At 48.2% G+C, this 81,996-nt stretch carries 76 protein-coding genes and 2 pseudogenes (1 of these 78 running past the window's edge); 77 read left to right on the top strand and 1 reads right to left on the bottom strand.

What is annotated here, in order from left to right:
* From ABD014_RS14135 to ABD014_RS14125, 3 genes and pseudogenes are all read left to right on the top strand, one after another.
* Positions 1-579 (top strand): annotated as a pseudogene (locus tag ABD014_RS14135) (flagellar hook-length control protein FliK); the annotation flags it as partial.
* On the top strand, positions 576-884 hold the full coding sequence (locus tag ABD014_RS14130) for an EscU/YscU/HrcU family type III secretion system export apparatus switch protein (RefSeq protein ID WP_343862064.1): 309 nt from the start codon (positions 576-578) through the stop codon (positions 882-884). The pseudogene ABD014_RS14135 and the gene ABD014_RS14130, both read left to right, overlap by 4 nt.
* A 222-nt stretch (positions 885-1,106) precedes the next feature.
* Positions 1,107-1,499, top strand: a complete 393-nt coding sequence (locus tag ABD014_RS14125; protein ID WP_343862062.1) for a YraN family protein — start codon at positions 1,107-1,109, stop codon at positions 1,497-1,499.
* A 191-nt stretch (positions 1,500-1,690) separates the two neighbouring features.
* Here ABD014_RS14125 and ABD014_RS14120 read toward each other — a convergent pair whose 3' ends face one another.
* Complete coding sequence (locus tag ABD014_RS14120) at positions 1,691-3,277, bottom strand: YifB family Mg chelatase-like AAA ATPase (RefSeq protein ID WP_343862140.1); 1,587 nt, start codon at positions 3,275-3,277, stop codon at positions 1,691-1,693.
* A 603-nt stretch (positions 3,278-3,880) separates the two neighbouring features.
* On the opposite strand from ABD014_RS14120, the gene sucC reads away from it, so the two are divergent.
* The 74 genes and pseudogenes from sucC to dapG form a co-directional block, all read left to right on the top strand.
* Positions 3,881-5,041 carry an ADP-forming succinate--CoA ligase subunit beta gene (gene sucC / locus ABD014_RS14115; protein ID WP_343862060.1) on the top strand — a complete coding sequence of 387 codons (1,161 nt, stop codon included), beginning with the start codon at positions 3,881-3,883 and terminating at the stop codon, positions 5,039-5,041.
* 36 nt (positions 5,042-5,077) lie between these two features.
* The gene (sucD, locus tag ABD014_RS14110) at positions 5,078-6,007 is read left to right on the top strand and encodes a succinate--CoA ligase subunit alpha (protein ID WP_343862057.1); all 930 of its coding nucleotides are present in this window, start codon (positions 5,078-5,080) and stop codon (positions 6,005-6,007) included.
* A 541-nt stretch (positions 6,008-6,548) separates the two neighbouring features.
* Entirely contained in the window at positions 6,549-7,640 is a 1,092-nt protein-coding gene (gene dprA, locus ABD014_RS14105) for a DNA-processing protein DprA (RefSeq protein ID WP_379340546.1), read from the top strand.
* A gap of 66 nt (positions 7,641-7,706) precedes the next feature.
* Entirely contained in the window at positions 7,707-9,806 is a 2,100-nt protein-coding gene (gene topA, locus ABD014_RS14100) for a type I DNA topoisomerase (protein ID WP_343862055.1), read from the top strand.
* A gap of 39 nt (positions 9,807-9,845) precedes the next feature.
* Complete coding sequence (gene trmFO, locus ABD014_RS14095; RefSeq protein ID WP_486189979.1) at positions 9,846-11,183, top strand: FADH(2)-oxidizing methylenetetrahydrofolate--tRNA-(uracil(54)-C(5))-methyltransferase TrmFO; 1,338 nt, start codon at positions 9,846-9,848, stop codon at positions 11,181-11,183.
* A 221-nt stretch (positions 11,184-11,404) separates the two neighbouring features.
* Complete coding sequence (hslV, locus tag ABD014_RS14090; protein ID WP_343862051.1) at positions 11,405-11,947, top strand: ATP-dependent protease subunit HslV; 543 nt, start codon at positions 11,405-11,407, stop codon at positions 11,945-11,947.
* A 17-nt stretch (positions 11,948-11,964) separates the two neighbouring features.
* Positions 11,965-13,371, top strand: a complete 1,407-nt coding sequence (hslU, locus tag ABD014_RS14085) for an ATP-dependent protease ATPase subunit HslU (protein WP_343862049.1) — start codon at positions 11,965-11,967, stop codon at positions 13,369-13,371.
* 389 nt (positions 13,372-13,760) lie between these two features.
* On the top strand, positions 13,761-14,168 hold the full coding sequence (flgB, locus tag ABD014_RS14080) for a flagellar basal body rod protein FlgB (RefSeq protein WP_343862047.1): 408 nt from the start codon (positions 13,761-13,763) through the stop codon (positions 14,166-14,168).
* Between the two features lie 5 nt (positions 14,169-14,173).
* Positions 14,174-14,623 carry a flagellar basal body rod protein FlgC gene (gene flgC, locus ABD014_RS14075; protein WP_343862045.1) on the top strand — a complete coding sequence of 150 codons (450 nt, stop codon included), beginning with the start codon at positions 14,174-14,176 and terminating at the stop codon, positions 14,621-14,623.
* 33 nt (positions 14,624-14,656) lie between these two features.
* Positions 14,657-14,971, top strand: coding sequence for a flagellar hook-basal body complex protein FliE (gene fliE, locus ABD014_RS14070; RefSeq protein ID WP_343862043.1), 315 nt, complete (start codon positions 14,657-14,659; stop codon positions 14,969-14,971).
* Between the two features lie 33 nt (positions 14,972-15,004).
* Positions 15,005-16,597, top strand: coding sequence for a flagellar basal-body MS-ring/collar protein FliF (gene fliF, locus ABD014_RS14065; RefSeq protein ID WP_343862041.1), 1,593 nt, complete (start codon positions 15,005-15,007; stop codon positions 16,595-16,597).
* Between the two features lie 11 nt (positions 16,598-16,608).
* Positions 16,609-17,625: a flagellar motor switch protein FliG gene (gene fliG, locus ABD014_RS14060; protein ID WP_343862039.1), complete on the top strand. Its 1,017-nt coding sequence runs from the start codon at positions 16,609-16,611 to the stop codon at positions 17,623-17,625.
* Positions 17,618-18,448: a FliH/SctL family protein gene (locus ABD014_RS14055; RefSeq protein ID WP_343862037.1), complete on the top strand. Its 831-nt coding sequence runs from the start codon at positions 17,618-17,620 to the stop codon at positions 18,446-18,448. The genes fliG and ABD014_RS14055 overlap by 8 nt, the downstream gene beginning before the upstream one ends.
* A gap of 11 nt (positions 18,449-18,459) precedes the next feature.
* Positions 18,460-19,779 (top strand): flagellar protein export ATPase FliI, encoded by a 1,320-nt coding sequence (gene fliI, locus ABD014_RS14050; protein ID WP_343862035.1) that lies wholly within the window; start codon positions 18,460-18,462, stop codon positions 19,777-19,779.
* Between the two features lie 11 nt (positions 19,780-19,790).
* On the top strand, positions 19,791-20,234 hold the full coding sequence (fliJ, locus tag ABD014_RS14045) for a flagellar export protein FliJ (RefSeq protein ID WP_343862033.1): 444 nt from the start codon (positions 19,791-19,793) through the stop codon (positions 20,232-20,234).
* A 253-nt stretch (positions 20,235-20,487) separates the two neighbouring features.
* Positions 20,488-21,414, top strand: coding sequence for a MotE family protein (locus tag ABD014_RS14040; protein ID WP_343862031.1), 927 nt, complete (start codon positions 20,488-20,490; stop codon positions 21,412-21,414).
* Positions 21,415-21,651: 237 nt separating this feature from the next.
* Positions 21,652-23,085, top strand: coding sequence for a flagellar hook-length control protein FliK (locus ABD014_RS14035; RefSeq protein ID WP_343862029.1), 1,434 nt, complete (start codon positions 21,652-21,654; stop codon positions 23,083-23,085).
* 16 nt (positions 23,086-23,101) lie between these two features.
* On the top strand, positions 23,102-23,653 hold the full coding sequence (locus ABD014_RS14030) for a flagellar hook assembly protein FlgD (RefSeq protein WP_343862027.1): 552 nt from the start codon (positions 23,102-23,104) through the stop codon (positions 23,651-23,653).
* Complete coding sequence (locus tag ABD014_RS14025) at positions 23,650-24,039, top strand: TIGR02530 family flagellar biosynthesis protein (protein ID WP_343862025.1); 390 nt, start codon at positions 23,650-23,652, stop codon at positions 24,037-24,039. Before ABD014_RS14030 ends, ABD014_RS14025 begins: the two co-directional genes overlap by 4 nt.
* 89 nt (positions 24,040-24,128) lie before the next feature.
* Positions 24,129-24,950: a flagellar basal body rod protein FlgG gene (gene flgG / locus ABD014_RS14020; protein WP_343862023.1), complete on the top strand. Its 822-nt coding sequence runs from the start codon at positions 24,129-24,131 to the stop codon at positions 24,948-24,950.
* A 104-nt stretch (positions 24,951-25,054) separates the two neighbouring features.
* Positions 25,055-25,279: a flagellar FlbD family protein gene (locus tag ABD014_RS14015; RefSeq protein WP_127000402.1), complete on the top strand. Its 225-nt coding sequence runs from the start codon at positions 25,055-25,057 to the stop codon at positions 25,277-25,279.
* Entirely contained in the window at positions 25,276-25,752 is a 477-nt protein-coding gene (locus ABD014_RS14010) for a flagellar basal body-associated FliL family protein (RefSeq protein WP_343862020.1), read from the top strand. Before ABD014_RS14015 ends, ABD014_RS14010 begins: the two co-directional genes overlap by 4 nt.
* Before the next feature lie 67 nt (positions 25,753-25,819).
* Entirely contained in the window at positions 25,820-26,818 is a 999-nt protein-coding gene (gene fliM, locus ABD014_RS14005; RefSeq protein WP_343862018.1) for a flagellar motor switch protein FliM, read from the top strand.
* A complete protein-coding gene (fliY, locus tag ABD014_RS14000; protein WP_343862015.1) occupies positions 26,808-28,013 on the top strand; it encodes a flagellar motor switch phosphatase FliY in 1,206 nt (401 codons plus the stop codon). The genes fliM and fliY overlap by 11 nt, the downstream gene beginning before the upstream one ends.
* Before the next feature lie 26 nt (positions 28,014-28,039).
* Entirely contained in the window at positions 28,040-28,405 is a 366-nt protein-coding gene (locus tag ABD014_RS13995; protein ID WP_343862013.1) for a response regulator, read from the top strand.
* Between the two features lie 9 nt (positions 28,406-28,414).
* Positions 28,415-28,954: a flagellar biosynthetic protein FliO gene (locus tag ABD014_RS13990; protein WP_343862011.1), complete on the top strand. Its 540-nt coding sequence runs from the start codon at positions 28,415-28,417 to the stop codon at positions 28,952-28,954.
* Positions 28,951-29,712 carry a flagellar type III secretion system pore protein FliP gene (gene fliP / locus ABD014_RS13985; RefSeq protein ID WP_251407159.1) on the top strand — a complete coding sequence of 254 codons (762 nt, stop codon included), beginning with the start codon at positions 28,951-28,953 and terminating at the stop codon, positions 29,710-29,712. The genes ABD014_RS13990 and fliP overlap by 4 nt, the downstream gene beginning before the upstream one ends.
* 88 nt (positions 29,713-29,800) lie before the next feature.
* Positions 29,801-30,070, top strand: coding sequence for a flagellar biosynthesis protein FliQ (gene fliQ, locus ABD014_RS13980; RefSeq protein WP_127000390.1), 270 nt, complete (start codon positions 29,801-29,803; stop codon positions 30,068-30,070).
* A gap of 12 nt (positions 30,071-30,082) precedes the next feature.
* Entirely contained in the window at positions 30,083-30,871 is a 789-nt protein-coding gene (fliR, locus tag ABD014_RS13975; RefSeq protein WP_343862007.1) for a flagellar biosynthetic protein FliR, read from the top strand.
* Positions 30,872-30,886: 15 nt separating this feature from the next.
* Positions 30,887-31,975, top strand: coding sequence for a flagellar biosynthesis protein FlhB (gene flhB, locus ABD014_RS13970; RefSeq protein WP_343862005.1), 1,089 nt, complete (start codon positions 30,887-30,889; stop codon positions 31,973-31,975).
* A gap of 23 nt (positions 31,976-31,998) precedes the next feature.
* A complete protein-coding gene (flhA, locus tag ABD014_RS13965) occupies positions 31,999-34,035 on the top strand; it encodes a flagellar biosynthesis protein FlhA (protein ID WP_127000384.1) in 2,037 nt (678 codons plus the stop codon).
* Positions 34,032-35,408 carry a flagellar biosynthesis GTPase FlhF gene (flhF, locus tag ABD014_RS13960; RefSeq protein WP_343862001.1) on the top strand — a complete coding sequence of 459 codons (1,377 nt, stop codon included), beginning with the start codon at positions 34,032-34,034 and terminating at the stop codon, positions 35,406-35,408. The genes flhA and flhF overlap by 4 nt, the downstream gene beginning before the upstream one ends.
* Positions 35,405-36,292: a MinD/ParA family protein gene (locus tag ABD014_RS13955; RefSeq protein WP_343861999.1), complete on the top strand. Its 888-nt coding sequence runs from the start codon at positions 35,405-35,407 to the stop codon at positions 36,290-36,292. The genes flhF and ABD014_RS13955 overlap by 4 nt, the downstream gene beginning before the upstream one ends.
* A gap of 40 nt (positions 36,293-36,332) precedes the next feature.
* Positions 36,333-37,757: a protein-glutamate methylesterase/protein-glutamine glutaminase gene (locus ABD014_RS13950; protein ID WP_343862136.1), complete on the top strand. Its 1,425-nt coding sequence runs from the start codon at positions 36,333-36,335 to the stop codon at positions 37,755-37,757.
* Positions 37,758-37,785: 28 nt separating this feature from the next.
* Complete coding sequence (locus ABD014_RS13945) at positions 37,786-39,867, top strand: chemotaxis protein CheW (protein WP_343861997.1); 2,082 nt, start codon at positions 37,786-37,788, stop codon at positions 39,865-39,867.
* A gap of 118 nt (positions 39,868-39,985) precedes the next feature.
* Positions 39,986-40,447, top strand: coding sequence for a chemotaxis protein CheW (locus ABD014_RS13940; protein ID WP_343861995.1), 462 nt, complete (start codon positions 39,986-39,988; stop codon positions 40,445-40,447).
* Between the two features lie 37 nt (positions 40,448-40,484).
* Entirely contained in the window at positions 40,485-41,078 is a 594-nt protein-coding gene (locus tag ABD014_RS13935) for a chemotaxis protein CheC (RefSeq protein WP_379340548.1), read from the top strand.
* Entirely contained in the window at positions 41,071-41,568 is a 498-nt protein-coding gene (locus ABD014_RS13930; RefSeq protein ID WP_343861991.1) for a chemotaxis protein CheD, read from the top strand. Before ABD014_RS13935 ends, ABD014_RS13930 begins: the two co-directional genes overlap by 8 nt.
* A gap of 3 nt (positions 41,569-41,571) precedes the next feature.
* Positions 41,572-41,994: a hypothetical protein gene (locus ABD014_RS13925; RefSeq protein ID WP_343861989.1), complete on the top strand. Its 423-nt coding sequence runs from the start codon at positions 41,572-41,574 to the stop codon at positions 41,992-41,994.
* 15 nt (positions 41,995-42,009) lie between these two features.
* The gene (locus ABD014_RS13920; protein ID WP_251407149.1) at positions 42,010-42,798 is read left to right on the top strand and encodes a FliA/WhiG family RNA polymerase sigma factor; all 789 of its coding nucleotides are present in this window, start codon (positions 42,010-42,012) and stop codon (positions 42,796-42,798) included.
* A gap of 49 nt (positions 42,799-42,847) precedes the next feature.
* The gene (locus ABD014_RS13915; RefSeq protein ID WP_343861986.1) at positions 42,848-44,257 is read left to right on the top strand and encodes a FapA family protein; all 1,410 of its coding nucleotides are present in this window, start codon (positions 42,848-42,850) and stop codon (positions 44,255-44,257) included.
* Between the two features lie 18 nt (positions 44,258-44,275).
* A complete protein-coding gene (locus tag ABD014_RS13910) occupies positions 44,276-44,590 on the top strand; it encodes a hypothetical protein (protein ID WP_343861984.1) in 315 nt (104 codons plus the stop codon).
* A 66-nt stretch (positions 44,591-44,656) separates the two neighbouring features.
* Entirely contained in the window at positions 44,657-45,316 is a 660-nt protein-coding gene (locus ABD014_RS13905) for a DUF6115 domain-containing protein (protein WP_343861982.1), read from the top strand.
* On the top strand, positions 45,309-45,923 hold the full coding sequence (locus ABD014_RS13900) for a hypothetical protein (protein WP_343861980.1): 615 nt from the start codon (positions 45,309-45,311) through the stop codon (positions 45,921-45,923). Before ABD014_RS13905 ends, ABD014_RS13900 begins: the two co-directional genes overlap by 8 nt.
* Before the next feature lie 365 nt (positions 45,924-46,288).
* On the top strand, positions 46,289-46,987 hold the full coding sequence (gene rpsB / locus ABD014_RS13895; protein WP_127000356.1) for a 30S ribosomal protein S2: 699 nt from the start codon (positions 46,289-46,291) through the stop codon (positions 46,985-46,987).
* Positions 46,988-47,112: 125 nt separating this feature from the next.
* A complete protein-coding gene (gene tsf, locus ABD014_RS13890) occupies positions 47,113-47,763 on the top strand; it encodes a translation elongation factor Ts (protein ID WP_343861976.1) in 651 nt (216 codons plus the stop codon).
* 227 nt (positions 47,764-47,990) lie between these two features.
* Positions 47,991-48,719 (top strand): UMP kinase, encoded by a 729-nt coding sequence (gene pyrH, locus ABD014_RS13885; protein ID WP_068780740.1) that lies wholly within the window; start codon positions 47,991-47,993, stop codon positions 48,717-48,719.
* Positions 48,719-49,273 carry a ribosome recycling factor gene (frr, locus tag ABD014_RS13880; protein ID WP_251407144.1) on the top strand — a complete coding sequence of 185 codons (555 nt, stop codon included), beginning with the start codon at positions 48,719-48,721 and terminating at the stop codon, positions 49,271-49,273. The genes pyrH and frr overlap by 1 nt, the downstream gene beginning before the upstream one ends.
* 70 nt (positions 49,274-49,343) lie before the next feature.
* A complete protein-coding gene (gene uppS / locus ABD014_RS13875; RefSeq protein ID WP_343861972.1) occupies positions 49,344-50,129 on the top strand; it encodes an undecaprenyl pyrophosphate synthase in 786 nt (261 codons plus the stop codon).
* 102 nt (positions 50,130-50,231) lie between these two features.
* On the top strand, positions 50,232-51,032 hold the full coding sequence (locus ABD014_RS13870; protein ID WP_343861970.1) for a phosphatidate cytidylyltransferase: 801 nt from the start codon (positions 50,232-50,234) through the stop codon (positions 51,030-51,032).
* A 268-nt stretch (positions 51,033-51,300) separates the two neighbouring features.
* Positions 51,301-52,440: a 1-deoxy-D-xylulose-5-phosphate reductoisomerase gene (locus ABD014_RS13865; RefSeq protein ID WP_343861968.1), complete on the top strand. Its 1,140-nt coding sequence runs from the start codon at positions 51,301-51,303 to the stop codon at positions 52,438-52,440.
* 129 nt (positions 52,441-52,569) lie between these two features.
* The gene (gene rseP / locus ABD014_RS13860; RefSeq protein ID WP_343861966.1) at positions 52,570-53,844 is read left to right on the top strand and encodes an RIP metalloprotease RseP; all 1,275 of its coding nucleotides are present in this window, start codon (positions 52,570-52,572) and stop codon (positions 53,842-53,844) included.
* Positions 53,845-53,877: 33 nt separating this feature from the next.
* A complete protein-coding gene (proS, locus tag ABD014_RS13855) occupies positions 53,878-55,329 on the top strand; it encodes a proline--tRNA ligase (protein WP_343861964.1) in 1,452 nt (483 codons plus the stop codon).
* A gap of 567 nt (positions 55,330-55,896) precedes the next feature.
* Positions 55,897-60,213, top strand: coding sequence for a PolC-type DNA polymerase III (locus tag ABD014_RS13850; protein ID WP_343861962.1), 4,317 nt, complete (start codon positions 55,897-55,899; stop codon positions 60,211-60,213).
* 167 nt (positions 60,214-60,380) lie between these two features.
* A complete protein-coding gene (gene rimP, locus ABD014_RS13845; RefSeq protein WP_343861960.1) occupies positions 60,381-60,842 on the top strand; it encodes a ribosome maturation factor RimP in 462 nt (153 codons plus the stop codon).
* 41 nt (positions 60,843-60,883) lie between these two features.
* The gene (nusA, locus tag ABD014_RS13840; RefSeq protein ID WP_343861958.1) at positions 60,884-61,981 is read left to right on the top strand and encodes a transcription termination factor NusA; all 1,098 of its coding nucleotides are present in this window, start codon (positions 60,884-60,886) and stop codon (positions 61,979-61,981) included.
* 66 nt (positions 61,982-62,047) lie between these two features.
* Complete coding sequence (gene rnpM / locus ABD014_RS13835; RefSeq protein WP_127000332.1) at positions 62,048-62,365, top strand: RNase P modulator RnpM; 318 nt, start codon at positions 62,048-62,050, stop codon at positions 62,363-62,365.
* Complete coding sequence (locus ABD014_RS13830) at positions 62,358-62,681, top strand: L7Ae/L30e/S12e/Gadd45 family ribosomal protein (protein WP_343861955.1); 324 nt, start codon at positions 62,358-62,360, stop codon at positions 62,679-62,681. The genes rnpM and ABD014_RS13830 overlap by 8 nt, the downstream gene beginning before the upstream one ends.
* The gene (gene infB, locus ABD014_RS13825; protein ID WP_343861953.1) at positions 62,674-65,298 is read left to right on the top strand and encodes a translation initiation factor IF-2; all 2,625 of its coding nucleotides are present in this window, start codon (positions 62,674-62,676) and stop codon (positions 65,296-65,298) included. The genes ABD014_RS13830 and infB overlap by 8 nt, the downstream gene beginning before the upstream one ends.
* Positions 65,299-65,313: 15 nt before the next feature.
* Entirely contained in the window at positions 65,314-65,667 is a 354-nt protein-coding gene (rbfA, locus tag ABD014_RS13820; protein WP_127000326.1) for a 30S ribosome-binding factor RbfA, read from the top strand.
* 58 nt (positions 65,668-65,725) lie between these two features.
* Positions 65,726-66,703 carry a DHH family phosphoesterase gene (locus ABD014_RS13815; protein ID WP_343861949.1) on the top strand — a complete coding sequence of 326 codons (978 nt, stop codon included), beginning with the start codon at positions 65,726-65,728 and terminating at the stop codon, positions 66,701-66,703.
* Positions 66,700-67,623 carry a tRNA pseudouridine(55) synthase TruB gene (gene truB / locus ABD014_RS13810; protein WP_343861947.1) on the top strand — a complete coding sequence of 308 codons (924 nt, stop codon included), beginning with the start codon at positions 66,700-66,702 and terminating at the stop codon, positions 67,621-67,623. Before ABD014_RS13815 ends, truB begins: the two co-directional genes overlap by 4 nt.
* A gap of 145 nt (positions 67,624-67,768) precedes the next feature.
* Positions 67,769-68,716 carry a bifunctional riboflavin kinase/FAD synthetase gene (locus tag ABD014_RS13805; protein WP_343861945.1) on the top strand — a complete coding sequence of 316 codons (948 nt, stop codon included), beginning with the start codon at positions 67,769-67,771 and terminating at the stop codon, positions 68,714-68,716.
* A gap of 162 nt (positions 68,717-68,878) precedes the next feature.
* The gene (gene rpsO / locus ABD014_RS13800; RefSeq protein WP_251407130.1) at positions 68,879-69,148 is read left to right on the top strand and encodes a 30S ribosomal protein S15; all 270 of its coding nucleotides are present in this window, start codon (positions 68,879-68,881) and stop codon (positions 69,146-69,148) included.
* A 270-nt stretch (positions 69,149-69,418) separates the two neighbouring features.
* On the top strand, positions 69,419-71,521 hold the full coding sequence (pnp, locus tag ABD014_RS13795) for a polyribonucleotide nucleotidyltransferase (protein WP_343861942.1): 2,103 nt from the start codon (positions 69,419-69,421) through the stop codon (positions 71,519-71,521).
* A 179-nt stretch (positions 71,522-71,700) separates the two neighbouring features.
* Positions 71,701-73,446: an ABC transporter ATP-binding protein gene (locus ABD014_RS13790; protein ID WP_343861940.1), complete on the top strand. Its 1,746-nt coding sequence runs from the start codon at positions 71,701-71,703 to the stop codon at positions 73,444-73,446.
* Positions 73,443-75,239 (top strand): ABC transporter ATP-binding protein, encoded by a 1,797-nt coding sequence (locus ABD014_RS13785; RefSeq protein ID WP_343861938.1) that lies wholly within the window; start codon positions 73,443-73,445, stop codon positions 75,237-75,239. The genes ABD014_RS13790 and ABD014_RS13785 overlap by 4 nt, the downstream gene beginning before the upstream one ends.
* 833 nt (positions 75,240-76,072) lie before the next feature.
* Complete coding sequence (locus tag ABD014_RS13780) at positions 76,073-77,065, top strand: polysaccharide deacetylase family protein (RefSeq protein WP_343861936.1); 993 nt, start codon at positions 76,073-76,075, stop codon at positions 77,063-77,065.
* Positions 77,066-77,185: 120 nt separating this feature from the next.
* Positions 77,186-78,439, top strand: coding sequence for a M16 family metallopeptidase (locus ABD014_RS13775; RefSeq protein ID WP_343861934.1), 1,254 nt, complete (start codon positions 77,186-77,188; stop codon positions 78,437-78,439).
* Positions 78,429-78,878, top strand: coding sequence for a dUTP diphosphatase (dut, locus tag ABD014_RS13770; protein WP_343861932.1), 450 nt, complete (start codon positions 78,429-78,431; stop codon positions 78,876-78,878). Before ABD014_RS13775 ends, dut begins: the two co-directional genes overlap by 11 nt.
* A gap of 247 nt (positions 78,879-79,125) precedes the next feature.
* Positions 79,126-80,025: a dipicolinate synthase subunit DpsA gene (gene dpsA / locus ABD014_RS13765; protein ID WP_343861930.1), complete on the top strand. Its 900-nt coding sequence runs from the start codon at positions 79,126-79,128 to the stop codon at positions 80,023-80,025.
* Positions 80,022-80,615 (top strand): dipicolinate synthase subunit B, encoded by a 594-nt coding sequence (locus ABD014_RS13760; RefSeq protein ID WP_343861928.1) that lies wholly within the window; start codon positions 80,022-80,024, stop codon positions 80,613-80,615. The genes dpsA and ABD014_RS13760 overlap by 4 nt, the downstream gene beginning before the upstream one ends.
* Positions 80,616-80,644: 29 nt before the next feature.
* Positions 80,645-80,968, top strand: a pseudogene (locus tag ABD014_RS13755) (Asd/ArgC dimerization domain-containing protein); the annotation flags it as partial.
* A 77-nt stretch (positions 80,969-81,045) separates the two neighbouring features.
* Positions 81,046-81,996, top strand: partial view of an aspartate kinase gene (gene dapG / locus ABD014_RS13750; RefSeq protein WP_343861926.1) — the 5' portion only. Its footprint extends 273 nt past the window's final position; only the first 951 of its 1,224 coding nucleotides appear in the window; it begins with the start codon at positions 81,046-81,048; its stop codon lies off the right edge, out of view.

The following is an 81,996-nucleotide window of genomic DNA, read 5'->3' as shown; positions in this document are numbered from 1 at the left end:
GTCCTGGCTGCGCACAAGAGCAGCCCCTTCATCGTCGGCGATACGCTGAAAGGGCTGCTGATGCAGGTGCTGTCGCAGGACGACGCTCCAGCACCGCTGCTGGATACTGCCCGGCAACTGGCCAGCCAATTGACCGGGCAGCAGCTACTGCTGACGACCGACCGTACGGCTCCGTTCGCACAAGTCACGCTATTTCTGCCTTTTATCGGACCAGATGGCGAGCAGACGGCGTCCGTACATATCGAATCGAGGCGTGGCCGCAAAGGTTTGCTCGATGCTGATAATTGTCGGCTGTGGTTCGATTTGCAAATGAAAGCGCTCGGCCAGATTATGGTCGATGTACAGGTGGCAGACAAGAAGGTACTGCTCAAGATTTATAGTGAGAATGAACTGGCCGGCACCTTCCTTGAGTCACGTCAGGATGAGGTAAGAGCTGCATTGGATTCGGCTGGGTACCAGTTGTTAGCCTTGAATGCGGAACCGTTGATCAAAGCTATTGAAGAGGACGGAGCCAATGATTTAACGATGTCTCAAGCCTACGCGCCCAGCTCATATAGAGGGGTGGACTACCGTGTATGAGTGAGGACAAATCACAGGAGCTTCCGCTCTCCATGAAGAAGGCAGTTGCACTGAAATATGAACCGTCCAAAGGCGATGCACCAATCTTAGCTGCCAAAGGCAGGGGGATGCTGGCTGAACGTATCCTGGAGACAGCCAAGGAGCATGGTATCCCGGTCCAGGAGGACCCGGCACTAGTAGAAGTGCTGTCCAAGCTCGATTTGGACCAACAGATTCCGCCAGAGCTTTATAATCTGGTGGCTGAAATACTCACTTTCATTTACCGTTCCGACAAGCTGGCTGAGGAAGAATGGTACTATGAATAATACGGAGCGCCGTGAAGCAAATTCACGGCGCTTGAAGTCTATATAAGCAGAATATGCCTGTTAAACCGATTTCTGACGAACCTGTTATCGTTCATGGTGATTTATATCAACAATTTGCCAGATATCTTTCCATAACTTATATTGGATTTATGCGTAATTATAATCTTTATATCCCTAACTCATACTTATTTTGCTTTAGAAGTTATGAAGGAGTCGTTACATATGAGTAATTCGAGAAATGAAAGATCGGGTACAGATGAACGCCAAGTTCGCGGCAGACAAGCGGAAAATATGGCGGCGCAATATTTGCAGAATCAGGGATATAGAATCTTGGCCAGAAATTGGCGCTGCCGGACGGGAGAATTGGATTTGATTGTAACCAAGGAGGAGCAGATTGTCATTGTCGAGGTGCGCAGCCGCAGCGGCTATGCTCTATCCTACGGTTTTCCTTCCGAGTCCATCACTCCTCGCAAAATTCGTAAAGTACGTGACACCGCCGCCGTCTATTTACTGCAAACAGCTAAGCAGACAGCTCTGGTCCGCTTTGATGTGATCACTGTTCTGTACCATGGAGATGGCGAGCCACAGCTGGAGCATTTAAAGGCTGCCTTTTAAATGCAATAAGATACCGGAGTGTTTATTAGAAAGTCTCGAACTAGACCTATCCAAGGATAAACCACGCCTGGACACTTAAAGATTGTTTGCTTGCGATGTAGAATTTCTTTGCCATGAAGATCAATTTCTATATCTATTAATCCCCCTCCAGAACCATATATACCCGTGGAAATGGAGGCTTTTATTTTGATTTACACGGTCTCAACCCTGCGCCGATCCAACTGACGGTATTGGATCGCCTCGGCGATATGGGCAGATGTGATACGGTCCGAGCCCTCCAGATCAGCGATTGTACGGGCCAGCTTAATGATCCGGTCATGGGCGCGCATGCTGAGCCCTAGCGTCTCGAACGAAGCCTCCAACAAGCGGCTCGCTGCAGCGTCTAGCGGGGCGAACTTACGTAACATCCGGCCAGATAACTCACTGTTACGGGTGAATGTGTAATTACGATATCGATTGAGCTGGATCGCTTCGGCTCTCTCAATGGCGGCACGCATCTCAGCTGAGGATAAAGGCTGGACATCACTTTCCCAATTGGCTGGACGCGGCACTTCAACATGCATATCGATACGGTCCAACAGTGGGCCGGATATCTTCTCACGATACTGAGCGATTCTGGCCGGGCTGCAGGTACATGGAGGAAGCGGCGGTTCAGACCCAAAAAATCCACACGGACAAGGATTTAATGAAGAAGCTAGAAGAAATCGAGCTGGGAACGTAAAAGAAGCCCGCGACCTGCTGATCGAGACGGCGCGCTCCTCCAGCGGCTGGCGCAGCACCTCCAGTACGCCCCGCGAAAATTCGGGCAGCTCGTCCAGGAATAAGACGCCGTGATGAGCGAGACTAACCTCTCCCGGCTTCGGTATGCTGCCGCCGCCAATCAGCCCAGCCCCTGAAATGGTGTGGTGAGGCGAGCGAAAAGGACGTACGCTCATTAAGCCGCCCCCACTGCCTTTTAATTTGCCAGCCGAGCTGTAAATTTTCGTAACTTCCAGAGCTTCCTCTTGGGATAGAGGAGGGAGAATTGTGGGCAGTCTGCGAATGAGCATCGTCTTCCCGGTACCAGGGGGGCCGATCAGAACGATATTATGCATGCCTGCTGCTGCGATTGTCAGCGCTCGCTTGACATGTTGCTGTCCAAGCACATCGCTGTAGTCCTCGGCAGGTGGCGGGAACAATACTGGCTCCTCGGCTGTTACCGGATGATCATGATGAATTTGCAAATGGGATAAAGAAGATAGGTGCAAAGGAGCTTGCGTACCCTTTTTATCGATGATCCCCTCTGGAGCCAGCTCCTTTAAGTGCCTAAGTCCATAAACATGAATTCCATCCAGCAGCATCGCCTCTGGTGCATTGTCTATAGGCAGGAGCACCGAGGTGAAACCTTGCTTCATCGCCAGATCGACCATAGCCAACACTCCTGGAACCGGGCGAAGCGTGCCGTCGAGCGAGAGCTCGCCGAGGATAAGCAGGCGCTCCTCCTCCGGTAGACGGATCTGCTCACTTGCTGCCAAGAGTCCGAGTGCGATGGCAAGATCGAAGGCGCTGCCTGCTTTGCGCAGATCGGCCGGCGCAAGATTTATTGTGACTCGCTGCAGCGGAAAGGTGTAGCCGCAATTTTTAATTGCGGAGCGTACTCTTTCTACTGCCTCGCGCACGGCAGAGTCCGGCAATCCAACTAGATTTACTTGAGGAATCCCACCGGACAGATCGACTTCCACCTCAATCAATACCCCATCGATCCCGTAAAGACAGGCACTGTAAAGCTTTCCGTACATGGACATAACGAAAAAACACCCCTTTTCCATAATAAGGAGGTTCAGTAGTAAGCTGAGTGATTAGCCCATACTTACGAACCTTCAGTTGACACCAGTTGCCTGGCAAATGGCGCCTTATCGAGGGAAAAAAGGTGCTTCCATATTTTCCGAACTATGCTTTGATCGTATCGTAGAAGTTTTTCTTAGAAATGTCAAGCATTACTGAATTCAAGCAAAAACATCACATCATTTTACCGAGTTGATCATCCATTATAGAATAAGAATTCATCTCATTTCGAGATGTGTTTCCCAGATCCGCTGCGACTCGCTTATATTGCTTGGCAAGTGAAAAAGTCGAATATATAAATATTCTGAAATAAAATGGCGATTTTAGAGGTGAAATAAAAAAGGTGGGAACTTTGAAAAGCGGGGATGATTTATCTCAAAATGAGATCAAATTGATATAAAAAAGTTGTGTATAAATCATGAACTTTTTAAGGAAAGCGTTTCAAAAACATGGTACAATGAGTGGGGTTTCAACGATTTGGCCATACCTGTGAGGTTCGTTACTTAGGGTTATGGAACAACTTCTAATACCGCCTGTTGATAGGAGGATTCTAAAGCATGAATATCCATGAATATCAAGGAAAAGAAGTGCTGAAGCAGTATGGAGTCGCTGTTCCGAAAGGACAAGTTGCGTTTACGGTTGATGAAGCTGTAGAGGCAGCGGCTGCGCTGGGCAGCCCAGTTGTCGTTGTGAAGGCGCAAATCCATGCTGGCGGACGCGGCAAAGCTGGTGGCGTTAAAGTCGCGAAAAATCTGGAAGAAGTGCGGACTTATGCACAGGAAATTCTCGGCAAGGTACTGGTAACGCATCAGACTGGACCGGAAGGCAAAGAGGTCAAACGCTTGTTGATCGAAGAAGGCTGCGACATTAAGAAAGAGTACTACATAGGTGTTGTTGTCGATCGTGGAACCGGCAGCGTCGTAATGATGGCGTCGGAAGAAGGCGGTACGGAGATCGAAGAGGTCGCAGCAGCAACTCCGGAGAAAATATTTAAAGAGGTAGTTGATCCTGCGCTGGGTCTGCAGACCTATCAGGCTCGCAGACTGGCTTACGCAATTAACATACCTAATGAACTGGTGAATAAGGCGGTTCAATTCATGATGGCTCTCTATGCGGCATTTGTCGACAAGGACTGCTCGATTGCGGAGATCAATCCGCTCGTAGTTACTGGTGACGGCAGTGTAATGGCGCTGGATGCTAAGTTGAATTTTGATTCCAATGCCCTGTTCCGTCATAAGGATATCGTTGCTCTGCGCGATTTGGAAGAAGAGAACGAGAAGGAGATCGAAGCCTCCAAGTATGATCTTAGCTACATTGCCTTGGACGGAAATATCGGCTGTATGGTTAATGGAGCAGGTCTTGCTATGGCGACGATGGACATTATTAAATATTATGGCGGCGATCCTGCCAACTTCCTTGATGTTGGGGGCGGAGCCACGGCTGAGAAAGTAACAGAAGCATTCAAGATTATTCTGTCGGATGCTAATGTAAAAGGAATTTTCGTTAATATTTTCGGAGGAATTATGAAGTGCGACGTCATCGCAGCGGGAATCGTAGAAGCGGCCCATCAGGTCGGACTTGATCGTCCGTTAGTGGTACGTCTAGAGGGAACAAATGTAGAGCTGGGCAAGCGTATTCTGGCCGAATCCGAGTTGACGATCGTATCGGCGGATTCGATGGCAGATGGCGCGCAGAAGATCGTTGCGCTCGTATCGTAATGTAATCACCTTATCCATAAAGGGGAGGCTTGAAGTATGAGTATTTTGATCGATAAGAATACAAAGGTTATCACCCAGGGGATCACGGGCAAGACTGCGTTGTTCCATGCCAAGGGCGCCTTGGACTACGGGACGCAAATGGTGGGCGGCACATCCCCGGGCAAGGGCGGCACTACGGTCGAGATTGAGTTAGAGAACAGACAAACGGCGAGCTTGCCGGTGTTTAATACAGTAAGAGAGGCTAAGGAAGCTACGGGTGCAACGGCGAGTGTTATTTATGTACCGCCGGCATTCGCTGCGGATTCCATCCTGGAAGCGGTAGAAGCGGAGCTTGATCTTGTCATTTGTATTACGGAAGGAATTCCGGTGCTCGATATGGTCAAGGTGAAGCGTTACATGGAAGGCAAGAAGACGGTGCTGATCGGGCCGAACTGTCCGGGAGTAATTACGCCGGGAGAATGCAAGATTGGCATTATGCCGGGTTATATTCATCTGCCAGGTCATGTTGGCGTTGTATCGCGCAGTGGTACGCTTACCTATGAAGCGGTTCATCAGTTAACAACACGTGGCATTGGTCAATCCAGTGCTATTGGTATCGGTGGCGATCCGGTCAAAGGCTCGGAATTTATCGATATTTTGCGCCGTTTTAATGAAGATGACAATACCCATGCGGTAATTATGATCGGCGAGATTGGCGGAACGGCTGAAGAAGAAGCGGCGGAATGGATCGCTGAGAATATGACGAAGCCTGTCGTCGGCTTCATCGGTGGGGTTACTGCGCCTCCGGGCAAGAGAATGGGCCATGCGGGTGCAATCATTTCAGGTGGCAAAGGTACAGCCAAAGAAAAGATTGCAAAGCTGGAGCAATGCGGTATTAAGGTCGCCCCGACTCCTTCCGAGATGGGGGCAACCTTGGTTGAGGTGCTTGAGGAACGCGGATTATTAGGCATGTGCACAACACATTAATATAGGAAGTTCAAAAAGATCGCTTTTGATCACGAAGTAAAACCCAGGGAGAGGCTCGGCATCGAATCTTGAATTCAGCCGGGCCTTCCGGTGCTCACGTACCCACTACGTACGCTACGCTCCTCAGTCCCTAGCTTCATTCAACCTTCTCGGTGCTGAAAACCGATCTTTTTGAACATTTATTTTAAGCGGAAGTTCAAAAAGATCGCTTTTGATAAGAAAACCTCTAAACGAAGTCATTCAAGGAGGAGCGACCGCGATTTAGAGGTAGGTTTTCTTGCGATATAGAATTTCATCAGCTTCCGCTGATAACGAATAAATTCTATATCTAACACGAAGTAAACCAGGGAGAGGCTCGGCGTCGAATCTTGAATTCAGCCGGGCCTTCTGGTGTTCCCTTATCCGATTTGCTATAATACTTTAAGCAAGTTCATATTGGTATATTTTAGGTAGATTAAGGTAAGCAACCTTCTAGGCCGAACGGCAGGGGGTTGCTTTTTTGTCGTTCACAAAACTTGTTGAGGATGAATGGGAGGATCAAATGGTGGATAGAAATGAAGTATTGATCGCATTGCATGAAGTGAATGGTCTCGGATGGAGGCGGCTCGAGGAAATCGTTAAGAGAGATACCGATTGGGCGCAAGCTTATCAGTTTAGCGCATCTGATTGGATGGAGAGAGGACTCGAGGCGGAATTGGCGCTGTGGATGACCCAGCAATTCACCTTGGATTGGATAGAAGAAAGATTGGAGCGCATGGCGCGTAAACGGATTAGACCGGTAACCATTTATGATGAAGAATACCCACTATTAATGAAGGAAACGGTTCGGCCACCCTGGGTTCTGTACACAATTGGGGATATGAAGCTGCTATCCGCTCTATCTGTAGCGATTGTTGGCACGCGGATTCCAACGGCTTATGGACGAAAAGTAGCCGCAGGGTTAACCGAAGGATTATGTGATAGAGGGGTCACAGTTGTCAGCGGCATGGCGCGTGGTATTGACGGAGTATGTCATGAAGCTGCGCTTAGCTGCGGTGGAAGAACCATTGCTGTATTAGGGACCGCGATCGATATCGCTTACCCGCCTGAGCATAACTCCTTGTATCGTAGAATCGCTGAGTCTGGATTGATCATTTCCGAATACCCGATAGGCATGAAGGGACATCCAGGAATGTTTCCGCAACGTAACCGCATAATTGCTGGGATTTCCCGTGGTACTGTCGTTGTCGAAGCGGACGCCCGCAGCGGATCGCTCATTACAGCGGACGCTGCATTGGAGGAAGATCGGGACGTATTTGCGGTGCCGGGTCCGATCACTTCCCCGAAGAGCCGGGGGACATTGGAATTGCTCAAACAAGGAGCGAAAATGGTCACGGAAGTGAGCGATATTTTGGAAGAATATCAGGCTTTTTTATCTTACTCGGGTATGACTTCGGAGAAGATATCAGAAGTTTGTGAGTTGACAGATGAGGAGCAGCGCATTTACGATATGTTGCAGCAGGGGATAAATCATTTTGATGATTTACTACTGCAAACGTCATGGGATTTTGGACTTTTACATTCAGTTCTGTTATCTTTAATCATGAAAAAAGCGGCGGTACAGCTGCCGGGTTCTGTTTATAAGATTATATAGTCCATTCCTATCGAAGAGTGGCTTGAACATATGACTATATACAATTGTTGAGAGGAGGATGGATCTGTGGCTGATTCTCTCGTTATCGTGGAGTCGCCTGCAAAGGCGAAGACGATCGGAAAATATTTGGGCAGCAAATACATCGTGAAGGCTTCTATGGGACATGTTCGCGATTTGCCGAAAAGCCAAACCGGGGTTGACGTGGAAAATGACTTCAATCCCAAATATATAACCATCCGTGGAAAAGGTTCAGTACTGAAGGAATTGAAAGACGCGAGTAAAAAAGTGAAAAATATTTATCTGGCGGCTGACCCCGATCGCGAAGGGGAAGCGATTGCCTGGCATCTTGCCCATGTGCTCGATGTAGATGCCTCGAAGGCATGCCGTGTAGTATTCAATGAGATAACGAAGCAAGCGGTTAAGGATGCTTTTAAAACACCGCGCAAGATCAATATGGATCTAGTCAACGCCCAGCAGGCGAGACGAATTCTCGACCGCCTGGTCGGTTATAAGATTAGCCCCCTATTGTGGAAGAAGGTTAAGAAGGGATTATCCGCTGGCCGTGTGCAGTCTGTAGCTGTAAAAATTATTTTGGACCGCGAAAATGAAATTTCGGCCTTTGTCCCAGAGGAATACTGGACGATTACAGCTGTCTTGAAAATCGGGGGCACTGAATTTGAGGCGAAATTTTATAAATACCGCGGAGAGAAGCTCGAGCTTGCGAATGAGCAGCAGGTTGGAGAGATTCTCAAAGCGCTAGAGGGCGCCGAGTTCAAGGTTGGCGAAGTGAAAGAGAAGGAGCGTCTTCGTCATCCTGCCGCACCGTTTACGACGAGTTCCCTGCAGCAGGAGGCGGCTCGCAAGTTGAATTTCCGTGCGGCTAAGACGATGTCTGTTGCCCAGCAGTTATATGAAGGCGTTGATTTGGGCAAGGAGGGCACGGTCGGTCTAATTACTTATATGCGTACAGATTCGACGCGGATTGCTACTTCGGCACAGGAGGAAGCCAAGGGATATATCGTGGATAAATTCGGAGAGAATTATGCCCCGGAAGCCCCGCGGCAATATTCGAAGAAGGCGGCTGGAGCTCAGGATGCCCATGAAGCGATTCGTCCTACATCGGCACTACGTGATCCAGAATCTGTGAAGTCATTTATGAGTCGTGATCAGTTCCGTTTATATAAACTAATCTGGGAACGGTTCATGGCTAGTCAGATGTCTTCGGCGGTACTGGATACGATGTCCGTCGATATTCCTGCAGGTGAAGTGACTTTCCGGGCCGTTGGCTCAAAGATTCGTTTCCCGGGTTTCATGAAGGTATATGTGGAAGGCAATGATGACGGAACGACGGATGACAATAAGTTCTTGCCTCCGCTGAAAACCGGCGATGTGCTGAAGAAGGAAGCTATTGATCCGAAACAGCATTTTACTCAGCCGCCTCCGCGATATAGCGAAGCACGGCTTGTTAAGACACTTGAAGAGCTGGGCATTGGACGCCCGAGTACGTATGCGCCGACCCTGGAGACGATCCAGAAGCGCGGGTATGTGGCGATTGAAGATAAGAAATTCATCCCGACTGAATTGGGTGAGCTAGTCCTGGAGCAGATGGAACAGTTCTTCCCGGAAATTCTCAACGTTGAATTTACCGCCCATATGGAGGAAGACCTTGACCATGTCGAGGAAGGTACCGAAGACTGGGTTCGCGTCCTGAGCGAGTTCTATGGGCCTTTTGAGAAGCGGCTAGAAGTTGCGGAGAAAGAGATGAAGGAGATCGAGATCGAAGATGAGGTGTCCGATGAAATCTGCGATAAGTGCGGAAGACCGATGGTCTACAAATTGGGCCGATTCGGCAAGTTTCTCGCCTGCTCCGGATTCCCGGAATGCCGTAATACGAAGCCGATCATCAAGGATATCGGAGTAACTTGTCCGAAATGTAAGGAAGGGCATATTGTTGAGCGCCGCAGTAAAAAGGGCAGAGTGTTCTACGGCTGCGATCGTTATCCGGAGTGCGACTTTGTATCCTGGGATAGGCCATCACCGATCCCTTGCCCTAAATGTGGATCGCTCCTCGTAGAGAAGCGCAATAAACAGGGCGGGAAGCTGCAATGCACCGCTTGTGATTTTGTACAGCCGATTGAGGAGAACGAAGACGCTGCGGGCGAATAAGACGATTCAATCATAATAAGACATATACAGCAGCGAATTCTGGGGGGATTTAAGTTGACAGATTCTAGTAGAGTAACCGTCATCGGCGCGGGGTTGGCCGGAAGTGAGGCGGCGTGGCAAATCGCCACCCGTGGTGTGCCTGTTACTTTGTACGAGATGCGTCCGGTGGTTAAGACACCGGCGCATCATACCGATAAATTTGCCGAGCTCGTATGCAGCAACTCGCTTCGAGCGAATGGGCTTACGAACGCCGTAGGCGTATTGAAGGAAGAGATGCGGATGCTGAATTCGCTCGTGCTCGGATCGGCTGACCGTAACGCAGTTCCTGCCGGCGGGGCGCTGGCTGTGGACCGCGATGGCTTCTCCGGGGAGATCACGAACACTTTGCGAGAGCACCCGCTGATTGAAGTGGTGAATGAAGAGATCAAAGAGATTCCGCAAGAGGGAGTCGTAGTCATTGCTACAGGCCCTCTAACTTCGCCGGCTCTTTCCGAGCAGATCAAGGCGTTAACGGGAGAGGATTACTTCTATTTTTATGACGCGGCTGCGCCGATCATTGAGAAAGAATCGATCGATATGAACAAGGTGTACCTTGCTTCCCGTTATGACAAGGGAGAGGCCGCCTATTTGAACTGTCCTATGACAGAGCAGGAATTTGATGCATTCTATGAAGCGCTCATCACCGCCGAAGTTGCTCAGCTTAAGGAGTTCGAGAAGGAAGTTTATTTTGAAGGCTGTATGCCGATTGAAATTATGATGCGCCGCGGCAAGCAGACCGCTTTATTTGGTCCAATGAAGCCGGTAGGGCTCGTGAACCCGCATACAGGTACGCTTCCGCATGCTGTTGTACAGCTTAGACAGGATAACGCTGCGGGGACGCTCTATAACATGGTTGGCTTCCAGACTCACCTTAAATGGGGTGAGCAGAAGCGCGTCTTCTCGATGATACCTGGCTTGGAAAATGCGGAGTTCGTCCGTTACGGCGTCATGCACCGCAACACATTTATCAATTCACCTCGGTTGATGCTTCCAACCTATCAGCTGAAGGAGCGCAGAACGCTCTTCTTTGCCGGGCAGATGACCGGCGTGGAAGGATATGTAGAATCCGCAGCTTCGGGTCTTCTTGCTGGTATCAACGCAGCTAGAATCGCTCGCGGCCAGGACGGAATCGTCCTACCTGAAGATACAGCGCTAGGTAGCATGGCCCGTTACATTACAACTGCGGACTTTGAGCATTTTCAACCGATGAATGCGAATTTCGGGCTGTTCCCTAAGCTGGATACAAGATATAGGAAGAAGGCTGAGAAGAATGAAGCTCTGGCACGGCGTGCGCTGGACAGTCTCCGCTCCTTCATCGCAGCTGAAGGGATGGCATAATTAGACTCTGGCTTTGCCGTGATATATCATAGAGATACGACATAAGATTTATTCAGGATAGAATTTTTTCGAACCTGCCCTAGAAAGATCTTTGATCGTATTGCATAGCGGACATAGCGGCACCCGTCTATGTCCTCCATAGTCTCCAGGATCTTCTTCCGGCCTGGATTGGAGGAGGTAGACGGGTGCTATAATTATCAGATGGAAGGATGCGGTTGTTCATGGTTCCTACTTTTCATGCTACTACTATTTGTGCTGTTCGTCACAACGGGAAGGGAGCAATTGCCGGAGATGGCCAAGTCACGCTTGGCGAGAGTGTCATTATGAAACAGACCGCCAAGAAAGTCCGCAGATTGTATAGAGGACAGGTACTGGCTGGTTTTGCCGGTTCGGTTGCAGATGCGATAACCTTGTTTGAGAAGTTCGAGGGTAAGCTGGAGGAGCACCAGGGAAATTTGCAGAGAGCTGCGGTTGAGCTGGCCAAGGAATGGCGTCAGGATCGCGTGCTGCGCAAGCTGGAGGCTCTTTTGATCGTTATGGACAAAACGGGGATGCTTATGATCTCCGGCGGCGGAGAAGTGATCGAGCCGGATGATGATATTTTAGCGATCGGCTCAGGGGGGAATTATGCCCTGTCTGCTGCGCGTGCCCTAAAACGCAATGCCGCCCAGATGGAGGCGAAGGATATCGTACGCGAGTCGCTGCAAGTCGCATCGGAAATTTGCGTATTTACGAATAGCAATATTATCGTTGAAGAACTTTGATGCGGGAGGGATCTTGGATGAATAATCAGAATTTAACACCACGGCAAATCGTAACTGAGTTGGATAAATATATTGTCGGACAGAAGCAAGCCAAGAAATCCGTTGCAGTTGCACTTCGCAATCGCTATCGCCGCAGCTTGCTCAGCGATGAGGTACAGGATGAGATCGTACCTAAAAACATTCTCATGATCGGACCTACTGGAGTCGGCAAGACCGAGATCGCTCGCCGCCTTGCCAAGCTGGTAGGAGCTCCATTCGTCAAGGTTGAGGCGACTAAATTTACTGAGGTAGGCTACGTCGGTCGAGATGTTGAATCCATGGTTCGCGACCTGGTGGAGGTTGCTATTCGTACGATCAAAGCCGAACGTACAGAGCAGGTGAAGGATAAGGCTGAGGAATTAGCGAATGAAAGGCTTGTACAGATTCTTGTTCCATCCGATCATAAGTCGAAGGGTGTACGCAACCCATTCGAGATGTTGTTCGGAAATGCCAATCAGAACTCTTCCTCAGGATCGGAACCTCAAGAAGAGGATAGCGGTGAATTGAACGAGAAGCGTCGTCAAGTTCGCTTCAAGCTGTTAGCAGGCCAAATAGAGGACGATATTGTGGAGATCGATGTAGAGGACAATGCGCCTAGCATGTTCGATATGTTTGCTGGTCAAGGTAATGATCAGATGGGCATGAATATGCAGGAAATGTTCGGAAACTTGCTGCCGCATCGGACCAAACGAAGAAAGCTGACGATCAAGGAAGCTAGAAAAGTGCTAACCCAGGAAGAAGCAGCTAAGTTGATTGACCAAGATGATCTGACCCAGGAGGCTATCCGCAGGGCTGAACAATCAGGCATTATTTTTATTGACGAGATCGACAAGGTAGCAAGCCGGGGGCAAGGTTCGGGACCGGATGTGTCTCGTGAAGGTGTACAGCGTGATATTCTGCCTATCGTTGAGGGTTCCACGGTTATGACTAAATATGGACCTGTTAAGACGGATTATGTTCTCTTTATTGCCGCTGGAGCTTTCCATATCGCCAAGCCATCGGATTTGATTCCAGAGCTGCAGGGACGTTTCCCGATCCGGGTCGAATTGGACAGTCTGACGCTGGACGATTTCGTATCTATTTTGACTGAGCCGAAGAATGCACTTACGAAGCAGTATTCAGAGCTACTGCGTACGGAGAATATCGAGATTGATTTCTCTGACGAGGCCATTCGGGAGATCGCTGCAATTGCGGCCAATGTGAATTCCAATACGGAGAATATCGGGGCGAGAAGGCTTCACACGATACTGGAGAAGCTGCTTGAGGATCTATCCTTCGAGGCGCCGGAATTGACGCTTGACCGAATGACAATCACGCCGGAATATGTTCGCAACAAATTAGGAGATATTGTGAAAGATCGAGATTTAAGCCAATATATACTTTAAATTTCCATTGACATGTCATACTAACCGAATGAAAAGGCCGTTAGACCCAGTATTATTAGGGGGGAACGGCCTTTTTTTAATCACTAAAGGAGTAATAGAGGGATTCTATAAGACTAGTTACTGTCGATATTCCTCGAAAAAATAGTAAAATTTTTAAATATTGTCAAATTCAAAGCCAATTATTTCAAAGATAGTGCTTTTTTCTTATTGTAATAAAATCGATTCTCCTAGAAACTTATGTTATATGACATGAAGATGTTTTTTTCTACAAACTAGCATGAACTGATAAATTTTTATCAGAAAAAATGTCGAAAAAAGAGGGAATGCCATCTGAATGTTGAATACGTACACTTAAGGAAAATATGCGAAACAATAAAGGGGGCGAAATAATGCAACTGTTGAACGGAATAGGGTTCACTCGGCTTGAGTCAGCAGTACAGGCGGCCAATATGCGCCAAGATGTGCTGGCCAACAATATAGCTAACGAAGAAACCCCTTATTTCAAACGTTCAAATGTGTCATTTGAGAGTTTGCTACAGCAGGCAAGTGAAGGAGATATGCCAACCTTGCAGGGCATTCGTACCAATAATAGGCATTTTGTCATAGGTCCTCCATCAGGCATGCCTGAGCCTGTGGTAACCACAGACAGGACGACAGCTATGAACAACAACATGAATAATGTCGATATTGATAGTGAAATGTCACAGCTTGCCGAGAATCAATTGAGATATAACACCTACATAGAGCAAATTAATTACCAGATTAAAATGAAGCGAAATGCGGTTGAAGGGAGATAACGGGGTTGAAGATCAGCGATAGCTTTAGTATCAGTTCTTCCGCTCTGACTGCGCAGCGTCTTAGAATGGACGTTATTTCATCGAATATTGCGAACGCAGAGACGACAAGAGCCCAGGTGGTTGATGGCAAGGCAGTTCCATATCGAAGGAAGATGGTTGTGCTGGAACCTAAGCAGCAGACCTTCGGACAAGCCCTGAATACAGCATTAGGCAGCGCAGATACAGCTCAGGGAGTCAAGGTTACAGAGATTAGGGAAGACAGTGCACCTTTCAAGCCGGTCTATAATCCGACCCATCCTGATGCGGATAACGAAGGATATGTATATATGCCGAACGTGGATATTCTCAAAGAAATGGTAGATATGATCTCGGCAACAAGATCCTATGAGGCCAATGTGACAGCACTGAATGCGAGCAAGGCGATGATTACCAAGGCATTGCAAATCGGCAAATAACATCTTTTATTTTGACTTAAGGAGTGTTGGTCGTTGATACAAAGCATGAATTTTAATACAGTAAAGCCTTTGGCAGGAATCGAGCAGTACAGCACAGCGGAAGCCAAGGGGAAGACCCCTGCGGAAGCCATGAAGAGCTTCGGCTCGTTCTTATCGGATGCTCTTGATAAAGTAGCCGCGCAAGAGCAGAATGTTCAGAATGTGAACGATAAGTTCCTGGTCGGTGAAGTAAGTGCCGATCAGGTAATGATCGCCTCGGAGCAGGCCTTGTTAAGTTTGCAATTAACTACGCAAGTGCGAAATAAAGTAATTGAGGCATATCAAGAAATCATGCGTACGCAAATTTAACGAAAACTAGCAAGCTTTGGATGAGGTGACGTCGTGAATGAGAGAATTGCCCAGTACCGGGATACATTAACGGGTTACTGGAACCGTTTCAGCAAGAAACAAAAAACGTTGTTAATTTCTACAGTTTCGATTATATTGCTGGCGATTATTCTGCTTACGGTTCAATTTTCTAAAACGGAATATGATGTCGCTTTTACGAATTTGGATTCCTCGGATGCAGCGGGTATTATTACTTACTTGGAATCAAGCGGTGTTCCGTACAAATTGAGCCCGGATGGCTCGAGCATTTCGGTGCCTAGCAAGAATGTGGCTAGAGTGAAAGTCGATGTCGGTTCACAAGGGATCGTTCAGAACGGTTCGATCGGACTAGAATCTTTCAACGAAAATTCTTCGTTGATCGGAATGACAGATAATGAGTTCAGTGTGAAGTACAAAAAAGCACTGAATGGCGAGGTAGAGCAACTGCTGAAGAGCATGAAGGGCGTCAACAATGCGAAAGTGTTGATCAATCTGCCAGCCGAAAATGTATTCGCGAGTCCTTCCGAGCAAGAGAAAGCTTCAGCTTCCGTAGTTGTTAGTTTCAAGCCGGGCTATCGCCCGACGCAGGAAGCGATTGATGGATATTTCAATCTAATCAAGACGTCGGTGCCTAATCTGCCGATCGAGAATATCTCCTTATCTTCCAGCGATGATAACGTTCTGCTCGCATCGGGAGAAGGGGGGAGCGGAGGCAAGATTGCTTCACTTACGACGGCCGTTCAGGAAAACATGGCTTTGCAGAAGAAATTTGAGAGCGATGTGCGCCAGAGCGTTAAGCAGTTCCTGTCCAAACTAACCGGACCGGAAAAGGTCGAAGTTCTGGTAGCCTCTACACTTAACTTCGATCAGGTTACTCAGAAGGATAACTTAGTAACTCCAGTAGATACAGAGAATATGAAGGGCATCGAAATCAGTGCCCAAAAAATTCAAAAGAGCTACACGGGCCAAGCTAATGGCGTAGGTGGCATAGCTGGAACCGGTGAGCAGGATGTTCCGGGATATCCGTCTGCTGGGACAGGTAACGGGTCTTCTTCAGAAGAGTCGTCCTCGACGATAAATTATGAAGTGAATCATATTACAAAGGATATTGTTGCCAGTCCTTATGTGGTGAAGGATCTAACCATTAACGCGGTGGTTGAACCACCGAACGGGCAACAGACTTTAGACCCTGCGACTGAATCAGCGATTCAGACCATTCTGGCTAATATCGTAGGTTCGTATCTTGCAGATTCCGGTACTACATATACAGACGCAGAACTACAACGAAAAGTTGCTGTCTATTCGCAACCATTTCATGGAACTGAGCAAAATGCTTCTGGCCTGAGCTTGTCAAGTCCGCTTGTATGGGGAGTCGGGGCAGCTGCACTGCTGGCGATTGCGGGAATTATCTTCCTGATGGTCCGCCGGGGCAGAAATCAAGAAATCGAGGAAGAAGAAATTCCAATGCCGCTTACACCGGAGTTTCCTTCCATCAATATGGAATCAGTCACGAACGAGAACCAAGTGCGCAAACAACTTGAGACACTGGCCAAGAAGAAGCCGGATGAATTTGTCAACTTGCTTCGCACATGGCTGGCTGACGAATAGAGGTGAACGCATTGTCAAAAGGAAATCCTACGGTACTTACCGGGAGACAAAAAGCGGCGATTCTGTTAATTACTCTTGGGCCAGAAGTGTCCGCAGAAATTTTCAAGCATCTGCGTGAGGAAGAGATTGAACAACTCACGCTTGAAATCGCAAATGTTCGCAAGGTTGACAGCGCTGATAAAGAAATGATCATGACTGAGTTTCACCAGATCTGCCTGGCTCAGGAATACATTTCACAAGGCGGTATTACTTATGCCAAGGAGATTTTGGAGAAAGCGCTTGGCGAGAGCAAGGCACAGGATATCCTCAATAGGTTAACAGCTACTTTGCAAGTAAGACCATTTGATTTCGCTCGTAAAGCGGATCCGAATCAAATTCTTAACTTCATTCAAAATGAAAATGCACAGACTATTGCCTTGGTATTATCATACTTGCAGTTCGAGCAAGCAGCATCTATACTGTCCTCTCTTCCACAGGAGAAACAGGCTGAGGTGGCTCGCCGGATTGCAATGATGGATAGCACATCGCCAGAGGTAATATCTCAGGTAGAGCGTGTGCTGGAGCAGAAGCTGTCAGCAACGGTGACTCAGGATTATACGAGCGCTGGCGGCATAGAGTCGATCGTTCAGATCTTGAACGGTGTCGACCGCGGTACAGAGAGGACGATTCTCGATTCCCTGGAGATACAGGATCCGGAACTTGCCGAGGAGATCAAGAAGCGCATGTTCGTATTCGAGGATATCGTCAATATCGACAACCGTTCGATTCAGCGGATTATCCGCGATATCGAGAATGCGGATCTGCAGCTCGCGCTCAAAGTGGCAAGCGAAGAGGTACGCGAAGCGGTATTCCGCAACATGTCCAAGCGGATGTCCGATACATTCAAGGAAGAAATGGAATATATGGGGCCGGTACGGCTGCGTGACGTGGAAGAAGCTCAGACTCGTATCGTAGCTACTATCCGCAGACTGGAAGAAGCCGGTGAGATCATTATTGCCCGTGGCGGAGGAGATGACATCATTGTCTAATCTGATTAAGGTGTCGCAGTACGTTCCGGTAGATGTTCTTAAGCAGCTGGATTTAGCGAGAACCTACGCCAAGCCCGAGGACGAAGTGTTCGAGGATGAGGCGGCCCCAACCGCCCAAGCTGATGCTATTTCGGAGGCAGATTTAGCAGCGGAGGAGGCCAGACGGCAAATGCTGGCCGATGCCAAGGATTTTGCTGAACAGCAAGTCAGGGCTGCTTCGGAAGAAGCGGAGAAGCTGCTAGCTGAAGCTCACGAACAGATTGAAGCTTGGTGGCGGGAGAAGCGAGAACAGGATGAACATCTTGTCGAGGCTATTAAGTCGGAGGGCTACAGTCAGGGCTATGAGGAAGGCAAACTGCAGGCCGAACAAGAACTGAAGACGAAGATTGATGAAATGATGCATGAGGCGAGTACGGTTCTGCAGCAAGCATATGTGGAGAAGGAGCGGATCATCCAAGAATCCGAGCCTTTTCTAGTCGAGCTAAGCTGTGCGATCGCCGAGAAGGTTATCGACAAGCAACTGGCGCTTGAACCATCATATACGGTGGATCTGATTAAGAGCAGCCTGGCTCGTAAGAGAGAGCAAGGGGAGATTACGCTCTGCGTAGCCCCTGCCCAGTTCTCCTTTGTACAAGCTGCGAGAGAAGAGCTGACGCTAGCGATTGATTCACAAGCTGAGCTTCAGATTCTGCCTGACCCGACTGTGAAGGATCGAGGTTGCGTTATACGATCCGCCTACGGTAGCATCGATGCCAGAATCGACACCCAGCTTGCGGAGATTAAGAAGGAATTGCTGCGTATCTCGCTGCAGACAGAGGAATAGGGGACGAAGAAATGACAACCATTAATTCATCGCGTTATATCGAGCATCTGAGACAACTTGATCCTGTGCGTGTTAATGGCAAAGTCACACAAGTCATCGGCCTGATGATTGAGTCCGAGGGTCCGGACGCAAGCATCGGCGATGTCTGTTACATATATCCGAATAAATCATCCCAGCCGCTTATGGCTGAAGTTGTTGGATTCCGCGACAACAAGGTGCTGTTGATGCCGCTCGGGGAGCTGCAAGCTATCGGACCCGGCTGTGACGTAGTCGGGACCGGGAAGCCGCTCACGGTGCAGGTCGGTTCTGAACTGCTAGGTAAGGTGTTGGATGGACTGGGGCAGCCGCTTGATGAATCGCTATTGCCTTCTAGACTAGGTCATTATTCCACCTTCGCGAGGCCAATCAACCCGATGAATCGCCCTAGAGTCGAAGAGCCCATTAGCATCGGTGTTAGAGCGATCGATGGACTGCTTACAATCGGCAAAGGCCAGCGGGTAGGTATCTTTGCTGGTTCAGGTGTCGGGAAGAGTACGTTGATGGGCATGATTGCCCGCAATACTTCAGCGGATGTTAACGTAATCGCTCTAATAGGAGAACGTGGTCGCGAGGTAAGAGATTTTATCGAACGAGATCTCGGGCCGGAAGGACTAGAGCGTTCGGTTGTTGTCGTAGCAACGTCCGATCAGCCGGCACTCATCCGGATGAAGGGGGCGCTGATCGCGACGACGATCGCGGAGTATTTCCGCGACCGTGGGCTGAATGTGATGCTCATGATGGACTCCGTCACCCGTTACGCGATGGCACTTCGTGAAGTCGGGTTGGCCGTCGGCGAACCTCCAGCGATGCGCGGTTATACACCGTCGGTGTTCGCCGCACTTCCTAAGCTTATGGAGCGAGCAGGAACTGGACCTGTCGGTTCGATTACGGCTTTTTACACTGTGCTGGTTGATGGGGACGATATGAATGAGCCGATAGCGGATGCGGTACGAGGGATTCTCGATGGACATATTGTCTTGAACCGTAGCATTGCTAATCGGGGACATTTTCCGGCCATTGACATCATGGCAAGCATCAGTCGTGTCATGAAGGACATTGTGTCCAGAGAACAGAACGATGCCGCCGAGAATTACAAACGATTGCTCGCAGTGTACAAGGATTCTGAGGATTTGATTAATATCGGCGCCTACCAGCAAGGATCCAATGCGGAGATTGATGAAGCGCTAAGCTATATTCAGAGTATTTGGGCCTTTTCGAAGCAGAGGGTGGATGAGAAGGTCGTATTGTCAGAAGCGCAAGAGCGTTTAATTTCCGAATTTACTAGGGAGTGACAGGTACAAGGATGAGGTTCCGTTATGTCTATCAAAAAGTCGTAGATTTGAAGTCTAATGAGAGAACTCAGGCTGAATGGATGCTCTCTGCTGCTGCCCGTGAACTGGAGGCTCAGCGGCGTTCCTTGGAGCAGCTTTTCTTGGATCGCGCGAATACTTTGTCTGAGATTCAGTCGGAAATGGAAAATAGGGCTTCGGTAGTTAAGCTGCAGGAACTACAGTACTATGCAGATTACTTGGAAGTGTGCATTTCACAAAAAACCGGTGAGGTAAGGCGTGCCGAAATCAATGTTGATAAGAAAAAAACGCATTTGACCGGCAAAATGCTCGATGAGAAAGTGTGGCTTAAAGCGAAGGAAAAGGCGCAGCAAAAATTCCAGCACGAGATGCTTCTTCGGGAACAACACGAACTGGACGAGATGGCTACGGTCCGGTTTGCCATGAAAGCCCGCTAATGATATGCGTTCTAGAAACTACTTCTTATAGAAGTGCATGTTTAAAAAGTCAGACTTTCAGCACCGAGAAGGTTGGATGAAGCTAGGGACAGAGGAGCAGAGCGTACGTTTTGGGTACGTGAGCACCGGAAGGCCCGGGGGAATTCAAGATTCGATGCCGATTAAGCTACCTGCGCTACTTCGTGATCAAAGGGGGACTTTTTAAACAACCTATAGGAGTAACGGGCATGGGTTTACGAAGGAGGGGATATAAATGGCCAAAAATGAGGTAGAGCTTGACGAACAATTGGAGGAATCAGGCGGAGGATTCACACGATTTTTATTCTTCGTGACACCGATTATATTCCTTATTGTTATGCTTACGGTGCTTATGGCATTGTTCAATATGAATTTTCGGGATACTTTGTTTGACTTCGGCAAGCAAATTCCAATCGTAAAAAATTGGATTCCTGACGATGGCTCACCTGAAGCGAAGAAGAAAGAGGAGACGAAGCTGCAGGAGAAGAGTTCCGAGGCGACAATCAAGCAGCTTAAGGAACAACTGGCCAAGCAAGAGTCACAACTGCAGGAAGCGAACTCTAAGGCTCAGGAGCAATCCGATCAGGTGAAGAAGCTTCAAGATGCTCTGGATACGGAGCGTGACGCTTCGTCTAAAGCCGCCCAGGAAGAGCAAGACGCGAACTACTTGAAGGAAGTCAAGAAGCTGTCGCAGATCTATGCGGAGATGAGTCCAAGTAAGGCAGCGGCGATTTTTGACAAGCTGACAGAGGAAGAGACACTGCAGATGTTCAGCGTCATGAGCAACGATAGCAAGGTAGCGATACTGGAGAAGATGGACCCGCAAAAAGCGGCTGACATCTCGATCAAATTGAAGGATGTCAAACCTTCTGAAGATTTGAATATCGCTGCCTTGCAATCCAGGCTCAAGAAGGAAGCCGAGATCGGGAGCACTGCTGCTAATAAAGGATTGGATGATGCTCAATTAAGCGCGACATTTGCATCGATGTCGACGGAATCGGCTGCCAAGCTTATTCTACAGACCTATAAGATCAGCCCTGAGAAGTCGCTTAAGATTCTACGAGCAATCGACGATTCGACCCGCTCGAAGATTATGACCGCGATGACAGACCAGGATGAGAAAGCATCGGTCAAAATATTGAATCAGCTTGTAGCAAAATAAAAGCCTAATTCAAGATTCGAAGTCGAATAAACTTTCAGTTATTTACTTCGTGATCACTTTAAGTCCGCTTTTCAGCACCGAGAAGGTTGGATGAAGCTAGGGCGTGAGGAGCGGAGCGTACGTAGTGGGTACGTGAGCACCGGAGGGCCCGGGTGAATTCAAGATTCGAAGTCGAATAAACTTTCAGTTATTTACTTCGTGATCAAAAGCGGACTCTTGAAAGGAGGTGAAAAAGATATGAGCCAAACAGTAACCAATCTACTTGCTGGAACCCAAGCAAACTCGATTATGTCCACCGGAAACAGTAAGGGAACTGCTACCGTAGACCCGGCACAGTCGTTCAGCCAAGCTATGCTGTCTATGATGACAGGGGACGGTAAATCTCAGCAAACGCAGCTTCTGACCCAGCTCAATGCTCTGCTCGGCGTTATATCCGAGGCAACTGGCGGAGAAGCTGAGGTTGATCCTGGTGCTGAGTCGCTGAACAGCATGATGGATAGCCTGCTTCAGCAGCTTGAGCAGCTTGATGAAGCACTGGTTGACAATCCTGCGCTATTGTCTGCGCTGCAGAGCTGGATGATTCAGGCCCAGCAAACGCTACAGCCAAGCGATATTGTTCGAGATACAGAGACGTTGTCTACGATCGAAGCTAAGGTGCCTGCACTGGCACAACATATGGAGACAATAAAATTTGCGCTCCATGATACATTGCTTCAATTGGCTGCTGCGAATTTGGAATCCAGGTCAGCGGGTTTGAATAGTAATGGTGTTCAATCCTTCGAGAATTTACTCGGATCTCTGAAGAGTATTCTGGCGGAAGCTGGATTATCTGGAGAAGTGAAGGGCGCAGATGCTCAGCACCCACGATTTACTGTCTCGAATAGAGGGCAAAATGTAATTCCTCATCTGGCTGCAGACAGAAGTCTACGTATAGATGCAGGTCAAGGTAACGTTGCGAAGGTGGATGAGACAATTCCTACAGCTCATCTGGCACGTGCCGTTGATTTAACTGCAGCAGAGGCAATTACAGCGAGTGGCCGAGTTCTTGAAGGTGCCGAGAAGTCGGGTTCTGGATCTAACACGGCGGATGACCTGTCTAACTTTCAATTAGGACATGTCGTGACTGCTGGCCAACTTGCTCTTCGCGATGCGGGTACGGCCCAACTCACGGTCAAAGCACCACCAGTTCCTGTGGAGAACTTCGGCAAAGAGGTTGGACAGTTTCTGATTAATAAGCTGGATATCATTAAGACTCAGGGTATGTCTGAGGCGAGAATTTCCTTGAATCCTCAGCATCTTGGCAGTGTAGATGTCCAAATTAAGATGCAGAACGGCCAACTGGTAGCGCAGTTTATCACGGAGCACGCTTTTGCCAAGGAGTCATTGGAGGCACAGATGTCACAGCTTCGCTCAGCATTGCAGGCCCAGGGACTCCAGGTAAGCAAGCTGGAGGTCACCCAGAATACATCTCTCTCATCGCATATGTATCATGATGGACGGCAGCCTGGAAGTGGAAGCAATGGGCAGCAGCAAAGCAAGCGGCGTGATGTGACCGTCTCTGAGGAAGAATTGCTGTCAGTCTATGATCTGAATGAAGAATGGAATAACTGGATCAGCGAAGTGCGAGCGAAAGAATTGAATATGGGCAGTTCCTTCGTAGCGAGAGCATAAGAGAGGAGGCAAGCAAATGGCAGACGTTGTTACGTCAAAGGTCATGTGGCCGAATTACTCAGCCGAGAATGTGGCCAAAGCAAGCAAGCTCGATAACTCCTTGGGCAAAGACTCCTTCCTCAAATTGCTGATCACGCAAATGGGGAATCAGGACCCGTTGTCTCCGATGGACAATAAGGATACGATTGCTCAATTGGCGCAGTTTACTTCAGTGGAACAATTGATCAATATATCTGATCAGATCGGCAAGTTGAGCCAGTCGCTCGGCAACACTTCCGGACTTATTGGGAAGGTTGTTAGCTGGAATACATCCACTACTACCAAAGAGTACGATATAGCAACTGGTAAACCGTCAGTTATATCTGAGAAGGCTAGCGGCATCGTGGAGGCAGTTATTGTCCGCGGCGGTGAAATGTATGTTAAGGTAGGCAATCAGGAGATTGAAATATCCAAGGTTGAGAGAGTGGAAAACCCGCAAGAAGCGGAGAATCCTTCGACGGAAAATCCACCTCCTGTTGAGAACGCTCCGGAAGATCCGTCCACTGGACAAGGGGCTGAGACAGAATGAATGAGCCTGTACGTGTAGGCAATCTATATCCTGGCATCGTTCATCCTGGTGCTTTACAGCAACCTAAGAACCATATCGGTGGCAATGCTCAACCTCAAGGGAATTCCTTCAAGGAACTGTTCCAGGACGAGCTGTTCCGGTTGAGCAACCATGCGGTCAAGCGTCTGGAGCAGCGGGGAATAGAGTTGAAGCCTGATCAGATTAGCAAGATCAATTCGGCCATCGATCGTGCAGCGGCCAAGGGAGCCAAGGATTCATTAATTCTAATGAAGGACATGGCGCTGATCGTTAATGTTCAGAACCGAACCGTTGTTACCGCGATGGACAAGAACAGTATGCAGGATAATGTGTTCACTCAGATAGATAGTGCAGTGATCATTTCTTAATTGGCTGGCCCGGATTCGGAGAGCCAAGCAGAGGCCGCAGATCGACTGAAGCGGCTCTAACAACTATCAGTAACGGGAGGAATATATCAATGTTAAGATCGATGTACTCTGGCGTGTCCGGGATGCGCGGGTTTCAGACGAAACTTGACGTAATCGGCAACAACATCGCCAACGTGAATACAGTTGGTTTCAAATCTGGACGCGTAATGTTCAAGGATATCATGAGTCAGACGGTATCCGGAGTCACTGCACCGAATGAAGGAGAAAGCGGTGGCGTGAATGCCAAGCAAATCGGCCTTGGCGTATCCATCGGCTCGATCGATACGATGCATACAGGCGGAAGCGCCATGACGACTAATAATCCGTTGGATCTGCGGATTGATGGGGATGGATTCTTCCTTGTCAAATTGTCTCCTGATCAGGAAGTTCCTTTTCTGACGAGAGCAGGGGACTTCCATCTGGATGCAGCCCGCCAATTGGTTACTTCTGATGGATTGCTTGTATGTGATGCCGGCGGCGAGGTACTTGAACCAATTGGCGAGGATGTAACAGCGTTCTCGATTGCTGCTGACGGAACGATCGTACAGAAGATGAATACGGGAGAGACTGAGCCAGGTGCTCAAATCGGTGTAGCCAAGGTCACGAACCCGGAAGGACTCGAGAAGATTGGTGGCAATCTGTATCGAGTTACACTGAACGCCATTGCCGATGGAGAGCTAGAGCCGACAACAGCAAATAACGCTGAGTTGGGTACAGGTTCAATTATCGCTGGTCAGTTGGAAATGTCCAATGTCGATTTGACGGGTGAATTCACAGAGATGATTGTCGCGCAGCGTGGATTCCAGGCGAACTCCCGAATTATTACGACTTCCGACGAAGTATTGCAAGAAGTTGTTAACCTGAAACGCTAAGCCTAGCATAACGGGGGAGGGAGATCCCTTCCCCGACTTACCGGATGGAACTGCAGGTTATACAGGGAGAATGAACGACTTACGGTTAAGACGGGAGGTTAATAATGATTTCTGTCACACGCTTGAACGGCTCGCAAATGTGGCTTAATGCCCTGATGATCGAGACCGTCGAGGAAACACCCGATACATACGTAACCTTGGTTACTGGTAAACGTATTATAGTGCTGGAGAAGGCGGCCGAGGTCATTGCGATGGTCAAGGATTACTACAGTGAAATCGGCATCCACGCAGCATCCATTAAAGTGCAACAGACGGAGGAATTGTCATGAAGAAAATGGCGCCTTGGTTAATTACTATTTTGCTAGCAATTACACTAATTGTACTGGCCGCCTTCCTGCTTACGAATCAAATTACGAATCCCGACCGGGGCAGTGAAGTGAAGAATGCAGTCGGTAATGTAGCAGTACCTAAGTCTCTATCTGCGGATGAGATCGTACTGGTCACTTCCACAATCGAAGGAATCAAGACGAACCTGTCGGATGCAGGCTACGTTGTTGGAATGGACTTTGCATTCCAGATGGATAGTGCTACAACGAAGGAAGCTTTCGACAAGATCAAGGATTTTAAAATTAAACCGATCATCATCAAGACTTTGGCCGATACCAAGCCGGAGGAATTGACTGGAGCGAAGGGAAAGGACAATCTGAGCTCCAAATTGTTGAACTTAATCAACAAGTCATTGCCGGAAGGAAAATTGATTCAGATCGATATCACAAACTTTATTATGCAGCCGATCTACTAGTACAGACAGAACCTCTACTACTAGTTGATATTGATAGAATTACTTTTCTTTGGAGGGGGTGAGAGGTTTGGTAGATGTATTATCGCAAAATGAGATTGATGCTTTACTTGCGGCTCTATCTTCGGGCGAAATGGATGCCGAGGAATTGAAGAAGGAAGAAACACAGAAGAAAATCAGATCCTATGATTTTAAACGGGCCGTTCGGTTCTCGAAGGATCATATCCGCAGCTTGACTCGAATTCATGAGAATTTTGCCCGCTATCTTACCACCTATTTTTCGGCGCAGCTTCGCACTTTTGTGCAGATTAATGTGGTACAGGTGGAACAGCTTCCTTATGACGAGTTCATCCGCTCAATACCGAAGATGACGATCCTTAACATCTTTGAAGCGGAACCGCTGGAAGGCCGTATGGTGCTTGAGGTTCACCCTAACGTTGCTTTTGCTATGCTGGACAGATTGCTTGGCGGGATGGGGATTGCTCCTTCCAAGATCGGTTCATTGACAGAGATCGAGACGATCATCATGGAGAAGATATTCAGCCGCGCGTTTGACAGCCTGCAGGAGGCTTGGAAGACCGTGATCGATATCCAGCCTCGAATGGAGGGACTCGAGACGAATCCGCAGTTTATGCAGATTGTATCTCCTAACGAGACGATCGCACTGATCTCGCTGAGTACAAAGATCGGCGACACCTCCGGAATGATTAACTTATGTATACCACATGTGGTTATCGAGCCGATTATGCCGAAGCTGTCAGTGCATCACTGGTTCGTATCGCAGAAGAAGTCGCGAGCACCAGAGGAGATGGATGCGCTACGCAATCGGGTCAGCAAAGCTAATTTGCCGATCATCGCAGAGTTGGGCGAATCGAACATCACAGTGCGCGAGTTCCTGGAACTATCCGCAGGCGATGTGATCTCCTTGAACAAATCGGTTCAAGAGGGACTTGCTATTCGCGTCGGAGACAGATTGAAATACATCGGCAGCCCGGGTACGCTCAAGGATCGGGTAGCTGTTCAAATTGATGAAATTGTCAGCGAAGGAGTTGAGGAGCTTGACGAGTAAAGACTATTTATCCCAGGAAGAGATTGACGCCCTCCTGAAGCAGGCTAATCAGGATACACCAACTGAACCAACAGTATCGGATTATTTGACGCCGCTTGAGCAGGATGCGCTGGGTGAAATCGGCAACATTACGTTCGGAAGTGCGGCGACCGCGCTGTCCACATTGTTAAGCAAGAAGGTCGACATTACGACCCCTAAGGTATCGATTATTACACGCTCTCAATTTGAATCCGAGTTCCCTAAACCGCATGTTGCTGTTCATGTCCAATATGTTGACGGGTTTGAAGGAATGAATTCACTGGTCATCAAGACCAGAGATGCTCAGGTTATCGCTGATCTGATGCTCGGAGGTGACGGCAATCCGGATGACGCAGAATTAAATGAAATTCATATCAGCGCTGTTCAGGAAGCAATGAATCAGATGATGGGTTCGTCGGCTACTTCCATGTCGACCATCTTCAACCGCTTCGTGAACATTTCGCCGCCGGGAATCGATATTTTGAATATGACGAATGGCACAGGAATCAACAATCTGCCATCAGATGAGATATTGATCAAAGTATCTTTCCGACTGACCATTGGCGACCTGATCGATTCCACGATCATGCAGCTACTGACAGTGAAATTCGCCAAGGAAATGGTAGAAAGCTTGATTAATGGTTCCGTCACAGAGCCGGTTAAGCAGGAGACCGCAGCTACAGCAGCGACGGCGGCACCAGCTTATGAGCCGCCAGCCTATGAGCCACCTGCTCCTACATATACTGCGCCATCCATGCCGTCTCAGCCCATGCCCCAGCAGCAAGGATATTATTATCCGCCGCAGGAACGGCCGATGGCTGAACCGCAGCACTTTGGAGCGGTACCGGGACGCAATCTGAACGTTCAGCCGGTACAGTTCGCTAACTTTGGAAATCCAGCTTTAGGTCATATAGATGAAAATAATTTAAACTTACTGATGGACATTCCCCTTAAAGTCACCGTAGAATTAGGAAGGACCCAAAAGCAAATTAAGGATATCTTGGAATTGTCGCAGGGCTCGATCATTGAACTCGATAAGCTTGCCGGCGAGCCAGTGGACATTCTGGTGAACAACAAGCTGATCGCTAAGGGTGAAGTCGTGGTCATTGATGAGAACTTTGGCGTTCGCGTCACAGATATCGTTAGCCAATGGGATCGAATACAAAAATTACAATAGTAGAGCTTAGGGAGGATTTTAAAGCAATGGCAAACCGAATTCTAATCGTAGACGATGCAGCATTTATGAGAATGATGGTCCGTGACATTTTAACGAAGAACGGGTTCGAGGTTGTCGGTGAAGCCCAGGATGGGGCACAGGCTATCGAAAAATATAAGGAATTGCACCCCGATCTGGTCACCATGGATATTACAATGCCTGAGATGGACGGGATTGCAGCATTGAAGGAAATCAAGAAAATTGATTCGAATGCGAAAGTAATCATGTGCTCAGCGATGGGACAGCAGGCGATGGTTATCGATGCGATCCAAGCTGGAGCCAAGGATTTCATCGTTAAGCCATTCCAATCTGATCGGGTAATCGAAGCGATCAACAAAACTTTGGGAATATAGGTCGCCGTCATGCCTTCGACGCAGACGGATTCCCAGTTGCCAAGCGGTGACTTTAATATCTGGGGAAATCTGGTTATGGTTATCGTTGTTCTGGCCATTATCATAGTGCTAATTGTTGTATTAATCCGTTTTCTAGGCAAAAAGAACCGCTTTTTGTCGCAAAGTCGATCGATCCGTACACTGGGAGCTATCGGTCTTGGGCCGAATAAATCTCTGCAGGTCATTGAGATCGGCAGTAGTATTTATCTGGTTGGTGTAGGTGAGGACATCTCTATGGTCGATAAAATTTCCGACCCCGAAGAAGTCATTCTTTTGCAGCAGGCGTTTGAAGAAGAGGGGGCCGAGTTTGCCGGACTGACTACCGTCTTTTCTGGGCTCGTCTCCCGCTTCCGCAAAGGGAATAAGGTACAAGAAGAAGAGCTGGATGAATCAGCTTTTCACGAAATGTTCCATGCTCAACTGCAGAAGATGCCGAATCGCAAGCGGCAAATGCAGGAGCTGCTGAAGGATCAGCAGCAACAATCTACAGATCGGTTGAGGGATTCATGAAGAACAAAGTTATTATTATAAGTTTGGCTCTGATGCTCTTGAGTGTCTTTGCTGTGACCGTGGCTTCCGCAGCTCCGACCGATCCGATACCAGATGTGAATATTCAAATCGGCAATTCTGATGGCGGACCGGGTACAAGCTCTCTATCTCTTATACTGCTTATTACAGTCATAAGTATCGCTCCTGCGATTCTAGTACTGATGACCAGTTTTACGAGAATTGTGATCGTGCTCGGCTTCGTTCGAAACTCGCTCGGAACGCAGCAGATGCCCCCTAACCAGGTGCTGGTCGGGCTTGCGCTTTTTTTAACGCTGTTTGTCATGAGTCCTACCTTGTCTACTGTAAATGAGGTAGCTCTACAGCCCTATATCAAAGGGGAAATCTCTCAGACTGAGGCGCTGAACAAAGCAGCAGTACCGATGAAGAAATTTATGTACTCGCATACTAGGCCGAAGGATCTGCAATTGTTCATGAGCTATACGAAGACGGCCAAGCCGGAGAAATATGAGGATATTCCGATTAGTGTAATGGTACCGGCGTTCGCAATCAGCGAGTTGAAGACGGCGTTCCAGATGGGATTCCTGATTTACATTCCATTCCTGATCATCGATATCGTAGTAGCCAGCGTCCTCATGGGGATGGGGATGATGATGCTTCCTCCGGTCATGATCTCGCTGCCGTTTAAGATATTGCTGTTCGTGCTTGTTGACGGTTGGTATTTGGTCATCAAATCGCTGCTTAGCAGTTTTGTTACATAGCAATGTTACATCTATGATTAAGCTTATGGCAGTGGATGCGGGGGATTCCCCCGCCTGATTCGCGAGTTAAGAGGGGGGAAGACGGTTCATGAGTTCGGAATTTATTATCGGTTTGGCCGGACAAGCCGTTTATACCGTTCTGAAGGTAAGCGCGCCGATGCTTCTGATAGGTCTAACAGTCGGGCTTATCGTCAGTATATTTCAGGCGACGACGCAGATTCAGGAGCAGACGCTGGCCTTTATTCCAAAAATCGTTGCCGTATTAATTAGCTTGTTAATTTTCGGTCCATGGATTCTGTCAACACTCGTTGATTTCACCTATGGAATTTTGAATAATCTTGCCAACTATATCAGTTAGGCCGGTACGATAATGGATATTATTTTGCAGAGTGCTTCTGTTTACATGCTGATTTTTTGTCGAATGACAGCTTTTTTTGTAGTTTCACCGATATTTTCATCACGGAGTGTCCCAAACAGTTACAAGATTGGATTGTCAGCGATCATAGCCGTCTTCATTTTACTAATACAAGGAACGAATCAGGCGGTGCCCAGCGATCTTAGCTATTTACTGGTTGTGATTCGGGAGATCCTGATCGGGCTCTTAATGGGTTATGTGGCGACTTTGCTGTTCACGGTCATTCAGATGGCTGGTTCTTTTATTGATATACAGATTGGCTTTGGAATCGTTAACGTGCTTGACCCGGTTACGGGCTCAAGTGTACCGGTAATTGGCAACTTGAAGTATGTATTTGCCACGCTGATCTTCTTTAGTATGAACGGCCATCACTATTTGCTTGATGCGGTAATTCGCAGTTACAATTGGATTCCGCTATCTAACGAAGTGTTTCAAAGAATTTACAATGGGAATCTGTCTGAATTTTTGATTACTACGTTCAGTCAGGCATTCATGCTCGCTTTTCAGATGGCTGCACCGCTCGTGGTTGCTCTGTTCGTGACAGATGTAGCCCTGGGGTTTCTGGCCCGAACGGCGCCCCAATTCAATGTGTTTGTAATCGGCATCCCGCTTAAGATCTTGGTAGGCCTGGCGATGCTGCTTCTCCTGATTCCGAGCTTCATCTATGCGTTTGAGCATTTGTTTGAAGTGATGTTCCGGGCGCTGCACAATTTGTTTGCTACCATCGGAGAGGCGCCGAAGTAAGGAGGAGAATCGAAGGTGGCATATCGGATAAAGCTGGATTTGCAGTTGTTCTCTGGTGAGAAGACGGAGAAAGCGACTCCGAAGAAGAAGCAGGATGCAAGAAAGAAAGGGCAGGTTGCAAAAAGTCAGGATCTGTCTGGAGCAGCGATCCTACTCTCTTCATTTCTGAGCTTGCTCATCTTCGGCGGATATATCAAGGAACGAGTTGTCTTCATGTTCTCTGATGTATACTATCACCGTTTGCAAATGAATGTGACGAGTGAAAATGTGATGGTCATGTTCGGTGATTATGCCATTCAGATTCTGCTCACGCTGGCGCCGGTTTTCCTCGTTGCCATAGTGATGGCGATTATTGTCAACTATGCACAGGTTGGTTTTCTATTGACCGGTGACCCGCTGAAGATGAAGTTCAGCAAGATCGATCCGATCAAAGGTTTCAAAAATATTTTCTCGATGCGCTCGCTCGTTCAGTTTCTGAAGTCGATATTGAAGCTTATTATTATCGGTTTTCTCGTATATTCGACGATTTGGGGTGCTAGAGACCAGATTGCATCGCTTGGCTATGTTCCGGTACAGGAGGCTTTTCATTTTACGGCTCAATTGACGATGAATCTCGGTTTGAAGATTGCTGCGGCGCTGTTTGTGCTTGCAGTCCTGGATTATATTTATCAGAAATACGAGCATGACAAGAGCTTGAAGATGTCCAAGCAGGACATTAAGGACGAGTATAAGAAAATGGAGGGTGATCCGCTCGTTAAAGGTAAAATCCGTGAGCGGCAAAGACGGATGGCCCTGCAGCGGATGATGCAGGAGGTACCAAAGGCGGACGTAATTATTACGAACCCGACGCACTTTGCTGTAGCTCTCAAGTATGATGGCACGCAGATGGATGCACCGAAAGTGATAGCTAAAGGTCAAGATTATGTGGCTCTGCGTATCAAGGAGATCGCCAAGGAGCATGGCGTAATCACAATGGAAAATAAGCCGTTAGCACGCGCCCTTTTCCAGAGAACTGAAATCGGCGATTCGATACCTGCGGATCTGTTCCAAGCCGTAGCCGAAGTGCTGGCATATGTATATAGATTACAAGGCAAAGTGAAATAAGCTCTCGGATCGGAGGAAGACCGGTGAAGAAGTTCAAAGATCTGTTCATATTAGTAGGGATAATCGGTATCGTTCTATTGATGATCGTTCCCATCCCGACATGGCTACTGGACATTCTTCTCATCATTAATATATCGCTCTCGCTTACGATTTTGCTTGTGGCGATGAATACACGGGAGGCTCTACAGTTTTCAATCTTCCCGGCCATGCTGCTCATAACAACTCTGTTTCGGCTTGCGCTTAACGTATCGACTACCAAGCTGATTCTGGGGCAGGCCAAAGCCGGCCATGTGGTTGCTACATTTGGCTCTTGGGTGGCTCAAGGGGAACCGGTTGTCGGTTTTGTCGTCTTCCTGATTCTGGTGGTTGTACAGTTTATCGTTATTACCAAAGGTTCGGAACGGGTTGCGGAAGTCGCTGCACGTTTCACCTTGGATGCAATGCCCGGGAAGCAAATGAGTATCGATGCCGACCTTAACGCCGGGTTGATTAACGAGCAACAGGCCCGTGAGCGCCGTAGAAAGATTGAGCGCGAGGCCGACTTCTACGGAGCGATGGATGGTGCCAGTAAGTTTGTCAAAGGTGATGCAATCGCAAGTATCATTATCTTGCTGATCAATTTGATCGGTGGATTTATTATCGGGATGACGATCCACAAGATGGATTTCCAATCATCATTAGGGACCTATTCATTGCTAACCATCGGGGACGGACTTGTCAGTCAGATTCCGGCGCTGCTTATCTCAACGGCGTCAGGCTTGATCGTTACCCGTGCTTCTTCGGAAGGAAATCTTGCCGAAGATATTACGAGTCAGTTGTTTACATATCCGAAGCTGATCTACATCGTAGCAGGCACCATTACAGTGCTTGGCCTGTTTACGCCGATTGGTCCATGGACTACGCTTCCGTTTGCGGCTCTTCTGCTGTTCGCGGCAAGGCGAATGCAGAAGAACATGAATAAGAAGCAGATCGAGCAGGAGCAGCAGGAGGAGGAACAGCAAATCGAAGAAGTGCGCAGCCCAGAGAGCGTTATCAACTTGCTTCAGGTCGATGCTATCGAGTTCGAATTCGGTTACGGGCTCATCCCACTTGCGGATACAGCTCAGGGTGGTGATTTGCTTGACCGAATCATTATGATCCGGCGGCAATGCGCACTTGAGATGGGCTTAATCGTTCCGGTGATTCGAATTCGCGACAATATTCAACTAAAACCGAATGAATATGTCATCAAAATTAAAGGAAATGTCGTTGGCAGTGGTGAATTATTACTTAATCACTATTTGGCAATGAGCCCGGGGATGGATGATGATTCCATTACAGGCATTGAGACGAAGGAACCAGCTTTTGGGTTGCCAGCACTATGGATTAATGAGGCGACCAAGGATCGTGCTGAGCTAGCCGGCTATACTGTAGTGGATCCACCTTCGGTTGTTGCTACGCATCTGACGGAGTTAATCAAGAGCCATGCCCATGAATTGCTGGGACGTCAGGAGACGAAGGCTCTAATCGACAACCTGAAAGAGAATTATGCAGTTCTTGTCGACGAATTGATCCCGTCGGTGCTATCGATTGGCGATGTTCAGAAGGTGCTGGCTAAGCTGCTCAGAGAGAAAATATCGATCCGCGATTTGGTAACGATATTCGAAACTTTGGCTGATTACGGAACCTATACGAAGGATCCCGAAATTCTGACTGAATATGTCAGACAGGCTCTCTCACGGCAGATTACTCAGCAATATTCACAGCAGGGAGAGACGATGCGCGTCATTACGGTAGGACCTTCGCTGGAAAAGAAGATTGCCGAGAGCGTACAGCAAAGCGAGCATGGAAGCTATCTCGCTATGGATCCCACCTCCAGTCAGACGCTCTTCCAGAAGCTGTCTGAGCAGGTTAACCGTCTGATTCAATCCGGCCAACAGCCAATCGTGCTAACGTCGCCAACGATCCGCATGTATTTACGGCAGATCATTGAGCGGAGTATGCAGGATATACCGGTATTGTCCTATAGTGAACTGGAACCGAATGTTGAAATTCAAAGCGTCGGAGTGGTGAACTTATGAGAGTAAAACGGTATGTCGTCGATACAATGCCTGATGCAATGCAGAAAATACGAGATGAGCTTGGGGTTGACGCTGTAATATTAAGTACGAAAGAGATGAAAATCGGCGGTTTTATGGGGATGTTCCGGAAGAAGAAAATAGAAGTTGTAGCGGCTTCGGAGGGCGGCGATGCTGGAGCATCTAGAAAAGGAGTTAGCCGCCCATCCTCTGCCCCAGTAAGACCAATGACTAAATCTTTTGCGTCGGATGTTTATATGAAATCCAGTGAATCAATGCCGGCCTCCGGGGTGAGTGTATCACAACGCCCGAAGCTGCCGGCGGAAGTGGATAATCCTGTTCTGAGCAAAGCGTTTGATGTCCTTCATGAAGCGAGTGCGTCATCCGCACGAAGGGCAGAGAACGAGATTACCCAGGTCAGGACATCCGAACCGAGGCTGACGGAGGAGCAACGCCCTCCTTCGGCCTCAACCGGATTATACACGCCTAATAGCCCTAGAGAGGAACGTCTGCTGGAAGAAATTCGCGAAATGAAAACCTGGCTGGAACAATTGGCCAAGCAGCAGAAGGATAGCCGCGAGTTACCAGAGCCGTTAAGCGCGTTTCAGGAACTGCTGTTACGTAAGGAATTCTCGCCACAGCTGGTCGAAGCCTGGGTGGATAAGGTGTATGATAAATGGCTTGACACTAAGGAGTCGATGTCTGAAGTCGAATTATTGGAGGAAATCCAACGCTGTGTGTCGGGTTCATTGGAAGGACGCATAGACGGTGGGATTGGCGAGAATACACGTATCGTCTATATCGCCGGGCCGACCGGGGTCGGCAAGACTACTACGATCGCTAAGTTAGCGGCGGATCAGATCTTCCGGGCCCGTAAGAAAGTGGGCTTCATCACCGCCGATACGTACCGCATTTCTGCGGTCGAACAGCTCAGGACTTATGCTTCGATCCTTAACGTGCCGATCGAGGTCGTGCAGTCGCCAGGCGATGTGCAGAGGGCGGTTCAGCGACTTGAGCAATGTGATATTATCCTAATGGATACGGCTGGACGCAACTATTTGAATGAGATTCATGTAGCAGAATTGCATAGTCTGCTTAACTCTACCGAGAATAGCGAGACCTACTTGGTCCTTAGCTTAACTTCCAAGACGCAGGATATGGAGAGAATTACCGAGCATTTTAGCAGATATGGGTTGAAGAAGGTCATATTCACGAAGTTGGATGAGACAGAGAGTGTAGGGCCGATGTTTAATTTACTGCAGGATTACCCCGTGTCTATGTCTTACATTACGAATGGTCAGAATGTCCCTGATGATCTGCTGGTTGCGGATTCGAAATTCATGATTGATCTCGTCATGGGAGCGGGCAGAGCATGAGCGATCAAGCCCAGGCGTTAAGACAGCTAGTCTCTTCTTATAGGGGGCTTGCAGAGGGTTCCAGCAAGCAGCGAACAGCCCGCGTACTGACGGTCAGTAGCGGGAAGGGTGGTGTAGGCAAGTCCAATTTCACGCTTAATTTTGCACTCGCCCTCAAATCATTAGGCAGGAAAGTGCTAGTGTTCGATGCAGACATCGGTATGGCTAACATAGATGTGCTTATGGGCGCTAGGCCGAAATATAATCTCTATCATCTATTAAGAGGCGAGAGAAGGATGTCGGAGATTGTTGAGCTGGGAACGCTGGGGCTGCCCTTTATCGCAGGAGGTTCAGGCCTAGCGGACCTATTTCTATTATCGGAAGCAGATCTGAATTATTTCACATCCCAGATTGAGATTGTGGCTGAAGAGATGGATTTTATTATTTTTGATACAGGTGCCGGGCTTTCCAAGGAGACATTAAAGTTTATTACCGCTGCGGATGAATGTCTGGTTGTAACTACTCCGGAGCCAACTTCGATTACGGATGCCTATGCGTTGATCAAAGTCGTGCATGGGTTAGACGATCAGGTCAATTTTCGGCTCGTAGTAAACCGTGTGAACGGTGAGAGTGAAGCACGACAGGTCGCTGATAAAATCTCACTCGTCTCGCGCCGCTTTCTTGAGTTAGAGATTCCGATGCTCGGTTATTTGAGGGATGACACCCATGTCATGCAGGCAGTGAAAGGGCAGACTCCATTTATTACGGCTTTTCCCGCTAGTGCAGCAGCGCGCGATATTCAGCGCCTCGCGATGACTTACTTGAATGTTCCACAGAATAAACCGGATGATACTTTATCAGGAATCAAAGGATTTATGCATAGGTGGTTAAGACGTGATAAGTGATTCTGAAAAAGAAGCTAAAGGTGGATGCGGGATGCGAGAAATGTCTTATCGGGTAATGGTGGTTGACGATTCGGGATTCATGCGCAAGATTATATCCGATTTGATTGAGCTGGACTCGGCATTTCAGGTCGTGGGTACGGCTATTAATGGACGAGAAGCGATCGACAAAGTAGCGGAGCTGAAACCTGACTTAGTTACGATGGATGTAGAAATGCCGGAAATGAACGGGTTGGAGTCATTGAAAGTGATTATGAAGGATTATCCCTTGCCTGTCATCATGCTCTCCGGCATAAATGAAGAGGGCATGAGAGAGACGATCATGGCGCTGGAGCTAGGTGCGTTTGATTTCATCCGCAAACCGCTGGCGTCAACAAGCTCTTACGATATCGAGCAAGTTGGGCGTGAGCTCAGAGAGCAGATGAAAGCGGCGATGCTGGCCAAGGAGAGAAGAGAGATGCGACAGGCGGCACTTGAAGCGAAGCTTCAGGAAGCGCTGACTCCAATGCCAGAACTGCCAGTTATTCCGGCGAGCCGGAAGCGAAAAATCGATCTGGATCAGCAGACAACTGGCAAGCCAGGTGCAACTAAGCCGCCGAAGCGAGATGCTGAACCTACGGCCAGTCAACGCACTGATAGACCATTGATAGCAGGAGGATTGAAAAAACAGGAGAAGCCCCAAGGTGTCGCGAAGGGCAGTGGGGTGACTACGGAGGGGCCGAAGACGGTGAAGCAGCCGTCGCTGCCGACCGCTCCTGTGGCTGCTGTGAAGGAGACTGTAGTAAAGCCGGATCCGGTAAAGAAGGTCAAAGAGACGAAGGCGAAAAAGCAGCCGGTTCAAGAACAGGCCAAGGAAGATCAAGGCCGTCCGCGGAGTCGGTCAAGAACCGGGTTCACCGATCTCGTCGCTATCGGTACTTCAACCGGCGGTCCCAAAGCGTTAAAGGCTGTGCTGGAGAAACTGCCAGCCGATTTTCCGGCTCCGATCGTTATCGTGCAGCATATGCCTCCTAATTTTACGAAATCCTTGGCCCAGCGCTTGAACAGCCTGAGCGCCCTGAATGTTGTAGAGGCGGAGGAAGGAATGGAACTGCTCCCTGGCAGCGCATATGTTGCCCCTGGCGGACTGCATTTGAAAGTGGCTGCTAGTGCTGGCGGATCTTATCAAGCAACTCTGTCCGGTTTAGAAGCCTGCAATGGACATCGGCCGTCGGTAGATGTGATGTTTGAATCTCTACTGCCGTTGCAAGGGCTGAAGAAGCATATCGTACTGCTTACTGGCATGGGAAGCGACGGAGCAAGGTCGATGAAGCGTCTCTATGATGCTGGAGTAACATCGACGATTGCCGAGAGCGAAGAGTCCTGCGTCGTATTCGGGATGCCGCGTTCAGCGATTGAGATGGGATGTGTTAGCCAGATATTGCCGTTAGAGCAAATTGGCCCGAAGCTTGTACAGATTGTGAAATAACGGAATCTCTCGAAGGAGGTGCCTCACCATGGACATGAACCAATATTTATCCATGTTTATCGATGAGTCGAATGATCATTTGCAAGCATTAAACGAAAATATGTTGGAGCTAGAGCAAAGCCCCGATGATATCGGGATCGTGCAGGTCATTTTTAGATCAGCCCATACGCTGAAAGGAATGGCCGCAACGATGGGATTTGAGGACCTGTCATCTTTAACGCACCAGATGGAGAATGTACTGGATCTGGTGCGCAACGAGAAGCTAAAGATGCAGGACTATATTTTTGACACGTTGTTCCAAGGTTTGGATGCTTTACAAGCGATGGTACAGGATATTACCCAAGGTGGGGAAGGCAAAGCTGACGTCAGCTCGATCGTATCTTCGCTCCAGGCAATCGTACGCGGGGATTTCACATCGAACGAAGCTCCTGCTGCTGCAGCGTCAACTACAAGTCAAGCTTCCGCTGGTGCCGAGATCAGCTTGGATCAATATCAATATTCTGTTTTAGAACAATCGATCACCGAAGGCCATAGTGTTCTGTACATTAATGTGGCCATCCGTGAAGACAGCCAGCTCAAGGCAGCGAGAGCATATATGGTGTTTGACCTGCTAGAACGTTACGGAGACATTGTTAAGTCAAGCCCTTCGGTTCAGGACATTGAGCAAGAGAAGTTCGATCGTAGTTTCTCTCTCTATTACATAACTCAAAAAGAAGCCCAAGAATTACAGAGTATGATTATGAATCTCTCGGAGATCGAATCTGCCGAAGTGATGCAGCTCGATCATGAGACACTTAATCAGATCTCTACCGGGATACAAGAAGCGGCGGCCGCAGCGGTAGCTGAACCTGTTCAAGAGGCTAACGCTGAGGACAAGGCGCCAAGTGCAGGCGCTGAAAAGGCTCCAGCTTCGGCGAAGGCGGAACCGAAAAGGACGGCAACCCATCATTCAGCGGCGCCTTCAAGGACCATTCGGGTTGATATCGACCGACTGGATGTATTGATGAACCTGCTAAGCGAATGGCTCATTGACCGTTCTCGTCTCGAGCAACTGGCCAGTGAAGTCAAACGATCAGAATTAACAGAGACGGTTGAGCATATGAGCCGGGTTGGCAGCGATCTGCAGAATATCGTGCTGAAGCTGAGAATGGTACAGATCGATACAGTGTTCAATCGCTTCCCGCGCATGGTGCGAGACCTCGCGAAATCTTTGGATAAGAAGATAGATTTGATTATTACCGGTGCTGAGACTGAGCTTGATCGTACGGTGATTGATGAGATCGGCGATCCACTCGTGCACTTGCTTCGCAATGCGGTCGACCATGGCGTAGAGCAGACTGCGGAACGAATTGCTGCTGGCAAGCCTGAGACCGGAACAGTGAATTTACGGGCCTTCCATAGCGGAAATCATGTCTTTATTGAGATCGAGGATGATGGACATGGTATTGACCGGAGCAAAATTTTAGCCAAAGCGATATCCAAAGGAATTGTCACCGAGAGCGAAGGCGCAGCGATGAAGGATGAAGAAGTCTTTATGCTATTGTTCGCACCTGGCTTCAGTACCGCAGAGGTCATCTCCGATATTTCAGGTCGTGGCGTCGGACTTGATGTCGTCAAGACGAAGATAGAATCGCTTAGCGGCGTAGTATCGGTAGAGTCCAAGCTCGGTAAGGGGACAAAATTCTCCGTCCAGCTTCCATTAACGCTATCCATTATCTCTGCGATGCTGATTAAGGTAGGGTCAGAGAAATATGCGATTCCGTTATCATCGATTGTCGAGACCGGGCTCATTCAGCGTAATCAAATTCGTCAGGTTCATGGCTATACGATGATTCCATACAGAGATGCGCATATTCCCCTGTTATCGCTTGCTAACCTTTTCGAAGTACCGGGTTATGATGAGAATGCGGAGGAAGAATCCGAGATTGTCGTTGTCCGCAAGGGCGATCGTGTCGCTGCTGTCACTGTTGAGGATTTCATCGGCCAGAGCGAGATTGTCATTAAGAATCTGGGCAAATATCTTCCGGCCATTCAGGGGATCGCTGGTGCAACAATCCTAGGGGATGGTCAAGTTGCGCTGATTATTGACCCAAATGCCTTCATTAAATAAGCTCAATCTTTAAAGGTAGTTTGAACCTGATTGTATAAGAGCAGGCAAGCAGGTATTAGCTTTAGTCAGGCTCATCCCGTTGAGCCAGCAGTCAGCAATTATTTAAGGAGGAATTCCCATGGGAGAGGAATTGAAAGTAATCGTTTTTAAGCTGGGTGAAGAAGAGTACGGCATCGAGGTGAACAAGGTTCAGACGATCGAGCGTATGATGCCTATCACTCGCGTTCCTAAGACGTTCTCATTCGTCAAGGGCGTGATCAATCTGCGCGGTGTTGTTATCCCTGTCATCGATCTGCGTGGGCGTTTCGGTCTGCCGGAGAGTGAATTTTCCGATCAGACTCGAATTATTATTGTGACAGCGAATGAGATGGAGGTTGGCTTCATCGTCGATTCCGCGAATGATGTCATCGACATTAACAGTGACATTATCGATTCTCCGCCAGATGTAGTAGGCGGGGTCAAAGCCAAATATTTGCGTGGTGTTGCACGTATTTCCGAAGAGCGCTTGCTTGTAATGCTGAATTTGTCCGAAGTATTGAATCGCAGTGAGATTATCCAGCTGGAAAGTTTAGAGGGCTAAGCCTGTGGACTTATTCAATCATTTGGAAGAGTTCAAAATGGATGTACTGAAGGAGGTTGGCAATATCGGTGCCGGCAATGCTGCTACGGCATTGTCCCGATTGTTGAACAAGCCGATAGATATGGCTGTTCCCAAAGTACAGATGCTCCCGTTCGAAGCCATTTCGGATCGAGTCGGCGGAGCAGAGCAAGTCGTCTTGGCCATCTTCCTCCGTGTTGAGGGAGATGCGCCAGGCAATCTCTTCTTTATTCTCAGTCCTGAGGCGGCCAAGAAGCTGCTTCATCGTCTGGCCGGATTCGAGGTCTGCGATGGAGAGGACTTCACTGAAATGGAATGGTCCGCACTCTCCGAGATCGGCAACATATTGGCTGGCTCCTATCTGTCTTCTCTCGCTGACTTTACAATGCTGCAGATGACGCCGACGGTGCCTGCATTGGCACTGGATATGGCCGGAGCCATTCTGAGCTATGGTCTGCTACAATTCGGAGAGATGGGAGATTCCGCACTCTTGATCGATACAACCTTTATTGAAGGACAGCATGAAGTTGAAGGCCAGTTTTTCCTTATCCCGGACCCAGAATCTTTTGCCAAAATATTCACTGCTCTAGGAGTGCCGCTGGATCATGATTGATGAACAGCAGGTTGTCAAGGTTGGCATGGCCGATTTGAATGTCATTTCCGGGCATGGTCTGATCCGGACAACCGGTCTTGGGTCCTGTGTTGGGTTAACGCTATATGATCCGGTTAAGAAAATAGCCGGTCTGGCGCATGTTATGCTTCCTTCATCCGAGATCGCTCGAGAGGGAGCGTTGAACCTAGCGAAATATGCTGATACAGCATTGGACAAGCTGCTGGAGGAGATGCTGGCGATCGGGGCTTGTCAGAAACGACTCGTCGCCAAGATGGCAGGAGGAGCGCAAATGTTCTCCTTTGCCGGGGCTTCGGATTCGATGAGGATTGGGCCGAGAAATGTGGAGGCCTGCAAGGAGAAATTGCAGGAACTGGGGATATCATTAATTGCAGAAGATACGGGTGGAAATCACGGGCGTACGATTGAGTTAGATGTTGAGACAGGCACTTTATATATAAAAAGTGTACAAAAGGGTGTAAAGGAACTGTAGCATATGACAGGGAAAATCCGTTACTTTTTGTTGATTGGCTTTATCGGCTTTTTGATTACTTTTGCGGTGTCAGCAGGCAATAATTTGTTCGCTACAAGCCTGATCCGGTCGCTTTTAGCATTCGCGATATGGTTCGCCCTTTCCTGGGCAGGAAGCTGGGTTATCAGCGTCCTTAAGGAGCTTCCGCCAGATGTGGAGACACAGGAAGAAGCGGCATTGGCTGCAGAACTCGGGAAAGGTGGCAATTTGGATCTAACGACTCCGGATGAAAGCAAGGAGATCGGTGACTTATTGAAGCAGGTTCCAGAAGGAGAGTTATCGGAACAACAGTTTACACCGCTTAATCCGCCAAGATTAGTGAAGACTACTGACGATAAAGCTCCTGAAGAGCTGGCTAAAGTCGTTCGTCACCTGACAGAACAATAAGGAGGGTGAGGGCAATTGCACGAGCGGAAGACATCCACTCTGAGTTATGCTGATGTTTGGGAGCAGTGGAAGGAACACGGCGATTTAGAGGCAAAGAAACAACTTATCGAGCGGTATTTGCATATTGTTGACTACGTTTCGGGACGTCTAGCCGTCGGTTTGCCGAAGAACGTCTCCAAAGATGATTTGTTCAGTAATGGGGTTATGGGATTGATCGATGCTGTCGAGAAATTCGACTACAAACGTGGACTTCAGTTTGAAACCTATGCTTCATGGAGAGTAAGAGGAGCAATACTGGACGGGCTTCGGCAAGGCGACTGGGTTCCTCGTTCCGTCAGAGAAAAGGCGAAGAAGATCGAAGAAGGCTATCAGCATCTAGAGCAACAATATCTGCGTTCGGTAACGGATGCGGAGATGAGCGATTATTTACAGATAAGTGAGAAAGAGTTTCAATCTATGCTTCAAGAAGTAGCAGTTATGACGCTATGCTCTCTCGAAGACCCGATTCGGGAAGAAGAATCTGAGACAAGGCTTACATTACTCGTTGACGAGAAGGCAAAAAACCCTGATTATAAGGTACGGGAGTTCTTTTTGAAAGATTCGCTGACGAAGGGAATCGAGAAGTTAACCGAGAAGGAACGTACGGTGGTCTCTTTGTTGTATTATGAAGATTTGTCTTTGAGTGAGATCGCGGAGGTCATGTCGTTGTCGCCTTCACGGATTTCACAGCTTCATTCCAAAGCGATTCTAAGGCTTCGCGGAACATTGGAAAAGCAGCGGGATTTGCTCATGTGTAATGATTAATGAAATGTCATTTTCCACAGGGTGAATGGATTTCGGAGAGGAGCGGCTAATGGACTATTCAGGTGATTTGGGACAAATTCTCGGAATTACGATCAATGACGACAAGACAGTTGCCTATTTGCAGTTTCTGAAGAAGGAAGAGGAATTTAGCTGCACGGAAGATGCCTTGCTGCATTTTCTACGCAGTGAAGGAATCAAATACGGAATACAGCAAGATATTGTTAAGCGCTTTATTGTAAATCCGAAAGAGTATTATTACAGTAAAACCCCGGTTGCAATCGGCATAGAGTCGCAGCAAGGGGAGGATGGCAGGATCAAGTTTTCGGTGTCGCTAGATGATGATCAGCGCATAAAACCTGCGGAGACGGAAGATGGCAGAGTGGACTATAAGGATGTGACACGCCTTAACAATGTCCGCAAAGGCCAAATTATCGCGGAATTGATTCCGCCGGTCCCTGGCAAACAAGGGATGGCGGTGACGGGTGATCCGATTCCTTATCGGGAGGGGAAAGCGGCCAGATTCAAGGTTGGCAAGAACGTGGTACTTAATCCAGAACAGACAGCGATGTATGCTGCGATTGATGGTCTGGTAACGCAGACGGATAAAGGGAAAATAAATGTTTTTCCAGTTTATGAAGTTAATGGAGATGTAGATTATAGTACAGGGAATATCGATTTTGTAGGGACAGTTGTTATTCGTGGCAACGTGCTTACAGGCTTCAAGATAACTGCGTCCGGCGACATTCGTATCGTAGGCGGTGTCGAAGGGGCCGAGCTATATGCTGATGGTTCCATAGAGGTCACCGGAGGCATTATTGGATATAACAAGGGTATGATTAAGGCGGGGCATAACGTAAAAGGCTCCTTCATCCAGGATGCGAATGTCGTTGCTGGTGAAGATGTGATTGCCACTCAGAGCATTATGCATTCTAATATCCGGGCTGGCAAAGATGTCATTTGCAGCGGTTCCAAAGGTCTTATTGTAGGAGGCATCGTTCAGGCTGGCGAGAGAGTAGTTGCGCGTATCATTGGGAATCCGATGTCTACGACAACTTCGATCGAAGTCGGCGTTGTTCCCGAGCTTCGCAACGAGCTGCAGAACCTTAGGCAGCAAATTAAAGACATTATGGTCAATCTCGATAAAACAGACAAGGCTCTAACCTTGTTGGATCAATTGGCCTCTATGGGCAAGTTGACTCCGGATAAAGTAGCGATGCGCTCCAAGCTGGGGCTTACCAAGAAATCCAACCTCGAAGAAATTAACGATATCAAGGAACGAATCCTGGATATTGAGAAGGCTCTAGAAGATACAGGAAAAGCCCGTGTAGATGTAATGAAAATGATATACGGCGGATCGAGGATCGTCATTGGACGTTATACGAAATATATAAAAGATCCGATCTCGCGAATGTCTTTCTACTATAGTGAAGGGGATATTTCAATGTCACCTTATGTTTAGGGGAAGAGAGGCAATCCTATGGATTTGAAATCTATCGAATTGCAGATCGCAGTGCCGCGAACAAGTGAAGCAGGACGTGTTCAGCACGAGGGACAGCATAGGCCTCAGATCGACCAGAGTATGCTATCTGCGCAAAATATGAAGGATAGCGATCTACAAAGAAAACGCAGTACTGAAGTAGATGAGGGTTCGTCCAGCTCTCATGTGAGACGGGATGATGAATCATCCCGAAAGCAGCAGGGCAAATCATCCGGGGACCATCAGGATGAGAAAGAGAAAGAAAAACCGGCGGAGCATCCCTATAAAGGACATCACATCGATCTATCTTTATAATGCGAATTCCGGATTAAATCATAGAGAATTACATAATATCTATACAGTAAAAAGGTGAGGATGACAGTGTCTTTTAGTGATCCGTGGGTTTACATCGTGCTCCTCGGATTGGCAGCGCTTGTCTATGCGCTGTTCATTCCTGAGCGGAAAGCGGCTGCGCAAGCGAAGACTGGCGCGAATCATGAGTTGGAAGCAACTTTAGAGCAGTATATGTCTGACATTGAACAAGAGAATAGCGAACTCATTGATCTGGTATCGCAGATGAAGCAGGACTTCGTCTCCAAGCAGTTGGCCCAGCAGGAGCAGATTACAGAATTAAGGCAGCGGGTCATTGAAGTAGAGCTCGCCTCCCGAGAACAGATGTCTGCAGTTGGAGGAATCTCTACTTCTGCTTCTGCCTTGGATGAGGTGGGACTGGATCCTGTTCAGGAGGCTCCTGATGCAGTGGTTTCTGAAGTAGCCCTTTCAGAGCTTAGTGATGCTGCCATTCAAACGGCAACTGCTCTGACAGTGGCCGAGGAGATTGAGCAGGATTCGGCAGAGTCTATAATCGAACCTGAGCAAGGTCCGCAGGTTCCAGAATTGGTACGTGATCGTTATCCGCAATTATTTGAATTGTATAACAGTGGAAAATCAATAGATTCAATCACGAAGACTCTCGGCATCCCGCGTGGAGAAGTGCAGCTTATTCTTCAGCTTGCCAAAAGGGAGGAGTCCGATGATTAAAAATCGCCATTTTATGATGGGACTTGGCGTCGGATTGATCGTCGGAGCATTGCTTCTTCAGCTTATGTTGATTGGGCAGGAAGGCAGCGGGAAGCTATGGACTAAGGAACAAGTTGAACAAGCTGCAGCACTGCTTAATTTGAAGGTCGTCGAGCATGATGATGAACTGCTTACCAAGGAAGAGTGGGAAGCCCAATTGGGACAAGCTTCAGGTTCGGATGAGGACTTCGAGCTAGAATCTAAGGATAAGAAGGCGGATGCTCCTGAGGATCCCATAGCTCCAACTTTGCCTGATACACCCATAACGACAGATGTCGGCACAAAAGATACAGGCAAGGCGACTTCGCCGGAAACTCCGAAGACAGTCGCTCCTGAAGAGCCTGAGAAGCCGGAGGCCGCCGAGGTACAGTATAAAATATCCTATGGCAATACGTTGACCAATGTAGCTGACGGGCTCTATAAGAAGGGCGTTATTGCTAATAAGAATGAGTTCATCAAGCAAGCTAAAGCACGTAAGATCAACTCTAAAATCCGTACGGGTACGTATTCGTTCCAGGTCGGCGAGGACTATGATTCGATCATCGACAAGATCATTGCTCCTCGATGAGGAAGTTCAAAAAGTCCGCTTATGATAAGAAAACCAATCGATGCCATTCAAGGATGAGCGACCGATGAAGGTAGGTTTTCTTGCTAATGACGATCATGGTAAAACCGAAGATTTGTCTAATTCATAACGAAAGCTCCTGAATCTACGGAGCTTTTTTTGCATGATCAGCACTTTTTCGAGAAAAGCAGTGACGATTTGTTGCATCCACATTTTACTTATGGTATATTAAATGACGGTGTTATAACGCACGCTAACTGATTTCGCGAAGGGTGCTCCTATATAGGCTTTAGCACTAGGGAGTCTTGGCGGGAAATGACGTTTGCGGAGGAAGCATCAAAAAAACCAAATTTAGGAGGTGCGTGAAGATGGCAGTAATCTCCATGAAACAACTGCTTGAAGCAGGGGTGCACTTCGGACACCAAACACGTCGTTGGAATCCGAAAATGGACAAATATATCTTCACCGAAAGAAACGGAATTTACATTATTGACTTGCAAAAGACAGTCAAGAAAGTGGAAGAAGCTTATAACTTTGTTAAGAGCATCGCTGAAGAGAACGGAACTATCCTGTTCGTAGGTACTAAGAAGCAAGCTCAAGACTCTGTTAAAGAAGAAGCTGAACGCGCTGGTCAATTCTTCATTAACCAACGTTGGCTCGGCGGAACGTTGACAAACTTCCAAACGATTCAAAAACGGATCGACCGTTTGAAACAGCTTGAAACTTGGGAAGAGGACGGAACTTTCACTGTATTGCCTAAGAAGGAAGTTATTATCCTTCGCAAAGAGAAAGATCGTCTTGAGAAATTCCTCGGCGGTATCAAGAACATGAAGGGCTTGCCTAGCGCTCTGTTCATCATCGATCCTCGTAAAGAGCGTATCGCTGTTGCTGAAGCTCGCAAACTCGGTATCCCAATCGTAGGTATCGTTGATACAAACTGCGATCCAGACGAAATCGATTATGTGATTCCTGGTAACGATGATGCAATCCGTGCTGTTAAATTGCTTACTAGCAAAATGGCTGACGCTGTTATTGAAGCTAACCAAGGCGAACAAACTACAGCTTAATTCAGTCTTACAGTGAAATAATAAATTAAATCAAAAAAGGGTGGTTAGTAGGTGTTAAACCTCTCGCTACCCTTTTTTTAGAGGAAGCTAAACAATTTGCTTATTCGATATGGAGGGTAATAACAATGGCTGTTGATGCAAAATTGGTAAAAGAACTTCGCGAAAAGACTGGAGCAGGAATCCTGGACTCCAAGAAAGCTTTGGAAGAAGCTAATAATGATTTGAACAAAGCGATCGAATTGCTCCGCGAAAAAGGTTTAGCAGCTGCTGCTAACAAAGCAGGCCGTATTGCTACTGAAGGTGTTGTAGAATCCTACATCCACGCTGGCGGACGTATCGGTGTATTGGTAGAAATCAACTGCGAAACTGACTTCGTAGCGAAGACAGATCAATTTAGAGAATTCGCTCGTGACGTTGCAATGCACATCGCTGCAATGAACCCACGTTATGTTCGTCGCGAAGAAGTTCCACAAGACGAAATCGAGAAGGAAAAGGAAATTTTGCGTGCTCAAGCCTTGAACGAAGGCAAGCCTGAGAAGATCGTTGACAAAATGGTTGAAGGCCGCATCAACAAATACTACGAAGAGTTCTGCTTGCTCGAGCAAGCTTTCGTTAAAGACCCAGACAAGACGATCGCTAACCTCGTGAGCGAGAAGATCAGCACAATCGGCGAGAACATCTCGATCCGTCGCTTTGTTCGTTATGAGCTTGGCGAAGGTCTGGAGAAGAAAGTCGATAATTTCGTAGAAGAAGTTATGGCTCAAGTTAAGAACTAAGCAATAGACTATAATCGAATTACATCTATAGAAGTGGGAACACACCGTGTTCCTTCTTTTATAGATATAGAATTTATAAGTGATCCCAGGGGGTATATCCGTTTGCAAGACGGTTGTATCTTTTGGCTTGACCTAAGCCCGGCGTGAGAACGCGTATATATCCTCTTTGCTAAAGCAGGAAGGGTATATACGATGCCTCATGAAGGATGATTGTGGAGGGTATGCATTTGAAACAGCCAGTTTATAAACGTATTGTCTTGAAAGTCAGCGGTGAGTCGCTTTCCGGTCAGAACGGATATGGTATTGATGCGGAGACGATCTCATCGATTGCTGAACAGGTGAAGGAAGTCGTCGAGCTTGGCGTGGAAGTAGCTATCGTATGTGGTGGCGGTAATATCTGGCGCGGAATTGCTGGTAGTGCCAAAGGTATCGACCGGGCGACGGCCGATTATATGGGTATGCTTGCAACGGTGATGAATTCCTTGGCCCTGCAGGACGCATTGGAGCAGATTGATGTGCCTACACGCGTCCAGACTTCAATTGCGATGCAGCAAATAGCAGAGCCGTATATACGTCGTAGAGCGATTCGTCATTTGGAGAAGGGCCGTGTTGTTATTTTTGCAGCAGGTACGGGGAATCCGTTCTTCTCCACAGATACGACAGCAGCTCTTCGTGCCGCTGAGATTGAAGCTGAAGTCATCCTGATGGCTAAGAACAAGGTGGATGGAGTATACTCGGCAGATCCGTTCGTGGATCCGACAGCTGAGAAGTTTGAAGTCCTGACTTATCTTGAAGTACTTAACAAAAATCTGGGCGTTATGGATTCTACGGCTTCATCGCTCTGCATGGACAACAATATTCCGCTCATCGTGTTTGCTATTACAGAACAAGGTAATATTAAGCGCGTCGTCCTGGGCGAGAAGATCGGGACGATCGTCAAAGGGAGTGTAGATTAATGCCAGGAACGATTAAAAAGCATGCTGAAGAACGTATGGAAAAAGCGATTCAGGCGTTGAAAAGAGATCTTGCAACTCTTCGAGCAGGAAGAGCGACACCCGCACTGCTTGATCGCATTCAAGTAGAGTATTACGGATCGCTAACTCCGCTTAATCAGTTAGCTAACATTAACACGCCGGATTCGCGTACGTTAATGATTCAGCCTTGGGACAAATCGTCGCTGTCTGATATTGAGCGAGCGATTATGAAGTCGGATCTGGGCCTAACGCCGGCTAACGACGGTATGAACATTCGCTTGTCGATCCCGCCACTGACTGAAGAGCGTCGGGTTGAATTGGTGAAGATGACGAAGAAATACGGAGAAGAATCCAAAGTCGCTATTCGTAACATTCGCCGCGATGCTAACGACGATATTAAGAAGCTGGAAAAAACGGACATTTCCGAGGATGAGTCTCGCAGACATCAAGATGATGTTCAGAAAATGACCGATAAATATATCGCGGAAGTGGATAAAGTGCTTGCAGCTAAAGAAAAAGAGATCATGGAAGTTTAAGAGACGAGAGCGGCCCCTCCAAATACGGTGGGGTTTTGTCTCTTTTTCATCACCTACTGGAGGAAAAGAAATGATCAAGCTATTTCAATCCTGGTGGAAAAAAGGGGATAGATCCGCGTCGTCTGTAGATCCGTCAGCTGTGGATCTCTCAGATGGAAATATTCCAAAGCACGTTGCAATCATCATGGATGGGAACGGGCGCTGGGCGCGTAGACGGGGGATGCCGCGTAATATGGGCCACCGTAGCGGGATGAAGGCTGTGAAACGGGCAACGATCGCAGCCGATGAACTGGGCATTTCTGTGTTAACGCTATACGCGTTCTCCACAGAGAATTGGAAGCGTCCTAAGGAAGAAGTAGACTACCTGATGGCTATTCCACAAGAGTTTCTCGCCTTGGAATTGGATGAACTGATTCAGAAGAATGTACAGATCCGCATGATGGGCTATACCAAGGAACTTCCAGACCATACGATCGCTGCTATGAAAGAAGCGATGGAACGGACTAAGAATAATACGGGACTTATATTGAACTTTGCTTTGAACTACGGTAGCAGGCGCGAGATTACAGAGGGCGTCAAAGAACTCGCTCGCAGTGTTCAGGCCGGCGAGATGTCTGCTGAAGAGATTACTGAAGAGATGATTCAGTCCAAGCTCTTGTCAGCAGGCTTGCCTGATCCGGATTTGTTGATCCGGACGAGCGGAGAGCTTAGGCTTAGCAATTTTATGCTTTGGCAGACCGCTTATAGTGAGTTATGGTTCACGGATCTATATTGGCCTGATTTCGGCCGGGAGCATCTATTCGCTGCGGTCGCAGAGTATCAACGGCGAACACGCCGATACGGCGGGTTATCCTAGTGAAGATGGAAATTTAATGACTTGCCCCCTAGCTTCATTCAACCTTCTCGGTGCTGAAAAGCCAAGTCATTAAATCTTGATTGAAATGGAAGGTGCAGACCAGTGAAACAACGATTGATCACGGGAATTGTGGCCGGAGGCTTTTTCCTTGGACTTTGCTTGCTCGGTGGAATCGGCTTCAACATATTAATTTTGCTCATGGCCTTGATAGGTTTCTATGAGTTCGTTCGAATGATTGGGCTGCCGGCTTTCGGTGTACCTGCTCTGCTCGGCTATCTGGGTGTGCTCTACGCTCTCTTCCCTTGGGAGACGCTGGGGTTGGAGATGCCTTGGGATCTGATGCGCGTGTTTGCCCTGCTGATGCTGTTGTTTCTTGTCGTTACTGTGATCACGAAAAATGAGCTTCCTATTTCTACGGTGTCATTGTTATTCCTGGGTATGGTATACATCAGCATTGGATTCTCCTCGATCGTGGCAACGAGAAATACGCAGGATGGACAAGGTCTATTCTGGACCTTCCTTATGCTTATCTCTATTTGGAGCAGTGACGCAGGGGCATATTTTGTCGGACGTAGGCTAGGTAAGAATAAGCTCTGGCCAGCCATTAGCCCAAATAAAACGGTAGAAGGCGCGATAGGTGGAGTTGTGTTGTCTGTCGTTGCTGCTGTAATCTTTGCGCTTGCTTCAGGTGGGCTACTGACGATTGGACGAGCTGTTATCCTCGGGATCATTGCCGCTGTTGTCGGGCAGATGGGGGACTTGATCCAGTCGGCATATAAACGGGCCTATGGAGTCAAGGATTCTGGCACGATCTTGCCGGGGCATGGGGGAATTCTTGATCGGTGTGATAGTTGGATTGCGGTGTTCCCGTTCATACATATCCTCATGCTCCTCCCTTATTAGATGTTATTTAATGACTTGTTTTTGATCACGAAGGGGCTCTAAGAAGCTGATTCGACATCGAATCTTGAATTCATCTAAGATTTTGCGGTACTCACGTAGGCATACCTACGCTCCGTTCCTCAAATCTTAGCTACATCCAACCTTCTCGGTGCTGAAAAGCCAAGTCATTAAATCTCGATTGAAAGAGGAAGTTCAATAACTGACTTTTGATCACGAAGGTTAGTCGATGAGGTTTTACATTCATTACTATATAGTGGTGAGGTGCGTTATGAAAAAAATTGCAATTATTGGCTCGACCGGATCGATCGGGACGCAGACGCTGGATGTTGTCCAGCAGCATCCTGAGGAATTTGTTGTTGAGGGACTTGCTGCAGGAGCCAATGTGGATCTGTTCGTACAGCAAGTGAATCAATTTCGGCCGAAGAAGGCCTCTATTGCTACCAGGGAATTGGCGGATCAAGTTCGTCCGCTGCTGCCGGCTGAGATAGAGCTTAGCTATGGGGAAGAAGGCTTGATTCAAGTTGCTGCTGGCACTGAAGCTGATACGGTAGTCACCGCGATTGTCGGCAGTGCTGGTCTGCCAGCTACTTTAGCGGCTATTTCTGAGGGGAAGACCATCGCTCTGGCGAATAAAGAGACTCTGGTAACAGCCGGCCACCTGGTAACGGCTCTAGCCAAGGAGAAAGGTGTGTCCATACTTCCTGTTGACAGTGAACATTCGGCGATATTCCAATGCCTGAATGGTGAGCACATGGAGGATGTGGCAGGCATTACATTAACGGCGTCAGGTGGCTCCTTCCGCGATTATACTCGGGAGCAGCTTACGAATGTAACGGTTGAGGACGCCCTGAAGCATCCGAACTGGTCTATGGGCGCCAAGATAACGATCGATTCGGCCACGATGGTCAACAAAGGATTGGAAGTGATTGAAGCCCACTGGCTGTTCGGGCTTGGATTTGAACAGATTGGGGTATTGCTTCATCCTGAGAGTATCGTCCACTCTTTCGTTGAGTATCGTGATGGAAGCATCATTGCCCAGCTTGGCACACCGGATATGCGTGTTCCAATTCAGTACGCACTTTCGTATCCACGTCGCTGGAATTCGGCGGCGCAGCGCCTTTCTTTGGCCGAGGCAGGCAAGCTCCAGTTTAGAGAGATGGATTTTGAACGTTTTCCTTGTTTAAGACTAGCTTTTGAATGTGGTAAAATAGGAGGTACCGCACCAACGGTGTTCAATGCAGCTAATGAAGTTGCGGTAGCTCGCTTCTTAAATAGAGAAATTTCATTCCTGAAGATTGAATATCTCATTGAGACCGTGCTTTCCAGACATGAAGCTCTGGCCGATCCAAGTCTTGAAGTAATCAAGGATGTTGACCTATGGGCGAGAGCGGTCGCTGAATCGTTGTAATTCCTCAATGGGCCTGCTGTCGTCATCATAGAAAAGATTCATTCTTGTATTCTCTTGTGCCTGATCGGAGAATAATGATAATCTAGAAAGAACTTGGACGATCCGTGGCCAAAAGGAGGATGCTTTCGATTGGAACTACTGAAAATTATTTTTTTGACGGTGCTCATGTTTTTCGTCATTGTGGCGGTGCATGAATGGGGGCACTTTTACTTCGCAAAACGTGCAGGGATACTGGTACGGGAGTTTGCGATAGGATTTGGACCTAAATTGTTCGCTTATAAGCGAGGCGAGACGCAGTTTACTTTCCGTCTGCTTCCCTTCGGTGGATATGCTCGCATGGCCGGAGATGATCCTGAGTTGATTGAAATTTCTAACGGGCAGACGATAGCGCTACGCCTGGAAGAGGATAAAGTCCGCAAGATTTATTTGGATCGACTGGACAGTCGCAAGAATGTCATTCGCGGCGAGGTACTGCAGATCGATCTGGTTGATGATCTGTCCGTACTGCTGGATGTAGATGGGGAGAGCGTCAGGTACTCGGTTCATCCGCAGGCAATGCTTGTTGTTAAGGGTAAAGAGACACAGATTGCACCGAGGGACCGTCAATACGGCAGCAAGACTGTGGGACAAAGGGCGTTATCGATCTTTGCCGGACCGCTCATGAACTTCATTCTTGCTTTCGTGTTATTTGCGTTGTACACGCTAATGGCAGGGATCCCGCTTGATAAGCCGAGCCATCTACAGGTCGGAGATGTAGTGAAGGGAATGCCTGCAGCGGAAGCCGGAGTCCTTGAGGGTGATATTATTGAGAAGATCAATGGTAAGCCAGTTGGAACCGATGCGAACAAAATGATTGAGTCAATCCAGGCTTCCAAGGATAAGCCGATGGTATGGACGCTTAAGCGTGGAGAACAGGAAGTGGACATTACCGTTACCCCTCGTGCCGCAGATAATGAGCAGATAGGGAAGGTAGGCAGCTCGATTATTACTTTCTTCCCTATGCGTAGCGCTTCTGTAGGTGAGTCGATTACCAGAGCAGGAACAGATATGGTTGATACGACGAAGCTGATCTTCCAGGGTTTCAAGCAGTTGATTAACAAATTCTCCATGGATGATCTAGGTGGACCGGTAAGAACCTTTGAAGTAACGGGGCAGATTGCTAAGCAAGGGATTGTACAGCTTACCAGATGGACGGCCATTCTTAGCCTGTATCTGGGGATCTTCAATTTGCTTCCGATTCCGGCACTTGATGGCAGTCGCCTGATCTTCCTGGGCATCGAAGCTCTTCGCCGCAAACCGGTAGACCCGAACCATGAAGGCTTGGTGCATTTTATCGGATTTGCAATGCTATTCCTGCTAATGATTGCAGTAACCTATAACGATATATTACGATTGTTTGGATAATTATAAGGCTTTTACGGGAGGACAAGAGTTTTTATGGCTAACGAGGAGAAACAATTTGTAACGGAGATTACCCCGCAGGGAGAGGACTTCTCACGGTGGTATATTGACGTCATTAAGAAAGCGGATTTGATGGACTATTCGCCAGTACGCGGCTGTATTGTGTTCAAGCCGGACGGCTATGAGATTTGGGAGCATATTCAGTCAGAACTGGATCGCCGTTTCAAAGAGACAGGCCATCGCAACGCTTATTTCCCACTCTTTATTCCGGAGAGCTTCTTCCAGAAAGAGAAGGAGCATGTGGAGGGCTTCAACCCTGAGCTTCCTTGGGTGACTGAAGCGGCTGGCGAGAAGCTGGAAGAGCGCCTCGCGATCAGACCAACTTCTGAGACGATGATTGGGCATATGTATGAGAAATGGATTCAATCCTATCGCGACTTGCCGGTATTGATCAATCAATGGGCTAACGTCGTTCGCTGGGAGAAGCGAACACTACCGTTCCTGCGCACGAGCGAGTTCTTGTGGCAGGAAGGCCATACCGCTCATGAGAATGAACAGGAAGCCCGCGAAGAGACGATGCGGATGCTGGAAATCTACCGTGACTTTGTAGAGGGTTATCTCGCGATTCCGGTTATTACGGGTCAGAAGACACCGTCCGAGAAATTTGCCGGAGCCGTTGATACTTTCTCGATTGAAGCGATGATGAAGGATGGACGCGCCGTACAGGCGGGAACTTCGCATTATCTCGGTACCAACTTTGCAACAGCGTTCAATATCCAGTACTTGAACCGCGAGAATGAACGTGAATTCGTGCATACGACCTCCTGGGGCGTGAGCACCCGCTTGATCGGTTCATTGATCATGGTGCACGGGGATGACCGCGGGTTGGCGCTGCCACCTAAGGTAGCTCCGAAGCAAGTGATGATCATTCCGATCGGACCGCCTAAGACTCGCGATATGGTCATTGCTCGCAGCGATGAATTGTTCGCTGAATTGAAGAAGGCGGGTATCCGCGTAGGAATGGATGACCGTGCTGACGTTCGTCCAGGCTGGAAGTTCAATGAGTATGAAATGCGTGGCGTTCCTGTCCGCCTTGAGATTGGCCCTCGTGATATGGAGAACGGTGTCTGTGTCCTCGTATCGCGTATTAGCGGCGAGAAGAAGGTTGTACAGCAAGACCGACTCGTAGAAGAAGTTCAAACGATGCTGGAGCAGGTCCATCAGGAAATGTACAACCGTGCCAAGGCATTCCGTGATGAGCATTTCTATTCCGTAGATACATTGGATGAGATGAAAGCCAGCATGGAAGAGAAGCGTGGCTTCACTCTCGCAGGCTGGTGCGGTTCTGAGGCTTGTGAACATCAAGTCAAAGAAGAGACCGGAGCAACCAGCCGGAATATTCCGTTTGAGCCGGATGTTCAGAAGACGAAGTGTCTCGTCTGCGGTGAATCGGCCAAGCATACCGTTGTTTTTGCCAGAGCCTATTAATTAGTCCTGCCGCAAGAACCGTGTAAGGTGAACTAGACTCTTGTCCAAAGGATATAACGATATTAAGGCTTTCGGCAGAAACGGCCATGACAGGTATTTGTTGCTTCAAGCTCCTGTCGACCGGATTCGCGGAGGCCTTAATTTTTGCACTGATATGTATTTTCCGTCTAACGAAACTACAGAGCGCTATTTTCACGAAAACACCCATAAAGAAATTCTAACGAAACACCAAATCGTTATTTAGGGGAAATCCGGAGTTTAGCTCCCTGATCAGCTCAAATAGCGATACCAAGTCTAGGGTTTTGAAAGGTCTTTTTTAGCTTAGCGCAACTAACGATACTGAGTTTTTTTAGTTTTTAATAAATGTTCAAAAAGTCCGGTTTTCATCACCGAGAAGGTTGGATGAAGCCGGGGCTGAGGAGCGGAGCGTACGTAGTGGGTACGTGAGTACCGGAAGGCTCGGGTGAATTCAAGATTCGATGCCGAATTAGCTTCCTGATTTACTTCGGGATCAAATGTGGACTTTTTGAACTTCATTGCCACTATTTGAGTATGGGGGAGGAAGAAATGACCGATGTTCAGGAGAAAAGAACCAGACTTGAACTGTTGATGAAGCAGGCGGAAGTTCCGGCTTCGCTGGTTGATCCGTATTTCCTAGACGGATATATCGATCAGGTAGAGGTAAGCCGCGGCAACCGCGAGTGGAAGATTACGATTCGCAAACAGACGCTTGTTCCTGCCCAGGTCTATAGGACGTTCTGCTTGCGTATCCAGGAGCGAATGCAGCATATTGCCAAGATCGCTTTTCTATTTCAATATGAACAGGACCAGACTGCTGAGCAGATCGTGACGGAATATTGGAAGCTGTTCCTGGAATGGGTGCAGCGGGAAGTACCCTCCGTTAATGGCTGGATGGCTAAGGCTGGCTATGAGATCGAGGACGATCTTGTAACGGTAGCGTTAGGCGATGCGATGGCGTTGGAATTAGCTCGTAAGAAGAACATAGACAAGGCAATCACAACCTTCTATGATAATTATTTCGGGCTGGAAGTAAGAGTCAAGCTGCATGTAGCTGAGAACAATGTGGAAGCGTTCGAGGAATTTCAGCAGCGGATTGCTGAGGAAGAACGCGAAGTGATCCAGCGAATGATGGAGAGCATGGAAGCAGAAGCGCCGCCTGAGGAAGACGATGGTGAAGCGGTTAAGCTGCAGATCGGATATGACATCAAAGATCAGCCGCTCCCACTACAGGAACTGCAAGATGAGGAAAAACGGGTCACGATACAGGGGACGATCTTCGGACTGGAGAGCAAGGAACTGCGTAATGGCAATACTTTATTTACTTTTTACATTACCGACTTCAGTGATTCCTTGCAGATGAAGCTGTTCGCTAAGAATAAGGAAGATCTCAAGATTATGGGTCAATTAGCGAACGGGAAATGGATCAAAGCCCGCGGCAGAGTGGAGATGGACCGCTTTATGTCCATTCCGGAGCTCGTCATGATTCCTTCAGATTTATGTGAAGTGAACTCCCCGCCATCCCGGAAGGACAATGCTGATGAGAAGCGCGTTGAGTTCCATCTGCATTCGACGATGAGTACGATGGATGCGGTAACTCCAGTCGGCGATTATGTGAAGATGGCGGCCAAATGGGGACATAAAGCGATCGCCATAACCGATCATGGTGGCGTGCAATGCTATCCCGATGCCGCGAAAGCTGCCAAGAAGAACGGGATCAAGATGATCTACGGCGTCGAGGCCAACGTAGTGAATGATAATGTGGCAGTCGTACTGAATCCACGTCCTGATGATCTGAAGACGACAACTTATATCGTATTCGATATTGAGACCACCGGTCTGTCTGTAACGCAGAACAAAATTATTGAGATCGCCGCGGTCAAGATGCAGGAAGGCAAAGAACTAGACCGCTATGCGACGTTTGTTGATCCGCATGAACTTATTCCATATCATATTCAGCAATTGACGAACATTAATGACGACATGGTAAAAGGCGCGCCAGAGATTGATCAGGTACTGGATGAATTTATAAAATTCGCTGGAGATGCGGTACTGGTCGCCCATAATGCTCGCTTCGACGTTGATTTTGTAAATGCCAAGCTGAAGGAGCTTGGGAGACCGCCTATGGTCAACCCAGTTCTGGATACACTGGAGCTGGCACGATTGATTCATCCCAGTTTGAAAAATCATAGATTGAACACACTCGCATCGAAATACAAAGTTTCACTGGAAAATCACCACCGCGCAATTGATGATACCATAGCGCTTGCTGGTGTATTAATCGGGCTGATTGAGGACGCTATTACGCAGGAGAGAATGACTACGCTCGATCGCCTGAACGACCGAGTCGGTAAGGATCTGTCCAATACCCGTCCGTTCCATTGCGGAATCTATGCCTTGAATATGACCGGCAAGAAGAATCTGTTCAAGCTGATCTCTATGTCGCATACAAAGTATTTCAAGCGGGTTCCCTGTATCCCGAAATCGAAGCTGACTGAAATGCGTGAGGGTCTACTCGTCATCTCAGGCTGTGAGAAAGGCGAGTTCTTCGAGGCTGTACTGAATAAGACAGTCGAAGAAGCTGAGGAAATTGCCGGATTTTATGATGTGCTGGAGATCCAGCCATTAACGATGTATATGCATCTCGTCGATAAAGGTCTGGTCGGTAGTGTTGAGGAATTGAAGACGGCGATTCGCAAAGTGGTTGAGATTGGCTTCAAGCTAGGCAAGCCGGTCATCGCTACCGGAAATGCACACTACCTTGAACCAAGGGATAAAATCTTCCGTGATATTACGATCCATGGCATTACTGGATTCAGTCCACTGAAGGATATCCGCAAACCGGATGCCCACTTCCGTACAACAGACGAGATGTTGGCTGAATTTGAATTTCTAGGTAAGAATAAAGCCTATGAGGTTGTCGTGACGAACACGGCGAATCTGGCGGATTCCTTCGAGGAGCTCGAATTGTTCCCGGACAAGCTGTTCACGCCAATTATTGAAGGGGCTGACGAAGAAATCCGTTCAACCTGTTACAATACAGCGCGCTCCATGTATGGGGAGGATCTGCCTGAGGTCGTCGTCAAGCGGCTGGAAAAAGAACTCGAACCGATTATCAAATACGGGTTCTCGGCCAACTATCTGATCTCGGCAAAACTCGTTAAGAAATCCAATCAGGATGGCTATCTCGTAGGTTCACGGGGTTCGGTTGGTTCCTCGGTCGTGGCTACCTTCCTCGGCATATCCGAGGTTAATCCGCTTCCGGCTCATTATATGTGCCGGAATCCGGAATGCAAGCACAGTGAATGGTTCCTGGATGGTAGCGTACCGAGTGGCTTTGACCTTCCTGCGAAGGATTGCCCGAAGTGCGGTCAGCCGCTGAAGGGAGAGGGACAGGATATTCCGTTCGAGACCTTCCTTGGCTTTAAAGGCGATAAGGTCCCTGATATAGATCTTAACTTCTCCGGGGAATATCAGCCGGAGGCTCACAATTTCACGAAGGTTATCTTTGGCGAGAAGAACGTATTCCGCGCGGGCACGATCGGTACCGTAGCGGAGAAGACTGCGTTTGGCTTCGCGAAGAAGTACGAGGAAGAGCATCATAAGCATTGGCGCAGTGCAGAGCTGAACAGGCTGGCCGCCGGATGTACTGGTGTGAAGCGTAGTACAGGGCAGCATCCAGGCGGGATCGTCGTCGTGCCTGACTATATTGAAGTCGAAGATGTCACACCTGTACAATATCCGGCCGATGATACGGGCGCGGAATGGAAGACGACTCACTTCGATTATCATGCTTTTGAAGCTAACTTGCTTAAGCTTGATATTCTCGGGCATGATGATCCGACGATGATGAGGATGTTGCAGGATTTGACCGGGATCGATCCAACGACGATCCCGATGAATGATCCAAAGGTCATGAGTATGTTCAACTCAACCGAATCGCTGGGAGTTACTCCGGAGCAAATTCGGACTCCGGTCGCAACTTACGGGGTTCCCGAAATGGGGACCAAGTTCGTACGCCAGATGCTGGTCGAATCACAGCCATCTTCGTTCGCGGATTTGCTGCAGATTTCCGGATTGTCCCACGGTACTGGCGTTTGGCTGGGTAATGCCCAGGAATTGATCAAGAACGGCACATGCAACATTAAGACGGTGATTGGCTGTCGGGATGATATTATGTTGTTCCTGATCTACAAAGCGGGAATGGATGCCGGGTTGGCCTTCAAAATTACGGAAAGCGTTCGTAAGGGTAAAGGCCTGACACCGGAATGGATCGATGAGATGAAGAAGTGCAAGGTGCCACAGTGGTACATTGATTCCTGTCTCAAGATCCAGTACATGTTTCCAAAAGCGCACGCGTCCGCTTATGTTATTTCCGCGGTGCGTACCGCATATTTCAAGCTATATCATCCGATCGAGTTCTACGCGACTTATTTCTCGGTCCGTGGTGAAGATTTCGACATTGAGTTATGCTGCCAAGGGTATGAAGCAATATACCGCAAGATCGAGGAGATCGAGCAGAAGGGCTTCCAGGCATTGCCGAAGGAGAAAGCGATGCTGCCGATTCTGGAGATGGCGCTTGAGATGACGGCGCGTGGTTTCCGATTCAAGATGATCGATCTGTACCGTTCTGATGCAACTCGCTTTATTGTGGATGGCGATGCTCTGATTCCTCCGTTTGCTGCTTTGGCAGGGATTGGTGAGAATGCGGCGCGGAACATTGCTGCGGCGAAGGAAGCAGGGGAATTCCTCTCAGTGGAAGATTTCCAGCAGAGATCCAAAGCAAGTAAGACGATCATTGAGTTGCTTGGCTCGCTGGGCTGTTTCCGCGATTTGCCGGAGAGCAATCAGCTATCCTTGTTCTAACCAAAGGATAGGACTAATGGTGGTAAAGGTGTTTTACTTGTCACTATTACCAGACTATGTTATAATTTTTTTGGTAATCATGGAGATAGAAACGTTGTCTAAAGAGTGGGGAAACCCACTCTTTACTCTTTGGTATACAGGAAACAATTGATGGAGGTAATGTACTCTTGAGCACACCGAAAATCAAAGCAGCCGTAGAACAGATGGTAATGCCCTATCTCGAGGAGAACGGCTTTGAATTGGTTGATATTGAATATGTAAAGGAAGGCAGCAATTGGTTTTTGCGTGTCTTCGTTGACAAGGACGGCGGTATCGACATTGATGACTGCGGCCGGATCAGCGAATATCTCAGCGAGAAGCTGGATGAGAATGATCCGATCCCATCCGCGTACTTCCTTGAAGTGTCCTCGCCTGGTGCGGAACGGCCGTTGAAGAAAGCGGACGATATAGTCAAAGCCGTAGGCAAGGATGTGTTTGTCACTACATACGAACCGGTGAATGGCCTGAAGGAATTTGAGGGACGCCTTCTCTCTTTTGAGAATGACGAGCTTATCATTGAAGTCGGCAAGCAGAAACATGCCGTATCGTATAGTAAAGTTGCTAGCGCCAGATTGGCGATTATTTTTTAACAACACTTATATAGGATTATGAAAGGGGGAACTCGAGGCAAATGAGTATGGATTTTATCGAAGCCTTGAATGATTTGGAAAGGGAAAAAGGGATCAGCAAAGATATATTGTTTGAAGCTATTGAAGCAGCACTGATCTCCAGCTATAAACGGAATTTTAATACGGCGCAGAATGTTCGTGTAGATATGAACCGTCATACGGGATCTATTAGAGTATTTGCGCGCAAGCTCATTGTTGAAGAAGTTCTCGATCCTCGTACAGAAATTTCGCTGCATTCAGCACGCGAGATCAACCCTAGCTTCCAGCTGGACGATGTAGCTGAAATTGAAGTAACGCCTAGAGATTTTGGACGGATTGCGGCGCAGACGGCGAAGCAGGTGGTAACCCAACGTATTCGTGAAGCGGAGCGTGGATTGATCTATAACGCTTTTGTTGAGAAGGAAGAAGATATCGTTACTGGTATCGTACAGCGTCAGGATCAGCGTAATGTCTATGTCGACCTGGGCAAGATTGAAGCGCATCTTCCACTGAATGAATTAATGCCCGGTGAGAAGTTCAAGCACGGCGACCGGATCAAAGCGTATATTACAAAGGTTGAGAATACCACCAAAGGACCGCAAATCTTGCTGTCCCGTACGCATCCTGGTTTGTTGAAGCGTTTGTTCGAGCTGGAAGTTCCTGAGATTTTCGATGGCGTAGTTGAAATTCGTTCTGTTGCTCGCGAAGCTGGGTTCCGTTCGAAGATCGCCGTCTATTCCCGCAATAGTGAGGTAGATCCGGTCGGCTCTTGCGTTGGTCCGAAGGGCACGCGCGTGCAGACGATTGTAACCGAGCTTCATGGTGAAAAGATCGACATCGTACGCTATTCCGACAATATTGAGGAGTATGTAGCCAATGCACTTAGCCCTTCCAAGGTGCTGGAGGTGCAAGTGTTCGAGGCTGAGAAGATGGCCCGTGTTATCGTGCCGGATTATCAGCTCTCGCTGGCGATCGGCATTAAGGGGCAGAATGCGAGACTTGCTGCTAAGCTGACAGGCTGGAAAATCGATATTAAGAGTGAGACCCAGGCAGAGGAAGAGTTCGGTAGAGAGAAGACCGAGCAGGAAGAGTTGCCGCAGGACTCCATATCTATAGATTAGTATTTACAGGACTACCTCTTTGAAGAGATATAGGCATAACCGGGAGTATGTATGGGGGGGCTTGAAATGAAAGCTAAAAAAATACCAATGCGCAAATGCGTAGCTTGCCAGCAAATGATGCCGAAAAAATCGTTGATTCGCGTCGTTCGTTCACCAGAGGGTGAGGTTTCGATTGATCTGACTGGCAAAAAATCGGGGCGTGGTGCATATCTTTGCGGACAGGTTGCTTGCTTTAAGCTCGCCCATAAGAACCGCGCGCTGGACCGTGCCTTAAAGGCTACGGTAGGAGCAGAGGTCTACGAACAGTTGGCCCATGATTTCCTGGCGATCGAAGATGAGTTCCATCTCAGCCAGGAGCAGGAAGAGGAAGATAGCGATGAGTAAAATGTTGTCCCGGCTTGGCCTGGCAATGCGTGCTGGCAAGTTGGTGACCGGTGATGAAATCGTAATGAAAGCCATTCGGTCGGAGGAGGCCAAACTGGTTATCGTTGCGGGGGACGCTTCAAATAATACCCACAAGAAATTCCGCGATAAATGCGGCACATACAATGTCCCTTTGATCATCGGGCCGGATCGGATCCGTCTTGGTTCAAGTATTGGAAAACCAGAGCGGGTCGTAATAGCACTGACGGATCAAGGGTTTGCCGATATGATTCGAGAAGAAATCGAGAAAACGCCGGAGGTGGAGTATATTGAGTAAACAAGAGAACAAAGATAAACTCAGAGTCTATGAATATGCAAAGTCACTTAATATGAGCAGCAAGGAAATTATAACCATTCTTAAGCGTCTTAATATCCCAGTTAACAATCATATGAGTGTTATGGAGAATGACACCGTTACGAAGGTGGAACAATTCTTCAAGGATATTAAGAGCAATGCAGCAGCCAAACGTGATGGAGGCGGGCGTAATGAGGCTTCGTCTAAGCCGGCTTCAGCCAACGCCAAGCCAGAACCAGCGAAGAGTGGATCTGATCATCATAGGAACCAGGCCCACGCTGCGTCAACAAACCAAGTAACAAGTAATAACAAAAATCAACAAGAAAAGCAGGTAAGCATGAATACAAAAACAAATTCCAATAGACCATCTGCCACAGGCAGCAATACAGCGTCACAAGATAGAAGTCAACGTTCTAACGGGGGGAGCCAGCAAGGCTCGCGTCCGCAACAGGGCTCACGTCCACAACAGGGCTCACGTCCACAGCAGAATTCGAACCAGCCTGGGAACCGTTCTCAGCAATCAGGCCGTCCTCAGGGGCAAGCAGGTGGCGGACAACAACGTACCAATTCATCACAGCAAACTCGCAGCACTTCTGCACCTTCAACCCCGGCTAGTTCTGGTGGCAAGAAGTTTGACCGCGAGAAGCCGGCGTTTAACAACGACCGTAGCAGCAATGGACAGAACCAAGGCGCCAAAAAAGGCAAATTCACGAATAACAATAACAATAATAAGTCCAAAGGCTTCGATGATCGCCAAGGCGGATATAGAAACAATCGTGGCGGTAGAGGCGGCAAGGGCGGTAGAGGTGGAAATCAACAGCCTCCGCGTGAGAAGATTGATAATACACCGAAGAAAATCATTGTGCGTGGCACGATGACCGTTGGTGAGGCGGCCAAGCTGCTGCATAAGGATGCTTCTGAAGTAATTAAGAAGCTTATGCTGCTCGGCGTCATGGCTGCAATCAACCAGGAGCTTGATATCGATACAATCCTGCTGTTGGCCGGTGACTTCGGAGTAGAAGTAGAAGTGAAGATCCCTGTCGAGGATGATCGCTTCGAGACGGTTGAGGAAGTCGATGATGAAGCAGACTTGAAAGAACGTCCACCAGTCGTTACGATTATGGGCCACGTTGACCACGGTAAGACGACATTGCTTGATGCCATCCGCTCGACGAATGTATCCAGTGGAGAAGCCGGCGGCATCACTCAGCATATTGGCGCGTATCAAGTTGAAATTAACGGTAAGAAAATTTCATTCCTTGATACACCGGGTCACGAAGCGTTTACAGCGATGCGTGCTCGCGGTGCGCAATTGACGGATATTACGATTATCGTAGTTGCTGCAGATGACGGCGTCATGCCGCAGACCGTTGAGGCGATTAACCATGCCAAGGCTGCAGGCCTGCCGATTATCGTCGCTGTCAATAAAATCGATAAACCAGAAGCTAATCCAGATAAAGTGAAGCAAGAATTGACCGAGTACGAACTCGTTCCAGAGGAATGGGGCGGAGATACGATCTTCGTAAACGTATCGGCCAAGCAAAGAATGGGGCTTGAGGATCTGCTTGAGATGATTCTTCTCGTAGCAGAAGTTAACGAGTATAAGGCAAATCCTAACAAGCGCGCCCGTGGAGCAGTCATTGAGGCTGAGCTTGACAAAAATCGGGGACCGGTTGCACGGGTGCTCGTGCAGCATGGTACATTTAAGGTTGGCGATGCATTCGTAGCCGGCAACTGCTTCGGCCGCGTGCGCGCCATGGTTAATGACAAAGGACGCCGTATTAAGGAAGCGGGGCCTTCAACGCCAGTTGAAATTACCGGTCTGAATGAAGTTCCACAAGCTGGCGATCCGTTCATGGTGTTTGAGGATGAGCGCAAGGCTCGTTCGATCGCCGATAAACGGGCAACGACCGAACGTCAATCCTCGCTTGGTGCAAATACCCGCGTTACGCTTGACGATCTGTTCCGCCACATCAAGGAAGGCGAAATTAAGGATCTGAACGTCATTATCAAAGCGGACGTTCAAGGTTCGGTTGAGGCTCTTAAGGGGTCGCTTGAGAAAATCGAGGTTGAAGGTGTACGCGTGAAGATTATTCATAGCGGTGCCGGAGCGATTACTGAATCGGATATTATTCTGGCAGCGGCATCGAACGCGATTGTTATCGGCTTTAACGTTCGTCCGGATAGTCAGACTAAAGCGACTGCAGAGCAAGAAAATGTAGATATTAGACTTCATCGCGTCATTTACAATGCCATCGAAGAGATTGAGCAGGCGATGAAGGGAATGCTTGATCCGGTTTATAAAGAATCAGTTATCGGGCATGCTGAAGTAAGAAATACGTTCAAGGTTAGCAAGGTCGGGACGATTGCAGGTTGTATGGTTACTTCCGGCAAGATTACCCGTTCGGCAGAAGCGCGCTTGATTCGCGAAGGCATCGTGGTGTATGAGGGCAAGATCGATTCCCTCAAACGCTTCAAGGATGATGCTAAGGAAGTGGCTCAAGGCTATGAGTGCGGTATTACCTTGGATAATTACCATGATGTTAAAGAGGGCGACGTGATCGAAGCATTTATTATGGAAACCGTCGAACCTAAGTAAGGTGAGGTGTCATCAATGGCCAAGAATCGTACCGGCCGGGTAGGCGAAGAAATCAAGAAAGAACTTAGCGTGATGATCCAGCGCGAATTGAAGGATCCGCGCATTGGATTTGTTACGGTGACAGGTGTCGATGTGACAAGCGATCTATCGCAAGCAAAAGTGTATTTGAGCGTGTTTGGCGATGAAGAACAGAAGAAGGATACGCTCAAAGCGTTAGACAAAGCAACTGGTTTCTTGCGAACCGAAATCGGTAAGCGGATCAGATTGCGGCATACACCTGAGCTGATCTTCAAGATCGACGAGTCGATCGCTTACGGTAGCCGCATCGAGAAACTGCTCGATGAAATTTCTGAAGAAGGCGAAAATTAACAACAAGGTGTGTTCAAAGGCGTAAGGCTTTTGGATTCACCCCTTAAAGGAGACGGCAATGCAAACCAAAGAACGTGAGTTCCAACAGGTCAGACAATTCCTGATGGAGCATGACGATTTCCTGGTCGTAGCGCATATTCAGCCGGATGGAGATGCAGTCAGTTCCACGTTAGCAGTGGGCTGGCTTCTCTCTTGTTTGGGCAAAAGTTTTACGATGGTGAATGAGGGGCCGATCCCCCGCCGTATGATGTATTTATGGCAAGCTGAGCAGATTGTAGATCTCTCACAGGCTCCGCTTGATACTAAATTCAGCCATGTCATTTGCGTGGATTGCGCAGATTTTAAACGAGTTGGTCGGACTGCGGAATGGTTCGCTGATGATGCCCTTATCTTGAATATTGATCATCATCCAACCAATGATGCATACGGTGCCGTTAATTTAATTGTGCCTGAGGCGGCTGCGACCGCGGAGATTTTATATGATCTATTAAAATATATGGAGGTTCCGTTGAATTTTGAGGTCGCAACAGCGATTTACACCGGAATGTTAACGGATACCGGAGGATTTAGATATTCCAACACGACGCCGAAGGTGATGGCGATTGCTTCGGATCTGCTCGAATACAGGGTGGATGGTCCAGGGTTGTCCGAGCTTCTACTTGAACAAATGACCTTGCCGCAATTGAAGCTCTTGACGAGAGCGTTGAACGGGCTACAGATCACGGATGATGGCAAGATCAGTTGGGTAGTCATTCAGGATAAGGATATGAAATTAACTGGGGCTATCCATGAGGACCTCGAAGGCATTGTGAATTATCCTCGCAATATTCAAGGGGTAGAAGTCGGGATGCTGTTCAAGGTGATACACGAAGGCGCTGTGAAAGTCAGCCTTCGATCCGCAGGCAAGGTAGATGTGGCCAAGGTTGCCCAACACTTCGGCGGTGGCGGACATGTGCGTGCGGCTGGAGCACGGATCGAGGGGGATCTGGCACAGATCGTGTCACGTGTTGTGGAGCAGGTGAAATTACAGTTATGATATCATATGAAGGAATTCTCCCTATCGCCAAGCCGGTTGGCTTTACTTCACACGATGTTGTTGCCAAAGCGCGCGGCATTCTAAAGATGAAGCGGATCGGCCATACAGGGACGCTCGATCCAGCGGTGACTGGAGTCTTGCCACTATGCCTCGGAAGAGCAACTAGAATGGTTGAATATTTGCAGGAATTGCCCAAGGAATATGAAGCCACTCTCGTGCTAGGCATTGCTACTGATACAGAGGATATGACCGGAACGGTGATTGAACGTGACGAGCATGTCTCTGTAGATGAAGAACGGGTGTCTGCTGTCTTGTCCCAATTCATCGGTACAATATCACAGGTTCCTCCGATGTATTCAGCGGTGAAGCAGGATGGGAAGCGACTCTATGAACTGGCCCGCGAGGGCAAAGTCGTAGAACGCAAGGCGCGTGAAGTGACCATTCATGAGCTGGAGTTGATCTCGTATCAACCGGATTTAGCCTATCCGGAATTGTCATTCCGCGTGCTCTGTTCCAAAGGCACTTATATCCGTACGCTCTGCGTGGACATCGGGCGAGCTCTAGGTGTTCCTGCGTCGATGCTTCGACTCAAGCGAACGATGTCCGCTGGAATCCGTGATGAGCATTGCCTAACGCTGGAACAGGTAGCTGAGCATGTTCAAGCTGGAACTTTGCAGTCATACCTGTTACCGATCGATCAGGCTGTTCAGCATTTACCTGCGCATATCGTGCAAGAGGAGAAGGTACAGGCAGCCTTGCAAGGACAGCGAATCTCCCCTTTTGCTATCAAGCCGTCTGCGAATCGTGGGGACGTCATCCGTCTATACAGTCCTGCCGAGCAATTTTTGGGCATTTTCCGTATAGGGGAAGAGACCGGGGCGATTACTCCAGTGAAGGTATTTCTGCCCGATTCGAATTAGGCTCCGAGTAAGTATAGGTTCTAAATCTACTCCGTGATCAAAAGTGGACTTTTTGAACTGCCTCTATAATTGTGCGTTCAAAAAGGCCAGTTTTCAGCACCGAGAGTGAACAACCTCTATATCAGTGAAATTGCAGGTGAGACAAGTGGAAACGATATATTTGACCTATCCATTAACTGAAGATGTGATCGCGCGGAGCGCTAGAAAGCAGGTCATTGCCATCGGCCAATTCGATGGACTGCATCTAGGTCATGCGAGTGTCATTAAATCTGCAGTACGGGTTGCTGCCGAGCAGGGTCTCCCTTCCGGCGTAATGACGTTTCATCCCCATCCGAAGGAAGTCATGAAGAAAGGTGACTATGAAGGATACCTGACCCCACCGGCGGAGAAAGAGAAGATTATCCGCGATATGGGTGTGGATTATTTATATATTGTAGAATTTAATGACAGCTTCTCGCGTGTAAGTCCGCAAAACTTTGTCGGTGGCATGCTGATGCCGCTTGAGATTCATACCGCTGTCGTTGGCTTTGATTTTCATTTTGGATATCGTGGCGAAGGCCACGCGGGAATGCTGCGCGAACTGAGCGATTACAAGCTTGATGTCACGATTGTGCCTCCGTTTCTGATCGAAGGCGATAAGGTGAGCAGCTCAAACATCCGCCTTGATCTTCAAGAAGGCAATGTGAAGCAAGTGCGGCGGTTATTAGGCCGTCCTTACTCCTTGTCGGGAATCGTCATGCACGGTGAGAAGCGCGGCCGTACCATTGGCTTCCCTACAGCTAACTTGAAGATGGGCGAGCATTTTGTCCTACCAAGAAAAGGAGTCTATGCCGTAAGAGTTGGCCATGAGGATCAGGTGCTGCATGGAGTTATGAATGTAGGGGTCAAGCCGACCTTCCATGAGGATGAGACCGTTCCCTCCATTGAGATTCATCTGTTAGACTTCAGTGGGGATCTGTACGGAAAACCGCTAACAGTCGAGCTAATCGGTTTCATTCGCGAGGAACGTAAATTCGGCTCTATTGAGCAATTAGTTGCCCAAATTACCAACGATGCCGAGACGGCGAAGCAAATATTGTCTTCGGCAGAATAATGCGAACAAGCATCATTTACTTTTATCTCTTATCTATGTTATACTGATTTACGTTGCTCATGCAGGATCTTCCTGCATGTCAATATAAACCTTGGCTTGGTTGTCAGGTCTCACCGTCCGACTACTAGGCTAATGGCGATTCTTGCAAAGGAGGTGGAAAGGATGGCATTAACTCAAGAGCGTAAACAACAATTGATCGAAGAGTACAAAACTCATGAATCCGACACCGGATCACCAGAGGTACAAATTGCTATCCTCACGGAGAACATCGTGAATTTGACGGAGCACTTGCGTTCCCATAAGAAGGACCATCACTCCCGTCGCGGTCTTCTGAAGATGGTTGGTCAACGCCGCAAGCTGTTGGCTTACTTGAAGAACAAAGACGTTAGACGTTACTCCGCGTTGATCGAAAGACTCGGATTGCGCCGTTAATTTTCCTTTGTTTGAGAAGCAGCCTGGTAGCCGCCGAGCGCTATTACAGCGAATGGTCGGCCGCCGGGTTGCTTTTTACGAAGAAATACAATATGTACTGTTTCTGAAGTATGACGCATATCTGCTAAATGAAGGGCTCCGTGAGGAGCTTTTGTTTTAGCTTTAATGGAAAAACAGACAATAATCATATTTATTGCTTTATGAATCGGCTAGAAGCAGGAAATAATGAGATTTGTAACGAAATTTTATTTGTGAATAAGGAGGGATTTCATGGAAAAACATGTAAAGATGGAGTTGGGAGGAAGACCTCTTACATTGGAGACCGGGCGCTTGGCCAAGCAGGCTAACGCAGCGGTAATGGTCCGTTATGGCGACACGGCTGTGCTATGTACGGTTACAGCGTCGGCAGAACCTAAGGATCTTGATTTTTTCCCATTGACCGTGAACTATGAAGAAAAGTTGTATGCTGTAGGTAAAATTCCCGGCGGCTTTATCAAGCGCGAAGGACGTCCGAGTGAGAAAGCGATTCTTGCAAGCCGTCTGACCGACCGTCCGATCCGTCCGCTGTTCCCTGAAGGGTTCCGCAATGATGTGCAGATCGTCAACCTGGTCATGAGCGTGGATCAGGACTGTGAGCCTGAAATTGCTGCGATGATCGGTACTTCGGCCGCACTGAGCATTTCGGATGTGCCTTTTAATGGACCGATTGGCGGGGTTGCTGTAGGACGTGTGAATGGCGAATTCGTCATTAATCCGAACATTGCTCAGCAAGAAGCAAGCGATATCTATGTTGTTGTATCTGGTACCAAAGATGCGATCATGATGGTTGAAGCCGAAGCCAATGAGGTTCCGGAAGAAGTGATGCTGGAAGCGATTATGTTCGGGCATGATGAGATCAAGAAGATCATCGCTGTGATCGAAGAGCTTGTTGCTCTTGCAGGCAAAGAGAAGATGGAAGTGAAGCTGCACGCTGTTGATGCAGAGGTGAATGGCGAAGTTCGCGCATATGCTGCCGAGCGTCTGATTGAAGCTGTTAAGATTGCTGAGAAGCATGCTCGTCAGGATGCAATCGATGCGATTAATGATGAGACTGTCGCATATTTTGAGGAGAAGTACATAGAATCTCCTGAGTTGTTGGATGATGTGAAGGAAGTGCTCCATGACATTGTCAAAGAAGAAGTGCGCCGCTTAATCACTCACGATAAAGTTCGTCCAGACGGACGTAAATTGAATGAGATTCGTCCGATCGAATGCGATATCAATTTGTTGCCACGTACCCATGGTTCTGGTCTGTTCACTCGTGGTCAGACGCAAGCGCTTAGCATTTGTACGCTTGGAGCATTGGGTGATGTACAAATTCTCGATGGTATCGACCTTGAGGAATCGAAGCGATTCATGCATCATTATAATTTCCCGCCATTTAGTGTCGGCGAGGCTCGTCCTCTGCGCGCACCAGGTCGCCGTGAAATTGGACATGGTGCATTGGGCGAACGGGCGCTGTCGAAGGTTATTCCACCAGAATCGGAATTCCCTTATACGATTCGTCTCGTATCTGAAGTATTGGAATCGAACGGCTCTACTTCTCAAGCGAGCATCTGTGCCAGCACACTGGCTATGATGGATGCTGGTGTTCCGATCAAAGCGCCTGTTGCTGGCGTAGCCATGGGCTTGATCAAAGACGGAGAGCATGTATCGATCTTAACAGATATTCAAGGGATGGAAGACCATCTTGGCGATATGGACTTCAAGGTAGCAGGTACAGCAGAAGGCGTAACCGCGATTCAAATGGATATCAAGATCGACGGAATCGATCGTCAAATCTTGTCCGAAGCCTTGGAGCAAGCAAGAGAAGGCCGTATGTTCATCCTGGGCAAAATGCTGGAACGCATTCAGGCTCCGAAGGAGCATTTGTCTCCATATGCGCCTAAGATTACAATTATGAACATTAATCCGGACAAAATCCGCGATGTTATCGGTGCTGGTGGCAAGATCATTAACAAGATCATTGAAGAGACCGGCGTTAAGATCGATATTGAGCAGGATGGACGAGTATTCATCGCTTCGACCGATGAAGAGATGAATAACAAAGCGCGCTCGATTATCGAAGGCATCGTTAAGGAAGTTGTCATTGGTGAGATTTACGTAGGTACGGTTAAACGGATTGAAAAATTCGGCGCCTTCGTAGAAATCCTGCCAGGCAAAGACGGACTAGTACACATCTCCCAGCTATCAACGGAGCGTGTTGCTAAAGTAGAGGATGTCGTTGCGATCGGAGACACAATTACTGTTAAAGTAACCGAGATCGATCAACAGGGACGTGTTAACCTTTCCCGTAAAGCGGTATTAACCGCGGAGGAAAAATCACACTCTTAAGCTCTAACTTTGAACAGATACCCGTTACGGGAAAAGAGGCAGAATGATCATTCTGGCTCTTTTTTGCGTGCTCTTTTATTTATACTTGTTTTTTACTTTGAATCTTCCGTTGAATTTATGTAATATTGAGGAATATTCTTCCATCGTAATTATGGTTGCCAAGAATGGGGAGGGGCGAGATGGCTACAAAAGAGAAATTATCAATGACCTGGCTCTTAACCTATTTGAAACCGGTCAGGGGGAAGCTTGCGCTTCTAGTTGTCATGCTGCTTGCCTCAACAGCTCTGCAGCTCATTAATCCGCAGATTGTGGCACGTTTTATCGATACGGCCGCTGCGGACGGTCTCGTATCCAGTCTTCTGGTGCTTGCAGGCGCTTTTCTCGTGGTGGCTGTAAGCAATCAGTTAATTACAGTAGCCGTAAGCTACATAGGCAATGATGTCGCCTGGAGATCGACGAACAAGTTGCGCGGCGATCTGCTCAGACACTGTCTGAAGCTGGATATGCGGTTTCATAATCTGAAGACGCCAGGAGAAATGATCGAGCGAGTCGATGGCGATGTTACGGGGATCTCAAATTTTTTCGCTATGTTCATTGTTCAAGTTATTGGGAGCTTCGTACTGTTGGCCGGGATATTAGGGTATATGTTCAATGTTAACGCTTTAATCGCTAGTGTAATGACTTTGTTCACACTGCTCGCTATTCTGTTCATGGTTATCATCCGCAATCTGGGTGTGCAGTCGTCCAAGAAAGAACGGGAAGCAAGTGCGGCTCTGTTCGGTCTAATCGAGGAGCGAATCGCCGGGATCGAGGATGTTCAGGCCAACGGACATGTGCCTTATGTGATGAATCGATTCTACCGCGCGATGCGCTCGGTAGCAATTACGGGACGAAGGGCATGGATGTTGCGGATCATTCCCTGGAACACGACAGTTGTACTGTTTGCGCTCGCCGTAACTGCTGTGCTGCTGCTCGGCGTTCATTATTATTTAACAGGTAGAATATCGCTGGGTATGCTGTTTCTCATCTATCAATATACACAGATGTTGAATGATCCGATCGAAATGCTTGGCGATCAGGTGCAGGAGTTCCAAAAGGCGAAATCCGGTATGCTTCGCTCCAGAGAATTGCTGTCAAGCCGCAGCGAGATTATAGGTGGGGATCAGGAGTTATTGCCCGAAGGTGCTCTAAGTCTAGAATTTGAAGCGGTATCATTTCACTATAGCGAGGATAAGCCCGTCTTGAACGATCTGACGTTCCGGGTTGAAGCCGGGGAGCGACTCGGGATTATCGGTCGAACGGGGAGTGGCAAATCGAGTCTTAGCCGTGTTCTACTACGACTCTATAACATCAATCAAGGGGTAATTCGAATCGGAGGCATCGATATTACGAAGCTGGATCTACCTGCGCTCTATCAGCGTGTAGGGATGGTTACTCAGGACGTGCAGCTATTCGATGGAACCCTGCGTGACAATCTAACGCTATTTAATCCCGAGGTATCGGATGAACAAATTCTGGAGACGACAGGACGCCTTGGGCTGAGTACATGGATCGAAGCTTTGCCGGATGGACTGGATACTCATCTGTCCTCGGGAGGCTCATCCTTGTCTGCTGGGGAAGCACAGTTGTTCGCGTTGACACGTGTATTTCTAACCGAGCCGAGTCTAGTCGTTCTGGATGAGCCGTCATCAAGGTTGGACGCGGCTACGGAATCGATGCTTCAGTTAGCTGTGGACTCACTAATGGAGAATTGTACCGGGGTAATTATCGCGCATCGCCTGGCTACGTTGGAGCAGGTTGACAAGATTTTAGTGCTCGGTGATGGGCAGATCTTGGAGTTCGGAGATCGAGAGGAACTGGCTAGCCGTCCAGATTCACACTATGCCAGATTGCTTGCAACCGGCAGAGAGGAGGAATTGGCATGAATATTACAGGCTTTATCAGCCGCCTATTCCGATATAAGCCGTCCCTGTTCATATTGAATGGACTGCTGTGGGGAGTATTTCACTCTTTGCCGCTCCTGTTCGGCCTTGGAATGCAATGGTTCTTTGACCGTGCGACGATGGGGAGCGATAATTATTTGTGGCTTGCCACGCCACTGATCTTCCTAGCGCTGGTCAGATTTCTGCGCGTGGGAACCTTCTTTACAGCCTTCTTTCAATGGGTAACTTATATTTTTCATATTCAGGCGATTTTGCGTACGAACATGCTGGCTGGAATTATGCGCTGGCCGGGGCGGAACTTGCCTGCGACTCCTGGGGAGGCAATGAGCCGATTTCGGGATGATGTGAATGAGGTGGTTGAATATGTGGAGTCCTGGGTTGATTTCTGGGGCAGACTGATATTTGCTACCGTGTCCATTGTCATTATGGCCAATATTAACTGGAAGATCACGCTGGTTGCAATTCTCCCTCTACTCATCGTAACCTTGCTGAACAATCTGTCCGGCAACAAGGCGCGCAAATACGGCCAGTTGAACCGTGAGGCAACCGGACGCATTACGAGCTTCATCGCTGAGACCTTTGGGGCAGTGCAGGCGCTCAAGCTTGGTCAGGCTGAGGAGCATGTGCATCGCAAGTTTACTGAGCTTAATGAGGAGCGGCGTCAGGCGGCGTTGAAGGACAATTTGTTCAAACAGTGGATGAGATCGCTGAACCAGCATGTACTGAGTATTTGCACAGGGCTGATCTTGCTCATGTGTGCGGCAGAGATGAAGGCAGGACGGTTTACAGTAGGGGATTTTGCCCTATATACGACTTATCTTACCAATATAGGCTTCAGTATATCGTTATTTGGTTATATGGTGTATCAGCATAAACGTCTGAAAGTATCTTTTGATAGAATGCGCAGCTTGTTCAGGCCAGGTGAAGAGGATCGAATTATCGAAGCGAGAGAGACTTATCTAAACAGTGAGCCGCCGCCGCTGCCAGTACGCCAGAGGAAGTCGGAGGAGCGTCTGCAAAGTCTCGAGGTAAATAACTTGTCCTATCATTATCCGGAATCGGACAGTGGGATATCGCAAGTGAATCTGCGACTGAAGCGGGGGCAATTCCTCGTGATAACTGGACGGATCGGCTCGGGTAAATCAACATTGGTGCGGGCACTGCTAGGTCTTCTGCCTAAAGAAGAAGGAGATATTATGTGGAATGGCAAGGTGGTAAATGCCGCCGAGTTCCTGATCCCTCCAAGAGCGGCCTATACTCCACAGGTGCCGCGCCTGTTCAGTGATACATTGAAGGAGAATATCGTTCAAGGTAGGCCGGATGAGCAAACTCTGGAGCGGGCGATTCGCTTGTCCGTCATGGACAAAGATATAGCCGATCTCGACGACGGACTGGATACATATGTTGGTCCACGAGGGGTTATGTTATCCGGCGGGCAAATCCAACGGGCAGCGACAGCTAGAATGATGATGACAGATTCGGACTTATATATATTTGATGATCTCTCTAGCGCGCTAGATGTAGAGACCGAGCAGAAGGTATGGGAAGGACTGTTCCAGGAAACGGATGTGACCTGTATTGCCGTATCGCACCGACGTGCAGCGTTAAGTAGGGCGGATCATATTATTGTTATGAAAGACGGGCAAATCGAAGCCGAGGGTACTTTGCAGGATCTGTTAGCCTCTTGTGAAGAAATGCGACTGCTATGGCAGGGTGAATCTGCGGATTCGGATCGAGAAGAGATCGTTAAAAATGTAGAATTGAGCTCGATATAAAGAGAGATGAAGATATTTAGGTTATAAATTGGACGTACCCGGCGATAGCAATCGCCGGGTACTTGTGTATTATTCGCTATTAGAGGTTGTTCAAAAATTTCGCCTTTGATAAGAAAACCAATCGAAGTCATTCAAGGATGAGCGACCGCGATCCAAAGGTAGGTTTTCTTGCGATATAAAATTCATCAGCTACGCTGATAACGTATAAATTCTATATCTAACACGAAGTGAATCAGGAAGTAGACTCGGCATCGAATCTTGAATTCACCCGGGCCTAAGCGGATGCTTACGAAGTCATGTTTCCTCCGGAAACATCTCAGGTGCTCACGTACAAACTACGTACGCTCCGCTCCTCAGCCCCTAGCTTCATCCAACCTTCTTGGTGCTGAAAACCGAACTTTTTGAACATGAACTACTAATAAAGCGACTCTATAAATTTAACCTCTGACAGCACAATAGAAAAAATGCTATACACGGTTCCGTATTTGTGAAGTTCATCAATCGGTACATTGCTTCTAAAACAACAAAAGCCCTGCCTCTCTTTCGTCCTTGCGGCTCCGATGACCGCTCCAGTGTGAATCAGAAAATTTCAAACGTTCCGTAAACTTAAAACTCTTACTTTGTAGGGTTATCAAATAGGAATTTTCTTCACTTCTAGATGGGTTAATAGGAAATTTCGAGGAACTTACGAGGTTAAATTTACTCAACGGATGTAATTATAACATAAATTTTCTGAAAAGGACAGGATTATTTCCAAACTGTGCATATTTCGCATATTCTAGGACCTGTCTTCATAAGATTAGGACAAAACCCGCTGAAGGGGTGAGTCTGTCATGAGTCGAAAAAAACTGGCGGTCATCGTTGCAACAACCTTGCTCGTGATGATGCTGGGGCAGTTTGCTGGTATTCACAAATTTGTAGCAGGTGGCAACCATGAGAAGGGCAATAAGCTCGTACTCGGTTTACTTGCGGAGCGGAAAGAGGATGATCCCTTGATGGCGCGAATTCGCGCCGAAGCAGATAAAAGGAGAATCGAGCCTATTGATGCGGTCAATGACCGAGTATGGAAGGCCGTTCCCGGATACAATGGTCGTGAGGTAGATATAGATAAGACCTATGAGAAGGCTAAGGCAGCAGGCGCCGGCCAGAAGCTTGAATTCGTCTATCGCGAGCTGAAGCCGAAGGTCAGCTTGGATGATCTGGGGGCATCACCGATCTTTCGCGGTAATCCTAACAAGCCGATGGCTGCATTTATGATTAATGTAGCCTGGGGTAACGAGTATATTATACCGATGCTAGATACGCTAGATGAAGCTAAGGTGAAGGCGACCTTTTTCTTTGATGGAAGCTGGCTGAAGAAGAATACCGATCTGGCGCTGGAAATTCAAAAAAGAGGGCATCAGCTCGAGAATCATGCGTATTCCCATCCGAACATGAGTCAATTGGACGATAGTCGGGCCCGGCTGGAAATATCGAAGACAAAGGATCTGTTGAAGGAGAAGTTAGGGGTAGACAATCGCTGGTTCGCGCCGCCGTCCGGGGATTATGATCAGAGAACTGTCGAGCTGGCGGCTGAGCAAGGATTAAAAACGGTATTATGGACGGTAGATACGGTTGACTGGATGAAGCCTGAACCGAGCACGATAGTACAGAAAATCGCTCAAAAGGTTGAACCTGGATCGTTGATTCTGATGCATCCCACCGCTTCTTCACGAGATGCATTAAAAGGGATGATCCAGGTGATCGAGCGCAAGGGAATCAAGCTGGGCACGGTGGAAGAGACCTTGTCTCCTGACCGGATCGATACACCCGGAGTTGAGCGGTAGCCTTTTTTTTGATAGGATAGGATTGCATTTATCAATTCGCGGGTTGCTTGTCAAGCTATCCATTTAAATGATTGCTTACGAAACAAGTTTTGCTGGGCAAAACCTTTAGGAGGATCCTTAGTGAATAAGACGCAATTAAGCAATGGCCTGCGGGTCGTTACGGAGAAAATTCCATCCTGCCGTTCTGTCTCCTTCGGTATTTGGGTGAAGACCGGATCGCGTAATGAAACGCCGGAGCAGGGCGGGATTTCTCATTTTATTGAGCATATGCTGTTTAAGGGAACGTCTAGATACAGCGCCAAAGACATCGCTGAGGAATTCGATGCGATCGGTGGTAATGTTAATGCGTTCACCTCGAAGGAGTATACTTGCTTCTATGCCAAGGTACTAGATGAACATCTGCCGATTGCAGTTGATGTGCTATCGGATATGTTCTTCCATTCGCTGTTTGATGCAGAAGAGCTTCGCAAAGAGAAGAACGTTATCCTGGAGGAAATCTCGATGTACGAAGATACGCCGGATGACATGGTCCATGATCTCATAACAGAAGCCGCCTATGGGGAACATCCTCTGGCCCTACCTATTCTTGGAACCGAGGAGAAGCTCCTGGCGATGACGCCAGATCATCTTCGCCAATATATGAGAGAAAAGTATACGATCGAGAACACAGTGATTAGTGTTGCAGGCAATATCGATGACTCTCTGATTGAGCTGTTAGAGAAATATTTCGGGAGTTTCAGTAATCATGGTATTAGCGATCAATTGGTCGTACCTGAATTCCTCGGCAAGCTAAGGTTCTATAAGAAGAAGACGGAGCAGAATCATATCTGTCTCTCATTTCCGGGTCTTGCTACCGGGGATGATAGACAATACGCGATGGTGCTGCTTAACAATGCGATTGGCGGCGGCATGAGCTCTCGCCTGTTCCAGGAGATTCGCGAGAAGCGTGGTCTGGCCTACTCTGTCTATTCTTATCATAGCTCTAGTGCGGATAGCGGCCTGTTCACGGTCTATGCCGGAACTGCGCCGAAACAGACCGAGGATGTTCTGACTTTGACGAAGGAAATTTTGCATGATATCGCACATAACGGACTGACCGATAACGAGCTCCGCAAGGGGAAGGAGCAGCTCAAAGGCAGCCTGATTCTAAGTTTGGAGAGTACGGGGAGTCGGATGAACCGTCTCGGTAAGAATGAACTGATGCTGGGACGTCATTTTACCCTCGATCAAATGATAGATCGTATTGATGCGGTAACGATGGATGATGTAGACTATTGTATTAAGGAAATGTTCAAGAAGCCGTTTGCACTTGCCATGGTAGGTGCTTCGGACCGGGCAATATCCGGATTAAGGAGAGATGAACTTGTCATTTGATGTGCAGTTAAAACGTATGCCTGGCAATGAGGATGTAGAGCTTCCCCGCAAAATGTCTGAGCTTGCCTCTGGTTTTGATCTTTATGCAGCAGTAACACAGGATATCAGGTTACAGCCTGGAGAACGGTTCCTTGTACCCACGGGAATTGCGATTGCAATGCCAGCTGGGCTTGAGGCGCAAATCCGTCCGCGCAGCGGACTGGCCTTGAAGCATGGTATCACTTGTCTTAACACGCCTGGGACGATCGATGCGGATTATCGCGGCGAGATCAAGGTTCTTCTGATCAATTTGGGTCAGGAGGCGTTCACAATCACACGAAATGAGCGCATTGCGCAAATGGTATTCCAGACTGTACCCGTGGTCAACCTGCTTACAGTAGATGAACTATCGGACACAGAACGCGGGGCTGGCGGTTTCGGCCATACGGGAACGAAGTAAGTATAGAAGTAAAAATACAAGCATGCAGGCCTCAGTCGAATGACTGAAGTACTGTATGCTTGTTTTTTGTATATTTGTAGATTTATCATGCCCTCACTATCACAGTATGATGAAACATTGCTATTTTCTCAGACTAGTCCGAACAGCAGCTTGGGACAGTGTAAAAGTTTACTGTCTCCATCACCACTTGGTAGGCATCGGCATACTATGCTCTATACTGTATTGCCTGGAAGGAGTGGCGTCCTGAATGCTGACCGGTCTTACAATTGTGTTCCTGGGTGGAGATGCCAGGCAGGTCGAAGTCATTAATAAGTGTATTGAACTGGATGCATTGGTTCGTCTGGTTGGCTTCGACAAGTTGGAAAATTCGCCTTCCGGAGTGAGGCATGAAGCGTTGTCTTCTGTTTTGCTGCAAGAGGCCGATATTATCGTCATGCCGGTGATTGGCTGTGATGACAATGGAATTATCGCTGCGCCGTTCGGTAACGGAGATCTGGTGATGAAGCAGGAGCTGTTCATGGCCATACGGGAGGGAGCCCTGGTATACACGGGCATGGCCAAGAGCTTGCTGCGACGGATGAGCACCGAGTATGGTTTTCGTCTAATCGAACTCCTTGATCGTGATGATGTGGCGATATACAATTCGATTCCAACAGCAGAGGGAGCCCTTATGATGGCAATTCAGAATACTGATATAACCATTCACGGCTCGACCTGTGTCGTGCTTGGAATTGGGAGAACAGGCTTCACTCTGGCGAAGACTTTGCAGGGATTAGGGGCGAAAATCAGGGTAGGTGTCCGCAGGGAAGCGGATGCTGCGAGAGCTGCTGTTATGGGCTGGGAGCCTTTTATGACAAGGGATTTGACCGCTTACACTAGCGATATTGACTTGATTTTTAATACAATACCGACTATGATAATCACAGCGCAAATCATATCGAAATTGCCTAGAAGAACGGTAATTATCGACCTTGCCTCAGCTCCTGGCGGAACAGATTTCCGCTTCGCCGAGAAGCGTGGAATCAAAGCGCTCCTTGCTCCCGGATTACCTGGAATCGTAGCTCCTAAAACGGCTGGAATTATTATAGCGAACACATTGTGTCAGTCGATTACGGAAGAGTTCCATTTACGGGGGGATGAAGAGTGAATTGGCAAGGTGTAACGGTAGGTTACGCGGTAACAGGCTCACATTGTACACTTGCTGAGGTGATGCCGCAAATCCAACGTTTTGTGGATGATGGTGCTAAAGTTGTTCCGATCATATCCCAATCGGTACTTACGACGGATACCCGTTTTGGCAAATCAGAGGATTGGCAGAAGCAGTTACAAGATATTACCGGGAATAATATCATTTCTACAATTGTCGAGGCCGAGCCGCTCGGACCTAAGAAATTGCTAGATATCATGGTTATAGCGCCTTGTACAGGAACTACGACCAGTAAACTTGCGAATGCTGTAACAGATAGTCCTGTCCTGATGGCAGCAAAAGCGCAAATGCGCAATGGGCGTCCGCTCGTGGTCGCCATTTCAACGAATGATGGTCTGGGGTTTAATCTGGCGAACATCGCCAAGCTTATCGTCGCGAAGAATATATACTTCGTTCCTTTCGGTCAGGATAATCCGGTAGAGAAGCCGAATTCTCTTGTGGCACTGATGGAACTGGTTCCTGAGGCCTGCTTCGCGGCGCTTGAAGGTAAGCAATTGCAGCCGCTCATTATAGAACGGTTCAATTCATAGGGGCATATGAAGGACTATTAACTTAGGCAACAGCAACCTGCGTGCGTATTCCGGTTGTTTATGGGCATTTTGAGGTCGGTCTATGTCAAGTTGGCACGGGTTACGATCTGGATGAAGTGAGAAGCTTGCTGTCCGATGCACCGGGTGTGACGCTTGTTGACGATCCGGCAGTGCAGAGTTATGACTCTGGTTACGGAAGCTGCCGTCAAGACGGAGGTGTTCATAGACCTTCTGCGTCGTAATCTTGGCAATGCGCGGGCGCTGAAATTGTAGATTGTGTCCGATAATCTGCTGAAAAGGGCGCAGCATGGAACGCTGTTCAAATTGCAGAGATTATTGCAGCCAAAGGATAAAACTTGATACCCTAACAACCTAGAATAACGGAATAAAGTCAAGCTTTACTCCGCATACGTAAATTGGAGGAATACCCATGCGCATCTTAGTGCAAAAATTCGGTGGCACTTCTCTCTCCACTCCGGAGGCAAGAGATTACGTCATCTCACATATTCGCCGGGAGCTGGCTAACGGTTTCCGGCTCGTTGTGGTGGTGTCAGCAATGGGTCGAAAAGGCGACCCATATGCAACAGACACCCTTCTTGATCTTATTGCTCGTGGTGGGGGATCATTGGAGCCGCGTGAACAGGATTTACTGTTAGCCTGTGGTGAAATGATCTCCGCATCCATGCTTAGCAGCCTGCTGAAAAGAGAAAATATCTCTTCTTCCGTATTGACGGGGGCGCAGGCTGGTTTCCGAACGGATAGCCATTATGGCAATGCCAGAATTCTCGATATTGTTCCTACCCGAGTGCTGGAGCAGTTGGAGCAGAAAGACGTAGTGATTGTAACCGGGTTCCAGGGGCAAAATCAGATCGGCGACTTTACGACACTGGGACGCGGTGGAAGCGACACTTCGGCAACGGCGCTGGGTGCGGCGCTTCATGCTGAAATGGTCGATATTTATACGGATGTGAACGGCATCCTTACAGCAGACCCTAGAATCGTAGAGGATGCAAGGCAGCTTGACTATGTGAGCTATGCTGAAATATGCAATATGGCTCATCAAGGGGCTAAGGTTATTCATCCGCGGGCTGTTGAAATTGCCATGCAATCAGGTATACCTGTTCGCGTACGCTCCACATTCTCGGAGAGCGAAGGAACGCTCGTTGCGAATCCGGAAGGATTCAAGGATGTGCAACTCGGCATTCTGGACCGTTATGTTACCGGCATCGCCTATGTGAACAATGTGACACAGATCAAGGTTGATGCATCTAGTGGCAACAATAAGGAGTACTTACAGCTGCAGGTCTTTAAGACGATGGCAGAAAATTCAATCAGTGTCGATTTTATTAATGTTACCCCGTCAGGAGTCGTTTATACGGTA

Source organism: Paenibacillus motobuensis, assembly GCF_039521865.1.
In the GTDB taxonomy this organism is placed as follows: domain Bacteria; phylum Bacillota; class Bacilli; order Paenibacillales; family Paenibacillaceae; genus Fontibacillus; species Fontibacillus motobuensis.
Note: the sequence above shows the minus strand (reverse complement) of the source record. Positions and strands in the feature narration are given on the sequence as shown.

Bases quoted from the DNA above. Each gene is read 5' to 3' on its own strand.
- ABD014_RS14130 (WP_343862064.1), top strand. From the start codon at position 576: ATGAGTGAGGACAAATCACAGGAGCTTCCGCTCTCCATGAAGAAGGCA.
- ABD014_RS14125 (WP_343862062.1), top strand. From the start codon at position 1,107: ATGAGTAATTCGAGAAATGAAAGATCGGGTACAGATGAACGCCAAGTT.
- ABD014_RS14120 (WP_343862140.1), bottom strand. From the start codon at position 3,277: ATGTACGGAAAGCTTTACAGTGCCTGTCTTTACGGGATCGATGGGGTA.
- sucC (WP_343862060.1), top strand. From the start codon at position 3,881: ATGAATATCCATGAATATCAAGGAAAAGAAGTGCTGAAGCAGTATGGA.
- sucD (WP_343862057.1), top strand. From the start codon at position 5,078: ATGAGTATTTTGATCGATAAGAATACAAAGGTTATCACCCAGGGGATC.
- dprA (WP_379340546.1), top strand. From the start codon at position 6,549: ATGGTGGATAGAAATGAAGTATTGATCGCATTGCATGAAGTGAATGGT.
- hslV (WP_343862051.1), top strand. From the start codon at position 11,405: ATGGTTCCTACTTTTCATGCTACTACTATTTGTGCTGTTCGTCACAAC.
- hslU (WP_343862049.1), top strand. From the start codon at position 11,965: ATGAATAATCAGAATTTAACACCACGGCAAATCGTAACTGAGTTGGAT.
- flgB (WP_343862047.1), top strand. From the start codon at position 13,761: ATGCAACTGTTGAACGGAATAGGGTTCACTCGGCTTGAGTCAGCAGTA.
- fliI (WP_343862035.1), top strand. From the start codon at position 18,460: ATGACAACCATTAATTCATCGCGTTATATCGAGCATCTGAGACAACTT.
- fliJ (WP_343862033.1), top strand. From the start codon at position 19,791: ATGAGGTTCCGTTATGTCTATCAAAAAGTCGTAGATTTGAAGTCTAAT.
- ABD014_RS14040 (WP_343862031.1), top strand. From the start codon at position 20,488: ATGGCCAAAAATGAGGTAGAGCTTGACGAACAATTGGAGGAATCAGGC.
- ABD014_RS14035 (WP_343862029.1), top strand. From the start codon at position 21,652: ATGAGCCAAACAGTAACCAATCTACTTGCTGGAACCCAAGCAAACTCG.
- ABD014_RS14030 (WP_343862027.1), top strand. From the start codon at position 23,102: ATGGCAGACGTTGTTACGTCAAAGGTCATGTGGCCGAATTACTCAGCC.
- ABD014_RS14025 (WP_343862025.1), top strand. From the start codon at position 23,650: ATGAATGAGCCTGTACGTGTAGGCAATCTATATCCTGGCATCGTTCAT.
- flgG (WP_343862023.1), top strand. From the start codon at position 24,129: ATGTTAAGATCGATGTACTCTGGCGTGTCCGGGATGCGCGGGTTTCAG.
- ABD014_RS14015 (WP_127000402.1), top strand. From the start codon at position 25,055: ATGATTTCTGTCACACGCTTGAACGGCTCGCAAATGTGGCTTAATGCC.
- ABD014_RS14010 (WP_343862020.1), top strand. From the start codon at position 25,276: ATGAAGAAAATGGCGCCTTGGTTAATTACTATTTTGCTAGCAATTACA.
- ABD014_RS13995 (WP_343862013.1), top strand. From the start codon at position 28,040: ATGGCAAACCGAATTCTAATCGTAGACGATGCAGCATTTATGAGAATG.
- ABD014_RS13990 (WP_343862011.1), top strand. From the start codon at position 28,415: ATGCCTTCGACGCAGACGGATTCCCAGTTGCCAAGCGGTGACTTTAAT.
- fliP (WP_251407159.1), top strand. From the start codon at position 28,951: ATGAAGAACAAAGTTATTATTATAAGTTTGGCTCTGATGCTCTTGAGT.
- fliQ (WP_127000390.1), top strand. From the start codon at position 29,801: ATGAGTTCGGAATTTATTATCGGTTTGGCCGGACAAGCCGTTTATACC.
- fliR (WP_343862007.1), top strand. From the start codon at position 30,083: ATGGATATTATTTTGCAGAGTGCTTCTGTTTACATGCTGATTTTTTGT.
- flhF (WP_343862001.1), top strand. From the start codon at position 34,032: ATGAGAGTAAAACGGTATGTCGTCGATACAATGCCTGATGCAATGCAG.
- ABD014_RS13955 (WP_343861999.1), top strand. From the start codon at position 35,405: ATGAGCGATCAAGCCCAGGCGTTAAGACAGCTAGTCTCTTCTTATAGG.
- ABD014_RS13950 (WP_343862136.1), top strand. From the start codon at position 36,333: ATGTCTTATCGGGTAATGGTGGTTGACGATTCGGGATTCATGCGCAAG.
- ABD014_RS13945 (WP_343861997.1), top strand. From the start codon at position 37,786: ATGGACATGAACCAATATTTATCCATGTTTATCGATGAGTCGAATGAT.
- ABD014_RS13940 (WP_343861995.1), top strand. From the start codon at position 39,986: ATGGGAGAGGAATTGAAAGTAATCGTTTTTAAGCTGGGTGAAGAAGAG.
- ABD014_RS13935 (WP_379340548.1), top strand. From the start codon at position 40,485: ATGGATGTACTGAAGGAGGTTGGCAATATCGGTGCCGGCAATGCTGCT.
- ABD014_RS13930 (WP_343861991.1), top strand. From the start codon at position 41,071: ATGATTGATGAACAGCAGGTTGTCAAGGTTGGCATGGCCGATTTGAAT.
- ABD014_RS13925 (WP_343861989.1), top strand. From the start codon at position 41,572: ATGACAGGGAAAATCCGTTACTTTTTGTTGATTGGCTTTATCGGCTTT.
- ABD014_RS13915 (WP_343861986.1), top strand. From the start codon at position 42,848: ATGGACTATTCAGGTGATTTGGGACAAATTCTCGGAATTACGATCAAT.
- ABD014_RS13910 (WP_343861984.1), top strand. From the start codon at position 44,276: ATGGATTTGAAATCTATCGAATTGCAGATCGCAGTGCCGCGAACAAGT.
- ABD014_RS13900 (WP_343861980.1), top strand. From the start codon at position 45,309: ATGATTAAAAATCGCCATTTTATGATGGGACTTGGCGTCGGATTGATC.
- rpsB (WP_127000356.1), top strand. From the start codon at position 46,289: ATGGCAGTAATCTCCATGAAACAACTGCTTGAAGCAGGGGTGCACTTC.
- tsf (WP_343861976.1), top strand. From the start codon at position 47,113: ATGGCTGTTGATGCAAAATTGGTAAAAGAACTTCGCGAAAAGACTGGA.
- frr (WP_251407144.1), top strand. From the start codon at position 48,719: ATGCCAGGAACGATTAAAAAGCATGCTGAAGAACGTATGGAAAAAGCG.
- uppS (WP_343861972.1), top strand. From the start codon at position 49,344: ATGATCAAGCTATTTCAATCCTGGTGGAAAAAAGGGGATAGATCCGCG.
- ABD014_RS13865 (WP_343861968.1), top strand. From the start codon at position 51,301: ATGAAAAAAATTGCAATTATTGGCTCGACCGGATCGATCGGGACGCAG.
- proS (WP_343861964.1), top strand. From the start codon at position 53,878: ATGGCTAACGAGGAGAAACAATTTGTAACGGAGATTACCCCGCAGGGA.
- ABD014_RS13850 (WP_343861962.1), top strand. From the start codon at position 55,897: ATGACCGATGTTCAGGAGAAAAGAACCAGACTTGAACTGTTGATGAAG.
- nusA (WP_343861958.1), top strand. From the start codon at position 60,884: ATGAGTATGGATTTTATCGAAGCCTTGAATGATTTGGAAAGGGAAAAA.
- rnpM (WP_127000332.1), top strand. From the start codon at position 62,048: ATGAAAGCTAAAAAAATACCAATGCGCAAATGCGTAGCTTGCCAGCAA.
- ABD014_RS13830 (WP_343861955.1), top strand. From the start codon at position 62,358: ATGAGTAAAATGTTGTCCCGGCTTGGCCTGGCAATGCGTGCTGGCAAG.
- rbfA (WP_127000326.1), top strand. From the start codon at position 65,314: ATGGCCAAGAATCGTACCGGCCGGGTAGGCGAAGAAATCAAGAAAGAA.
- ABD014_RS13815 (WP_343861949.1), top strand. From the start codon at position 65,726: ATGCAAACCAAAGAACGTGAGTTCCAACAGGTCAGACAATTCCTGATG.
- truB (WP_343861947.1), top strand. From the start codon at position 66,700: ATGATATCATATGAAGGAATTCTCCCTATCGCCAAGCCGGTTGGCTTT.
- rpsO (WP_251407130.1), top strand. From the start codon at position 68,879: ATGGCATTAACTCAAGAGCGTAAACAACAATTGATCGAAGAGTACAAA.
- pnp (WP_343861942.1), top strand. From the start codon at position 69,419: ATGGAAAAACATGTAAAGATGGAGTTGGGAGGAAGACCTCTTACATTG.
- ABD014_RS13790 (WP_343861940.1), top strand. From the start codon at position 71,701: ATGGCTACAAAAGAGAAATTATCAATGACCTGGCTCTTAACCTATTTG.
- ABD014_RS13785 (WP_343861938.1), top strand. From the start codon at position 73,443: ATGAATATTACAGGCTTTATCAGCCGCCTATTCCGATATAAGCCGTCC.
- ABD014_RS13780 (WP_343861936.1), top strand. From the start codon at position 76,073: ATGAGTCGAAAAAAACTGGCGGTCATCGTTGCAACAACCTTGCTCGTG.
- dpsA (WP_343861930.1), top strand. From the start codon at position 79,126: ATGCTGACCGGTCTTACAATTGTGTTCCTGGGTGGAGATGCCAGGCAG.